Origin of the sequence: Corallococcus sp. AB030 (assembly GCF_003668965.1) — a bacterium.
In the GTDB taxonomy this organism is placed as follows: domain Bacteria; phylum Myxococcota; class Myxococcia; order Myxococcales; family Myxococcaceae; genus Corallococcus; species Corallococcus exiguus.
This window is the reverse complement of the sequence record NZ_RAWQ01000008.1, coordinates 1-90786: the sequence shown is the minus strand read 5'-3', so window position 1 is coordinate 90786 and position 90786 is coordinate 1. Positions and strand designations below refer to the sequence as shown.

Below are 90786 nucleotides of genomic sequence, written 5' to 3'. Positions count from 1 at the left end.
GCCCTCTCTGGCAAGCAACTCGACGCCATCGCGCATGAACTCAACGGGCGCCCGCGTCAAACACTTGCATGGCGAACGCCTGCCGAAGTATTCGCGTCAGCTGTTGCGACGACCGATTGAGAGCGCCGCCTTTCTGGTGGCCACCGCGGCCATGTGCCTCGCAGTCAGCCCGGCCTTCGCCTCGGATTGCGAAGACCTTCCCGCCAAGGGACAGGCAAGCCTCGAGAAGAAGTACATGAAGATAAAGGCCGAGAGCGAGCACGCCGCCACGGACTGCGTCGTCATCCGAAACAACAATGCCCTGGGCACGGGCCACGGAATCACGCTCGACTGCCGGATCCACTTCCGCCCCCGGAATGGGGGCTGCTACGTGGACTACACGCCCTACGGAGACACCAACAAGAGTCTCTCCAGACATCCCGGCTGTGATGCAGGCAAGTGGGCCTGGGCCAACGGCGTGGACATGCCCACCGGCGAGTCCACCTCGGACCCCCAGGGAAAAACGTACACGGGCAGCGTCCGCTTCAACATGATGAATGAGGAGTACGAGCTGAAGTACACGGTCCTGGTCGGTGACAAGAAGAGCGACAAGGCCCTGGAAGACACCTACGCGGCGACCCTGAAGAAGATCTGCATCCGCAAGTCTCGCTGACGCCCGCGCCACCCACGTCCCCCGGCCTCACGACTGGGGGCCCTCGATGACCACCCTCAACCCTCGCGGCATGTTGCTGGAGAACTCCAACGAGAAACCGACACATCGGCACAGCTCGCGAACAATGGAGACCCCCAGCCCGCTGCCTCGCGGGGCCCGGCGCCTCGACTGACGGGAGCGGAACCCCCGCTTCCCCAGGCACTCCAACTCCTCGGAGGGAAGCCCCGGGCCATCATCCAGCACGGTGAGCCGGAAGCGTCGCGGCCCGACGGCCTCCAGCACCGCCACGACGTGGCCGCCCTCCTCACCGTGCGTGATGGCATTGTGCAGCAGGTTGCCAATGGCCTGCTCCATCATCGTGGGATTGCAGCGCGCCCAGAGCTCCTCGTCGGGGCGTGAGCACTCCACGGTGAGCTGCCGCCTCCGTGCGAGCTGCCGGAACCTGCGAACGACCCGCTCCACGGTCTGCCCCAATTCCACCCGGGCATCCTCCGCCAGCGGATCCACCCCCTCCCCCATCTGACAGGCGAGGTGGAGGTTGTCCACCAGCGACGTCAGGTAGACGGTGTCCTCGAGCCCCTGCCGCAGCAGCTCCGGGTTGCCCTGAGCGGGCTCCGCCGAGGCCAGCTCCAGCGACAGTTGGAGCGAGGCGATGGGCGTCTTCAGGTCGTGCGCGACGTCCGCCAGGTGCCGCTCCAGCGCATGCTTCTGGGATTCGATGCGCGCGGCATCCCGCTGGACGCGAGCATGGGTGGCGTCGAGTGCCTGGGACACCTCTCCCAACTCGTCGCCCAGGCCATCCGTGGCGGACGGGTAGTCTGGAGCCCCGAGCGCCCGCGCGGCGCGGTGCAGGCGGCGCAGCCGCTTGAGGAGCGGCTGGACGACGGCGAAGGTGGACAGCGCCGCCGCGACTGTCGTGACCAGAAGGGCGAGCCCCAGAAGCCACCGCCCCACCGTCACGCGCTCATGCATGGGAGGCCAGCGAAACTCCAGCAGACTGCACGGCCCGGAGGGCGCGAGCCGTCTTACCGAAGCGCCTCCCCACCGTGGGTCAGGATGAAGGAACGGAAGGTAGATGAGGGTCGCCTCCTCCTCCCCCTCCAGCACCCGGGCGAGGAGCTTCGGTTCGGGGCGCCCTCCCGGGACACCTGCTCCGACCAGGGCCGCATCGAACCCCTCCACCTCGATGCCCTCGGGACCCTGAAAGCGCCAGCCCGGCGCCGCCTGACATTCCTCGCGATGGGTGGACAGGATGAGCGCGGTGGCGAAGCGCGTGCTCCGCAGCAACGCGGTATCCACTCCCATGAAGGTCGCCAGGTAGGAGGTTCCGAGCGTCCCCAGGAGGCCCAGGAGCGAGGAGGCCGCGAGGATGCGCGGTGCCAGACGGTTGTACAGCCTCACGAAGACTCCTCTGGCGGGGCGAACTGGTAGCCGATGCCCCAGGACGTCCGGATACGCGCTCCCGCCGGCCCGAGCTTCTTCCGGAGGCGCGCGACATGGGAGTCCACCGTCCGGTCATCGCGCTCCTCATTGGGCGGGAGGGCGTGCTGGGCAATCTGGGCCCGCGTCATGGCCCTGCCGGGGCGCTCCACGAGATACGCCAGCACGTCGAACTCATGGCGGGTCAGCGACACGGGGCCTGTGCTCTCGATGCTCACCTCGCGCGCATCGAGGTCCAGGCGTACATCGTCCCAACGCAGGACGCGGCGCGGTCGCTCCTCCAGGAGCAGCAGCCTGGCGCGGATGCGCGCGACCAGCTCCTCCATCCAAAAGGGCTTGGCGAGATAGTCCACCGCCCCCAGCCCAAACGAGCGCAGCCGGGGCCCTTTCACGCGTCCAACAGTTCGAAGCCGTCCTTCCCGGGGCGATTCAGGTCCAGAACCACCAAATCAGGCCGCTCGCGCTCGGACGCCTCGAGTGCGAGCTCCCCGTCGGTGGCGAGCATCACCTGGAACCCCGCCTGCTTCAGGCCACGGACGAGGCCCGCGGCGATGGGTGCGTCATCCTCGACAACCAGGATGCGAGCCGGGACTGTCATCGACGACCTCCGCGGTCGTGGGCGTGGACAGCGCCAGCGTGGCGCCAAACGAGATGGATGTCTCCCGGTGAGGATGTTTCGGCTTGAAGCATACCTCGTCCATGGAATTCATGGATTCCCGGGTGTGAGCTTCCACAGGCGGCCGTTCGAAGCGTCCGTGAGCAGGTAGAGCGCACCGTCAGGCCCCTGGACCACCTCGCGGATCCGCGCCTTGCGCTCCGTGAGCAGGCGCTCCTCGCCGACCACGAGGTCGTCCTTCAAGACGAGCCGCACCAGCGCCTGGCTGGACAGGCCGCCGATGAAGAAGTTCCCCTTCCACTCCGGAAAGAGCGCCCCTGAGTAGAGGGTGAGCCCCGAGGGCGAGATGACCGGATCCCAATAATAGACAGGCTGCTCCATGCCCGCGGCCTGCGTCGTCTTGTGGATGGGCTGGCCCGAGTATTCCTCGCCATAGCCAATCGTGGGCCAGCCGTAGTCCTTGCCGGCTTCCGGACGGTTGAGCTCATCGCCTCCTCGCGGTCCCATCTCCACGATCCAGAGCCGCTGCTGGGCGTCCAGGGCCGCGGAGAGGATGTTGCGGTGTCCGGAGGACCAGATCTCCGGCCGGGCGTCCTTCCTGCCCACGAAGGGATTGTCCTGGGGAATGGAGCCATCCGGGTTGATGCGGACCACCTTCCCGAAGTCGCTCTTGAGGTCCTGCGCCTGGACGCGGCCCGGGAGGATGGAGCGCTCGCCGAGCGTGACGAAGAGCTTGCCGTCCGGTGTGAAGACGAGCCGTCCGCCCGCGTGCAGCGTGGACTCGAGCGTGGGCTGCATGCGGAAGATGACCTGGAGTCCCTTGATGCGCGGCTTCGGGCCGTCCACCAGTTTCGCGCGCGCCACCGCGAGCCCGTTGCCGCCCTCGCGCGGCTCGTAATAGGTCCAGTAGATGAGCCCGCTCTTCGCGTAGTCGGGCCCCACCTCCACGTCGAGCAGCCCGCCCTGTCCCCGTCCGTCGACCTTGGGGAGGCCCGCCACCGGGGGCGACTTCTTGCCCGCGGCGGTGACGATGAAGAGCGAACCCGTGGGCTTCTCCGTGACGAGGAAGCGCCCATCCGGCAGGAACGCGATGGCCCACGGCTTGTTGAAGCCGGAGGCGATCTCCGTCACCACGATGGGCGTGCGCGTCTTCACCTCCGGGGCGCGTGTCTGCTGCGGGAACGCGGGCTTGAACTCCGGGACGTTCGGAGGCGCGGTCTCCACCGGCTGGGCTCCGGAGACGGCGCTCAGCAGGAGGGCGGAGAGGAACGAGGTCACGAGTCCATGGCGCATGGAGTGACTCTCCGCCGGGACGGGCGGGACGTCACCCGTCGCCCGGCCCGCATCGCCGCCTCCGTTGCCTGGGTGAACAGTCTCGGCGCCGCTCAGGGATTGAGCGACAGGTTCACGGTGGCGCCCGTTCCACCCCGGACGACGAGGACGTGGGTGCCCGCGGGCAGTGCGCTTCGCGTGAGCACCAGGGGGTCGGAGGAGAAGCCGATGCTGCGGCACGCCGACTCCGGACCTCCGCAGCCGGCGAGCAGCCCCATGGAGAACGTCTCGCCCGTGTACTGATTCTGACGCAGGAGCGTGGCCGACAGGTTGAGCACCCGGTCCGTGGTGAAGGTGAAGAAGGTGTCTGGCCGGCTGCCGGCGTCACACGTCAGTGTCATGTCCGAGCCGTGCGTGGCCGGGTTGAAGGTGACGGTCGCCGTGCCGCCCGCCGCGCCATTCGAGAAGGCCAGGGGAAGGGCGTCCGCACAGAGGTCGCCCGGCCCGAAGTCGTCGACCTCCAGGTCCAGTTGGAAGGTGCCCGCCGGGTGGGTGAGTCCCGATTTGACGAGGAGGTACGACGTGCCCGCGGGCAGGTCCGCGGAGACGCGGGAGTGGCCGTTCTGGGCGAGCATGCAGGCAAGCTGCGACGCGGTGTCGTCACAGGGGCCGCGCCGGACGGACAGCGCCGGCTGCGTCTCCGCCCGCGAGCCCGAGACGCGGGCATGGAGGCGCCGTGGACGGTCGGTGGTGACCGCGAAGACGGCATCGCTGCCATCGCTCCTTCCGCAGCCCTCGTGGTCAGGAAAGTCCCCGAACGCGCGGGTGAGCGTCGCGCGACCGTAACCGCCCTGGGAGAGCGTCAACGGCTCCGGATTCGCGCAGCTCTCGCCTGGCTCCGCATGGTCCAGCCGGGACAGGCGCGCCACCAACTCGAAGTCACCCACGTACGCGGTGCTGAAGCCGTCGACGACGACGTAGTACGTGCCCGCGGGCAGGTCGCGGTAGCTCGTCCAGGTGTCGGGCGAATTGTCGGGAGTCGCCGCGCACCGCAGGTCGGTTTCGGCGCCGCCACACGCCCGGCGCAGCGCCACGGTGGGCCGGAAACCCGGGGTGAGGGCCTTCGTGGAAAGGCGCAGGTTCATCGGCTCCGTGGTGGTGAAGGTATAGACGGTGTCCGGCGCGGCGCGCCTCTCGTACGGTTCCCCGCAGGAGGGCGTCAGGTCGTGGAAGAAGCGCCCCGTGTCGCCCTGGACGGTGACCTGGCCGGGTCCGCTCGTCGGCAGGCCCAGGGGGAGCGCGTTGGCGCAGACGTCACCCGCCGGTATCGAACCCAGGGACACCTTCAGCGAGTAGTCCGCGAGCCCTTCGTAGGTCCTGTCCACGAACAGGTAGTAGGTCCCCGCGGCGAGGTTCGCGTCGCGGATGGACGAGCGCGCCAGACCGCCCCCGGTGCAGGTGGCCGCCGGACCGTCACAGGTGCCGCGGCGCAGGGTGAGGGCGGGGGCCCTCAGGCTGGAGGCGGTGGTGGTCTCGGCGATGAAGCTCATCGGCCCGGAGGTGGTGAAGGTGTAGACGCGGTCCTCGCCGGAGAGGCCCGAATACGTGCAATCACTCTGGTGGTTGTTGAAGGCACCCGTGAAGGTTCCGGAGAGCACGGCGGTGCCTCCCTCCGGGGGAAGACCGAGCGGGATGGCGAGCGCGCAGGTGTCACCGGGGGTGGGCGGTGTCAGCAAGGCCTGAATCGTCACGGGCCTCTCCGACTGCGCGGAATAGAAGTCCACGGCGAGGATGTACGTGCCCGGCTGCAGGCTGCCCCGCCCGAATGGACCCGTGGTCCGTGTGACCGGCTGGCAGGAGAGCCCCTCGCCGCAGGTCCGGATGAGCGACAGCAGCGGCGCCCCCTTGGACTCGTCGTGCGACACGTCCACGTACAGGTCCAGCACGCGGTCGGTGGTGAACGTGAAGTACGCGTCCGCCCCGTCGACGGAGCAGTCGGAGAACGGCTCATCGAAGAAGTCACGCGCGTCGAACGCGAGGACCGCAGTGCCTCCCGCGCCGCCCTCGGAGAACACCAGCGGGCGCGGATTCGCGCAGGTCTCTCCCAGCTGATGCGGGGTCGCGGAGAACTCGAGCGAATAGGCGTCCGGGCCTCCGGAGGTGTGGTCGACCGAGAAGAAGTGGGTGCCGGCCTTGAGGCTCCCCGCGCGCAGGGTCGTCACCCCGTCCGCGCCTGGCTGCCCGCACACGCTCTGGGACACCCGGCACGTGGCGTCGACGAGCGACACCATGCCCCGGGCCGAGGCCTGCGCGGGCGTCATCTTCACCTTCACGTCCAGCTCGCGGTCGAGCGTGAGCGAATAGACATGCTCTGGGAAGGAGGCGCTGTTCGGAGTGCAGGCGCTGAGGTCATCCGACATTCCCACGGTCGTGCCCGTGAGCGTGGCGGTTCCGCCCGCGGGCCCGCCGGACAGCGTCACCGGGGTCGCGACCGCGCAGGTGTCGCCCTCCGGGGTCGGCGTCGCGGAGACGTCCAGGCGGTAGTCGGTCCCGGTCTCATTCGGGCCCTTCACCCAGAGGAAGTAGGTGCCCGCGGAGAGGGCCGTCTTCCGCAGGACGCGCGAGGCCTGGACCGTCGACTCGCAGTTCTGGGTCACGGGCGTGGCGCCCAGGCAATCCGCGACGAGGGCCAGGGTCGGAGCCTCGTTGTCCCCGCCCAGGGCGGTGGCCGTTACCAGCAGGTTCGAGCGCGGATCGGTGAGCGTGAGGCGGTACACGCGGTCGGGCAGGTGGAAGCGCCTGCAGTCATAGTCGTAGCCCTCCTGCGAGCTGCCCCGCGTGCTGGCCTGATGCGTGAGCGTGCCGCCCCCCGCGGGGAGGTCGAAGCCAATGGGGTTGGCGCACGACTCCCCCTCGGGTGGGGGCACCGCGCTCACGTCGAGCGTGTAGTCGATGCCGGTGGCGGACTCGACGACGAGGACGTACGTGCCCGCGGGGAGCAGCTCCTGGACGGTGGCGGACGTCGCTCCCCACTGGCAGCCCGTCGAAAAGGACGTCCCGCAGTAGCGGGCCTCCTGCACGCGCAGGGAGAGCGCGCCGCTCGTTCCCAGCCGCGTGGCGGTGGCGTTGACGAGCATGGGCTGGTCCAGGGTGAACGAATAGATGCGGTCGGGAGCGTTGAGGGAGTCGCTGCAGCGCTCGGGAACGTCGTTCGTCGCGCCGCGGAGGGTGTCGGTGAGGTGGGCGGTGCCGCCTGAAAGCGTGAGGGGGACGGCACGCCCGCACGTCTCGCCCTGGGGCCGTGCCCCGGTGAGCTGCGCCGACACCGTGAAGGGACTGCTCGTCCCTTCGAAGGCTGAATCGGCGAAGAGCAGGTATTCGCCCGGCGCGAGGTCGGCGACGGAGAGGGCAGGGCCGCAGCCCAGGTCCACTCCGTCACACGCGGAGCGCAGGGCGAGCATGCTTCCCCAGATGATGCCGTCGTCGAGGGTCGCGGTGAAGTCGCTCGTCTGGTCCACCCGGAAGCGGTGGACGGAGTCGGGACCGGGCGGCCAGGTCATGCAGTCCAGCGTGAAGTCGTCCGCGCGGCCCTGGGTCCGCACCTGGACGGTGGCCTGGCGGTGGGAATCAAACGGCAGCAGGGCGGCCTCCTCGCAGCGCTCCCCGCTGGGCGGCGGCCGGGTGCCGAGCGCGAGGTCGAACTCGCCGGCGGTGAGGGTCCGCGTGGACACGACGACGAAGTACGTCCCCGGGGCCAGCACGCCTTCGAAGCGGGAGCGCTCCAATCCGGAGGCATTGCAGTCCGGGCGCGCGCAGGTGTTGCCCACCCTGAGCACGGGCTCGAACCCCGGGGTGCGCGAGACGACGGAGAGGTCCACCTCCGCGGGGGCCGCGAGCGTGAAGGAGTACACCGCGTCGCGCGAGCCCGCGACGCAGCCGAGCCTGTTGGGCGCGTAGCGGCGCAGGTCGCCCTGGAACGTGGCGCTCCCCTCGGTCAGCGCGAGCGCGTAGGGCGTGGCGCAGGTATCCCCGATGGACTCCACGGGTGTCTCACATCCACCGGTGACGCAAGCGGCGGTGAGGCAGTCGCTGCACGCCGCCCCCGCCATGCCGCAGGCGGTCTGCTCCGTGCCCTCGCGGCACTGACCGGCGGCGTCGCAGCAGCCTGCGCAGTTTCCAGGGCCGCAGACCCCGCCCGAGTCGGGCTCGCCAGCATCGGGCCCGGAAGAGGAGGCCGAGGAGCAGGCGAGGAACGTGACAGCGAGCAGAAGGAGCAGATGGCGCATGAAAGGTGTTCCCGGGGGGAGGCTTCATGCCCATTGGATTGTCCCCCCGTCGTCGGCGTGGACTCTACCGGACGTGGGGGTGAACCGAAAGACAGACAACGCGAGGCGGGCGGGACGTCACCCGTCGCTGGACGCGCGTCGCTCCTCTTCCTTGCCTGGGTGAACGGTCGCGGCGCCGCCCACCGTGAAGTCAATCACCCGGTCCCACATCGCCTGGAACTGCGGCTCCTGGAAGTGGGAGCCCGACTTCAGCCAGCTGATGTGCTCCGGGGGCTGGTCGAAGTGGCCCATGACGTCCAGGTGGTCCGCGGTCGCGACGTGGAGGACCTGTCCCCAGACCTGGGAGCGGCTCGGGACGATGCCATCGCTCTTGGACTCGAACCTCCGGCCAAGGACATCCTGGAGGGCCTGGGTCTGGGCCGGCGTGCGCTCGGGAATCTGGAGCTCCCGGGACTGGGGCGCGCTCTTCGCATACAGGAAGGCGAAGAGTCCGTGGAGGAGCGCGTCGGGGGTGAGCAGCAGGGGCAAGGACCACCTGGGCGGTGGCGCGCCCGTGACGACGCAGCCGTAGCGCACGCCCTCCCGGTCCGCCGTGTTCGCGTTGAAGGCCCGCATGCTGATGGGCATGAGGTCCTGGATGAGCACCTGGTTCTCGCCCACCTGGCTGAAGAACTGGATGAGCTCCTCGCGCTCGCCCTCGGAGAGGTCCGCCGTCAGCCGGGCGATTTGATTGAAGAGGTTGGGCGGGAGCTTCGCCTCTTCGCTCCGCAGGACGAGCCAGTAGCACGCCTGCAGCGCGGCGGTCCGCAGGGGCATGGCCTTGCGGTGCAGCGTGAGGAAGGTGAAGAGCCACAGGTAGCGCAGCAGCGTCTTCCCCACGCCGCCCTGGTTGGAAAAGCTGGCCAGCGGGGTGCCTTGATGCGGGGTCGCGATGGTCACGACCGAGCGCACGCGCTTCACGAAGTCCGGAGCCTCCCGCGCCATGCGCGGTGAGACGACACTGCGTGCATCCAGCCCGCCCGTGGAGTGCCCGACGAGGTGGAGCTGCGCGTCGTCCTCGTTCGCGGTCCGTGCCATCTCCCGGAACACGTCGCGGGCCCGCGCCTCCAGCCCGGAGGTGGGGGCGGAGGCGATGGCATGCACCCGCGCATCGATGCCTCGCTCCTGGAACCGCTGCTCGAGCAAACGGGGGACGTTCTGGAAGTAGGCGATGCGCTCCGTTTCCTTGTCACCCATCTGCGTGAAGCCAAAGAAGCCGGGGACCAGATAGACGCGGTGGCGGTGGGTCATGGGGACAAGCCTAACGTGAGGACCGCCCCTGACGCCGGGGAGGGGTCAACGTGAAGTCCCGAACCCTTTGCCAGAAATGTCTGTCCTTCCTCCGGAGCGTCTCGGGTGGTGATGCGCCCGAGACACGCGGGGCTGCTTGGGATTACTGGGTGATGATGTCCGTGTACTCGCTGCCGCTGATGGAGTTGCGCCACTTGGAGGAGAAGCCCAGCGCGTGCTGCGGATCCACCACGTGCGGCGCGGCGATGCGCGCGACGTCCAGGCGGACAATCTCATTCTTGAACAGGTCCAGCACCATGCCGAACTGCATCGCGGTCAGGTAGACGCGCTTGAGCATCTTGTCCGCCTTCTCCTGGCGGACGATCTCGTTGTTCTCGCTCTTGAGCGACTGGTAGAAGCCGCTCCAGGTGGAGGCGTCCATCGGGTACTGCCCATCCCGCCGCATCAAGCAGCCTTCGTCCGAACGCGTGCCACAGTCGCGGTGCGAGGGAGCTGCCTCGGCGGCCACCGGCATCTCCGGGCGCGAGTGCATCCGGGGCTCCCGCCGCGTCTCCGTCGTCCGCGTCTCCGAGTAGCTCTCCGACTCCGTCGTTCCACCCGTCATCTGCACTTCCATCCGGGCACCGCCGCCGCGCACCTTCACGGTGGTCGTCTCCTCGCCATCGACGTTCGTCGTCGTCTTCATCTTGATGCGCGCGGAGGGCATGTCCTGATCATTGATGTCCACCTGCATGTTGAACTCCGCGTCCTGCGCGAAGCTGGCGGACGAAACGAACAGGGACGAAACGAGTGCGGCACGGACGATGCGATTCATGTGAAGTCCTGGTGGGAAACGGGTTCGGTGCGGTCGGTACGCTCAAGCGTTCCCGCCGCCGTGCCGTCTTCACGCACCGTCCGCGGATTTATTCATATGAAACACATGGTTCGGCCTGGTGAACCCGGACTCATGGTCTGAGAAAAGCAGAAGCCCGCCGAACCGGAGCAGGCCCGTGGGCGCTCCGGCTCGGTGGGCTCTGGGGGCTTTCTACTTCTAGAGAACCGTGCGTACCGGCCGGAAGCCGTAGCCGGCGTCATCCGAGCCCGCCGGGTACTGGTACCGATGCGCCGCACGGACGATGTGCTGGCGCTCCTTGGAGGACGTGGGGCAGCTCGTGCCAGAAGCCCTGACCCGCTCCATCGTGGAGATCGAAGGCCGGCTCCTGAAGCTGCTCGCGGCCCTGCCAGCCCCTTCTCCCGAAGGCGAAAGGTGGCTGGAGAGGGGTTGAAGCGAAGCCCCGGCGATCCACGCTGAACGCGGGATCGCCGAGGCTCGATGCTGCCTTACTGGACGGCGCGGAGCGCGGGCTGCTCGTCCGTCAGCGACGTCAGGAGGCGATCGCCCTCGGCCTCGTCGATGGGCACGAAGCAGCCGAGGTCGGCCCGGTAGGCGTGAACCTGTGCCGCCCCGATGTCGAACCACCAGCCGTGCAGCCGCAGCGTTCCCGCCGCGAGCCGGTCGCGCACGATGGGGTAGGTCTTCAAGTGCTCCAGCTGCGCCAGGACGTTCAGCTGGGAGAGGCGATCCGCGTCCGGCAGCCCCTCGCCCACCTGGGTGTTCTTCTCGCGCAGCGCCTTGAGCGAGGGAGAGCCGTGAGCGAGCCACTGCTCGAGGTTCGGTGCGCCGTCCACGGCGCCTCCGGCCAGGATGGCCTTCATCGCGCCGCAGCTCGAGTGTCCGCAGACCACGACGTCCTCGATGGGCAGGAAGCCCAGGGAGAATTCGATGGCCGCCGCCTCCCCGCGGTCCGCCGAGGGCTGGCCACCGGGCCTGGCCGGCGGAACGAGGTTGCCCACGTTGCGCACGGTGAAGAGGTCACCGGGATCCGTGGAGACCAGCAGATTGGGCACCACGCGGCTGTCCGAGCAGCTGATGAAGAGGCAGTCAGGGGATTGCCCCTTCGCGAGCCGCGCGAAGGTCGCCCGGTACGAGGGCAAGGTGTGGCGCTGGAAATCGAGCAGGCCTCTGATGAGCTTCTTCACTGCACACCTCCGGGGGAGAGAGTCGAAACGTGATGAACGGGGGAGGAATGGGATGGAGCGGCAGGCCCCGCCGTGGGGGCCGCACGCGCGCTGCGTCGGGTCCAGACATCCTCGAGCGGCTCCATGGTCACGGTGCCGCCCGTCTTGCGATACGTGTCCGCCCAGCTCTCGAGCGCCTCGAAGCCGGAGTGGTCGAGCGTGTTCACCGCCACGTCCACCTCCACCCTGGAGCCCGCGGGAACCTTCGCGAGCGCCGTCGACAGCTTCGGCACGCCGACGAACGTCAGCGCTCCGCTGATGCAGACCTGGTGAACGCCATTGGCGGCGTGGATCTCCACGCGCACCTGGCCGAGCTGCCACAGGAGCCGGAGGATGGCCGCGCCGAGTCCCAGACCGATGCCCGCGAGCAGGTTGATGCCCACGACGCCGGCCACGGTGATGAGGTACACGGGCAGCTCACCGCGGTGCCGCAGCTCCCGGATGTGGGCGAGGTTCACGAGCTTCAGGCCCACGTGCACGAGCAGGCCGGCGAGCACCGTCAGGGGCACGTACGCCGCCAGACTCCCCAGCAGCGTGATGAAGGCGAGCATCCACACCGCGTGGAGCACCGCGGACCAGCGCGTCTTCGCGCCGGCGTTGATGTTCGCCGCGCTGCGCACGATGACGCCGGTGATGGGCAGACCGCCGACCAGACCGGAGAGGGTGTTCGCCACGCCCTGCGCGAGCAGCTCGCGATCCAGGTTCGCCCGCGGGCCCGTGTGGAGCTTGTCGGTCGCCACCGCGCTCAGGAGCGACTCGGCGCTCGCCACGACGGCGAGGGACAGCACGGCCACGAAGAAGGCGCCCCACATGGAGCCTTCCGGAAGGGCCGGCAGCTTGATGGCCGACAGCGCATCCGCCGCCAGCTGCACCCGCGCCACGTCCGCGTTCATCACCGCCGCGACCACGGTCCCGCCCACGACCGCCACCAGCGGCCCCGGGACCTTCTTCAGCCGCCCGTTCGGCAGGAACCCCCAGGCGATGAGGACTCCCAGCGTCATCAGGCCCAGCAGCGTGGCCGCTCCATGAAGGTTCAGCACCTGCCCGGGCAGCTCCCGCAGGTTGTTCCAGGCATTGCTCTGCGGAGAGCCACCCAGCACGATGTGGACCTGCCCCAGCACGATGAGAATGCCGATGCCCGCGAGCATTCCGTGGATCACGGCCGGCGAGATGGCCAGCGCCGAACGCGCCACCTTCAGCCCGCCGAGCGCCACCTGCACGAGTCCCGCCGCGGCCACCGCCGCGCACGTCACGGCGAAGCCCAGCTGCTGGATGAAGCCAAAGACCATCACCGCGAGTCCCGCCGCGGGGCCGCTCACGAGAAGCGGCACGCCACCCATGAGGCCCACCACCAGGCCTCCCACGACGCCGGCAATGAGGCCCGCCATGATGGGCGCTCCAGAGGCGAGCGCGATGCCCATACAGAGGGGCAGGGCCACCAGGAACACCACCAGCGAAGCTGGCAAATCCGAAGCGAGGATCGCCTTCAACGACGGCTTCGCCTCTGCTGCCTTTACATCCGAAGTCATTGCTTGAGCTCCCCTGTCATCCGCCGGGCCTCAGCCCGGGCTCGACGTGACAGGGGGGGCTACGCAAGCGTTGTGCCAGCCCGTCCCGGGCACTTCCCGTCGGGGGCGTGGCGCTTCAAGAGCAGGCGATGAAAGAAACTTGAAGCCCGCGCCCCGGGCGATGAACGAATTTTAAAGTCCTTCACTCCGAGGGCGGGTTCTCCTCCAGACGGCGGAGGAATGTCGGATAGGAAAGACCCAGTGCGCGGGCCGCCTCCATGCGCCTGCCTCCGAGCTGCTCGAGCACGTGGCGCACATAGAGCCGCTCCACTTCATCGAGCGACCGCGGTGGGCCTGACACGGAGAATGCGTTGGGGTCGACCGCGGCCGGCGCGCCGCCTCCCTTGGCGAGCGACTGCAGCTCGAGCACGGGCCCGCCTTCGAGCACGAGCGCTCGCTCCAGCACGTTGCGCAGCTCCCGGACATTGCCGGGGAACGGATAGCTGAGCAGGCGCTCCTCGGCGGCGGGAGAGAAGGGGACCGGGCGCCGGCCGAGCTCCGAGGAGAGCTCCTGCACGAGCGTCCGTGCGAGCGGCAGCACGTCCTCGCGACGCTCGCGCAAGGGGGGCACGTCCACCCGGAACACGCTCAGCCGGAAGAGGAGGTCCTCGCGAAAGCGCCCGGCGGCGACCTCCGCTTCGAGGTTCTTGTTGGTGGCCGCCACGATGCGCGCGGTGCTCGTGAGCTCCGTCGTCCCACCCAGTCGCCGGAAGGCCCCCTTGTCGAGAAACGTGAGCAGCTTCGCCTGGAGCGCGAGCGGCAGCTCACCCACCTCGTCGAGAAAGAGGAGCCCATCGCTTGCGAGCTCCACGAGCCCGCGCCTCGCTGTCTTCGCATCCGTGAAGGCGCCGCGCTCGTGCCCGAAGAGCTCGCTCTCCATCATCGTGTCCGGAAGCGCGGCGCAGTTGATCTGCACGAAGGCGCCCTGCTTCTGGCGCAAGGCGTAGAGGTGGCGGGCGAGCACCGCCTTCCCGGTCCCGGTCTCCCCGAGCAGCAGGACGGGGCTTCGCGGAGTGGTGGCGATCCGCTCCAGCATCTGGAGGGTTCGCTGCATCGCTGGCGAGCGGGGCTCCGCCATCCGATGCCGTCCTTCGAGGACGCTCTCCGCCTGGCGCAGCCGTTCCTGGAGCTGGAGGTCGCTTGCCGCGCGGCGTGCGCGCAACACCAGGTCGTCAATCTCGACCGGCTTGCTCAGGTAGTCGCGAGCACCCGCGCGGATGGCTTCGACGGCGCTCTCGATATCTCCGTGCGCGGTCACCATCAGCACGACGGTCCCCGGAAGCTGGGCCCGCAGCTCGGGCAGGAAGACGAGCCCATCTCCGTCCGGCAGCCTCCGGTCCAGCAGCACGAGGTCCGGCGCCTCGGCGGCGAGCGCGGCGCGGGTCTCATGCAGCGAGCGCGCGACCCGGACGCGAAAACCCTCCTGGCTCAGCATGGACGCCGCGAGCGAGGAGAAGGTCCTGTCGTCATCGACGAGCAGCAGGGAGGTGCTCATGAGGCCATTTTCTCAAGCGGAAGGCGAACCGTGAAGCGGCTGCCCCCGGGCACGCGTGTATAGGAGACGCTTCCGCCATCATGCGCGCGGATGGCCGTGCGCACCATCGGAAGCCCGAGCCCGATTCCCCTCGAACGGCCCACCGCGAATGGCTCCCAGAGCCTGGGCTCGAAGGCCGGGGGCACTCCTCCCGCGTTGTCCTCCACGACGAGCACCACCTCTGTGTCTTCGCGAAGGAGCCGGACTTCGACGCGAGGCGTCGGCTGCTGGCCTGTGTCATGGGCCACGGCCCCGGCTTCGACGGCGTTGCGGATGAGATTGTCGACAGCGGAGACCAGCAGCGTCGGGTCCCCCTTCACGAAGAGCCCCTCCTGCAGTGTGGTCTCGATGGTGACATCCGCTGCTTCCGGCAGGAGCCTCACGGCTTGAAGCGCGTCCTGGACGAGCAGGTACATCTCACAGCTGCGCCGCTGCGTGGACTGGGGGGAGGCGAAGCTCAGCAAGGAGCGGGCGAGGTGGCCGAGCCGGTCCGCCTGGGAACGCAGCGCCTGGACAGGCAACGTCGTTTCCCCTCCTTTCGCGCGAATCATGCTGAGCGCGGCCTGCATGCTGTTGAGCGCGTTCTTCACCTCGTGGGCGATGAGCGAGGAGGCGGTGCCGAGCGCCGCCATCGTCTCCTGGCGCCGCAATTGTTCTTCGGCGGCCATCAGCGAACGGTAGGAGCGGCGCAGGAGCACCGTGAAGAGGAGGAGCACTCCGCCGAGCAGCGCGGTGTGAAAGCCGAGCTGGCCCAGGTAGCGGCGCTTGAGCAGCGCACGGTCCCGCGCCTCGTCCTCGAGCACGGCGAGCAGCATCTCGGTTCCGGGGACGAGCGCCGCCGCGCCGAGCAGCCGCGTGCCTCCGAGCGTGATGGCCCCGGGAGTCTCCACCAGCGGGCGAAGGTGTGCGGCGAGCTCCGGCTGGCGCAGGAGTGGCGGGGGCGTTGCCGGCAGGAGGAGCCGGCCGCGCTCGCCGAGCAGGGCGACCATGGACTCGTTCGTCCCGCGATGGACCGGGAGCAGCTCGCTCGCCGTCGCGAGCTCGCCCACGAGGAGGCCCACGACGCGGTCGTCGCGGACGATGGGGACCGCGACCGCGATGAGGCCTCCGCCTTCCTCGTCCAGCAGTCCGACCGACGCGGCCCGCTTCTCCACCATCCGCCGGAACCACGGGCGCGAGGTGAGCGGCGTGCGCCCGAGCGGCATGTTCAACGGGTCGCTCCAGATGCGCTGGCCGTTCGCTGACACCAGCGCGACTCCGGCCGAGAAGAGCGACGTGTGGCCGAAGGCGTTCTCGAGCAGCGCCACCTCGGGGCCTGCTGCTCCGTCCTCGGGTCTGAGCGACGGGTGCTCCGCCAGCCGTTGCAGCTCCGAGCGCAGCAGTCCGAGATGCGCGCCCAGTGCCTGGGCCTGGAGGCCCGCGCGGTCCGACAGGTGAACGAGGAGCTCGCCCTCCGCCGCCTTCACGTCCGCCTGGTAGGTCACGAAGGGACTGACGAAGGCGGCGCACCAGAGGAGCATCAGGCCGACCACGGCGGACCGGCCCGCTTTTCTCTGCGTGCGAAGAAGCTCGCCCGGTGGGGGTACGAGAGAGGTCAGGGAGGGATGGGCCGGGGGCGGCGACATGGGCCCATCATCAACACATTTCGACCGGCTCTGCGTGGCCGCGGTGAAGGCCTCTGCTCTAGACGCCCAGGGCGACGAGTAGCTCGTCCAGCTGCTCGAACGTCTCGACCATCCCACAGGTGCTCCCGGAGGCGATGGCACCGTCGAGAGCTTCCTTCGAGGGATGGAGGTCGTGCACGACGACCCGCGTCTTGCCGCCTTCCTCTTCGAAGGTCACCGTGGTGACGGCCCCCTCAGCACTTTCCTCATTCGTCCAGGCGAGGCGCGAGTGCGGCGTCACTTCGATGTACTTACCGAAGAACGCCATCGGCTGCTCCGAGGCAGGGTGGCCGAACACGAAACGGTACGTGCCCCCGACACGAACATCGGCCTCGCAGGAAATGAAGGAAATCCCAAACGACTTCGGTGCCCACCACCGCTTGAGCAGCTCGGGCTGGGTCCACGCCTCGAAAATGATGCGCGCCGGGCCGTTGACGGTTCGCGTGACGACGAACTCGCGCTCGGATTTCCGTTCCGTCGTGGTGACGTTCTTCACGGGTTCACTCTCTGTTCTTGCGTCCATGGACCTTCTCCTGTTGTTTCAGTGAAGCATGAGGCCCAGATCTAGTAGGAGTTGTAAGACTCCGAGCGCACCCAGAAGGTGGCGCTGTAGTTGACCGGCTCGGCCGCGAAATGGGTGACCGCGTACCAGGGCCAGCGTGCCGTGTTCGGGTTCGCGAGCGCGATGCCGCTGCTGGACACCGCGCCGAGCTGCACGAACGTGACCGGATCCTCCAGCGACGCGGACGCGCTGCACGTCGTGCCCACGCACGACACGTAGATGCCAATGCGCAGCTTCCACACGCCGTTCAGCGCCGCTTTGTCGAACGACACGCAGTGCAGGATGTCCGACCCGTAGATGTCATTCCAGGCGAACCGCTCGATGGCGAACTCCACCTTCGAGTCCGACGGGTCTGCGGGGCAGCTCGGGTGCGACGCGGTGTCGATGCGCCCCAGCGCGATGCCGATGCCACCGTTCGGTGCGTTGGTGCCGAACGCGCCGCTGGAGGTGAAGGGTTGGCCGTTCGCGAAGCCGCTGATGGCGATGTGCTCGCTGCTGGACTGCAGCAATTGCGTCGCCGCGACATCCACTTCGATGTACTGCGAATCACCCACCGCGCCCGCCGGCTTCATGGCCGCTGCACCCAGGCGCGACGCGCCACAGAGTCCCGGTGCGCAGGGTGGGGTGAGGGAGAAGCTCGTTTGCGCGGACGCGGACGCGCCCCAGGACATCACCGCCACGACGAGTCCCCGAATCAATGACATGCGCATGGACGTTTCTCCGGTGAGCTGGCCCCGGGATGGGGGGCATGACTCCGGGATAGCACGGGCTCCAGGCTCAATTCCTCCCTACGCATCGCCACCGTAGGTTTCCCGCGACAAGGCAATGCGAGTACGCTCTTTCGAAGCAGCGATTCCCCACCGTTGTCATGACTCCCTGAACGAGGAGCGTAAAGCCATGAGAACCCCATTGAAGAAATCCGCTCTGCTGTCCTTGTTGTCCGGGCTGCTGGTGGTGGCCTGTGGCGACGTCCGCGACTCGAGCCCCACGACTGGGGATTCGCCCGTGGGCACCTCCGAGGCCGCGGTGTGCTCCGACGGGAGCTGTACGTGTATCGCGCCGGATTGCGACGCCCTGAACTTCACGAACTGCGGGAATGGCGGCGGCACGACGGCGTGCTCCTGGTTCGACGGAAGCACTTGCAGGACCGCCACCTGCAGCTGTTCGAACAGGCGATGGGTCTGCCCTTGAGGTGACCGCGCCCCTCAGCCAGGACCCGCCAGGCGCGACAGCTCACGCCACTTCAGCATCGAGCGGCGGAGGTGTTCCTCCGGTGGGTCCTCGATGCCGAAGGTGTGGAGCATCACGGGGCCCTCGTAGCCGACCCGGCGCAAGGGGAGCAGGTATTCGGTCCCCACATCGAGGCTGCCCCGGTCCAGCGGTTGGATGACGTCGGACCAGGTGGAGGCGTTCGGGTCGAACTCGCGCGCGGCGCCGTGGATGCTCACGAGGGCGAGCTGGGGGGCGGCGGTGGTGATGATCTCCGCCAGCCGGTCGCGGTTGCCGGCCCTGAGCTCGTGGCAGAGGTGGAGCGAGGTCTTCAAGCGGGGACGGTCGACCGCGGCCATCAGCGCGAGTGACTCCTCGACGTTCTCGATGGCCTCGCCGTCGTGCGGGTACAGGACGACGTCCACGCCATGCGCGGTGGCCAGGTCCACCACGTCACGAACCGATGCGACCATGGCCGTCTTCGCGTCAGGAGGACCGTTCAGGATGAGCCACAGCGCGGTCCGCCTGGGCGCGAGCGCCGCCAGAATCCCGTTCAGCTCCTCGCGGTCCCAGGCCGTGTCGAAGGGCAGGCCGAAGAGGACGGCCGGAAGATGCACCCGCCCCGCCTCCACCGCGGGCTGGCGGGCATAGCTGTCAAAGGCCTCACGGCCCGGCCAGAACAGCGTCACCCCGGAGTATCCGAGCGAGTCGAGCAGCTCCACCTGCGCGGCGACCGGCCGCGACTCCAGCGTGAAGTTGAACGCACCGAGCGGAGCCTCGGGTGGCTCGGGGCGCCGTGGCTCGGCACAGCCTACGAAGGCCAGGAGCAGCAGGAAAGCAGTCGTCCGCATCGTCACGGGATTGAACTTCGAGGGAAGGGGGACAATCCAGGTCTGCATTTGCGCTTCAGCGCCAGTGATACAGGAAAGACGCTCCGGGAACGAAGGCGGGGGTGTCCTGGTGCTGCAATTGCGTTCCGGCGAGGATCCCCAGGTCCACGGACCACCGCGGCCCCATGAACCGCGCGCCCGCCGTCGCGAAGGCGAACGCGTCGGACATGGCGGGCACCGGTGAGATGGCGACTTCCCCCGCGAAGCCCCAGTGCTCGCTGACTCGCAGGAAGCCTCCCAACATGGGCAGCACCATCAAGCCCCCGTTGTCATCCCGGGCCCAGACGTAGATGGGTTGGACCGTGAAGGAGAGGTTCGCGTCGGCCGTCCCGTAGGTGAGGGTGCCGTAGGCGGCGGCGGCGTTGTGAAGCCCCTGCGAGCCAGGGAAGTCGCTGTCATAGGTGCCGCCCTGCATGCCGAACGCCAGATGCAGCTTCTCGGTCAGCGGCGTGGACACCTTGATGCCCCCCATGAGGCTGAAGGCCGTGTCGCCGTACACCAGCTGGAACGGGGTCGCCGTGGCCAGGTGCACGGACACGCGCTCGCTCAGGCCCACCTGCGCGACGGTGACGAAGAACGCCTCCTGTCCGACGAAGCCCTCTCCCGCATGCAGCGGCAGCGCTGTTGAACCGAGCAGCCCGCGCGTGCGGGTGGGGTTCTCGAACCAGCCTTCGGCGGACGCAGCGCCAGGGACGGCCAACGACAACAGGAGCAAGCAGATGAATCGTGGTGCCATGATTTCCCCCTTGGCTCAACGCCAGTGAAACAGGAACGAAGCCCCGGGGAGCACGGAGGGTTTGTCCGTGTCCTTCCATTGCTGCTCGGCGAGGAGCCCCAGGTCCAGGGACCACTGGCGCCCCATGTACCGCGCGCCCGCCGTCGCGAAGCCGAACGTGCCGCTGATGCCAGCGACCGGTGAGAGCGCGACCTCCCCGGCGAGACCCCATCGCTCTCCCAGCCGGACGAAGCCGCCCAGCATGGGCAGGACCATCAGGCTTCCGGAGTGGTAGGTCCCCCAGGCGAAGAAGGGCCGGACCGTGAGCGACACGTGTGCGTCCGCGGTCCCATAGGTGAGAATGCCGTAGACCGAGACGGCGTTGAGCGTGTCCAACAGATAGAGGCCGGTGTCGAAGCTGCCGCCCTGGACGCCGAACGCCAGATGCAGCCGCTCTGTCAGCGGGCTCGAAACCTTGATGCCTCCCAGGAGGCTGAAGGGGACGTCGTCGAAGGCACGGCCCATCGAATAGACGAAGCCGGCCGATGCCACGCTCACCGACACGCGTTCGCTCAAGCCCACCTCCGCGACGGTGAAGAGGAGCGCCTGCTGTCCGACGAAGCCCTCTCCCGCATGCAGCGGCAGCGCCGTTGAACCGAGCAGTCCGCGCGTGCGGGTGGGGTTCTCGAACCAACCCCGGGCCGATGCCGGAGCCAGCTCCTCGGCGCTGACGGAGGCGCCAGGGAGGGCCAACGACAAGATGAGCAGGCAGATGCGATGTGGCGTCATGGGTCCCCCGTCGTGGTGGCGGCCCCATACGCAACCACCATGCCAGGGAGGCCCTGCTCAGGAGTCGGGGAGCCGGTGCTCCATCGCGGTCAGCGGAGTGCTGACATGCGAGTCATGCCGCCACGGATTCCCAGCACGTGGCCGTGCTGACCCGGGCAGAGGCTCTTCCCAGCGCTTTGCGTCTCCGGCGAATCAAGGCACGTAGGCGATGCAATCAATCTCCACGCGCAGGCCCGCGTCCGGAAGCGCGGAGACCTGCACGGTGGTTCGCGCGGGCCGGTGACCGGCGAAGACGCGCTCGTAGACGGCGTTCATCCGGGCGAACTCCTGCATGTCCACCAGGAAGACGCCGCAGCGCAGGACGTGCTGGAGGCTGGAGCCGCCGGCCACGAGGATGCGCTCCAGGTTGCGCAGCACCTGCTCCGTCTGCGCTTCGATTCCGTCGGCCTGCACGCCGGTGGAAGGGTCCCTGGCCGCCTGGCCGGAGATGAAGAGAAGCCGGTCCAACTGCATGCCGGGAGAGTACGGGCCCGCGGGCTTGGGCAGTCCAGGCGCGAGGATGGGCTGATGCTTCGCTGACGTCATGGGTGTGTCTCCTGTGTCCGACAGGGGCGCCTGCCGGGTCTGCTGACGCAGCCCGTTCTCCCGGTGCGGATTCCCACACCGGGCGGCGATTCCCGGCAGGACAATGGCACGCCTAGAGTGCGCGTCCATGCGCGGGTGCTTTGTCTTTCTTGCAGTGCTGGGGCTGTTGTCCGGATGCAGCCACTACGGCCTTCCTCCTCCCAACGCGAACCATGGTCACCTGACCATGGCGATGGACGCCTACCTGCGGCACAAGGCCTCCTATCCGTATCTCCTGGATGCGGAGAACTTCGGGGTGCCCGTCCTCCGCAGGGCGGAGACCGATGCTCCCGCCCTGGAGTTGGACGCCGCACAGGCGGCCCTCGTCCACGAAGAGGTCGTCCGGACCTTGAAGGGCAAGCCCACGGAAGGCGAGGTCCTCCGGGCGCTGGGGGACCTGCGGGCCGCGTGTGACGCGGGCCATGAGCCGGCATGCACGTACCTGGAGAAGGAGTTCCAAGCGCCCAAGCGCGGCGAACACCCGTTGAGGTACCCGGATGTGAAGAAGCTCCCGGGGGGCGTCGAGTTCGCGGTCGTCATCGTCCAATGCCATATCTCCGCGGACGGGCGGATGCGGGGCTGCGATGTCATCGAGGACGGGGCGGGGGAGTTCTCACGGAGCTTCATCGAGCAACTGGGCGCGCACCCCTTCCAGCCCGCGACGCTCGCCGGCCACCGGTTCGCCTCGGAGTACCTGTTCGCCGTCACGTGCAGCAGGGGAGGGAACTACAAATACAAGCTGCCCCTGGAGCAGAAGATGGGATGGGCCCGGCTGAGGGTGTCACGCTTCCCGGAGAGCTCGGCGGCCTGGATCAACCTGGCCATGCAACTTGCCCTGCACGAACCCCAGGCGCCGGAGTATCCAGCGGTCATCGAACGGGCATACGCGCTGGCGCCCCGGGCTCGGTGGGTCGCCACGGAACATTCATGGCGGCAGGTCCAGGCGGGGCAGTACGCCGCTGCCCTTTCGGCCATCCGCCCCGCGCTGCATGACTCCGAGCAGCGGGAACACCCCAATCCCTACGTGCTGGAAACCGCCGCCGCCGCGCACTTCGGGCTCCATCGGTGTCCCGAGGCGCTGGCCGCGCAACGGCAGGCCGTGGACGAGCTGCCCATCGAGTGGCCCACCCCTGAGCGTGAGCGCTTCAAGCACAGGCTCCAGGAGTACGAAGCCACGTGCGGTGCGGCCCCGGCCGTCAGCGCAAGATGAAGCGTGACAGCCAGTCCGCCGCGTCGCGGGTCGCCTCCTGCCAGTCCGCTTCTCGCATCATGTGGCCGGACTCCGGGAACTCGCGGTGGCGCAGCCGCTCCGGGGCCTCGGCGTAGAGGGGCTTCAGCTGTGCGTGGAGCGCCTTCGCGGGACCGGGAGGCACCACGTCGTCCATCCCTCCGGTCTGGCTGAAAAGGGCCGTGGGGAAGAAGCGCTGCGGGTGGCGGTGCGGGCTGGCCGGCCTGGGCAGGCCCCACTCCGGTGAGCCGAGGAACGGCACTGCGGCGCGCAGCCGCGGCTCCCGCACGAGCGCCGCGTAGGTGATGTATCCGCCCAGGGAGACACCGCCGATTCCCAGGCGAGCCGGGTCCGCGCCGTGTTCCCCCACCAGCGCATCGAGCAGGGCGGGCACCTCGCTCGCGGTGGCCTCGACCACGTCGAGGAACTCCTCCAGCCAGCGGGGATTCCCATCGGCGAAGCGCGCGTCGAAGTCCGGGAAGCGGCGCTCGCCGTGTCCCACGGCGTCCACGCCCACCGCGAAGAGCCCCTGATCCGCGAAGAGCCGCAGCTCGCGCTCGTGGACCTCCGTGCCCCCGCCCAGCCCGTGGAAGAAGAGGACCACGCCCCGACGGAGCGCTTCCTGCCTCGACCCCTGGTGGACGCCCATCACGGGAGCCCGGGCCAGGACGAAACGCGACGTGTGGAGACTCATGGTCAGACTCCTTTGTGGCGAGGGCACTTGCCGCGAAGTGCTAGACCCCAGGATATGCTCCCCGAGAAGATCTACCTCATCGACCGCTCACCGCAGTTGGTGCGGGCCTGGACGGAAGCCTTTGATCCGTTCGACTTCGTCGCCGTGCGGGAGGAGGACTTCTTCGCCATTCCGACGGATGCCATGGTCAGTCCGGCCAACAGCTTCGGCATCATGGACGGCGGATTGGACCTGGCGATCCGCGACACCCTGGGCCTCCAGGTCCAGGAGGCCGTGCAGCGTGCCATCCTGGCGGAGCACCACGGCGAGCTTCCCGTCGGCGCCGCGGTGGTCGTCCCCTCCGGCGATACGCGCTGGCCGTTTCTCGTGGCCGCGCCGACCATGCGCATCCCGGAGAGCATCGCGCAGACGGTGCACGCCTATCTCGCGTTCCGCGCGGTCCTGCTCGCCGTGAAGCGCCACAACCAGGCCGCGGGCGCTCAGGCCATTCGCACCCTGGTCTGCCCGGGGCTCGGAACTGGCATTGGCGGGATGGATGTCCGGCGCTGCGCCGTCCAGATGCGGATGGCGTTGATGCACGTCCTGGATCCCGCGCGCATCCCCTCCTTCCGGGACATCCACCTCGTGCACCGCGCGATGCGCTCCGTCTAGGACGGAGCCTCTCTAAAATCCGCGTGACATCTCCGGATGATGCATTGCGCACGCGCGCGGCCGGGGGCACAAGGCGCGCGGCGGTCGCCCGTCGCACTCCCGCGCCAGGCCACCGTTCGCCGGAGGGGAAATGTCCCGCATGTGCCTCATCGCCGCGCTCATATGGCTCGCGGCCTGTAACACGCAGGTTTCCAACCCTGAGGAGCACGCGGCCCATGAACAGGTGGTTCAGGGCGAGCTCGAAGTCCGGGTCGTGGATGCGCCGTCGTTCAAGGCGTCACGTGAGGAGTTCTTCCTCTTCGTCGGGGACAAGCATCTGCCGCTGGTCTTCACCGGTGGAACACCGGAGGGGTTGCGCAGCGGTCAGCGGGTAACGCTGCGCGGGACCCAGGGGGAGCAGCGCTTCATGGCCCGGAGCGTGGACGTGGACCGCCACGCCGCGGCCGTGCAGGCCACTTCGGGCGAGTGTGGCGTCACCGGGGTGCAGCGCAGCCTCGTCATCCTCGCGGCCTTCCCGGGCATGCCCCAGCCGGCAGCCACCCCGCAGGGAATCCATGATGCGTTCTTCTCCACCACGCAGCGCTCGCTCGCGACCTACTGGAGTGAGGTGTCCGAGGGCCGCACCACGACCACGGGCAACGTGCGGGGCTGGTACACGCTGGACCGCGCCTATTCCTGCTCGGAGACGGACGCCATGCGTGACGCGGCCGTGCGCGCGGCGGACGCGGACGTGGACTTCCGGCAGTACGACCGCATCTTCATCGTCCACCCCAATCCCACGCAGGGTTGCGCCTACGCGGGGCAGGCCACCTTGTCTTGCGGACAGGTCGCGACGGCGGATGGCACCGTGACGGCCTCCATGGCCTGGCTCGTCGCGGACTGGATGACGAGCCACGACACCGCCGTGAAGCTGGTGACACATGAGGCAGGTCACAACCTCTCGCTGAACCACGCGAGTTCGCGCGACTTCGGCGCGCAGCCGCTGGGCATGCCGGGCACCCTGGGGACCATCGACGAGTACGGGGACCTCTTCTCGTCGATGGGCGATTGGAACCTGGGCCACTACGCGGCGCCGCACAAGGCACGCATCGGCTGGTTGGATTCATCCGCGGTGGCCCAGGTGGAGGGCACCGGCGGCACCTTCACGCTCGCACCGGTGGTGGCGTCCGGTGGACTCAAGGCGCTCAAGGTGCGCCGGCGCGCTGGTGCCAACGACTGGCTTTGGGTGGAGTACCGCCGGCCCGTGGGGTTCTTCGAGTCGACGTTGGCGTCCCAGGTGTTCGGCGGCGCGCTCATCCACCTGGAGGACGCGGACACGCGGGATGGCACCCACCTGCTCGACTTCACGCCGGGGACGTCCTCCTGGGGCGACCCAGCCCTGTTGCCGGGCACGACGTGGAATGACCCGTACAGCGACCTCTCCCTCACGGTGGATGCGGCGACGGCCGCGGGGCTGACGGTGAGCATCCAGTACCGCACGACGACCTGTGTGCAGGCCGTGCCCGAAGTGCGGGTGACGCCCCTGGAGCCGACCTTCTGGCCCGGAGCGCGGCCGGAGTTCGCGCTGGAGTTGATCAACCGGGATTCGGCCGGCTGCGGTCCGAGCACCTTCCAACTCTCCGCCATCGTCCCCCCGGGCTGGGGCTTTGACCCGCTGCCCGCGCAGCGCACGGTCGCCGCCTCCAGCACCGACACCCTGGGCCTCCAGACATATGTGCCCTACAGCACGCCGCCCGGGCTCTACACGGCGGGTGTCACCATCACGAGAGGCAGTCAGAGTGTGCAGGGCACTGCCACGGTGGAGGTCGTCGAGCGTTGCATCGCGACGCCGCCCACGCTGTCGCTCTCGCCCGCGACCGTGACGGCGGCCCCGGGCTCGGACGTCACGTGGACGGTGAGCGTCATCAACAACGACTCCGCCTCGTGCAATTGGGTCTGGTACGACTTCTGGAGCACCCTGCCGGATGGCTGGGACACGTCCTTGTCTGACTGGGGCGTCAACCTGCCTCCGGGCGGCGACTACACCTTCACGATGACCAAGACCGTGCCTCCAGGCGCGCGCGGCACGCACACCGTGGACCTGATCATCAATCAAGATGAGTTCGGCATCGCGGCCAGTGCCACGGCCACGGTGAACGTGGTCGGCAGCGCGCGGTGACGGAAGCGGCGGTCCGCGTGCACCTCCCGACGCGGACCGCCTGCCTCTCCCTGTTGCCACCCGGCGCGTGCCGGGTTCCTCCCTACGGGCCGAAGCGCTGCCGGTACTCAGAGGACGTGATGAGTCCGTTGACGACGCCCCTGTAATCCCCCGTATCGAGCAGGTACCGGTACCAGAAGAGGACGCCGTCGGGGTCGCGGGTGCGTTGGAGGAACTTCCAATAGACGTGGTTGAGGAATGCGTCGTCGTAGTTGGGCGATGACGGGTTGAGCTCGGGGTACATCGTCTGGCTCTCCGGCGACCGGAGCATGTCGAGCGCGATGGTGGCCCGGGTGGAGGCCACGCACGTCGGGTCGCCATTGCACGCGTTCAGCAGACCCAGATGGTAGTTCCACCCGGAGGTGTCTGGCTTGCGCTTGAGCACGTCGTAGTAGAGCTGCTGCACGAAGAAGCTCGACTGGGCAATGGGGTTGGCCGCTCCGTAGCTGACCGCGGCATTCACGGCGGCGGTCGCGTCGACGATGCCAATGCCGCACCCCATGCAAGCCGCCGGGAAGGGCCTGGACGTGGAGCGCAACAACGAGGTCACCGCGTCGACTCGCAAGAATGGGTTGGCCGACAACATCAGCGCCGCCACGCCCGCCACGTGCGGCGCGGCCATGGAGGTGCCGGAGCTGTAGTCATACGTGTCGCTCCCCGGGACGGTGGTGCCCGAGTTGTACGTCGAGAGGACATTCTCCCCGGGCGCCGCGAGCGCCACCGTCGGACCGTGATTCGAGAACCACGACCGGGCGCCCGATGCATCCAGCGAGGCCACGGCGACCACCCCCGGGCAATTGGCCGGCGCGGAGTTTGCGGCGTCAGTGCCGCTGTTGCCCGCGGCAACAACCACGACCGCCCCCCGGAGCCGAGCGCTGTCGATGGCATTGGCGTAGGTGTAGTTGCAGGCGCCGGGGCCCCCCAGCGACAGATTGATCACGCGCGCGGGAGTCGTGTTGTCAGGCACTCCAGCGACCGGCGCGCCCGCGGCCCACTGGATGCCGTCCGCGATGTCAGACGTGTAGCCGCCGCACATGCCAAGCACGCGCACCGGCAGGATTCTGGCGCCATGGGCCACGCCCGCGACGCCCAGGCCATTGTTCGTCAGAGCGCCGATGGTGCCGGCCACGTGGGTGCCGTGCCATGAGCTGGTCTGTCGATTGGGATCGCTGACGCACCAGTCGCCCGGATCCCGCGCATCGCCGTCGCGCCCATCGCCGTCATTGGGATTGACGGCACCACCCCAGAAGGGAAGCGTGACGAAGTCGTATCCCCCCAGGAGGTTGGCGGCCAGGTCGACATGCGGGCGATACCCGGTGTCCACCACCGCGACGACCACGCCGGCCCCTCGGGCGCGGTCCCACGCGGCGGGGGCGTTGATGCCCGGAAGGGAAGGGGAGAGATTGGGCTGGAAGGCGTAGAGCGGATCATTCGGCACCAGCGTGGGCCGCATGATGAGGTCCGGCTCGGCGTACTCCACCTCCGGGTTGGCGCCGGATATCCGCTGGGCCAACGCCAGGGCTTCCTCATACGCCATCTTCCGGTCCACGGCCCACACCTGCGCTCCCCGCCCGTCGGTGCGCAGTTGCCGGGCGCCCAGTCCGCGCTGCAGGGCCACGTCCATGACCTGGCGGCTTGCCAACCGCGCGGCGTCGGCGCTCTTCCGGGCCGCGGCATGGTCGCGGTAGCGGACGATGATGCGGTCCGTGGGATACGGATCCACCGCCCGGGTTTGCTGGCCCGAGGACCCGAACGCGAGCAGGGGCGTCAGCGTCAAAAAGGCAGCCAATCCCCTGGCGCGAGGATGAAGTGAAGAATGCACTGTCATGGCAAGGGTCCTTGAGAGGATGGGGGGCTGCCATCGAACCAGAAAGGGCCTCCAAGGCGGTATCGGAAACAGGAGGGTCAGTTCCTCGTGAACGTGAACTTGAATTCCCTCTCAAGAACATCCATTCGCGTGGCGAGCGAGTAGTTGTCCCGGGCCTCCAGGTCGTACTTTCCGGCGTAAAGCAGCCCGACCGCCTCATTCGTCTCGGCATCGACCCAGACGGACCCCGAGTCGCCATGGTCGGCGACGGCGCCGCCTGCGAAGGGCATGATGACGAACTGCACGCCCTTGTCATTGGTGACAGGGGACTGGATTGCCTGGATGATCAGCATTCTGTCGTCGAGATGATGAACCCGCCCGTAGGTGACTCCGGTCACCGCCCCTGACTTCTTCACGATCATGCCGAGGCGTGGGGCCACTGCTGGCCCAATGAGATACGGCGGATTCCCACGGGCGTAGAAGCTGAAGTTGACGTTGTCTTCCAAGGGGCAGATGGCGACATCCAGCGCCTTGTTGGCAAGCATCGGCGTCGCATAGGCGATGACACGCGCCAGGCGATTTCCACCCCCGCCGTACTTGGGGTGGAAGATGGGGAGCAACTTGTTGGTCGTGGCCTTGGTCCACCAGGCCGGCAGCGGCCTTTCGTACAAGGTTGCTCGCATGGGCATCCGCTGCTGGAGCTCCTTCTGTTGCTCGGCCTCATCCGAAAACGCGACGTGGTGGTTCGTCAGAAGGCAATTGACACCTCCAATCTGGACGAACGCACCCAGAGTTCCTTTGTCCGCGATGGTCGCACCACTGATGGACAGCCCGGGAGTCACCTGGATGTGAGTCTCTTCAGGCGGCGCAGGCTTCCTGTTGAGCGTCGTTGGCATTGCGTCCTTGGGGATGGAATGGGGTGCAGGAGGGGCGGCAGCAATCCATGTGCCAGCGCGGGCCGGCTCGTGGAGGATGGGCTCACACCGGGAGCGCTGCGTCCGAAGATAACGCAGCGCTGGCCGGGAAGGACGCGCTTCGCTGGGGCGTCAGCCGTACAGCTCACTGAGCGGTCCGGGCGCGATGCGCGTGCTGAACTCCAGCCCGAGTTGAAGTACGAGTAGGAGCTGTCGCTGGCGCGCTGGCCCTCGTCGTCGAACCCGGAGGTCTTCGCGGGGTCGCCCTTGAAGCCCAGGGCCAGGTGCTCGTAGCCCAGCCAGCGTCGCGGTGCGGTGGGTCGGGTTGGGCTCGGGCTCCTGCGGAGCGGGTCTTTCTGGCAGAGTGTGTGCTTTCGCTGGGGGCCCGCCATGCAGAGCAGTGTCATCACGGAAGTGTTCCTGCCGATTGCCCTGGGGGTGATCATGCTCGGCCTCGGGCTGAGCCTCACCCTCGCGGACTTCCGCCGCGTGGCGGTGTATCCGCGCGCGGCGCTGGTGGGCCTGGGCTGTCAGACGCTGCTCATGCCCGCGGTCTGTTACGCCATCGCGACCGGCTTCGGGCTGCCTCCCCAACTCGCCGTGGGGTTGATGCTGCTCTCCGCCACGCCGGGCGGCGCGACCGCGAACCTCTTCAGCCACCTGGCCAAGGGCGATGTCGCGCTGAACGTCAGCCTGACGGCGGTCAACAGCGTGCTGTCGTTGCTCACGCTGCCGCTCATCGTGAACTTCTCCCTGGCGCACTTCATGGGGGAGGAGCGCGCCATTCCGTTGCAGTTCGCCAAGATCGTCCAGGTGTTCGGCATCGTCCTGGTGCCCATTTCGATGGGAATGCTTGTGCGCGCGAAGCGGCCGGCGCTCGCGAATGGCCTGGACCGGCCCGTGCGCATCATCTCGGCGCTGTTCCTGGTGCTCGTGGTGCTCGCGGCGACGCTCAAGGAGCGGGATCAGCTGGGCACGTACTTCCAGAGCGTGGGGCTCGCGGCGCTTGCCTTCAACCTGGCCAGCATGGCGGTGGGTTTCGTGGTGCCCATCCTGCTGCGTGTCGAGCGCAAGCAGGCGGTGGCGATCGCGATGGAGGTGGGCATCCACAACGGCACGCTCGCCATCGCCATTGCCTCCAGCCCCCGGTTGCTCAACGACGGCGTGATGGCCATCCCCGCGGCCATCTACAGCGTCATCATGTTCTTCACCGCCGGAGTCTTCGGCGCCCTGGTCGCCCGGAGACAAGCCACGAGCGCGACCGCGGAGGAGCTGCAGCCGCGCAGGGCTCCGTGAACGTCTTTGCCCGTGCACGGCTGAAGCACTGACACGACAGGCCTGCTCCCCCAGGACACCTCACGGGGGAACAGGCCCGTTCACGACGACCGCTGGATTACACCTGGCGCGGGTCGCTCAGTACGTGCAGCGCAGGACCTGACGGTAGGTGCCGCACTGGCTGAAGTCCGTCGTGCCCGCGGGCTGCGAGTGGTAGCAGTTGGAGACGGCGGGCTCGCAGGGCAGGCTGGGCCAGACGTCGTAGGCGTCGCCGTCGGTGAGCGCGAACTCCGTCACGCGCGCCACCAGCCGGGCGGTCTTCTGCATCGTCGCGCCGTTGTCGCCGCCAGCGCTGAAGGCGAGCGGGACCGTGTGCGGGTCGATGGCCTCGTGCAGCTTCGTGTACGTCCAGTCGAGCTTGTAGTTGGGCCGGCCGTAGACGGACGGGATGCCGTCCGGCGCCGTGACGGAGAGCCAGTCGGTGTACCCGGCGACCGAGGCGTGGCCCCGGTAGATGAGGTTTTCGTTGCCCTGGACGACGTAGCGGGGGGTGACGGCCTCGTCGATCCAGATGCCCGAGTCGCCGCGGAAGTCGTAGAAGCGCGGGGCCACCACGATGCGCGCGGTATACGAGCGCGGCGTGCCCGTGTTGGTGGTGACCTTGACGAAGAGCGGCAGGCCCGAGAGCATCGTGTTGAGCTCGTGCCCCTCGTGGAGGACGATCTCGAACCGGCGCTCGCTGATGACGTTCGCGTCGCCGAAGGCGTCGTCCGGAACGAAGCTGAGGACGTCCGCGAGGTAGCGGTTCGCGGTGGCGCGGATGACGAGCGCGCGGACGCCGTCACGCTGCTCGAAGGTGCCGAGCGTCTCGAAGCTCAGCTCGTTGTTGCCCACCGTGGCGTAGAGGCGGGTCGCCGTCTCCGCGGCGGTGCTGACGCCCAGCTCCTCCTGGGACTCGGCTTCGATGGGGGTGTTGTCACAGGCCGCGAGCGCGGTGAGGCAGGTCAATGCAAGGGCACGTAGATGCATGGGGGATCTCCAGGTGAAGCATTATCTGTATCACACGCCCCTGACACCGCCCCTGACTGGGATTGTGCCAGCCTTGTCACAAGACACTCGTCACGGCTCTTCCTCCCGGTGGGGGAATGGGGTCCACTTGGCGCCCCTCCACGAACGGGTGCTTGCACCATGACGAAGAAGACGGCTGCTTCCGATATGAACCCGACGGGTCTCTCCCGCCGCACGCTCCTCGGGGCCGCGGCGGCAGTGACGGGGGCGCTGGCCGCCCGTGATGCGCGCGCCGCCACGCCGACCGCCGCCGCGCCCGGGGCCTTCGCGCTCGAGGAGGCGACCGTCGCGGAGCTGCGCGCGGGCCTGGAGTCCGGCAAGCACACCGCGCGCGGGCTGACGGAGGCCTACCTTGAGCGCATCCGTGCGCTCGACCGCACCGGGGACCTGCCGTTGTGTTCGGTCATCGAACTGAACCCCGACGCGCTCACGCTGGCCGACGCGCTGGACGCCGAGCGCAAGGCGAAGGGCGCGCGCGGGCCGCTGCACGGCATCCCCGTGCTCATCAAGGACAACATCGCCACGGCGGACAAGATGCAGACCACCGCGGGCTCGCTCGCGCTGGTGGGCGCTGTTCCCCCGCGTGACGCGTTCATCGTGGAGCGGCTGCGCGCCGCTGGCGCCGTCCTCCTGGGCAAGACGAACCTCAGCGAGTGGGCCAACTTCCGCTCCACGCACTCGATGAGCGGCTGGAGCGGACGTGGCGGCCTGTGCCGCAATCCCTATGCGCTCGACCGGACCCCTTCCGGTTCAAGCTCCGGTTCGGGCGCGGCCACCGCGGCCAGCTTCTGCGCCGTGTCGGTGGGCACGGAGACGGACGGCTCCATCGTCTCACCCGCGTCCGCGTGTGCGCTGGTGGGTTTGAAGCCCACGGTGGGGCTCGTCAGCCGCGCGGGCATCATCCCCATCTCCTCGACCCAGGACACCGCGGGTCCCATGACGCGCACCGTGGCGGACGCCGCGGCGCTGCTGAGCGTGCTCGCGGGCGAGGACCCACGCGACGCGGCCACCGCCGCGGGCAAGGGCCGCGCCCACCCGGACTACACGAAGTTCCTCGACCTCCAGGGGCTCAAGGGGGCGCGCATCGGTGTCCCGCGCGAGCGGTTCTTTGGCTACCACCCGGCCACGGACGCGGTCGTGGAGCGCGCGCTCGAAGTGATGAAGGCGCAAGGGGCCGTGCTGGTGGATCCGGTGGTGCTGCCCAACCTGGCGAAGCTCGACGAGCCTGAGTTGGAGGTGATGCTGTATGAGTTCAAGGCGGGCCTGGAGGCCTGGCTCGCACAGCTGGGGGAGGGCGCCCCCGTGCGGACGCTCGCGGACCTCATCGCCTTCAACGAGAAGAACCGCGAACGCGAGATGCCCTACTTCGGCCAGGAGCTGCTGCTCCAGGCGCAGAAGAAGGGCCCGCTCACGGACACCGCCTACAAGAAGGCGCTCGCGGCGTGCCGCCGGTATTCGCGCGCCGAGGGCCTGGACGCGGTGATGAACAAGCACAAGTTGGATGCGCTCGTGGCTCCGACGCAGGCACCGGCGGGGCCCATCGACCTGGTGCTGGGCGACCACTGGCTGGGCAGCAGCTCCACGCCCGCCGCCGTGTCCGGCTACCCGACCCTGACGGTGCCCGCGGGTGACGTGTACGGGCTGCCGGTGGGGGTGTCCTTCCTCGGCCGCGCCTGGAGTGAGTCCGTGTTGCTCAAGCTCGCCTATGCCTACGAGCAGGCCTCGCACGCGCGGCGCAAGCCTGGATTCGTCCGGAGCGTGGACCTGCGCGGCGCGTAGGGGAGGGCGGAGGCTTCGGCCGCTACATGAAGCCGAAGCCCTTCTTGACGAGCAGCTTTCTGGAGGAGCTTGCCTTCACGGTGGTGAGCTCGATGGTGTCTTCGCTCACGCCGGTGACGTCCTCCTTCAGCTCACCGACGAACTTACCGTACTCCCCCGTCTTGGGATTCAGGACCAGGATGGAGACGATCTCGTCGTAGCCGTAGATGTCGAACTTGCACGACATCCCTCCCATGCTTCCACATTTGAGCTTGATCTGGATCGCCGCGTTCGTGGCGAAGCTGTCCAGGATGCCCCGGGCCGCCAGACAACTGTAGATCTTGATGGTGATCGCCTTGTCGGTCAGCCCGTCCGAGAACACCCGTGAGGCAAGCTCGTGCGGCTGGAGGACTTCCTGGGTGCCACCTTCCATGGGGCCCCGGTCGACCATGTGGTTCGGCGTCACGTCGCCGTGGCCAATGATGTAGAGCGTGTCACCGCTCTTCAGGTCGCCGAGCGGCTTGTCCGGGCCGTGTCGCACCCGCACCAGGTCCTTGGTCCAGCCCCGCGTCTCCTCTGCCTTGATCCACCTGTCGATGAGGTCTTCGATGCAGTCGCTCTTGAAGGGATTGTAGAGAAACACTCTGGGCATGTGCGTCATTGCACCATGCGTCCCCCTTCGAAGTCGAGCCGCACCGTCAACCGTACGGGGCAATGCATTGCTCGCGCTACAGGAAGCCATCGTGTGCTCGCTGAATGCGATGCTGGCCGAACTGGGCGAGCACGGCCTCCAGAACCAGGCGCTGTGGGAAGGGGCCGTGCCGGGCAATGGCGGCGACCTTGATGTCGCCGGGATGACCCGGGACTGCGCGGCCGCATGGCAGGAGGTGATGCGCCTGCGTGAGGCCGGCTGTGAAAGCCAGGCGCTGGTTTCACCGTATGTCGGCGGTTGGATGGACCCCATCGGTTCGCCGGACTGGCTGGACAGGCTGCGGCAGGGAGTGGCACGTCGAGACGCGAAGTGGGTCGACCGACTCACCCGAAGTCTTCGCGACGACGAAGCGTCCGACTGACGCCGCGCCCACTGACCTGGGATGCGTCTGCCCTTACGTCTCAGCGCCAGTCCTCCTCGGCCCCTCCACTCCAGCTCTTACCCTCAACATGGCTTCTCTCCCGCCTATACGCGTCCCAACAGCTACCTCCAGTCCTGCATGACTCCGAAGCCCTGGGCGACGAACTCGGAGCACTCACCGTCACCGAGGACGGACTGGTCGTGCTCAAGGTCGGTAAGGGGACGTCCCGCATCAGCATCTACAGTCGCTACCGGAAGAACTACCTGGATTGGGTGGAGAAGACCCACGGCCGGGCAGCTCGAAAGGCGGCGGAGGTTCGCATTGGCAGCGGTAACCCCATGCACCACCTCATCCCGGACGCGGTTGCCCAGAGACATCCGCTGATCCGCAAGGCCCTGGAGCGGATCGAGGGCTACACCATCGACCGAGGCACGAACATCCTCGACATGCCCTGCAAGGATCCGAAGGGGAAGATCATGCACCTGGGCAGCCATCCCAAATACAACAGCTACGTCACCACGCTGCTGGATGATGCACTGGAATCACTGGATGACGCCCTGGGTAAGCGCAAGCCCGGCTCCAACCTGACGCCGCGCGAGATCGAAGACGCGCTCCTCGAAATCGAGATGAACCTTCGCGAGGCCATCGAGTCTGGCAACCTCCCCATGGATGTCCTCAAGGAGTTGAGCGAGGATGGAATCGTCGTGGGCAAGAAGCTGGCGCTGCTGGAGTTGCCCTCCCACGAGGAGTCGCTCACGGCATGATGTACGCATTGACGGCCGACATCTCGCACATCGAGGAGGAAGGTGTCTTCGACGCTACCCTCATTGAGTTCGACGGCTTCGAGTCCGTCACGTTCCACAAGCCGGGCATCGACTATCAACGGGAGCGAGGCGCTCCCGAGGTCATCGAGTTCGTCGGCAACTTGAAGAACGCGGCCCGGCTCGATCACCTGTTCACCGCGCCCCGGGGGCTGCTGCTGCTCTCTCGGCGCATGATGGGGGTACTCGAATCCGTGGGGCCGTTCCGCCACCGACTCATCCCCACGGTCATCTACGCGGAACGCATCAAGTCCCTGGTGCGCGACCGCTTCACCGGGCAACGGACCTGGCACGCGTTAGAAGACCCGACCCTGAAGAACGAGGACTTCGTCATCCTCCAACTGCTGGAGGAGACCGACTGCCTCGACCGCGAACGTACCCTGGTGAAAGGGGTGCCCTTCCACCAGTCCAGAGCGGGATTGCTAGGCAAGGAGAAGGCGCACCCCCTTGTCCTCGAACCTCCAGTGGGAGGTTTTCCTCCGGTGTTCTCCGTCCCCGAATTCTCCTTCTACTGCTTCACGGAGGAGGCCCGGCAGGCGTGTGAACGCGCGGAACGGAAGGGGCTCTGGTGGCGTCCCCAACGGTGACGAACCTGCCCTGAGCCGCTACTTCCGCGGGGGCTTCGGCGCTTCCGCGGGTGGCGCCTTGGGGAAGGCGAGGTAGCCCTTCTCGGTGTACCAGGCGAGCACCTCCACCTGCAGCCGGCCCGCCTTGACCATCGGGTCCTGCTCGGCGAGCTGCCGCGCCTCCTGCTTCGTGGCCGTGCGGTAGATGCATGCGCCGCGCATGCCCACGTCGTCCTGCTCGTCGAAGGGGCCCGCGAGCACCATCTTCCCGCTCTCCCCCATGCGATTGAGGTGCGCGAGGTGCTCGCCCTGCAGCTTCTGGAGGGCCTCGGGCTCCATCTTGGGCGCGTTGGGCGCGCGCTTGAGCAGGACGAGGTAGTGCTTGTCGAACTCGACCTTCTCCTCGGCCGGGGCCGCGGCCTTCGTTGCCGGCGCGCCTGGCGCGGCAGGAGTGGAGGAGAGGGCGAGCAACAGCAGCGTGGTGGTGAGCATGGTGTGGGGCACCCTAGGGGGCTGACCCGACATCGTGCCATTGTCCCGCGGTGAAACCGGGTGCTCCGCGAGCCGGAACCGTCGAGGCTCCGGCTCGCTGCCGCCGTTGAGCGCGGCGGGCTATCCGCCCCGCCCCTCGAGCGCCAGCCCGCTGCTGTGCGCGGCGGCATACGCGTGCGCGGGGTGGGCGACAGGCTCCTCCACGGGCGCGGGCTGCATGAGGCCCGCCCCCAGGAGCGCACCCTCGAGCGAGCCGTGCATCCGCCCTTCGAGCAGGTGCTTCGAGAGCGGCTCGAGCGCGGCCTCCAGGTGGGGCGGCACCTTCACCAGCGCCAGGTGCGCGCTGCGCACGGCGAGGAACTCCGCCAGGTACTGGAGCGTCGCCACACCGGCGGCGTCCACCAGCGACACCCTCGACAGGTCGATGACCACCAGCTTCGCCCAGGGCGGACCGTCCACGAGGTCGTAGAGCTTGAGGTGGTTGATGAACAGGATGGGCCCGTCCACACGCGCCACCATGAGGTCCAGCGCCTGGGGAGCGTTGAGCGCTTCCGGCGCCTGCATGTGCAGGCCGCGCTGCAGCTGCGACGCATCCGTCACCCGCTGCACCTCCAGCCGCAGGGCGCCATGGCGACGCACGTAGAGGAGGCTCGCCAGCGCGAGCCCGGCCCCGATGCCGACAAACACGTTGAACATAGCGATCCCCAGCGCGGTGACGAGCACCACGCTCAACGTCGACTTGGACTGATTCCACATGGCAACAAGGCCCTCCAGATTGAGCAGGCGCACCCCCACGACCAGCAGGATGGCGGTAAGTGCGGCAATGGGGATGCGCGCCACCAGCGGCGCGAGCAGCGCCATGGCCACGAAGAGCCACAGTGCATGCATGACGGAAGCGGCGCGGGTGCGCGCGCCCGCTTGAATGGAAGCGCTGGCGCGCACGATGGCGCCCATCACCGGGAAGCCGCCAATCAGTCCGGCGGTGATGTTGGCCAGGCCTTGCGCCATCAGGTCCTGGTCCAGGTCACTGTGGGTGCTCGCACCCGTGAGCGCATCGAGCGAGCTCGTCGCGAGCAGCGAGCCGAGCGACGCAAGCAGCGCGAGGCCGAAGGCCGCCGGCAGGAGGCTCGCGAGGTGCACGCCCTCGAAGGACGGCAGCGTCGGCATGGGCAGCGAGCGCGGCAAGGCGCCCACCGCGTCGTAGCCCGCCCCGAGCCAGACCATGAGCACGGTGCCAATCGTCAGCCCCACGAGCACCGCGGGGATGCGCTTGTGCACCTTGGGCAGGGCCACCATGGCCAGCGCCGTGAGGGCTCCGGCGGCAATCCCGAGCCAGCCCACGCGCTCGCCCCAGTTGTGCTGCAGCGCGAGCGCCACGGCGTCCGCGTGCGTGTCCTCCACCGCGAACAGCCGCGGCAGTTGCGTGTTGAGCAACAGCAGACCAATGCCCACCGTGAAGCCCATCACCACCGGACGTGGGATGAGCCGCGCGAACCGCCCGGCGCGCAGGAGCCCCAACGCCACCTGCATGGCGCCCGCGAGCACCGTGGCGATGGCGAGGCCCACGGCCCCGTGCGCCGCCACGATGGCCGCGGCCAGGGGCAGCAGCGCCGCCTCCGGGCCCGTGACCTGGAAGCGGCTGCCGCTGAACAGCCCGCCCACGACGCCCGCCACCACGCCGGAGACGAGTCCCACGCTCGCGGGCAGTCCCGCGGCGGTCGCGAGCGCGACATTGAGAGGAAGTGCCACGCACGCCACGCTCAGGCCGGCGGCTGCGTCGGCTGGCAGGCTGCTGGGCTGTACCATCTCGCGCCAGCTGTGGATGAGCTCGCCCGCACGCCGGGTCGAGAAGGATGGCTTGGAGAGAGCGGTCGTCGAACGCATGGACGACACGCCTTTCAGGTGCCGTGCCAAGGGCCGTCTCAGAGGGGAGCGTGCCCCGCTGTCGGTCCATCCCCTCAGCGCCCCTGTCGGCTCGGACCAACACTGTTGGGACCGACAGACGGCCGTGCGAAGTGACGGGCCGTGCGCGCGGACGCGGGTTAGATTGCGCGCCATGTTGGTGCTTCGACTGCGTGCCCGGCTCTTGTTGTCCTACGCGGTGGTTACCGCGCTGCTGGTGGCCGCCTTCTCCCAGATGGCCGTGGGCCTCATGCGCACCCACGAGGTGGTGGCGAGCGTGGGCCGCGAGGAGCTCGCCTCCTTCGAGCGAGAGCAGCGCGTGTACGTCGCGGCCTGGGCGCTCGAGCTGGCGGTGCGGCGCGGAGTGGTGGCCTGTGAGCAGCACGACAGCAGCGCGGCCTCCGTGCACCGCGCTGTCGCCAGTGCGCGCCACGTGCTGCAGACCGCGCTCGGCACCGGCACGGTGCATCTGGATGCGGGCATCCGCGCGAGCGCCCAGGACTATGTGCAGTACGCCCTGCAATTGGAGCAGGCCGGCACCTGTGAGTCGATGCTGTCGTTTCCCCTGCGTGAGCGGCGGCTGCACCTGGATGAGGTCCTCACCACGGTGTGGTCCGAGCGCACGCGGGACATGCGCCTGGCCATCCAGGCGAAGGAGGACCAGGCGCGCTCCATCGGGTCGGCGGCGCTGAGCTCAGGCGGGCTCTTCGGCCTCCTGGGCATCGTCGCCGCGGGAGTGCTCGCCTTGTCGCAGGCTCGCGCGGTGTCGAACTCGGTGGCGCTGCTCTCCACGCATGCGCGCCGCATTGGCCAGGGTGACTTCAGCCCGCTGCCTCCATTGCGCGGCCCCGAGGAACTGCGCGCGCTCTCGCTGGACCTGGATCGCATGCGGGGGCGCCTGGCGGAGTTGGATCAGCTCAAGAGCGCGTTCGTGGCCTCGGTGTCCCACGACCTGCGCACGCCGCTGGCCCGGGTGCGCGAGGCCCTCTCGCTCCTGGGCGATGGCAGCACGGGCCCCCTGACGCCGCAGCAGGCCCGCGTGGTGAAGCTCGCACAGGCCGCGTGCGAGCGTGAGATTCGCATGGTGACCTCCGTGTTGGACCTGTCTCGCGTGCAGTCCGGCCAGCCGCTGCAGCGCAATGCCGGGGCCTCGGTGGACCTGATTGTCCAGAACGTCCTCCGGGACCTCGCCTTCGAAGCGGATGAGCGCAAGGTCCAGCTGGTGTACGAGCCAGCCGCGAAGCCCGTGCGTGCGCCCATCGATGACCCCTTGGTCGAGCGTGCCCTGTCCAACCTGGTGAGCAACGCCATCGCTGTCTCCAGCGCGGGCAAGACGGTGCGCATCACGTGTGAGCTGGTGACCCGCAAGCGCCCTGGCGCCGCCAGCTCCGTGCCCGCGGTCCAGCTGTCCGTCGCGGACCAGGGCCCGGGCGTGCCCGCGCACGCGCGTGATTGGATCTTCCGGCCCTTCGCGAGCCTTGAAGTGGGCGGGCGCCGCAGCACGGGGCTGGGCCTGACCATCGCGCGCGAGATGATCACCGCGCACGGCGGTGAGCTGTCGCTCGCGGACACGTCCGGGCCCGGCGCCACCTTCACCTTCTGGATTCCCCTTGAAGACCCTGCGTCCCCTGGAGGCCGTCTTGACGCCTGAGTCCCCCGTCCAGCAGCCCCACGTGCTCCTGGTGGACGATGACCTCCAGCTCGCGGAGCTCATGTCCATGCGGATGACGTCACGCGGCTACCGCGTGACCGTGGAGGGCGAGGGCAAGAGCGCACTGCGCCGGCTCTCGCAGGAGCGCGTGGACGCGATGGTGCTCGACCTGCGCCTGGAGGACATGGATGGCATGGACGTGCTCCGGGCCGCGCGACAGCGGGCCCCCGAGCTGTCCGTCATCATGCTCACCGCGCACGGCTCCATCGAGACCGCGGTGCAGGCCATGCAGGAGGGCGCCTACGGCTTTCTCACCAAGCCGTTTCACGACCACGAACTCATGCAGAAGCTCACGCATGCGCTCGAGCGCTCGCTGCTGCGCCGGGAGGTGGCCGAGCTGCGGCGGCGCATGGGGGAAGAGGGCGAGCCCCTGCTCCTGGGCATCAGCGAGGCCATTTCGCGCGTGCGCGAGGTGATTGCCCGCATTGCCCCCACCGACGCCACCGTCCTGCTCACCGGCGAGAGTGGCACCGGCAAGGAGCTGGCGGCGCGGATGCTCCACGTGCTCTCGCGCCGCAACGCGGGGCGCTTCGTCGCCGTCAACTGCGGCGCCCTTCCGCCAGAGCTGCTGGAGAGCGAGCTGTTTGGGCACGTGAAGGGCGCGTTCTCCGGCGCCGTGCGCGAGCGCGAGGGCCTGTTTGGCGCGGCCAACGGCGGCACGCTGTTCCTGGATGAAATCGGCGAGGCGTCCCCGTCCGTGCAGGTGAAGCTCCTGCGCGTGCTGCAGGAGCAGCGGCTCACGCGCGTGGGCGCGGACGTGGAGGAGTCCGTGGACGTGCGGGTGGTCGCCGCCACCAACCGGGACCTCGCGGAGGAGGTGGCCGCGAAGCGCTTTCGTCAGGACCTCTACTTCCGGCTGCACGTGGTGCCCATCGAGCTGCCACCCCTGCGCGAGCGGCTCGAGGACATCCCCTTGCTCGCGCAGCTCTTCCTGGAGCGCACCGCGAACCGCTATGGCCTTCGTCCGCCACGCCTGGCGCCCGCGACGGTGGAGCTGATGCAGCGCTATGGCTGGCCTGGCAACGTCCGGGAGCTCATCCACGAGATGGAGGCCGCGGTGCTCCTGGCCGGCGCGGACGAGCTTCAACCGCGACATGTGCCGCGCCTGGGGCAGGCGCTGGAGCGGCCCCCCGCCGAGAGCGCGCAGTTGCCGGGTGTTCCCGTCGGGGCCGAGGCCTTGCCCTCGCTGCGCGAGGCACGCGATGCCTTCGAGCGCGCCTACCTGGCGGAGGCCATGCGCCGCAGCAGTGGCAGTGTCAGCGCCGCGGCTCGAATGGCCGGGCGCAACCGGAGCGACTTCTACGATTTGCTCAAGCGGCACGGCCTGTCCGCCGCTGACTTCAAGGGAACCTCCGAGGACGGGCCCACACGCTGAGCCCGCCCGTTGGGTGCGGGCGGAGGGGCCTGCGAAGGCCTCCGCGCGCGGGTGTTCGGCGAGGCGCACACGCTGACGAGGGGGGCGGCCGGAGAAAAGCTGAAGGATGCGGGACTGATCTCCGCTCTCCTCACCGTCTTCCTTCGCGGTGTTCGCCCGGCAGCGCTCGGTTCCTGACGCGCTTCACGAACCCGACGCATTCCCTGGCTATTGGGGCAATGGGCAGAGCTGCCTGCCATCCTTCATGCTCGGTGCCAGGTCTTTTTCAAAGCGATTGCCGCTGCAGGCCGTGCCTGCTGCTCGCCGCTACCCGACACATATGAACAAGACATCCCGTTCCCTTGTTCTGGCGCTCACTCTGGCATTGCTGGCGGGCTGCGCTGGCTCTTCCTCCGACACTGGCTCGGCCCGGTTCGCCGTCTCCGTACGCCAGGCCCTCGCCTCCGGTATCTCCCGCGTCACCGTCACCTCCAGCGCCCCGGACATCCCCTCGGTCACCGTGGACCTTGCCCCCACCCATGGGGTGTGGGGCGGCGTCATCGGCAACATTCCCGCCGGCCCCAACCGCACCTTCCTGGCTCGGGCCTTCGACGCCTCGGGCATCCTGCTCTTCGAGGGCTCCGCCTCCGGCATCACCATCTCCGCGAACCAGACGGCCCTCGTCGCCATCACCCTCCAGGAGGCCAACCCTCCACCGCCCTTCGACAACGAGGCCCCGCTCATTGACTCCCTGGTGGCCTCCTCCACCTCCGTGCCCGTCGGCGGCTCGCTCTCCCTGGTGGCCACCGCCCATGATCCCAACCCGGGCGACACGCTCTCCTATGCCTGGAGTGCCACGGCGGGCTCCTTCTCCTCGCCCTCCGCTGCCTCCACTTCGTGGACGGCGCCGCTGTCCACCGGCATTCAAACCCTCACCTTCACCGTGACGGACTCCCGGGGTCTGTCCTCCAGCATCGTCCTGGACATCTATGTCAGCCAGGAAGGACACGAGGGGGAGGCGCAACTGTCCATCTCCTTCAACAGCTCACCCCGGGTGGCGTCGCTCATTGCCACCCCCACGCAACTGGCTGTGGGGCAGCCGACCGCTGTCTCCGTCTGTGCTTCCGACCCGGATGGCGACAGCCTCTCGTACTCCTGGAGCGCCACCTGCGCCGGCTCCTGGAGCAATGCCTCCTCCCACTCCGCTCAGTTCACCCCCTCGCTCCTGCCCGTCGGCCCCTGCAACAACTGCCGCCTGACTGTCACTGTCTCGGATGGGCGCGGTGGGCTGACCACGGGCACCGTCGCCCTGTGCGTCCGCGACACTCCCCCCGCCAACCACTTCCCTCCCGTCATCATCCGCTCCTACCGCTCCTCGGACACGGCGACTCCAGGCCAGGTGCTCACCTACGAGGTGGTGGCCAGCGACCCGGAGGGCTCCGCGCTCACCTTCTCCTGGCAGGCCACTACCGGCGTGCCAGGCACCCCGGCAAGCGATGCCTCCCGCAGCCGCGTCACCTGGACTGCCCCCGCCTGTGTCAGTGCCGGCACGCCCCCGACCGTCACCGTCACCGTCACCAACGCCTTCAACCTGACGGACACCCGGAGCTTCGAAGTGACGGGGCTGCCCACCTGCACTCCCTCGGGTGTCTGGGTCCCTACCGGCTCCATGATCCAACCTCGCTCGGGCCACACGGCGACGCTGCTGCCCAACGGCACGGTCCTCGTCGCAGGGGGCACCAGCAATGGTGCGCCCCTCGCGACGGCGGAGGTGTATGACCCGGTCTCGGGCACCTGGGGCCCGACCGGATCCCTGGCCCAACCTCGCTCGGGCCACAGTGCGACGCTGCTGCCCAACGGCAAGGTGCTCGTCGTGGGGGGGCGTGACGCCAACGGCTTCGTCGCGACAGCCGAGCTGTACGACCCGGCCTCGGGCACCTGGAGCCCCGCCAGCTCCCCGCTCGCGTCAGGCCCCAGCTCGGCGACGCTGCTTCTCAACGGCAAGGTGCTCGTCGCGGGAGGAACGACGCCACAGTTGTACGACCCGGCCTCGGACACCTGGAGCTTCGCCAGCGCTCCGCTCCAATCCGCCTCTAGCGGGGAGACGCGGCTGCTCGATGGCAAGGTCCTCTTCGCGCGCAAAGGCGCGTCGCAACTGTACGATCCGGTCTCGGATACCTGGAGCGCTACCAACTCACCAGCCGTATTTCCCGGCGGCCCCCCTGTGACGCTCCTGCCCGACGGTAAGGTGCTCGCCGCTGGAGGATACGATCCCACGGTCGATCTGGTCTGGGGGGGAGCGGAGTTGTACGACCCGGCCTCGGGAACCTGGACCCTGACAGCCCCCATGGGGGGGCGCGTCTTCTATACTGCAACGCTGCTGACCAACGGCAAGGTGCTCGTCGCTGGGGGATCGGCCGAAATCTTCGAGCTGGAAGTCTTCGCACTCGCGACGGCGACGTTGTACGACCCGGTCTCGGGCACCTGGAGCCCCACCGGCTCCATGGCCCAACCTCGCTATAACCACACGGCGACGCTGCTGCCCAACGGCACGGTCCTCGTCACGGGAGGCTCGGTACCGACGGCGGAGTTGTACCTCCCCTGAGCGTCTTGTCTTTCTGGCTCGGCATCACCGGGGGCATGACCACGGACTGTCCGCCGCAACAGCCTGGGGCGGGCCCCTGCCTTGAGCGCGGGCATCCAGGACCACCTGCCCGTCCTTCATCACGAACCGGACCTGCCGCAGCGCCCGGATGTCTTTGAGCGGATCCCCCTCCACCGCGAGCAGGTCCGCGAGCTTGTTCGGCGCGAGCGAGCCAACCTGGTCCTGCATGCGCAGCAGCTCCGCCGCGTTCACGGTCGCGGCACGCAGGATGTCCACGGGTTTGAGACCCGCCTCGGTATAGGCGATGAACCACTTCACGCTGGCCTGGCCTCGCGTCAACCCTGGCATCACGATGTACATGTCCGAGCCGGCGGCGATCCGGACACCCGCGGCCACCGCGCGGCGGAGGCGTTCCTGGGCCTTGGCCATGTTTTTCTTGCAGCGCTCCTTCATCTGACGCCGGCGCTCGGCATTGCCTGTCTGGGTATCGAAGGAGTCGCACACGTCCATCGGGCCATCCGTCGGGACCAGGAAGATGCGATTGCGGACCATGGGCGCCAGCACGTCATCGGGGAGCGAGTACCCATGCTCGATGGAGTCGACGCCCGCCTGGACCGCGATGCGAATGCTGTCGTCGGTGGTGGTGTGCGCCGCCACCGGGCGCTTCCTGCGGTGGGCCTCCTCGACGATGACCTTCAGCTCCTCCAAGGAGAGGAGGTTGTGCCCGTTGTCGACGATGACCTTGATGCAGTCCGCGCCGTCCATGAGCGCTTGCCGCACGGCGCGCCGGGCCTCCTCCACCCCGGAGATGGTGACGTACTCCTGCTCGATGAGGGACTGCGCCGGAAGTTGGAGCGTGGGGAACTGACCGCCCTGGGGAGCGAGCGCGCGGGTGCAGGCGGAGATGCGCGGGCCCTGCACCCAGCCACGCTGGATGGCGTTGCGCAGCGCCACGTCGCCGTTGACCCCCGAGTTGCCGACGTCGCGCACCGTGGTGACGCCCGCCTCGAGCATCTCGCGGCCCAGCTTCGCGCCAAGGAGCGCGCGCTCGGCGGTGCCGCTCTGGGCGACGGGGGTGAGGAGGCCGTCGCCTCCGTTCTCCGGGTCGACGTCCAGCAGCAGGTGCGAGTGCGCGTCGATCAGCCCGGGCAAGAGGGTGACGTCGCCCAGGTCGATGACCCGTGCCCCCGAGGGGATGGAGAGGCCGGTGCCCACGGCCTGGATGGTCGAGCCTTCGATGAGCACGACCGCATCCGGAAGGGTCCGGTCACTCTTCCCGTCGAAGAGCCTGGCGGCGCGGAGGGCGATGCGCGTGGGCTCCGCGGAGGAGGGCGTCTGGCCCCATGACGGCGAAGAAACGCAGCACAGGAGGAGCGTACCAACGACAGTCGCCAACAGGCGTCGGGAACGGGAGGGCAAGGCGTGGCTCCTGGGTGCGCTGACGTATGCCTGTGACGATAGGCCCACATTGCCCTGGCGTTGGCATTGCAAATCCAGGAAGAAGCGAGTGAGCCTTGAACATACCCCGGGAGACACCATGCCCAAGATGAAGACCACCTCCTCGATCAATCAGGCCAGGCACTCGGTGCAGACCAATCCGATTGCCTCCAAAGCCCAGGTGCAGGCCGCGCAGGCGCAGGCGCAGGCCAAGCCGAAGAAGGAGCCGGCCCTCAAGCCGCCCCCGGACCACAAGGTCTTCACGGACGGCTTTGGCGGCGCGGTGTACGGCTCCAAGAACCCGGACAAGAAGCTGAAGCTGGACGACGGCAAGGCCCTGACGAACGAGCATCAGCGGCTGGCGGGCCTCGAGGCGAATGCGCGCACCGAGGGGGTGAAGGGGAGGAAGGAGGGCGGCGCGGGCCTGAGCAAGAACACCAACTTCTTCGCCACGTCCTTCGGCGCGGTCCACACGCAGGGGGCGTACACGAAGTCGGCGGGCTCCACCGTGCCACCGCCGGACGCGATGAAGCGCATGTACCACCCCAACGTGCACGACCTGACCAACGACGGCAAGCGCGTGTCCGTCAGCGGGATGAAGGACTCGTCGACGAAGACGCCCGGCTACGAGTTCAGCGGCTCCAAGGTCGCGGGCTCGGACGACTTCGGCCGCACCCCGAAGCGCAACGCGCTGCAGGCCGGAGCGCCCGCGGAGGCCCGGTATTCGAAGCCCACTCCGCCCAGCGCGGACTTCAACACGACCTTCGCGCACAGCGAGCAGTCCGACGCCGCGCGGCTGATGGCGCCGGGCGCGGCGAAGGACATCGCCGCGTCCTTCAAGGGCACGCTGCCGCCGGGCTCGAAGATCCACGCGGTGACGTACAGCGGCCACACCACGCGCTTCACCTGTGCCAACTGCGAGTACACGACGGGCCACCTGGCGAAGAACCCGGGCCTGTTCCGCAAGGACCTGAGCGCGGAGTTGCAGGCGCAGGGCTTCCAGGTGCCGAAGGACGGCGTGCGCCTGTTGCCCATCATCTCCGCCCACGAGAAGACGGCTGGCGTGCGGCAGAATCCTCAAACTCCGCGCCGTCCGCTGGATGCGGGGGAGGTCGACCTCAAGAACCTCGCGGGCCAGGGCAAGTTCATCGAGACGCCGCTCGCCAACGTGAAGTGAGCCGCGCGCTCCTTCCCTCCAGGACCCGCTTTCGATGATGACCTCTTCCGAGAATCAATCGCTCCGCCACCTCGCGGACTGCCAGACGCCGGAGTACGGCGCGGTGTCCGTGCATGGCGCCACCTGCACCGACGATGGCTGCCTGTGCGACACCGTGAACCTGAAGGTGACCGCGGGCGGCGAGCAGAAGGCCCTGACCCTCACCTCCGACGGCACCTTGTTGGACGACGAGCTGCGCCCCGCCGAGGACCGCTGGGGCGGCGTCGTGCGCGCGGCGTCGCAGGCGCCCGGCTTCCAGGAGGGCTTCGACACGCTGGTGACCCAGCGCCGCACGCAGGTGCTTGAATCGATGGGCCGGCTGGAGGGTGCCTTCGAGGTGCGGCTGCCGGAGTCGCTCCTGGGCGAGGGCGCGGACCTGGAGCGCGACATCCTGGGCCGCGTGGAGCTGGACGGGCAGCGCTACGCCTGGCGGATAGAGCTGTGCTCGGATCCCAAGTGTGAGTGCGAGAACCTCTTCCTGGTGGTGTGGCTGCCCGGGGAGCCCCAGCGCGCAGTGTTCGCCATCACCGCGGACGGCCGCTGGATGGTGGAGCAGGCGGGGAACGCGGCCCTGACCATGGACGCGGTGGAAGGCGTGCTGGTGGCCACGGAGGCGTTCCAGGCGCTGCTCGGCCAGATGCGCGTGGAGCGCATCCTCCAGAAGTACCACCGCTCCTTGCGCGGGCCCTCGGCCGTCTGACGCGGGGCCTTGCCCGTGAGGGGCAGGTTCATGATGCTGGCAGCCGTGCCCTGGAGCCCGTGCCCCGGCCCTGGCTGCCGAGCAACCTCGCGATGAGCGCCGTCCGGGACTGCACGCCGAAGCGGCGGTAGAGGGTCTTCGTGTACTGATTCACGGTGAAGCGGCTGATGCCGAGCCGGGCCGCGATCTGCTTGTCACCGAGCCCCTGCAGGAGCAGCTCCAGCGTCTGACGTTCGCGCGGCGCGAGCCGCACGCCCAGGGCATCCTCCGTGGGCTCCGGCAGGCCGAGCAAGGCCCCGCATTCGGCGTGGAACAGGTGCAGCAGCTCGCGGTCCGCTTCATCGAAGAGGCACTCGCTCCGGCCCCGGTAGAGGCCGATGCCTCGCACCACTCCCGGCACCTCGGACCACCAGAGCGAATACACCGAGTCGTCGAGCTGTGTCGGCCGCAGGTAGTGCTCGACGTAGGGCGCGCCGTACCAGGCCCGGTCACCGACGAGCTCCCGCCGCAGCGCGGTGACCACGGCGCCGGGCACCGGAGGCCGCTCCATCAGCGAGCGGATGCCCGGGTTGCAGGCGCTGCCCATACTCTGGAGCGCCTTGAGCGCGGGCCGCGCGGCGCCGTCCCAGCCCTCCAGGACGGCGGCCGTGAAGCCTCCGCGACCTCCCGGCTTGAAGTCGCACTCCAGCACGCAGGCCCCCGCCTCGGCGCCCAGGATGCGGCACATGCCGGAGAGCAGATGCCGCGGCCGCTCCCCCTGCCCCTCGGGCAGTTCGTGCGCCTCGTTGACCAGGCGAACCAGGACACGGACTTGCGAACTTCGAAGGCTGTCAGCGGCCATCGGACCTCCAGCGTCGCTCCCAGGGAGCATGCTCCCTAATTTTAGCGAATTGCTGGTTCGGCTGCTTGCAGTGAGAGTTTGCGCGAAGCACCCCACTCAAGGAGCGAAGCGCATGACGAGGCAATTCAAGCAGGCCGTTCTCACGATGGTGGTCCTCCTTCCGCTCGCGGCGATGGCCCGCTCCGTGCCCGCGAGCGCCGGCAGGCCCGTCACCTGGAGCGACGGCTCCTGTTTCTTCATGTCATACAGCACCATGTACAATGGCTGTTCGACCCGGAGGGGCTTCGAGATTCCCCTGACGTCCGACAGTTCCGGCAGCAAGACGGTGGTTGTCACCGCCCTTGGCGCCACGTCCTCGAACAACGTGGGCTGCATGGCGATTGGCATGAATCGCGAGGCCACCCTCTACTGGGGCGGCACCCGCAAGTGGCTCCCTGCCTTCGGCCCGGCGCAGTACATCACGCTGACCGACGCCTACACTCCTGCCTATGGATACCTGTACGCCAACTGCCTCGTTGACCCGGGTGGTCAGATCAACACCGTTGACCACAATGCCTAGCAGGAGCCGGATGCATCCATGACTCTCGGGGCGGGGTGCCCGCGTATTCGTGGGCACCCCGGTTCATGCGACATGACAAGGAATTGGGTGTGGGTCTGCGCAGTCCTCTTCGTGGGGCTGCTTTCCTACGGCGTGTCCCGGCTCGCCGGAGCGAGCGACGTGAAGGCACGGGAGTCCGGTGCGCGCGACACCACCGAGTTGCAGCGGTTGAAGGCGCAGGTCCGCGAGCTCGAGGCCTCGGTCGCCCACTCCGAGCGACTGGCGCGTGAGGCCCAGGTGGCGGCCCGGGCCCCGGGCCCGCGCGTGGACACGCCCATGGCTCCAGGGCAGCCCTCCGTGGCCATGAGTCCGCCCGACGCGGGCCTCTCCATGGAGGGCACGGCAGCAGTCCACCAGGAGCCGACGCCGGACGAGGCGGTCGCACGGATGGACGCGCGCTTCTTTGGAGAAGGAGTGGACCCGGCCTGGAGCCATGACGCCACACAGCGCGTGGAGCGGCTCGGCGCGGTGCTGCCTCGGGGCGCGCGCATCGTGTCCCTGGAGTGCCGCAGCTCCATGTGCCGGCTCCAGATGTCCCATCCGAGCCTGGACGCCTTCCAGAAATTCCTTCGCGAAGGACTGATTGATGACGCGGCCGCGTGGGATGGGCCGTTCATGGCCGCGCTGACGGGCACTCCGGGACGGCCAGGAGAAGTCGAGGCGGTGGCCTACCTTGCACGGGCGGGAGTGGACCTGGCGCCTTGACCGGGCCGCGGACGGTCTGTCCCTCCTCTGCCGCTCCGCGAGGAGCGTGTCAGCTGGAGAAGGTCTCGCTGGATGCGGAGACGCGCGAGCAGTGGGGCCGGGGCCTCGAGGGGCTCACGGCCTTCGGCGACCGGGCGCGCGGGCGGCTTCGGGGGGAGTTGCCCGCGCGCCCGCGTCGTCGATGTGCGAGGGATGCACCCCTCCTGTTTCCTGGCCCACGCCCAGGCGAGGAGGGCGGCCAGAAAAGCGAAAGGCCCGGAACCTTTCGGTTCCGGGCCTCTCTAGTGGCGAGGAGTACGGGACTTGAACCCGTGGCCTCCGGCGTGACAGGCCGGCGTTCTAACCAACTGAACTAACTCCCCACAAAAATCTATATGGGCGGAACAGGGATTGAACCTGTGACCATCGCCTTGTAAGGGCGCCGCTCTACCGCTGAGCTATCCGCCCTGCGCGGCCCCGCCGTGATTCAGTGAGGCGGCTTGTACCGTCCCCATCCGCCTCCGTCAAGCATCTGTTTTCGGGGCCCCTTCATCGCGCTCCGCCCCCTCGGAAGGGAGCGGATCCGACGAGCGCGGATCCGCCTGCTACCCGGCCCGCACCTTCCACCGCCGCACGCGGCGGCGGGAACGGGGAATCATCAACACGGCGCCCACCAGCAGGGCCACCGGCACGAACACCAACATCGTCTGCATCATCGCCTCCATGCCCGACACCATACGGAGGCCCTCTGACATCCTGACGGGGAGTTCGTGACTTTCAGGAAACGACACTCCAAGCCGCCGGGTTTCCAGCCGTCCTGGCGAGCAGGGGGCCGGACTGCGAGTGGAGGACTATTCGCCTCGGGGAGGCCCCCCCCGGCCGCCGTGGCCGGGACCGTGCGAGCGGCGCTCCGATTCCAGGAGCGTGCGGGCCTGGGTCTTCTGGGCATCCGCCAGGACCTGCTCAGCCTCCTGGTAGGCCGCCATGTCGTTCGTGCGGAGCTGCTCGAACAGGCCGCGCGCCTGCTCGTGATTGGCCTGGTCCTGGGCGGACGGCGTGCCCTGTTGTGTGCCGCGGTCCGGCGGCGCGGGCGGGCGCAGGGCCTCCAGGGACTGCTTCACGGGCGCGTTCTTCGCGTCGAGCGCCGTTTGAATCCGGGTCAGGCTCGCGGCCTGGGCGTCGGTGAGGGCCAGGTCCTGGCGGTGGTCGATGAGCACCTGGACGGGCGACTTGCGCTCGAACGGAGGCGGCCGGCGCGCGCCCTGGGACGCGTCCTGCGTGGTGGTGGTGGATCCGGCGAAGGTGGGAACGGCGAACAGCAGGCCCAGCATGAACAGATGGCGCTTCATGGTGATGGATGCCTCCAGATTGCGCGTGATGACGGCACCCGGAAGGCCATTGGCCTGATGGCACGGTTGACACCGTGAGGGACCGACTGGGAGGGGTTTGCCCCCACGGCGTCCCGTGCCGTTCAGGCCCGGGGCTTCCGGGCTGACACGGTGCAAGGTGCTCCCGCCATGTGCCGCGAAAATGTCCCGCGCGTTTCCGAATGTGTTTGCAGCCGCTATTCGGACGCGGTCTGGACTTCCTGCGCCTGGGCTGGCTTGTCCGCCGAGGCAGCGACCTTGCCGTCGAGCGCGAGGTAGATGTTGAACCACGCCAGGTACGTGCGCCACGCCGGGTCGCGCTGCTCGATGAGCGTCCGCCGCGCCTGCTCCATCCGCTGGGGCACGTCGAAAGGCATCCGAGTCTTGTCCTCGGATTGCAGCTGCGCCGCGAACCAGAGCACGTCCAGTTGGCCCGCATCGACCGGCGCGTGCGTGCGAGCCATCAGTGAGTCGGAGTGCTCCAGCGCCTTGCCCAGCCATTGCGCCGCCTGCGCCGGGTCGCGGCGGTCCACGGCGTTCTCCGCCAGCCGCAGCTCCGCCAACGTCACCGCGCGGATGTCCTCGTCGCGATCCAGTTCGTCGAACTGCTCCAGGAACAGCGCGCGCCGCTGCTCCAGCGCTCGGGCTGCGGCGTCCATGCGCCCGAGCCGCGTCTCCGCGTTGGCGCGCAGCCCCGCGGCGATGATGCGATACGCGCGCTGGACGAACTTCGGCGTGGCGTGCGCCTGCTTCAGCGTGGCCCGCACGGCGGGCGTCGCCAGGTCCCGGTCCACCTGGTCCAGGTCCTCCAGCGCCCGCTGGGGTTGGTCAGCGCCCAGCGCCGCGCCGCAGCGGGCCAGCCGCAGCACCAGCCGGTTGCGCAGGCCCTCCTCGTCGCGGGGGCCGGCTTCGACGCCGGGCAGCACGCGGTCGTAGAGCGTCAGGGCCCGTTCGAATTTGCCCGCGGCCAGGTTGTAGAGCGCCGCGCGGTCCATCACCAACGGGATGAACCGGGCCATCTTCGGCACGGACTCCACCGTGGCCAGGGCCTTGTCCGCAGCCTGCGCGGCCTCCGCCTCGCGGTTGACGTGCAGGAGCGCCCGGGCCCGGGCCAGTGCCACGGACAGCCCCGCTCCGCTGTCCGCGTAGGGCAGCTTGTCGCGCTCGTCCAGGTAGCCCAGGGCGATGTGGTAGTTGCCCACCTGCGTGTGCAGCAGCCCCAGCGCGCCAAGGATCATGGCCTTGTAGCGCGCGTTGTTGCGCACCAGGTCCAGGGCGACCAGGTAGTGCCGGTTGGCGCGCTCGGCGGCGGCGGGGTTGCGACCGCGCAGGAAGTCCTCGTGGTGGATGGCTCCCATGAGGGCCTGCACCTCGCGCTGGTTCTTGAGCTCCTGCCACGCCGCGCGCAGCTCCGCGAGGCCGGTCTTCACCGCCTGGGCTTGGGCGTCGTCATCCAGCTTGGACAGCCGGCGCGTCGTCACGTAGGCCTTCACGAAGTGCGAGAGCGATACGGCCTTGCTCGGCACCTCCGTGGTGACCTCCTTGATCACCACCTCGGGGGCGACGCCCGCGCGCAGGCGCAGGCTCATGGACTCGACGGCGCTCTCCAGCGAGCCCGTCCTGCGGGTCACGAGGTCGAAGTCCGCGCGCGCCTCGTCCATCCGGTCCCGCCCCATGCGGCGGTAGGCGCGGCCCATCAGCGCGCGGCGGAACAGCCGCTCCGCCCGGCGCCGCTCCTCGGTGCCGGCCGGTGCGTCGTCGACGTAGAGCGTCGCCAGGGCCTCCATCACGCCGTCGGCGCCCAGGCTCGCCGCGCGCTCGGCGGCGTCCTGCACCACCATGCGGCGGCGGAGCGGATCCGTCTGCTGTTTGTAGAACGCGACCAGGGCGTCCCGGACGGGGCGGGGAGGGCGCTCCTGGTTCAACGCATTGACGTGGCGGCCCAGCTCCAGGGCGAACGCATACGGCGTCCCCGGAGGCTCCGCCGCGAGCGCCTGGGCCATGGTGACGTCCGCTTCCGCGTAGGGGCGTCCCCGGTACAGCGCGCGGACGGCGCCGCGCGCGAAGTCCAGTTGGTCGTCCTGCTTGAAGATCTTGTTCTGGGAGAGCTTGCGGCCGGCGGCGACCAATGCGTTCCGGTCGTCCAGCTCGCGGTACAGCGCGTCCGCCTGTTCGTACCAGCCTTCCAGCACCGCGCGCGGCGTGGTGTCCGTCAGCTCGGCCGCCTCCAGCTCCTGGCGGGCGAGCGCGAAGTCGCCGGATGACTGCGCCAGCTCGCTGCGCACGACGTGACGGTAGACGGCGGAAGGCGGGCTGGGCGCGGCGGCGGGATCCAGGGCCGCCATGCGTTGGCGTTCGCCCTCCTGCAGCTCATCCACCATGCGGCCCCGGTCGCGCTCCTTCAGGGCCTTCCGGTGGGCGATGAGGATGCGCAACGGCTCCGACAGCCCGGCGGTGACGGGGTCGTCCACCTTCGACATCTGGCGGGCGTAGAAGTCCGCGGCGTCGAAATCGCCGTAGGCCAGGTGGAGCTGGCTCAGGCGCATCATCAACAACCGGCGGAGCTTGGGCCGGGTCTCGAGCAGCAGCCGTTGGCGGTAGAGGATGAGCTGATCCGCGCGCCGGCCCACCATGCCCAGCTCCTCGCTGAGGCGCTTCACGTCCCATTCACCGGGCACCTGGCCACCCAGCGGCAGCTGATACACGTCCAGCGACTGGCCCCGGGAACAGGTCGTGATGAGCGACGCGGCGGTGGGGGACGGGTACTCGCAGTTCCACGCCTCGCTGGTGAGCTGGTCCGGACTGGCGGCGGCGGCCTGGGCGGGCGCGTCGTCGCGCTCGGAGGCGAAGGGCACGCGGAACAGCACCCCGCTGTCGCTCGCGTCAATCACTCCGTCCCCGTTGGAGTCGGTGAAGAACTGCACCACGTACAGCGAGCGTCCGTCGCGCGCGAACACCGGCTGGCCCGTCTTCCCTGGGATGTCCAGCGTCAGCGGGACGGGGGCCGCGCCGGGGACATCCAACCGGATGGCCTCCAGGTGCGGCGCCGCTCGCGCGGCGAAGCCCGGTCCCACCTCCTGCACGGAGCGTTGGACCGGGACGTACACCAGCCAGCGTCCATCCGGGGAGATGGTGGGGCTGGTCAGGTTGCGGTCGAGCAGCGGCGTCACCTGCCATCCGGCCCCGAGCGCCACCTTCGACAGGCGCAGGTCTCCCTGGATGGTCGCGCGGCTCACCAGCGCGATGTGCGTGTCGTCGATCCACTCCGCCTGCAGCGCGCTGAGCTCCTCTTCCAGACAGCGGCGCTCCTTCGCCTCTGGCAGGTCCCTCACGCAGAGCTGGCCGCCGGCCTGGGTGCGGAACGAGATGTAGAGCAGCTGCTTGCCATTGGGGCTGATGCGCGGCCACGTCACGTCCGCGCCTTCGTCGAAGAGTCGGCGCTCGCGGCCCTTCTCCAGGTCCTGGACGAAGATCTCCGTGGCGATGTCCCGGTTGGACACGAACAGCAGCGAGTTCTCGTCGGGCCCCAGCTGCCCCAGGAACTGGTCGCCCATGCCCACGGTGAGCCGCTCGGGCAGGGCCATGCCTCCGTCGTTCTCGTCGTCCTGGGCCCAGGCGCCGCTCGCGAGGAGGACGGCCAGGGCCAGGAACCAGGGGCCTTGGCGCGTCAGCACTTCTTCTCTCCCCAGGTGCCGTCCTCGGCCTCCACCCAGCCGCCGCAGACGACGCCCTCCGCGTGCGCCAGACGCCAGTTCTGGCGCAGCGTCGCCTCCGGCACACCGGGGCGCACGGTCTTCATCCACTGCCAAAGCTGGCGCCGGGCGCGGTTCACCCGCTCCACCAGGGCGGCGTCATCCGCGGACACGCGCCCGGCCGTGCACTGCTTCCGGGTGAGCACCAGCAGCCCGTCCTTGCCCTCGCCCACGCAGTGGCGCCGCACGAGGTCGTCCACGCGGTCCGCCTGCGTCTTGCCCAGGTTCTCCACCAGCGGTGGGGGCTGGATGCCCAGGTCCTCCAGCTGGTTGGGCGTCAGCGGCACCGGCGTGGGGTTCATGCCCGCGCGCGCCAGCCGCTGCTCCACGTCCTTGTACGAGCCCGCGGCCTGCTCCTCGAGCGCCGTCGCCCGGTCCACCATGACGATCTCCGGCGCGCTGATGCATCCGGAAGCCGCGAGGGCGGCCACGAGCAGCAACCCACGATGTGTCATGGCAGAGCCTCTGGAGGGAACATGGTGGTGATGAGGCGGTCGACGATGGGGCCCAGGGGGATGCCCCGGATTTCATCGATGCTGACCAGCTTGGCCAGGCCGCCCATGGTGATGAGCAGGCTGCCGAAGCCCTGCTTGAAGCTCACGCGCACGTGCTCCGGGTACCCCAGGCCCAGCGCGTAGCGGACGCGATTGGTGGCGGGGTCCGTGTGGTGCGGATCCTCCACGTCCAACAGGTCCAACAGGTGGCGGTTGCCGATGCGCAGAATCTCCGCGCGCCCGTTGATGCTGCGGTCCCTGGCGGAGATGACCATGGCGGCGTTGCCGTCGAAGGGCTCGCCCCGGGAGGACTTCACGCCCGTGGCCCGCACGTGGGCCTCCAGCGTGGAGTGCTTGCCCTGCCAGTTCAGCATGCACTGGCCGGTGATGCGCCCTCCGCGGACGCCCATCTCCAGCTGGCTCATGGAGAACACGTTCTGGTTGATGGCCAGGTTGCCCGCCAGCGGCGCGATGGTCACCCACGGCGTGGTGATGCGGTCCGCGGACATGAAGCCGCTGCGCGTGAGCAGCGGGTGTTGATCCGCGAAGCGCAGCATCGAGTACGGATTGACGTCCAGGTCGTTCAGCAGGCGCACGCCGTCCTGGGAGACCTCCACGTTCTCCGTCAGCGGCACGTCGCCGTTGAGCGCCTCCACGACGATGCCGGACTCGGGCATCCGCACGTTCACGTCCTGGAGCTTGAGGCTGGACGTGGTGCGGAAGACCACCAGGTCCGGCGACGCCACGCGGAAGTCCACCGTGACCTTGCCGCTGCCTTCGACCTGGCCGGGCCGCGCGAGGTGGGCCAGGTCCTGCTCCAGCGAGCCCCGGAGCCCCATGCGCTGCTGATCATTGCTCAGGTCGAGCCGCCCCCGGACCTTCAGCAGCGTCTGCGTTCCGCCATTGGACAGCCGCAGGTCCGGGATGCGGATGACGCCGGTGGGCTTGCGCACGACGGAGAACGACGCCTCCACGTCCTGGACGGGGTAGGGCAGCGCCGGCTTCTGTTCCATCGAGCGGACCTTCACGAGCTGCTTCAGCTCGATGTCCCCCTTCTCCCATTGGTCGGTGAAGGTGGCGGTGCTGGCACTGGACAGGTCCGCGAAGGTGAACCGGCGGTCGTTCATGCTGACGGTGAGCTTCTCCACCGCCAGGGTCGTGCGGACATTTCGCTGGGCGCCGTCGGCGTGGGACTCGCCCTCCCAGCGCAGGGCGGGGACGTTGATGGTCTGGTCCGCCTGCTTCCAGCGCACGCCGCGCAGGTCCATGTGGGCCTTGCCCTCGAAGCTGGCGGCGCGCGGAGGCATGGGGGCCAGGCGGAAGCTTCCGTCGGAGCCCAGGTGCGTGATGAGGCCGGTCAGGGTTCCGTGCAGTTCGCCGGTCATCGCGAGCTTGGAGGGGTCCACTTCCGGGGGCACGCGCGCCTTCGCCAGGAGCGGCGACAGGGGACCCAGCGGCGGGAAGTCGCCCTTCACGTCCATGCGGAGCGCGCGAGCCTTCGGGTTGAACGCCAGTGCCGCGTCGGCGGCGACCTTCAGGCCCTCATGTCCGGTGAGCCCCAACTTGAGCGAGAGCTTGCGGCGGTCGACGTCGAACGTCAGCGTCTGGTGCTGGGTGCCCGCATCGGTCTCTCCAATGCGCAGCCCTTCGACCTTCAAGGCCAGGTCTCCCTTGTGCTTCCACTCGTCGCCCTGGGAGCGCAGCGCGAGCGTGGTGCTGGCGGCCGAGATGTCGTCCCAGCCCGCCTTCTTCAGGCTCAGCTCCGTCTGGTGGTCCACGCGCGGCGAGGGCGCGAAGAGGGCCGTCAGCCTGCCCTTGGAGGCCAGCGTCACGGCCAGGTGCTTCCAGGGGAAGCGCGCGGCGACGTCATCCGGGATGAAGGGCCGTGCCATGACGAGGTCCGGCAGCTGGGCGTCCAGCGAGTACGCCACGTCGTCGGTGCCCTTCGTGGCGTCCAGCGACGCGTGCAGCGAGCCCACGTCCAGCTCCAGCCGTGCGCGGGCCTTGCTCAGCCGTGGCTCCTCCATCGTGGGGAATGCGTCCGTCACGTGGAGCTGCACTCGCGCGGGACCCTTCAGTACCTCGCGGCCTTCGGTGGTGATTCGCAGCACCTCCACGGGTACGTCCGCCTTCACCGAGAAGGGGGGCTTCGCCGTGAGAGGCACCTGGAGGTTGAAGCCCAGGCGCTCCGCCATCGCTCGGTATCCGGGGGCACGGACATCCAGTGCTTCCACCTTGGCGGACAGGGCCGCATCCCCCGCGACCCTGAAGGGCGAGGAGAGGTCGGGCCGCAGCTGATGCCCCGTCAGCTCGCCAGAGGCCTTCGGAACGCGAAGCGGAGTGGCGCCTCCGACGTCGAGTCCCTGGAGCGCGAACGTGAGCCGCGCGGCCAGTCCCTGGGGGGCATCTGGAGTCGCCGTCAGTGAGATGCGTCCATCGCCAAGCTCCACCTTGAGTGCCTCCTGCACGAGGAGGAGCTTTGCCACGTCGACGTCCAGCCCGAGCCGGCCCTGGGCTCCCAGCTGGGGCATGTCGCTGAGCGTGACCTCGCGGGCCTCCAGGTGCACCTTGCCGCGCTCCAGGGAGAACGGGCGCAGGTCGTCGGGGATCCATCGCAGCAGCCGTCCGAGGTCCACGTCCGCCAGGGCCTGCGTCAGCACGGGCGGGACTTCCGATGCATCTGGAAGCACCAGCTGGGCCTGCACCTCGGCGCTGTCGGTCAGCTTCGTTCGCTCAAGCTCGACGGTGGTGTGTTGCTTGCTGGCGTCGAACCTGGCTGTCACCGCGCCGTGCAGCAGCGAGCGGAGCGTGAAGCGCGGATCGAAGGTCTGCTTCGCGACGTCCAGGTCCACCTTCACGTGCGCGGCGTCCGTGCTCGCTTCCACTGACAGGACCAGCTCCAGCAGGGCTTCGGCGGCGGGTGCTTCACGGTTCAGCGTCAGGGCCAGCGGCTTCCCGGCCTTGCCGAGGTCCACGAGGAGCTTCCAGCTCTTGTCCTGCTGCTTCGCTTCGATTCCGGCTTCGAGCCCGCGCAGCGACCAGCGGTCCACCACCGCGCTGTTCTGGACGCGGACATAGGTCAGCGACACGTTCGACAGCTCGATGCTCGAGACGGGGAACGGGGAGGCGAAGAGATCCGCGACCTGCTGGGAGGTTCCGGGGGACACTTCATCCACCGGTTCCGGCTCCGGCGGTCCGGTCAGGTTCGTGAGCGACGTGGTCCCTTTTTCATCCGCCACCAGGACGACAGTCGCGTCGCGCACCGCCACCCGCTCCACCCGGACCGGTCCCTTCAGCAGGGCTCCGAACGACCACGCCGCCTCCAGCGTGCCGACCCGCAGGAACTCGGGCGCGACGTCCTGGAATGGCGGCGGGGTCCGCACCACCAGTCCTTCCATGCGCAGGCCGGAGAGCACGTCGATCCGCGCGGTCTGGTAGTCCAGCCGCACGCCCGAGGCTTCTTCCACCTGCGAGACGACGTGCGGCTTCAGCCAGGGGTGGTCGAGGTTGTGAAGCGCGGTCACGACCGCGATGAGCAGGAGGACGATCGTCGCGAGGAGGATCAGGCCCGCGCCCGCGATGATTCGCGTCAACCGCCGACGAGGCCGTTCAGCACCGGGGGAGTCCATGATGTTCCGTCGAGGCGACCGGCCCGCCTCCTCCTACCATGCGACGGAAGCGGGCTTCAATCCGAGCATGCCTCGCGAGCCGGGCGGCGCCGTGCACCCGGAAAAACGCTTCAACCGAAGCTGGACGGAGTCATTCCCGCGGTGCCGCCCGCGAGGGGTTTGTAGGGGAAATAGAGGTTTCGCACGAAGCGGGTGAACAGGTGCTCCTCGTTCCAGCGCTGGCGGGCCATGCCGTACACGCCGGGTGCGCGCAGGTCGTGCGCGGAGACGCCGGTGACGAACTCGCGCTCGCTGTAGATGGCGAAGACCTCGTCCACCGCCGCGCGGCTTCGGTAGGTGCGGAGCATCGTGCGGTAGATGAGCTCGCTCTCCTTCTGGGTGAAGGCCAGCCCCTGGATGGCGTGCGCCATCTCGTGGAAGACCAGGTACTGCTCCGACTCCAGCCGGTCCTGCTTCAGCGCGATTCGTGCCCGGGGCCAGTCCGGATGATCCCAGAACAAGCCCGCGGTCTGGGGGGACACGGCACGGGGATAGCCGTACTTCGTCAGCGCGTGTCCGGGGGGAATCAGCTCCAGCGTCAGGGGCCTCGCGGCCTCCAGGCGGGCGATGAGCTGGAGGTTCCCGGCGAGCTGCCGGATGATCTCCTCCTGCACCCGCTTCACCTGCGTCGCCGGGGCGCCGTACGGCTTGAGCTCCAGCTTCGCGCTCACATAGGCGCGGGCGCGCGCGGGGCCTTCCGCGGGGGGACGGCCTCCGCGTGACTCGAAGACGTCGCCGCCCTCCAGCAGGGTGAAGGCGCTCAGCGGTTGCTTGAGCCCGACCTCCGCCGCCAGCGGGGTGACGTCCGGCGTGGATCCGTCCAGTGTCTCGTAGCGCTCCGGGGCCATGGGCTCAGGAGCAGGTCTTCGCCTGCTGCTTGCAGGAGTCGGTGCAGGCCGGCGTCTGCGTATCGAGGGTGAGCCGCTCCGCGTTGCCCTGCACGGAGTCCGGCGGCTGCCTGGATGCGGGCCGGCCGCGCGGCTGGCAGCTGTTGAGACACGCGTCGTACTGGTCGCGGCAGGCCGGCGACATGTGCGACGTGTCGAGCGTCGCGCAACTGGACAGCAGGGACAGGGCGGCCGCGAAAAGGGTGATGCCACGGACGAGGTTCATGCCAGGAGTCTAGACTGGGAGCCCCGGATGGGCACCCGGTGGAGGAGCAGGGCGTGAAAGGACCTGGAACAGCATGCCAATGGGAAGAACCTGGAACCGGAGCCTCGTCCCGCCCTCGCTGTTCGCGGCGCTCCTTGGGGTGGCGTTGGTCGCCTGCTCCCCAAGTCCCGAGCCTTCCGCGCCAGTGCTACCTTCCGATGCGGGTGTGACGGCGGCCGACGCGGGAGTGACTCCGGTGGCCATCGCCAAGCGCCGGCCCGACGTGTGGTGTGAGGGCCTTCCGCCAGAGCGGTGTGGTGAATTCCCCGAACTCTGCATCCGGCTGACGTACTGCGATGGTCAGCCGTTCTGCGCATCCCGCATGAACCGCCCAAAGGACCGCAAGTGTGGTTCGGTGAGCGTCTACGGCCTGGGCGAGCCGTGCTGCTCCGGACTGGTGAGCCGTTGCGGTGTGCTGACGCTGGACGACACCTGCGAACCGCAGCGCGACCCGATGGACATGCCTTCGTGTCTGGCGTGTGGCGATGGCGTGTGTGACGTGCACGAGCAGCGCTGCAATTGTCCCGAGGACTGCGCCGTCACCGCGAAGCGGCCCGGCATCCGCTATCGCGGCAGCAGCCCCGAAGGGCCCACCGGCCATCGCAACACCGAAGGCGTCACCCGCCCGGGGCAATGCCTGGATGCGCTGGAGAAGCCAGACGCCGTTCGACACTGCTTGAGGGAATGGGTGATGGCCCTCCTGGGACGCAGGTCCGCCAAGGAGCTTCGGCAGGCCGTGGACATCAAGCCGTTCACCCGCTTCGACCTCGACCTGTTGGAGTGCCTGGATGAACCGGAGGACCGGGATCCGCCTGGAACCCGCTCCCGTCGCGATGTCTGTCTCGAAGCGCTCCAGCGGCGGACGAAGGACACGCGGCTGCGAAAACTGATGAACCCCTAGCCATGTCCCCCGAGCACTCCATGTTCCCGCGCTCCGCCCGTCATTCGACCTGTCTCGCGTCGCTCCTCGTGCTCCTCCTGGCCGGGGAGACCGCGCAAGCGACGTCCTATCCGCCCTGGCAGCCGCCAGTGAGGCGCGCCATCGTGAATGACGATGAGGTGGCCTTGCGTGCGTTACTGGCCGAGGGTGCGTCCCGGAACGTCATGGACGATCCGAGTCATCCGGGGGCGTATTCCCCGCTCATGGTGGCGTGCGAGGAAGGGAAGGAGAAGGCCGCCAACGTCCTGCTGGATGCGGGCGCGGATCCGTTGCTCATTGTTCCCCGGCATCAACGGTACTGGCCTCCGCCGGGATGGAGCGCTGTGTGCTTCGCGCGATTCAAGGGCCTGAAGCGAATCGAGCAGCGCCTGTTGGACGCGGGCGCCTCCGCCCGGTCCGCGTGTCTGTTGGATGCGGACTTCCTCGCTGCCGCCGTTGCGCGCCAGCCCCCCCAGGTGGAGCGCCTTGCCCGGCAGGGTCGGGGTGGAATCTCCCCCTCCGTCATCCAATACGCCATGGGGCAGGCCTTCGCCCACCGGGACGTAGCGCTGATGCGTGCCGTGCTGGTCGCGGGTAGGCCCGTCTCGTCCCGCGACGGGGCCGCCCTTCTCGAACGTTGGCTCAGTGACTTCAACGCCGTGAGTCCCGCGATGGTGGACGTCCTGCTGGAGGGTGGGGTGCGTCCGCCGCTTCTTCCGCTGGCGAAGGCGGGCCTCACGGCGCAGGTGGCGCGAGTCCTCAAGATGAGCGCTTCACCCGACAGCCGCCCGGATGATCTGAACTCCTCGTTGCAACTGGCCGCGAGGAATGGGCACGTGGAGGTCGTGCGGCTCCTGCTGAAGGCGGGGGCGGACCCGAATGGGACGAAGTTCAGCAACCCCGTTCCGCTGCTGGATGCGGCGGATCGGCTTCGTGAAGACAAGGGCGACCCCACGATGATGAAGCTGTTGCTGGATGCCGGCGCGCGCGTGGACGTCAAACACTTCGGCGGCTCTCCCCTCACGGTGGCCGCGAACGGCTGTAGCGCGGAGGTCGTCTCCCTGCTGCTGCGCAAGATGTCCCGTGGCGCGATCGCGGAGGAGCCGGGCACCTATCTGTATGCCCAGGCCCTGCGCGCAGGGGACTTCTGCACGGAGGCCAGGTCCGTGAAGGTCCTTCAGGCCCTCCTCTCGGGCGGGGTCCGCATCCGGGAGCAACGGGACATGCACGGGGACTTCCTCGTGACGCGGGCCCGGGAATCCCGCGCCATCAGGGCTGAATTGGTGAAGGCGGGGCTTCATCTGTCCGAGACGCCGTGAGTGGGCTGGCGTCCTCGCGCCCGGCGTGTCCTGCCCAGCGCCCAGGCCGCCCATAGCAGGACTCCCGCCACGGAGACGCCAGGGGCCGCGCCGCAGCCGCCCGCGTTGCCTTGCCCGCCCGGCTCCCCTGGACCGCCTGGAACCTGCGGCTCCAAGGGCATGGAGACAGGCGCCCCGCCCATGCGCGGGGCGGATGGGTTGCCCAAGGTCAGCTCCCCGTAGCGCTGGATGAGCCGCAGCCGCGCGCCATCGAACGCGGCGCCGTCATCCGGTACCTGCCATGCGTTGGGAATGAGCTCTCGCGCCACCTGGTGCGCGAAGGCCGGGTCGCCCGCGTCGCTCACCGCCTTGAGCCATTCATAGTCCTGCATGCCCTGACGGATGAGCTTCAGGCGCAGGGAGGCCACCGGCACGTCCGTCCGTCCGCCGATGATCGCGGGCGTGCCCGGGTAGAACAGCGTCCCGTCCCCGTTGCCATCGAAGTGGTACTGGTCCGTCCACGCCGTGGGGAGCATGCCCGCGGTCTCGTAGTACAGCTCGCCCTTGCAGCCGAAGAGGAAGGACAGCCACTCCATCGCGCGGGCCTTCGTCGAGGGGCGGTCCACCATGTACGACGGCCAACCCGCCCCCGGCTGGTTCTGCGGCACGGAGACGCTGGGCGCGCAGCCGTGGATCGCGCAGCTTTGATACATCCACAACTCCGTTCCAGGCCGCGAGAGGAACTCCACGTACGTCGCGGTCTGGTTTCCCACGAAGCCTGGATCCGTGCCCTCCAGGTGGTTCACCATCGGCACCATGATGTCCACCAGGGGCACCAGGCCGGTGGGCTTCAGTTGGCTGGCGTTCGTCGTCAGCATGGTGCGAAGGCCCGGCGCGGCCTGCCGCACCAGCGTTCCGGCGGCTTGCACCTGCTCGTAGCTGATCCAGATGGGCGGCTCGTCGCCGATCAGCGCGAAGGCCCGGTCCAGCCAGCCGCGCTCGCGCATGTGCCCGGTGAAGGCCGACAGGCCGCCAGCGGTGAGGGGCCCTGTGTATTCCAGGCTCGTCATCCGCGCGCCGGACAGCCGCGTGGGCGCGGTGCCATCCAGGCTGGGCCCCCACGTCGCGTCGAAATCGCTCCATGCCTTGGGCCCGGACGCGCGCAGGTAGAGCCGGGGCTGCGTGATGCGGTGCTCCAGCGCCATCTGCTGGTAGCGCACGAGGAACGGTTGCAGCTCCTCGTGCGAGCAGTCCGCCCGGCCCAGATGCGCGAGGCACACCTGGGCCGGCGACAGCGAAAACGCCGAGGCCAGTGAGGAAGTGCTCGGCATCACCGCTTCCACCACCGTCAGCCTCGCGGTCACCTGCCGCTGGAAGCCGCCTTCCGCCTCCACCGTCACCGTGCCCGTGTAGTCGCCGGGGGGCGCGTCCCCGGGCACGTGCATGTCCACCCAGACGGCTCGCGCCTCGCGCGCGGGCACGTCGAAGGGGAAGGCATTGCGTTGCTCCCTGGCGATTTCGTCCGTGTCTGGCACCAGCCCGTCCGGCCAGCGCCCCACCGGCTGCCCGGGCTCGGAGCCCTGCTTCGTGGTGATGTACGCCTGCCGGTACAGCGTCACGTCCGGTCCCGTCAGCGTCGCGGGCCCCTCCAGCGCGGGCAGGCGGGCGCGCACGCCCCTCAGGCCCCGGTCACCGCCGTGCAACGCCACCTGGAAGGAGACGAACTCATTGCGCGCGGCGGTGAGTCGTACCTCGGTGCTGCTTCCTGGCGCGGTGTTGTCGGGACGGACCTTCACCATCATCCCTTCGCCCCACACCGCGGGCTCGGCCGCGAACACCGGCCAGGCCGCGGACAACGCCAGCCAGCCGAGTCCACACTGTCGAAGTGCCAGCATGGGGAATGGATGCGCACGGGCCGTGTGCGGCTCCAGCCTCCCGGCTGTCCCGTCACCCGGGCCCACCAGCGCTCCCAGGCTCGGATGCCGAAGGGCGGCGCCATGGGCAGACACGAGAGGCCATCGACGGCTTGCTTCCTCGTCTGGTCGAGTAAGGTGCGCGCTTCGCATGACGGCGCGAGGCCTGGGGAGACTTCCGGTGGATGGCAGGGAATGGCGGGTGCGGGTCCTGGGGCTGGCGCAGCTGTGCGGCCCTGACGGTCAACGCGTGAGGTTGGAGCGGCGCACCGCGGCGCTGCTGGCGTGGCTGGCATTGCAGGGCCCCTCGCCCAAGTTCGCGCTCGCGTCCCTCCTGTGGCCGGATTCGCCGCCCACGACCGTGCGAAGCAACCTGCGGCAGTTGCTGCGCCGACTGCGAGTCGCCACGGAGGATGCGCCCCTGGTGGAGGGCGACGCCGAACGGCTGGCATTGGTCTCGCCCTCGTCCGTGGACGCCGCGGGCCTCAAGGCCGCCACGGAGGCCCGTGCCCATGCGGAGGCCCTGGCGTGTGTGGACGCCGAAGGCAACACGTTGCTGGCGGGCTTCGACTTCGATGACTGTCCGGAGCTCGCGCGCTGGCTGGACGGCGCCCGCGCGGGCATCGAGGGATGGGTTCGCGAGGCGCGCGAGGCCCGCATCGCCCAGCTCACCGCCGCGGGCGATTGGACCGCCGCCCTGGGGCTCGCGCAGGCGTGGGCGCGGCAGGAGCCCGAATCCGAGCAGGCCGGCCGCCACCTCATCCGGCTGCACTACCTGCAGGGTGACCGGGGAGCAGCGCTCGCGACCTTCGAACACCTGCGCGACGTGCTGGACCGGGAGCTGGGCGTCACCCCCATGCCGGAGACGCTCGCGCTGGTGCGGGAGGTGGAGCAGGCCCCGCCGCGCTCACGCTCCGTTCCAGGTGCTCGGCCTTCGCTGCCTCTTTCAGTGCTGCGTCCTCCGGTGCTGGTGGGCCGGGACGCGGCGTGGCGGCAGCTGGAAGCCGGCTGGGAGGCGGGCCAGTTGCTGTTCATCTCCGGTGAGCCCGGTAGCGGCAAGACGCGGCTCGCGGAGGAGTTCGCGGCCACGCAGGGCCGCTGGGGACGCATCGAGGCGCGAGCGGGAGACCGGGACGTGCCGTTCGCCTCCCAGGCGCGCGCCTTCCGCACACAGCTGCGGCGCTGGCCGGACGTGAAGCTGCCGGACTGGGTGCGCACCGAGCTGTCGCGCATCCTCCCGGAGCTGGGAGATGCGCGGCTGCTGCCGCCCCTGGCCTCCGAGGCCGGCACGCTGCGCTTCTACGACGCCATCGTGGCTGCGCTCCAACTGCTTCACGAGCACGAGGACATCAGCGTCGCGGACGACGTGCAGTACTGGGACGCGGCCAGCGCCAGGGCCTTCACCTTCGCGCTCTCCCGGCTGGCCGACACGGCCCCTCCAGGCGCACGCAGCCTGCGCTTCATCGACTGCTATCGCCGGGGAGAATTGTCGCCCGAGACGCGGATGCACGTGGCAGGGCTCGTCGAGGCGGGATTGGCGCGCGTCGTGGAGGTGGACGCGCTGACGGACGAGGACGTGAAGCGCATGGTGGCGGGCATGGGACTGCCGGGCGCGGAGGCGCACCTGGATGCCCTGGCCCGCTACACGGGCGGCAATCCCCTGTACGTCGTGGAGACGCTGAAGCACCTGCTGGAGACGGACTCGTTGCACCGTGAATGGCCCCAACGGCTGCCGCCTCCAGGGCGCGTGGGCCCCCTCATCCAGCGGCGCCTGGAGGGGCTGTCCCCGCTGGCGCTCCAGTGCGCGCGGCTCGCGGCGCTGGCGGGGGCCTTCTTCCGGACCTCGCTCGTGGCCGGGGGACTCCAGGTGATGCATGCGGAGGCGCATGAGGCGCTCGCGGAGCTGGAGGCGGCCCAGGTGCTGATGGGCGAGCGCTTCAGCCACGACCTGGTGATGGAGGCGGTCCTGGCTGGAATGGGCCCCGGCGAGGAGCGCGTGCTGCACGCCCGGCTCGCCACGGTGTTCGAGGCGGACGGCGCCCCTTCCATCCTCCTGGCGCATCACTGGCTCGGAGCTGGACGGACGGAGCGGGCACTGCCTCACCTGCTGGCGTCCGCTCGCTCCGATGAACAGGTCCTGCCGCCCGAACTGGCGGCGGAGCATTACGCGCGGGCCGCGTCGCTCATGCTGTCGCTGGGACAGCACGAGGACGCCGTGCAGGCGCGGGCCGCCGAGGCGCGCTGCCGGCTCCAGGCTACCTCCGCGGGAGTCCTCACCCCTGGGCCAGCAGCAGGCCCAGGCGCTCGCGGTCGCCGCGGCTGAGCTTCAAAGCCGGCTCAGGCGCAGTAGTACGTCGGGGCCAGCTCCAGCACGCGCTGCTCCGCGAGGGGAGAGAGCGCGCGCAGGCGGGAGAGGAAGAGGGGGGCCTTCATTCCCATCCCGATGAAACCCCAGACATACGAACGCTCCTGGGACTCGGACAACTGCTGGCGTTCGGTGGGCGTGAACGTGCGCCCCACCGCCTTCTCCAGCGTCTGGAGGTCCAGCGCGAGCTGCGCGTTCAGGGTGCCGCGCAAGGCCTGGAGCAGCTCCGAGTATTCAGTCAGGGCCGCGTCCAGGGCTTCGGGCGCCTGGGCGAGGATCTTCTGGGCCTCCAGGAAGTCCAGCCGGGTGTGCTGCGCCTCTTCCAGCCAGTGGTGCTTGAGCAGGTTGCAGAACAGCGGATCCAGCGTCTCGTCTTTGTTTCCGCGAACCGTCTCCTGGTAGTGCTGCTGCGTCATCAGCTCCATGTGCAGGTTGAAGATCAGCACGCCCAGGTTCGACTTCGCCATGATGGCCCGGGCCACCTCCACCTGGTTGTCGAGCAGGGCAGGGGCGACCTTGAAGCCCTTCGCGAACGCGCCGGTGAAGCGCGCGAAGAGCTGCTGGTGCTTCAGCTCCTCCTCGGTGAAGCGCAGCAGCGCCCGCATGTGCGTCGCGTTCCCGTGAAGCTCCAGGCCGGCGCGCTGGGCGGCCAGGGCGACGGCGTACTCCTCCAGGAACAGGAACAGGTGCGCGTAGCTGTTGGAGCGGATGTGGTTCAACATCAGCCGCTCCTCCGCGCTCAGGAAGGGAATGTCTTCCGTGCCGGTCAGCGCATCCGAAAGGAACCGGTGGCTGAAGTCGAGCACGGTGTCCTTGGGCAACAGCTCATCCAGACGCCAGGACACCCGTTCGGAACTCTGGATACAGGACTGGTACTCCGGGGTTTGATTGAGCATTGATGAATCAAACGGGTTTTCCCAGCCTTGGGTCAATGGTTGGGACTTCATTCCTACTCACCGCGGTGGGTCATTCCTGCCTGGGATTGGGTTGAGAGGGAGGGGTGGGCTATGAAGTCGCCATGCCCAGAAACCTCGTTCTGCCTTTGTTCGCGCTGCTCGCGTTCGTCGGCTGTACCCACCAGGTGCGGCCGAGCCCCGCGCCCATGTCCAACGCGGGGACGCCGCTGGCGCTTCGCGCGCGCTACTTCATCTCCCCCGAGCAGAAGGCGCGCATCGACTCGGACAGCTACTTCGTCCTGGGCGCCGGGCACACCTGGAACATCACCATTGGCGAAGGGCTCACGCGCAGCTTCCCGCAGATGATGGGCACCGTCTTCCAGTCCGTCCAGGAGGCGTCCAGCCCTGATGACATGGGCGACGCGGACGTGCTCATCGTCCCGGAGATCCAGTACTTCGACGTCAACGGCGGTGGCTTCGTGTCGCAGTTGAAGCTGACGGTGCGCTCCCGGGGGACCCAGGACGCCATCCAGGTGAGTGACCTGATCGAGGGCGAGTCCCAGAAGAGCAAGGCGGCCTCGGCGTGGTTGGGTGGGGCGTCCGCGGGGCAGGAGGCCCTGCGGCAGTCCACCGAGCTCGCCTTCGAGGACGTGATGCCCAAGGTCGCCACCCGCCTGCGCGCAATCTTCGCCAAGACGCAGGCCAAGGCGTCTCCGGGCGTGCTCTGACCCAAGTCTCCAGCGTCAACACACGTGAACACTCGAGGGCCCGGAACCAACCGTTCCGGGCCCTTTGTTTTTCCCAGACACGCTAACGCGCTGCGTATTGAGACCCCGGAATCCGGGGCCTACAAGGTTCCTTGTTGTCAAAGTGCCAATAGGCGCGGAGGCCGTGTATGAGACTGCGATGGAGCCGTACGTGGGCGTGTCCGAGTTCGCTGGTCCTCTTCCTGGTCAGTGCCGCGGCTGCCGCGGCTCCCTTACCGCTGCTGGAGACCACGGCGGTGCGGTCGCCATTCGTGGCGGCCTGCAATGGGAAGCCGGACTCAACGCCGTTGCCGGTGGATCCGCGCACGCTGGTGGTGCCGGGCGTCAACAAGCCGGGGGCGGCGGTCCAGTTCAACGCGTACTGGGTGGATCTGCACAATCCCCCGGCGCCGTTCGTCTCCACGCTGCCGCCCAATCCCACGACGTGCGGTGAGTTCCGCGCGAGCGTGGCCCGGGGGCGCAACAACATCGAGACGCGCGCCTACTTCCAGCCGTTCACCACCTCGCTCGCCTACTACAACCTCTACCTGCTCTGGGGCTTCCTCATCCGCCCCTCGGACTTCGACGAGCAGGTCATCAAGCGTTACGGCATGGCGAAGGCGCCGTTCCGCAATCCCTATCCGCTGCCGTGGGAGAACCCCAACCTCACCAACGGCGGCAGCGGCCAGCTCCCCCTGGGGCTCGTGCAGGAGAAGGACTCGAACGGGCGCTATACGGGCGCCATCAGCTCCAGCTGCTCGGGGTGCCACGACTCGCGGCTGGGGACCGAACAGGAGGCCGGCTTCGTGTGGGGGCGCACGAACGACGCGCTGGACGCGGGGTTGATCCAATCCGACTTCTTCCGCTCGACGGGCGTGGGCACCGTGCTGCAGCTGGCGCCCGTGCCCTGGAGCGTGGGCCGCGGCACCAGTGACGCCATCGGCATCGTGGACCTGCTGCCCGCGCTCTTCGACATGGACTCGCTCGCGCTGGCGCCCAGCCTGCTCGAATACTTCCCCTCCCACGCGGGCGGCCAGTCCCGCGCGCCCAGCTGGTGGCACCGCGCCTTCAAGACGCGGCAGTTCTGGGATGGCGCCCTCACGTCGGACAACGTCCGCTCGGAGATGGCCTTCAGCATCGCGAACCTGGGGCGCACGCCCGCGCAGCGCCGGGCGATGACCGTCGAGTTCGAGGACAACGACAACTTCTTCATCTCGATGTCCCCCCCCACGTACCCGAAGACGGTCAACACCGCGCTCGCCGAGCAGGGCGCGGTGCTCTTCCACGAGCGGGACCTGTGGGCCAACGGCGCCAACGCCAACATCCCCAAGGCGCCGGGCAACGGCTCCTGCGCGTCCTGCCACGGCGTCTATTCGCCGCGCCATGCCGCGGACCCGGCGTACCTGCCCGACCCGCGCCTCAAGGGCGTGGCGGGCGTGATTACGCCCATTGAGACCATCCGCACGGACCCCGCGCGCAAGGACCTGATGGCGGACATCCGCAAGCGCAAGGCCTGGAACTCGTCCTTCCTGGCCTACAACGACGAGGCCCCCAACCACGGCCCCTTCTACGACGACATCATCACCAGCGCCCTGCGGCGCGTGCCGCGCAGCGCGTATGACAACGGCCTGGGCCCCGTCTATTCACCCCTGGGGCCCAACGAGTGGCTCAGCCCGTTCGGCTACATCGCGCCGCCGCTCTATGGCGCGTGGGCCTCCGCGCCGTTCTTCCACAACGGCAGCGTGCCCACCCTCTGGGACGTGCTGAAGCCGGCGGACCGGCCGTCGGTGTGGAAGCGCCTGCAGACCTCCGCCAACATCCTGGGGACCAACGCGGGCTACGACGCGAGCTACGCGTCCTATGACTTCGGGAAGCTGGGGTGGAAGGTGTCGTCGCTGCCCTGCGCCAACTCCCCGTCCAACGACCCGTTCATCCCGTGCAGCGAGGAGATGGCGACGGCTGACGTGCTCTTCGCGAACATCGCGAACCTGGTCGCCAACTACAACTCGCTCGCCTACCAGTCGCCGCCGCCCATCACCCAGAAGCAGATCCGCTCCCGGATGATCTTCAACACCCACTTCTACGGCATGGGCAACGAGGGGCATGACTTCACCCAGTCGCTCACCGACCCGGAGCGCTGGGCCCTCATCGAATACATGAAGACGCTGTAATCAGAGGGGAGGGGGCGCGGAAAGGGTCCGCGCCCCCTGGCCCGTCACAGGAAGCGGCGGAAGAGGTCCAGCTTCCCCGTGTAGGGCGGGTAGCGCAGCTTCATGTCCAGGATGAACGGCCGCTTCACCACGCTCTTCTTGTGGCTGAAGGCGTCGAAGCTGGACTGGCCGTGGTAGCCGCCCAGGCCGGACTCGCCCACGCCGCCGAAGGGCATCCCCTCCGCGGCGAAGTGGACGCACACGTCGTTGGTGACGGCGCCACCGCTGGATGTCTCCGCGAGCACGCGCTCGTTCACCGCGGCATCCCGCGCGAAGGTGTAGAGCGCGAGAGGTTTCGGGCGGGCGCGCACGAAGCGGATGGCGTCGTCGACGTTCGCGCAGTCGACCAGCGGGAGCAGGGGGCCGAAGATCTCCTCCTGCATCAGCGGGCTTGTCAGCGGCGCGTCGGTGATGACGGTGGGGGCGAAGAAGCGGCTGGCTGCGTCGCGCTCTCCACCGAAGGCAATGTTCCCATGGGACGCGAGCGCGCTGACGCGCTCGAAGTGGCGGGCGTTGACGATGCGGCCGTAGTCGGCGCTCGTGCTCGCGTCGTCGCCGTAGAAGCTCCGCACGGCCTTCTGGACCAGCGCCGTGAAGCGCTCCTGGAGGTCGGAAGGGATGAGCACGTAGTCCGGCGCGATGCAGGTCTGCCCGGCGTTGACGTACTTGCCCCAGGCGATGCGGCGCGCGGTGACCTCCAGGTCCGCGCTCCGGTCGACGATGCAGGGGCTCTTGCCGCCCAATTCCAGGACGGTGGGCGTCAGGTGCCGGGCCGCCGCTTCAGCGACGGTCCGGCCCACCTGCGGGCCTCCGGTGAAGAAGATGAGGTCCCACCGCTCGTCGAGCAGCGCGCGGCTCTCCTCCACGCCGCCCTCCACGACGGAGACGACCTCGGGCGGGAACGCCTCGCCCAGCATCTTCGCGAGCACGCGCGAGGTCGCGGGCGCGTGCTCACTGGGCTTCAACACGGCGGTGCAGCCCGCGGCGAGCGCCCCGATGAGCGGCGCCAGCGACAGCTGATAGGGATAGTTCCAGGGCGCGATGATGAGCGTCACACCCAGGGGCTCCGCGTACTGCCAGGCCCGCGCCGGCTGGATGACGAGCGGCGCGGAGCCCTTGCGGGGCTCCATCCAGGCCTTCACGTGCTTGAGGGCCGTCTTCAGCTCCCCGTAGATGCTGCCCACCTCCGTCAGGTAGGCCTCCTCCGGGCTCTTCGAGAGGTCTGCCTTGAGGGCGGCCAGGATGGCCTCCTCATGCCTGCGGGCCGTCGCTTCGAGCGCCCGCAGCTGCTCCTGCCGCCATTTCAGCGGGAGCGTGACGCGGGTTTCGAAACAGGCGCGCTGCCTTGAAACGAGTGCCTTCACGTCATGCTCCCGCTGATTCCTCATGGGGCGACCTCTTGTGTGGGTAAGGGGTTACTCGAGCAGCTCTCCACGTTCAGCCTTGGCGACCAGGGACGCGGGCGGCAGGAAGTGCTTCCCGTAGCGCTCCGCCAGCTGGCGCGCGCGGACGACGAAGCCGCGAGGCCCCGTGCCGGAGGGGCCTTCGTAGCCGTTGATGTACTGCACCACGCCGCCCGTCCACGGCGGGAAGCCGATGCCCAGGATGGAGCCCACGTTCGCGTCCGCGGCCGAGCGCAGCACGCCCTCGTCGAAGCAGCGCACCGTGTCGATGGCCTCCGCGAAGAGCATCCGCTCCTTCATGTCCTCGAAGGGGATGGTGTGCCCGGGCTTGGTGTAGTGCTGCGCCAGCCCCGGCCAGAGGTTCGTCCGCTTGCCGTCCGCGTAGTCGTAGAACCCGCCGCCCGTGGAGCGGCCCTTGCGCCCGTGCTGATCGATGAGCGCGTCCATCACCGCGTAGCTGCCGTGGTCCACCCACGGCTGGCCCGCGGCCACCACGGCCGCCTTCGTCTCCTGGCGGATCTTCCGGGGCAGCGTCAGCGTCAATTCGTCCACCAGCTGGAGCGGGGCGGCGGGGTAGCCCGCCTGGAGTCCCGCCTGCTCGATGGACGCGGGCGCGATGCCCTCGCCCACCATGGCGATGGCCTCGTTGAGGAACGTGCCGATGACGCGGCTGGTGAAGAAGCCCCGGCTGTCATTGACGACGATGGGCGTCTTGCCAATCTGCACCGCGATGTCGATGGCCTTCGCCAGCGTTGCGTCACTCGTCTGCTTGCCGGCGATGAGCTCCAGCAGCGGCATCTTGTCCACGGGGGAGAAGAAGTGCATGCCGACGAAGTCCGGCGGCCGCGTCACGCCCTCCGCGAGCAGGCTGATGGGCAGGGTGGAGGTGTTGGACCCCAGCACCGCGTCCGGCGCCACCACGCCTTGAATCTCCTGGAAGACCTTGTGCTTGAGCTTCACGTCCTCGAACACCGCTTCGATGACCAGGTCGCAGCCCGCGAGCGCGGCCGGGTCCTCCGCGGGGGTGATGCGCGCCAGCAGCGCGTCGCCCTTCTCCTTCGTGACGGAGCCCTTGGAGACGGCCTTCTCCACCAGCTTGACGGAGTAGCCCTTGCCCTTCTCCGCGGCGGCCAGGGTCACGTCCTTGAGCACCACGTCGATGCCGGCCTTGGCGCACACGTAGGCGATGCCCGCGCCCATCATGCCCGCGCCCAGCACGCCCACCTTCTTCGCGGTGTGCTGCGGGAAGCCCTTGGGACGGCCGCCGCCGGAGTTGATGTGCTGCATGTCGAAGAAGAACGCCTGCATCATGTTCTTCGCGACCTGACCGACGACGAGCTCCGTGAAGTAGCGCGACTCGATGGTGAACGCGGTGTCCACGTCCACCTGCGTGCTCTCCACCGCCACCGCCATGATGGCGCGCGGCGCGGGCATGTTCGTGCCCTTGAGCTGCTTGCGCAGGTTGGCGGGGAAGGCGGGCAGGTTCGCCGCGAACGCTGGGTGTGAAGGCGTGCCGCCGGGAATCTTGTAGCCCTTCTGGTCCCACGGCTGCTGCGCCTTCGGGTTCGCCTTTACCCACGCCTTCGCCGCGGGCAGGAGCGCGTCCACGGAAGGCACCACCTCATGCACCAGCCCCAGCTCCTTCGCCTCCTGGGGGCGGTGTTTCTGGCCCTGGAGCAGCACCTTCATCAGCGCGTCCGTGATGCCCAGCATGCGCACCGTGCGCACCACGCCGCCGCCGCCGGGCAGCAGGCCCAGCGTCACCTCCGGCAGACCCACCACCGCGCCCTTCACGTCCGCGAGGATGCGGTGGTGACACGCGAGGGCGATCTCCAGCCCGCCGCCCAGCGCCGCGCCGTTGATGGCCGCGACCACGGGCTTGCCCAGGGTCTCCAGCGCGCGCAGCTGCGCCTTGATCTCCTGGCCCAGGTCGAAGACCTGCTTCGCTTCGCTCTTCTTGACGTTGCGCAGGTCGTTGAGGTCGCCGCCCGCGAAGAAGGTCTTCTTCGCGGAGGTGATGACGACGCCGGTGATGCTGTCCTTCTCCTTCACCAGCCGGTCCACCGCCGCGCGCATGGACTTCACGTAGGCGGCGTTCATGGTGTTGGCGGACTGGGAGGGGTCGTCCATCGTCAAGACGACGATGCCGTCCGCGTCCTGTTCCCAGCGCAGGGTGTTCTGTTCGCTCATGGTGTTCGCTCGAAAGTCTTTGAAAGGGGAGGGAGAGGTCAGACGCGCTCGACGAGGGTGGCCACACCCATGCCGCCGCCGACGCACAGGGTGACGACCGCGCGACGCGCGTTGCGCCGCTCCAGTTCATCCACCACGGTTCCAAGAATCATGGCGCCGGTGGCGCCCAGCGGGTGACCCATGGCGATGGCGCCGCCGTTGACGTTGAGCTTCTCGTCCGGGATGTCCAGGTCCTTCTGGTACTTGAGGACCACGGAGGCGAAGGCCTCGTTGAGCTCGAAGAGGTCGATGTCCTTCACCGACAGGCCGGCGATGTCCAGCAGCTTGCGGGTGGCCGGCAGCGGGCCGGTGAGCATGATGGTCGGCTCCGCGCCGGACGTGGCCACGGCGGCGATGCGCGCGCGAGGCTTGAGGCCCAGCGTCTTGCCCACCTTCTCCGAGCCCACCAGCACCAGCGCCGCGCCGTCCACGATGCCGGAGGAGTTGCCCGGCGTGTGCACGTGATGGATGCGCTCCACCGCGTGGTACTTCTGGAGCGCCACCGCGTCGAAGCCGCCCATCTCACCCATGGTGGTGAAGGACGCGCTCAGCTGGCCCAGCGAGGCCACTGTGGAGTCCGGGCGCATGTGCTCATCGCGGTCCAGGATGACGAGCCCGTTCTGGTCCACCACGGGGACGACGGACTTCTGGAAGTAGCCGTTCTTCCACGCGTGGGCGGCGCGCTCCTGCGAGCGCACGGCGTAGCGGTCCACGTCCTCGCGGGTGAAGCCCTCCATGGTCGCGATGAGGTCCGCGGAGATGCCCTGCGGCACGAAGTAGGTGTCGTAGTTGGTGGCGGGGTCCATGGCCCACGCGCCGCCGTCCGAGCCCATGGCGACGCGGGACATGCTCTCCACGCCGCCCGCGATGACCAGGTGCTCCCAGCCGGAGCGCACCTGCTGCGCGGCCATGTTCACCGCCGTCAGGCCGGAGGCACAGAAGCGGTTGAGCTGCACGCCGCCGGTGGTGTCCGGCAGGCCCGCGGCCAGCACCAGCGTGCGCGCGATGTCCGCGCCCTGGTCGCCCACGGGGGACACGACGCCCAGCACCACGTCGTCGATGTACTTCGGGTCCAGGGTGGGGTTGCGCTGCTTGAGCGCGTCCACCAGGCCGACGAGCAGCGACACCGGCTTGGTGCCGTGCAGGGCGCCCTTCTTGCCCTTGCCACGAGGGGTACGGACGGCGTCGAAGATGAATGCTTCCTGGCTCACGGGGAGCCTCCTTGTGAGAAGGGAGGGGCTACAGGGACCGGGCGACGAGCTCCTTCATGACCTCGTTCGCGCCGGCGAAGATTCGCAGGACGCGGGTGTCCGCGAACAGATGGGCGATGGGGTATTCCTTCATATACCCGTACCCGCCGAACAGCTGGAGGCAGCGGTCCACTACCAGGCAGGCCTGGTCGGACACCCAGTACTTCGCCATGGCCGCCGTTGTCACATCGAGTCTGCCTTCCAGGTGGGACGCGACGCAGTCATCCACGAAGGTGCGGCAGACCCGCTGGAGGGTGGCGCACTCCGCCAGCTCGAAGCGCGTGTTCTGCAGGGCGAAGAGCGGCTTGCCGAAGACGTGGCGCTGCTTCGTGTACTCGACGGTGAGCTGGACCGCGCGCTCCAGGCTGGCCACCGCGATGATGGCCGTGGTCAGCCGCTCCTGGGGCAGCTGCTGCATGAGCTGGGCGAAGCCCCGGCCCTCCTCGCCTCCCAGCAGGTTGACGGCGGGGACCCGCAGGTCGTCGAAGAAGAGCTCGGTGGTGTCCTGACCCTTGCCCCCCAGCTTGTCGAGGATGCGTCCGCGCTGGAAGCCGGGCGTCGTGTCAGAAATCTCCGCGCACAACAGGGAGATGCCCGCGTGGCCCGGCTGCCCCGTGCGCACGACGATGATGATGAAGTCGCACACGTGGCCGTTGGAGATGAACGTCTTCGCGCCGCTCACCCGGTAGAAGTCGCCTTCACGCACCGCGCGGGTGGAGATGGCCTGGATGTCGGAGCCCGTCCCCGGCTCGGTCATGGCGATGGCGCCCACCCACTCGCCGCTGGCCAGGCGGGGCAGCCATTTCTCCTTCTGGGCCTCCGACGCGTAGGCCAGCAGGTAGTGCGCGACGATGGCGCAGTGGACGGGGAAGCCCATGGACGGGTCGCCGGCGCGGATCTGCTCCTCGATGAGGACCGCCTCGTGCGCGAACGTGCCGCCTACGCCGCCGTAGGCCTCCGGGATGGACATGCACAGGAGGCCCAGCTCTCCGGCGCGGCGGTAGAGCGCCTTGTCCGGGTAGCCCTGCTCCACGTGCTTGGGCAGGTTGGGGAGGACCTCCTTCGTGAAGTAGGTGGCCGCGAGCGTGCGCACCTGCTCGACGTCATCCGAGCTCCACCGGGGACGTGCCGTCGTCATGATGTCTGTCTCCTAGAGTCCGAAGGTCTTGCCGATGATGTCGCGCTGGATCTCGCTGGTGCCGCCGTAGACGGTGGAGATGACCGTGGCGCGCAGGTGCGACTCCATGTCGTATTCGGTGGCGTAGCCGTAGCCGCCCATCATCTGCATGCCCTCCAGGGCTACGCGCTTGGCGGTCTCCGTCGTCTTGAGCTTCGCCATGGAGGCCTCGCGGGGGAGCATCCGGTCCGGGTGCTCGTCGGCCATGGCCGCCACGCGGTAGACGAGCAGCTCGCAGCAATCCAGCTCCGTGGCCAGGTCCGCGATGCGGTGCTTGAGCGCTTGGAATGAGCCGACGGCGCGGCCGAACTGCTTGCGCTCCTTCACGTAGGCGACGGCGTCGTCGAACGCGCGCCGGCCCCGGCCCAGCATGGACGCGGCGAGCAGGAGCCGCTCGCTGTTGAGCCCCGCCATCAGCTGGGGCCACGCCTGGTCCACGAGGCCGACCACGGAGGACTCCGGCAGGAAGCAGTCCGTGAAGAAGACGTCGTTGACCTCCTTGCCGCCCATCGTGGGGATGCCGCGGATCTCCATGCCGGGCGTGCCCGCGGAGACGCAGAACATGGTGAGGCCTTCATGCCGCGAACCCACGGAGTTCGTGCGCGCCACGAGCAACACGTGGTCCGCGAAGTGCGCGTTGGAGCACCAGGTCTTCTGTCCGTTGACCACGAAGCCCCCGTGCGTCCGGACCGCGCGGCAGGTGATGGCGGCGGCGTCGGAGCCGGCCCCGGGTTCGGAGATGGAGATGGCCTCCACCCGGCCGCGTGCGATGCCTCCGAGGATTGTCTCCTTCTGCACCGGGGTCCCGAACTTCGCGTAGGGGCCTGCCGCCACCGCGGTGGTGATGTAGCCGCCTACCGGCGCGAGCCCGTACGCGGTCCGCTCCGCGAAGAGGCACATGTCGGACATGCCTCCGCCGGAGCCGCCGTACTCCGTGGGGATGCCCACGCCCAGCCAGCCCAACTCGGCCATTTGGGCGTAGAGGCCGGGGGCGTGGGCCTCCGTGCCGTTATGGGTCAGCGCGTCCCGCTGCGCGCGCGTGCCCGTCCTGGCGCGGCAGAACGCGTCGATGGCATCCGCGAACGAGGCTTGCTCCGGGGTTCTCACATGCATGGCGGTTCTCCGAAGGGGCGTCAGGCGTTCGCGTAGAGCGCGGCGATGCGTTCGGCGTACTGCGCGAGCAGCACGCGGCGCTTGAGCTTGAGGGTGACCGTCAGCTCTCCCGTCACCGGGGACCACGCTTCCGGGACGACGTGGAAGCGTTTGATCTGCTCGGAACGGGAGAGGCGGACGTTGGCCGCGGCGACGAGGGATTCCAGCTCGGCCTGGACGGTGGGGTCTCGCGCGAGCTCCTCCAGCGACACCGAGGACAGGCCCCGGGCCTTGGCCCAGAGCGGCGCGGCCTCCGGATCCAGGGAGACGAGCGCCGTCACGTAGGGGTGCCCGTCGCCAATCGCGATGGCCTGGGCCACCAGCGGGTGGGCGCGCAGCATGCCTTCGAGCTTGGAGGGGGCGATGTTCTTCCCGCTCGACGTGATGATCAGCTCCTTCTTGCGGTCGGTGATGCTGAGGAATCCATCCGCGTCGAGCGTGCCGATGTCGCCAGTGGCGAGCCAGCCGTCCGCGTCCGTCGCGCGGGCAATCTGGCCGTCCGCCGCGAGGTAGCCCATGAACACCACCGGACCGCGCACGAAGATTTCCCCGTCCAACGCCAGCTTGAGTTGGAGCCCGGGGATGGGCCGCCCCACGGAGCCGACTCGGAAGTCGGTGGGGGTGTTGATGGTGGCGCAGCCGGTGGTCTCGCTCATGCCCCAGACCTCCAGCACCTGGATGCCGAAGCCGCCCAGGTATTCGAGGATGTCCACGGGGATGGGCGCGGAGCCGCTGCTCGTCCAATGCAACGCATCCAGGCCCATGGACTTGCGCAGCGGTTCGAGCACGCGCGCTTCGGCGTCCGCGGCCTTCTGCTGGACCTCCGGCGGCACGGCCCTGCCAGCGCCGCGCAGCCGGAAGGACTCCATCGCGGCGGCGTGGGCTGCGAGCAGGGGCTCACGCTGGGCGGAGGGGAGCGCGTCCACCTTCAAGCGCAGGCTCGACGCGAGCTTCTCCCAGAGGCGCGGCACGCCGAAGAACGCGGGCGCTCGCGAGCGGGCCAACAGCGGCACCACGCCCGTGGGGTCCGTGCACAGGTGCATGTGCAGTGCTTTGTAGAGCGCTCGGTACAGCCCCAGTTCGCGCTCCGCCACATGCGCCAGCGGGAGATAGGCGATGGAGGGGACGCGCATCGGCACGGGGACGCACTGGTCCACCGCGACGGCTTCATAGAAGGCGTTGAGGTGGCTCAGCACCACGCCCTTGGGGTCGCCGGTGGTGCCGGAGGTGTACATCATCGCCAGCGGATCCTCCGGGCGGATGTCCTTCCAGGCGTCCTCGAAGGACTGGGGGTTGGCCTCGTGGAGGGCGCGGCCTTCGGCTTCGAGCTCCGCGAAGGAGATGAACCGCGAGTCCCCGCGTGGAAGGGCGGAGGCGTCCACGACGACGATGCGCTGGAGGGCGGGGAGCGATTCGAGCACCGGCCACCACCGGGCCAGCTCGTCCGCGCCCTCCAGCACCACCACCGTGGCCGCGCTGTGCCGGGCGACGTAGCCCACCTGTTCGGTGCTCAGGGTCTGGTACGCGGTACAGGAGATGGCGCCCAGGTGGGCCGCCGCATAGTCGATGATCCAATGCTCCGGCCGGCCGGACATCATGATCATCATCCGCTCGCCCCGCTTCAGCCCCAGCACGCAGAGCCCGCGGGTCATCGCGGCGGTGCGCTGACGCAGCTGGCTCCAGGTGAGGGTGCTGTTCCCGGAGGTGAGGGCGGGCGCGTCCGCGTATTCCGTGGCGTTGCGCTGAAGGAGGCGCGGCAGCGTGAGCTGGGCCGCGAGGGACAGGCACTGCGCTTCCAGGTTCGCGTCAAACGCACCCATGGACACACCTCCGCCAGGTCAAAGGACAATCAGGTTGTCTGTCGTGCTTCCTCTTCAGGGATCGACGTACAGGTCGAGCACCACATCCGGGCCGCCGCCGTAGCGGCTGAAATCAGTGACTCCACCCGCGCGCAGGACGTCCTCGTCGATGCAGGTCTGTCCGGTGCACTCGCGCGGCGGGCGCTGGAAGATGGCCACGGCCGCGTCCGCCATGATTTCCGGCGAGCGGGCCCGCTCCATCGAAGCGTCCCCGCCGAGCAGGTTCTTCACGGCGGCGGTGGCGATGAGCGTGCGAGGCCAGAGCGCGTTCGCGCCAATGCCGGCGTCCGCCAGCTCCGCCGCCCAGCCGAGCGTGAGCAGCGTCATGCCGTACTTGGCCATCGTGTACGCCGGGTGCAGGCCCATCCAGTGGGGCGCCAGGTTCACAGGTGGGGACAACGAAAGGATGTGAGCGTGGGACGAGCGCCGCAGGTGCGGCAGCGCCGTGCGCGTGAGCAGGAACGTCCCGCGCAGTTGTATCTGCTGCATCAGGTCGAAGCGCTTGAGCGGGAGCTCTTCGGTCTTCAGCGGGGCCAGGGCGCTCGCGTTGTTGAGGCAGAAGTCGATGCCGCCGAAGCGGGCCACCGTTTCGTCCACGGCGCGCTGCACGTCCGCTTCGTCCCGCACGTCGCCCACCACCGCGAGTGCTTTGCCGCCCGCGGCTTCAATCTCCGCGGCGGCCGTGTGGACCGTTCCCGGCAGACGCGGGTCCGGCGTGCCCGTCTTCGCCAGGAGCGCGACGTTGGCGCCCAGCCGTCCGGCCGCGACACCGATGGCCAGCCCGATGCCACGGCTTCCGCCGGACATGAGCAGCGTGCGTCCGGTGAGCGGGCCCGGACCGGCCATCGGCCGCGTCACTTCTGGGCCTTCGGCTTCGCCGGGGTGGCACGTCCGGGCGTGGCCGTCTGGGCGAGCTGGGGGAGCAGGTCGCGCACGATGAGCAGGAGTGATTCGCTCAGGAGCAGGTGCGTCTCCTCGCGGGTGAGCGTTCCGTCGCGGAGCCACTCGCGGATGGAGGCCTTCACCAGCCCGCTGTAGGAGCGGATCATCGCCCGCTGCCGCGAATCGTTGCCGACCTCGGCCTTGAGCCCCAGGAACTCGAGCGTTCGCGACGCGGCCACGTCGTCCGCCTCTGCGATGATGCGGTCCACGTCCGGATCCGCGCCGATGCTGCCGCTCCCGATGACGGCCAGGTACGTCTTGCCGTGGGTCGCCACGGTGTCCAGGTACCACTCGACGCTGCGCTCCACGCGCTCTCGCAGGGTTCCGGTCATGGGGACGCTCTTTTCGATGCCGGGCATGAGCAGCATTCGCTTCACGACCTTCAGGTAGAGATCCCGCTTCTGCCCGAAGTAGTGATTGAGGAGCCCCCGCGCGACGCCCGCCTCCTTGGCGATGTCAGTGGTGGAGACGTCCGCGTAGGGGCGCTCGCCGAACAGGCGCATGGCACACTCGAGGATCTGCTTCCGGCGCTCGTCCGGTTCCAGCCGCTTCCAGCGGGGGGCCAGGGCGCTCATCGCCGGGTCTCCTGCCAGGGGAGGAACACAGGCAGGTCTTGGGTCACCGTCCGGGAGAATCGCGCGGGTCGCTTCTGCATGAAGGCCATGACACCTTCTAGCGCGTCCGGGCTCTCTCCGAGGCTCGCGATGAGCTGACTGTCCAGGGCGAACGCGGGCTCCGGCGAGGGGAGGGCGCTCATCCGGTAGAGCGCCTGACGGATGACGGCCACGGACACCGGCGCGGTTGATTCCACCAGCTCCCGAGCGAGCGTCTGCGCCGCGGTGGCCAGGGCTTCGGGTTCATGGAGGGATTGAACCAGCCCCGCGTTGAGTGCCTCCTCCGCGGGGACGAGCCGCCCGCTCACCATCCAATCCATGGCGCGGCCCAGGCCCACCAGCCGGGGCAGGAACCAGCAGGAGCCCGCTTCCGGGTAGATGCCTCGCCGGCTGAAGACAAACCCGAAACGGCTGTTCCTGGCCGCGAGCCGGAAGTCCGCGGGGAGGATCATCGTGGAGCCCACGCCCACCGCCGCGCCCTGGATGGCGGCGATGACTGGCTTTCTCAACATGAACAGCTGGCGGGCCACGCGCGTCGCGGGTTCGACCCAGGCACCGCCGGGGATGTCTGTGTTCGTGACCTCCAGGGACTGACCGCTGAGGTCCGCTCCCACGCAGAAGTCCTTGCCGGCGCCAGAGAGGATGACCACCCGCACCGCTTCATCCGCGTCCGCCGCGGCGAGCGCGGAGGCCAGTTCATCCGCCATGAGCACGGTGAAGCCATTGCGCGCTTCGGGCCGGTGCAGTTCCACATTGGCGACCCGGTCCGCGTAGGAAACGCGGATGTGTTGGTAGCTCATGGTTGGAAATCCTGGCTCATGTGCTGGGTATAGTGGAGACTTGTTGGCGCGGCGTCAACAGCAAGAGTCATTGCCATCGCCCCGGAGTCTTCGACGTTTCGCGTCATCGATTGCCTGCCCTGGAGCCCGTTCATGAGTGTGGATGCGTTTGGCCTGGAGGGCCGCCGTGCGCTGGTGACGGGCGCCTCCGGAGGGTTGGGTTTGCACTTCGCGGAGGTGCTGGCCCGGGCGGGCGCGGAGGTGGTGTTGGCGGCGCGGCGCTCGGACCGGCTGACCGCGGAGGTGGAGCGGCTGCGGGAGCTGGGGCTGCGTGCCCATGCGGTGTCCATGGACGTGACGCTCGCGGCGTCCGTGCAGGAGGCCGTGGCCGAGGCGGAGGCGCTGGCGGGTGGGGTGCTGGACGTGCTGGTGAACAACGCGGGCGTGTCCGGCGACGGCTTCTTCCTCCAGGTGGAGGAGGCGCAGTGGGACGCCGTCATCGACACCAACCTCAAGGGTTCGTATCTCGTGTCGAAGGCCGTGGCGCGCCGTCTGGTGGAGCGCGAGGCGCCGGGCAGCATCATCCACATCGCGTCCATCCTGGGCCTGCGGGTGGGCGGCGGGGTGGCGCCCTGCTGTGCCTCCAAGGCCGGGGTGATCCACCTCACCAAGGCGATGGCGTTCGAACTGGCGCGGCATCGGATCCGCGTGAACGCGCTGGCCCCCGGCTACATCGAGACGGACTTCAACCGGACCTTCTTCGGGAAGGACGCGGGACAGAAGCTGCTCGCTCGCATTCCCTTCCGGCGGCTGGGGCACATGCGGGAGCTGGATGGGCCGCTGCTGCTGCTGGCGTCGGAGGCCGGCAGCTACATGAGTGGTTCTGTCATTGAGGTGGATGGTGGCCACCTCTGCTCCACCCTGTAGTCCTCCCTTCGGCCCGGTGACCCAATGGACTTCTCGCTGTCCCCTGAAATCGAAGCGTACCGGCTGCGTGTGCGTGAGTTCGTGGCCACGCACGTGTTGCCGCTGGAGAAGCAGCCGGATGCGTTCGACGCGCACGAGAACCTCCGCGAGGAGGTGGTGGCTCGGGTGCGGGAGCTGGCCCGCGCGCAGGGGCTCTGGGCCTTCCAGATGCCCAAGGCTCGCGGAGGGCAGGGGCTGGGCGTGGTGGGCATGGCGGCCTGTTACGAGGAGGCGGCGCGTTCGCCCTTCGGGCCCGTGATGTTCAACGCCGCGCCCCCGGATGACGGCAACATGATCGTCCTGGAGAAGGTGCTCGCGACGGAGGCGCTGAAGCAGCGCTGGTTGCAGCCCCTCATCGATGGCCGGGTGCGCTCCGCCTTCGCGATGACGGAGCCCGACGGCTGCGGCTCCGACCCGTCCCTCACCTATACGCGAGCGGAGAAGCAGGGCGACGAATGGGTGCTCACGGGCCGCAAGTGGTTCATCACCGGTGCCCAGGGCGCGCAGCACTTCATCGTCGTGGCGCGCACCTCCGACGACGAGCGCAAGGGGCTCACTGCGTTCCTCTTCGACGCCAGTCAGCCTGGATGGCGTATCGAGCGGCGCATTCCCATCATGGGGCCCGAGGAGCACGGTGGTCATTGCGAGCTCGTCTTCGAGGGGCTGCGCATTCCGGACGAACATCGCCTGCTGGGCGTGGGTGATGGCCTCAAGGTGACGCAGATCCGTCTGGGCACGGCGCGCCTCACGCACTGCATGCGCTGGCTGGGATTGGCGAAGCGGTGCCTGGAGGAGGCGGGCGGTTACGTCTCGCGGCGGATGAGCTTCGGGGAGACCCTGGCTCAGCATGAGGGCGTGCAGTGGATGTTGGGCGACGCGGCCAAGGACATCCACATCGGGCGGCTGCTCACCATGAGCGCCGCCTGGAAGCTGGACCAGGGGGACTTCGCGCGCACGGACATCTCCATCGCGAAGATCCACGTGGCGGATGCGCTGCACAAGGCCGCGGATACGGCCATCCAGTTGATGGGCGCGCGCGGCTACTCCAAGGACACGCTCGTTGAATGGATCTACCGGTACGCGCGTCAGGCGCGGTTGGTGGATGGGGCCAGTGAAATCCACAAGATGGTGCTGTCGCGTGCCTATCTGGCGGAGGGCGCGGACTTCTTCCGGTGGGGCGTGGGATGACGATGCGCGAGGAACACAGGCACGCGCTGGAGTCCTTCCTGGCCACGAAGGCGGCGGCCCGCGAGGTGCGGCTCGTCGATGCGCGCCTGCTCTCCGGGGGCGCCATCCAGGAGAACTGGCTGCTGACGGCTGTGGTGAGCGGAGGGCCGCATGAAGGCGTGCTGGAGTGCGTGCTGCGCTCCGATGCGGCCTCGGGCGTCTCCGTGTCGCACGACCGTGTCCGGGAGTTCGCCCTGCTGCGAGAGGCCTTCCGCGCGGGCGTGACGGTGCCGGAGCCGCTGTGGCTGGGAGATGGCTCCGTGCTCGGGCGCGCGTTCTTCGTGATGCGCAAGGCCCGGGGGACCGCCGCTGGCCATCGCATCGTGAAGGACCTGGGGCTGGGCGGAGATCGCGAGGCGCTGACCGAACGGCTGGGTGCGGAGCTGGCGCGGCTGCATGCCATCCGTCCTCCCGTGGAAGCCCTGTCCTTCCTCCCGGTGCCGGCGTTGTCGCCCGCGCTGCGGGGCGTGAATGAGTTCCAATCCTTCCTGGACGGCCACCACGCGGCGTTCCCCGCGCTGGAGTGGGGGATCCGCTGGCTGGAGCGGCATGCGCCAAAGACTCCGGAGCTGGTGCTGACGCATCGCGATTTCCGCACCGGCAATTACATGCTGGACGAAGCCGGCCTCACGGCCGTGCTGGATTGGGAGTTCGCGGCGTGGTCGGACCCACTGGAGGACCTCGGGTGGTTCTGCGCGCGGTGCTGGCGCTTCGGCCAGTTCGACCAGGAGGCGGGAGGCATTGGCTCCCGTGAGGCGCTGGCGCGCGGCTATGCGCGCGTGAGCGGCCGCACGCTGGATTGGGAGGCGGTGCGCTACTGGGAGGTCTTCGCCCATGCGCGGTGGGCGGTGATTGCCCTGCAGCAGGGCGAGCGTCACGTCTCCGGCCGCGAGCCCTCGCTGGAGCTGGCGCTGACGGCGCATGTCGTGCCGGAGCTGGAGCTGGAACTTCTTTCGATGACGGGAGGACGGAATGCGTGAACAGCCGGACGGGGCCGCGCTGCTGGCGATTGCTCGCGAGGTGCTGCTGCGGGAGCTGCTGCCCGGGCTGCCGGAGGACAAGGTCTACGCGGCGCGGATGATCGCCAACGCGATGGGCATCGCCGAGCGGCAACTCCGCGCGGGTGACGAGCCCCAGCAGGAGGAACGCGGGGCGCTGGTGGTCCTGCTCCAGCGCGAAGGGGGGCTCGCGGAGCTGAACCACGAGCTGGCGGCGCGGATCCGCCAGGGCGGGTTTGATGGAAACCGCGAGGCCTGGTCGCTGCTCTGGGACTCCACCCTTCAGCGCGTCCGCGAGAGCGCACCGAAGGCCCTGCCTGCCTCCGACCGGATGGAGTAGAGGTCGGGGCATGAAGAAGAAGGCCTCCAAGTCTCCCGCCCGCGACCTGCCGTTCGAAATCTTCACCTGGTCGCAGGTTCGCGACGAGGTGAAGGCCCCTGGCAATCGCGAGGATGACTCGGACCGCGTGCTCGTCCTCACCGGGAATGTCGTCATGCCCCACGACCTGGGGCTGGACTTCCACCAGGGAATCTTCGCGCTGGATGACGAGGACGAGCCTCCCTTCACCGGCCTCATCGTGCGCGGTGACCTCACCGTCGAAGGCTGCGTGCTCAACTGGGAGAACGACTTCGGGCCGTTCCTCCAGGTGCACGGCAACCTCGTCGCGAAGCGCATCGCCATCGGCGGTGCTCGGCTTCACGTCTCCGGCGACCTGACGACCGAAGACCTGGTGGCGGTCTACAACCACGGCAGCGTCTCCGTGGGCGGAAAACTCAAGGCCCGCACCCTTGCCTCGCATTACTCCTTCAAGGTGGCGGGCGCTGTCGACGCGCATCGCTACCTGGGCCAGGACTCGAAGGTGTTCGCGGTGGCCGGAGGGGTGGAGGACGTGAAGGACCCCTACGAAGGGAAGGGCGTCTTCGTCCCGTCGGTGGTGAGGGACGGCCGCGTCGATCTGGAGAAGGTGCGGGCCCGGCTGGCGGCGGGCAAGCCCGTCGCTCGCGACGCGTTCACCAGCATCCGGGAGGCGTTCCGTCAGCTCGTCGCGAAGAAGCTCGCGGATCCCGACAAGGTCAAGAGCCTGACGCTGGAGGACAAGGCGCTCACGTCCCTTCCGGAGGAGCTCTTCCTGTTCCGCAAGCTGGAGAAGCTCAACCTCCGCCGCAACAACCTCCGCGTGCTCCCGGAAGAACTGGGGCAGCTCACGGAGCTGCGCGAGCTGGACCTGCACGGCAATCGCCTGCTGGAACTGCCGGAGTCCATCGGCGAGCTCAAGAAGCTGCGGTCCCTGGACCTGTCGTACAACTGCCTCTGGCGGCTGCCGGAGTCACTGGCCGGATGCGTCGAGCTGCGGCGGGTGAACCTGATCAACAACCCCCATGCCTACGTCCGGCTGGCCTTCGGGAGCTGGCGGAAGGTCCAGCTCATGTTCGACTTCCCGGAGGTCCTCACGCGGCTGCCGAAGCTGGAGGTTCTCACCTTCGAAGGAACGCCGCTGCGCACGCTGCCGACGCGGCGCTTCGACAGCACGACCTTGAGCAAGGCCACGGTGCTCTGGTCGCTGGTGACGCACATGGATCCGGAGCTGCACGACCAGCTCCAGGTGGACGTGGAGCGCAGCCGGGAGAAGGCGGCGGCCCATATCGGCTACTGGTTCAAGCCGGAGAACGTGCGTCTGGAATCCTTCTACGACGCGAAGGCGGACCGCTACGACTTCGCGGAGGTCCTCGCGCTGCTGGCGCTGCTGCTGCGCATCAACATCCCCACGGCTGCGCCCTATGACGCGGCGCTGGAGAAGTTCCGGGTGCAGAGCCAGGAGATCGCCCGGCACCTGGACTGGGACGGCGACAAGCCCCGGCACGTCCACGCACTCTTCGGAGCGCTGCGCGACGCGCTGGGGACGCTGGGCGAGCCGTATCCCGGCGACGCGCTCATCGCGGGCCTGCGGGACGTCTTCGCGGCCCGCGCTGGCTGAAGCCCCCTGGTGACGCCAGACATCAGCTGGTGAATGGCGTCATCGCGACGGGCGGGGATCGCTCGGCCCAAGTGACTGATTTCACGGAGTCCAGGGGCTGGCATGCGTCCTGCTCTTGGGTCCCGGCATGTCCATCTCCTCCCTGAACCGCGCGTCCTCCTTCCAGCCTTCCTCGAGCATCTCCCAGCTCAAGCCGGCCGCCGCTCCGGCTCAGGGTGTGGTGGGGGCTTCGGTTCAGCAGCCCCGGAACGACCTGCGCCGGATGTTCATGGCCGACTCGTTCGAGCAGGGCCCGAGCAAGGTGGGCGGTGCCTCCGGGGACTTCCAGAAGCAGCTGTCGGAGATCGTGGCCCAGCTCACGCAGCTGGTGAAGCTCCTCCAGACGCAGTCGCCCGCGGGCCTGGGCCAGGGCGCCGAGGGTGCGGCGTCCGCGGTGGGCGGCGTGGGCGGTGCCGCTTCGGCGCAGCAGGCGCCTCCCGCGTCTTCGGCCTCCACCTTCGAGGCTCCCGTGTCGGCGGCTCCCCCAGCTCCTTCGGCGGCGTCGCCTTCGGCGGCGGCTCCGGCGGCTCCCTCGGCCCAGAGCGCGGCTCCGGCCTCCAGCGCGGCGGCTCCGGCGCACCCCACGTACAACAGTGACGCGGGCCCTGGCTTCGGTCCTCCGTCCGCCGGCTCCACGGAGCCCGCGCCCGCGAACGCGCCGTGGCTCGCGAAGAACAACGTCGGGTCGCCCTACAACAGCAACATGCAGCTCATCGACGAGAGCCAGAAGGGCCAGTTCAAGTACACGAACACCTTCACCAACAAGACGAACGAGCCGCAGACCATCACGCTCTGGAACAAGACGGGCGAGAACGGGAACCCGAACGACGGGCAGAACTTCGACAAGAGCACGCCCAAGACGTTCACGCTCCAGCCCGGCCAGTCGCAGGTGGTGGCGTTCGATAGCAACACCAGCGTGGCGTGGGCCGCGTCGAAGGATGGCACGGCGAAGCCCGGCGCGAACTCCGGTCAGACCTGGGGCGAGGCCACGTTCGCGAACTCCGGCACGGGTTGGAGCGGCTTCGACACCAGCCAGATTGCCCCCGCGGGCCACAACGGCAAGATGTCCATCTCCAACGAGGCGACCGGCAAGACCGTGACGGAAGCCAACGCCTGGCAGACGGAGAAGGACGACCCCGCGCTCCACGACGTGGGCGTCCCCGCCGGTCCGCTGAACCTGCGCACGGAGATTGGCTGAAGCCTGGCCGGCCCGCGCTGGCTACAGGCCGAGCGCCGCCTTGCACGTCTTCACATACAGGTCCCGGAAGAGGTTGTCCGGGTCCGTGCGCTGCTTCACGGCCTGGTAGGTCTCGCGGTTCCAGATGCTCCAGAAGGTCTGCTCGTCGTAGTAGTTGTACGAGATGAGCGTCTTGGTTCCGTTCACGCGCTGGAGCTCGTCCTCCAGCTCCTTGTAGACGTTGCGGCCCGGCGGCTGCGGCATGCCGTACACGGCCAGGTCCAGGAACAGTGGGTCGTTCATTCCGGCCCACCACTGGGGTGTCAGCCATTCGTAGTCGCGAGTCCTTCGGAAGGGCACGCACCAGACGGGGTAGTGCCGCATCTCGCGGTGGTACCAGTCCATGAAGTCCGCCGCGCGCGAGAAGGGGATGAACACGTCCACGATGACCGGCGGGTCCTTCTTCGGTAGCAGCTGGGTGAAGCGGTTGGCGGTCCTCAGCACGCTGTCGGAGTGGATGAGCTTTCCGAACAGCGCCCTCGCGAGCAGGTTCTGCGGCCGCGCGTGCGTGACGCCCCGGTTGTATCGGAAAAGGTAGTCATACGTCGTGAGGTAGTCCTCGCTCCGGCGCGGGATGGTCTCGCAGTACGCGGTGAGCCATTCGTAGCGGCTCACGTACGGCGCCCGGTCCACGAAGTGGCCCACGCACAGCACGTGCTTCGTGGGCGAGAAGATCTGCCCGTCCAGGTAGTCCGCGCCCGGCTCCTGGAAGTGGTGCCAGATGCCCTGCTGGAAGGACTCCAGCGTGGAGTGCGTCTCGTTCGTCACCCGGACGTAGGGCGCTGCTCGCGTGAGCTTGAAGCGCACCTTGGACAGGATGCCCAGCGTCCCGAACGAGCCGTGCATCATCTGGAAGAGGAGTGGCTCTTCCTTCGGAGAGCAGCGCAGCACGTCCCCCTTCGCGGTGATGACCTCGTACTCCAGACACGTGTCGTGGAAGCCGCCCTGGCGGAAGGACATGGACTCGATGGAGCACCCCGCGATGGCGCCCCCGAGCGTGATGGTCTTGTGCTCGGGGACGATGTACGGGACGAGCCCGTGCGGCAGCGTCGCGCGCACCACCGCGTCGAAGGTGGCGGCGGGCTCGGCGGTGCAGGTCATCCCCACGGGGTCGATGTCGAGGATGGCGTCCAGGTCCCCCAGGTCCACCTTCTCGTCGCGACGCCGCGAGTCGAACCGCTTGGGCACGCTGTGGGGCGGGGACTTCTTCTTGAAGGACGCGGGCCCCGTTCCCTTTCGCTGCCGCAGCTGCCGGGCGATGGCCTCCACCTTCGCTTCGTGAAGCGACACCGTCCGGGGACCGCCTGACACCGACTCCGTGAGCATCCATTTCCTCCGTTGGCGGAAGGGTGGGGATGCCGCGGCGCGTGGTGAGCCCTTGCCTGTCGGAGCGGGGCCAACCCGGACGCCCGCCCACCGACCGGGCGTCCGAGCAGATGATACCGCTCAGGTGGCTTCGAGCCGACGGCGCAGCTCCGTGGTGCTCACCTCTCCCGTGCCGTCCCGGCCCATCAGGGACTGACCATCCGCGGAGTAGAGCGCCGGGCGCCGGTACAGCGTGCGCAGGGCGTGCAGGTGCGGGTAGACGATGGAGGCCTTGGGGCTCAGCTCCCGCAGGTGCTTGCGCAGGAGCGGGGCGTACCTGGGGCTCTGCGCCGGGAAGATGTGGTGCTCCTGGTGGTAGCTGAAGTTGAAGTGCATCCAGTTCATCAGCGGGTGGGTCTCCACGCTGGCGGTGTTCACGAAGGGGTTGTCCGTCTCCTCCGCCGCGGGCTGCATCCAGTGGTTGGTGGCGATGTAGATCATCAGCGAGACGTTCCCGATGAGCAGCGGGAGCACCAGCGCGTAGAACGCCGCGCGGGGCCCCAGGGCCCACCCGAGCGCCACCCAACCCGTGGTGACGAGCACCGTGAGCACGCGCTCCCGGGCCCGGTGCAGGTGCACGTGCTGGAACGCGGGCAGCCGGCAGTGGTGCCAGAGGAAGGCCTGGCCCTGCGCGGTGAAGAAGACGCTGAAGCTGATGAAGCTCAGCCAGTGTCCGGACCCGGGGGACATGGCGTGGAACAGCTTCGCGAACCCCTGGGTGTGCCAGTCCGTCCTGCGCGGGAGGATGTCCGGGTCGCGCACGAGGACGTTGGCGGCGCTGTGGTGGGCCTGGACGTGCCAGGCCCTCCAGTTGCCCGGTGTCACCAGGAAGGGCGCGAAGCCCACCCAGCCCAGCAGGCTCTCCCACTTGCGGCTGTGGAACACCGAGTGGTGCAGGGCTTCATGCGCGGCGAGCCCCACGGCGGTGACGAGCTGTCCCAGCGCGAAGGCGATGAGCAGACACGCCCAGTGGGGCAGCGTCCAGGTTCCGAGCACCCAGATGAGCGCCGCCTCCACGGGCACCAGGCAGAGCGCGACGATGCCGCGCAGGGGTTGTCGTTCGAAGGCCTCCGGGGGCAGCACGCGGCGCAACTCCGAGCGGAGCCGTTTGGCGTCATCCGGGGGCAGGGGACTGGACGAAGAGAAGTCGTTCATGGCGGTTGCCTGAGCGGGAATGAGGTTCAAGCCATGGGGCGGGCGATGCCGCCTTCAATGAGCATCCGAAGTCGGCCGGCTTCGTCATGGGCCGCCACGGTGCCGCACTGGAGCAGGTCGCCCTCCACGCGAGGAGCGAGCGACTTCAGCGTGAGCCGGCGAGGAGCCCTGGCGTCGTGCGCGACCAGGTCCCGGTCGAACGTGGCCCGCTGGACGCCCACGGGAGCGAACACGTCATTCGACACGCCCTCTACGTGCATCGCGCTCAGGCGCAGGGCCGCGTCCAGCACGAGCGCCGGCACGCCGTGGCCCGCCTGCCGCGTGGACTCCGGAAGCCCGAGCCGTGCGAAGCGGGCGTCTTCCTCCAGGCGGATCTCCTCCAGGCAGTCGAACATCCTGCGCAGCTCGATGGGGGAGCCCGTGGCGCAGTGCGGGTCGTGCACGGCCATGCCCTGGCCCGAGGCGTGGGCGGCCTCCAGTCGGTGTGGGGACCGGGGCGGTTCCGCCGTCAGCGTGAACCGGGCCTCGGCGTAGACAAGGTCACGCTCCAGCACCACGCCGGAGGCATGGACGATGTCGCCCGTGAGTTTCACCTGCACGCTGTGCTGGCCCGGGGCATCGGTGAGTGGAGTGCACTCGGCGCGCAGGGCCTGCTTGCCTCCGGGCTTCACGCGGATGAAGCGGGAGAACCGCACGTCCTCGATGGTGACGGTGCGCAGCTCGGGGCGCGTGTCGTCCAGGGCCGCCTGGAACATCAGGTCCAGGGCCCAGGCGCCGGGCAGGGTGGGTGTGCCTCGGACGAGGTGGTCCTCCAGGCACGGGACGCTCGCCGCGTCGACCGTGAGGTCCCTTCGTGTGGGGCGCGGAGGTTCTGGGG

75 protein-coding genes and 2 tRNA genes are annotated in these 90786 nt (G+C 68.8%); 28 read left to right on the top strand and 49 right to left on the bottom strand.

The features are described from left to right. Nucleotides 1–235 precede the first annotated feature (235 nt). Nucleotides 236–652, top strand: coding sequence for a hypothetical protein (locus tag D7Y15_RS04005; protein ID WP_233604818.1), 417 nt, complete (start codon nucleotides 236–238; stop codon nucleotides 650–652). Nucleotides 653–679: 27 nt separating this feature from the next. Here D7Y15_RS04005 and D7Y15_RS04000 read toward each other — a convergent pair whose 3' ends face one another. The 7 genes from D7Y15_RS04000 to D7Y15_RS03975 form a co-directional block, all read right to left on the bottom strand. Continuing rightward, nucleotides 680–2053 (bottom strand): cell wall metabolism sensor histidine kinase WalK, encoded by a 1374-nt coding sequence (locus tag D7Y15_RS04000; protein WP_121751747.1) that lies wholly within the window; start codon nucleotides 2051–2053, stop codon nucleotides 680–682. After that, nucleotides 2050–2484: a response regulator transcription factor gene (locus D7Y15_RS03995; RefSeq protein WP_233604817.1), complete on the bottom strand. Its 435-nt coding sequence runs from the start codon at nucleotides 2482–2484 to the stop codon at nucleotides 2050–2052. Before D7Y15_RS03995 ends, D7Y15_RS04000 begins: the two co-directional genes overlap by 4 nt. Then, the gene (locus D7Y15_RS45550; RefSeq protein WP_233596705.1) at nucleotides 2481–2690 is read right to left on the bottom strand and encodes a response regulator transcription factor; all 210 of its coding nucleotides are present in this window, start codon (nucleotides 2688–2690) and stop codon (nucleotides 2481–2483) included. The genes D7Y15_RS03995 and D7Y15_RS45550 overlap by 4 nt, the downstream gene beginning before the upstream one ends. 108 nt (nucleotides 2691–2798) lie before the next feature. Next, the gene (locus D7Y15_RS03990) at nucleotides 2799–4001 is read right to left on the bottom strand and encodes a PQQ-dependent sugar dehydrogenase (RefSeq protein ID WP_121751746.1); all 1203 of its coding nucleotides are present in this window, start codon (nucleotides 3999–4001) and stop codon (nucleotides 2799–2801) included. 92 nt (nucleotides 4002–4093) lie between these two features. Beyond that, nucleotides 4094–8266: a hypothetical protein gene (locus D7Y15_RS03985; protein WP_148712684.1), complete on the bottom strand. Its 4173-nt coding sequence runs from the start codon at nucleotides 8264–8266 to the stop codon at nucleotides 4094–4096. 117 nt (nucleotides 8267–8383) lie between these two features. Beyond that, entirely contained in the window at nucleotides 8384–9556 is a 1173-nt protein-coding gene (locus D7Y15_RS03980; RefSeq protein ID WP_120575189.1) for a triacylglycerol lipase, read from the bottom strand. Nucleotides 9557–9698: 142 nt separating this feature from the next. Then, nucleotides 9699–10370 (bottom strand): DUF4476 domain-containing protein, encoded by a 672-nt coding sequence (locus D7Y15_RS03975; RefSeq protein WP_121751744.1) that lies wholly within the window; start codon nucleotides 10368–10370, stop codon nucleotides 9699–9701. Nucleotides 10371–10671: 301 nt separating this feature from the next. On the opposite strand from D7Y15_RS03975, the gene D7Y15_RS45545 reads away from it, so the two are divergent. Beyond that, entirely contained in the window at nucleotides 10672–10821 is a 150-nt protein-coding gene (locus tag D7Y15_RS45545; RefSeq protein WP_120575191.1) for a DUF3969 family protein, read from the top strand. 55 nt (nucleotides 10822–10876) lie between these two features. Here the strand turns inward: D7Y15_RS45545 and D7Y15_RS03965 are convergent, their stop codons facing one another. From D7Y15_RS03965 to D7Y15_RS03915, 10 genes are all read right to left on the bottom strand, one after another. Further along, nucleotides 10877–11575, bottom strand: coding sequence for a carbonic anhydrase (locus D7Y15_RS03965; protein ID WP_121751743.1), 699 nt, complete (start codon nucleotides 11573–11575; stop codon nucleotides 10877–10879). Next, nucleotides 11572–13143 (bottom strand): SulP family inorganic anion transporter, encoded by a 1572-nt coding sequence (locus D7Y15_RS03960; RefSeq protein WP_120575193.1) that lies wholly within the window; start codon nucleotides 13141–13143, stop codon nucleotides 11572–11574. The genes D7Y15_RS03965 and D7Y15_RS03960 overlap by 4 nt, the downstream gene beginning before the upstream one ends. A 181-nt stretch (nucleotides 13144–13324) precedes the next feature. Further along, a complete protein-coding gene (locus tag D7Y15_RS03955; protein ID WP_120575194.1) occupies nucleotides 13325–14677 on the bottom strand; it encodes a sigma-54 dependent transcriptional regulator in 1353 nt (450 codons plus the stop codon). Beyond that, nucleotides 14674–16236 (bottom strand): sensor histidine kinase, encoded by a 1563-nt coding sequence (locus tag D7Y15_RS03950; protein WP_306770465.1) that lies wholly within the window; start codon nucleotides 16234–16236, stop codon nucleotides 14674–14676. Before D7Y15_RS03950 ends, D7Y15_RS03955 begins: the two co-directional genes overlap by 4 nt. A gap of 163 nt (nucleotides 16237–16399) precedes the next feature. Beyond that, nucleotides 16400–16876 (bottom strand): SRPBCC family protein, encoded by a 477-nt coding sequence (locus D7Y15_RS03945; protein WP_121751742.1) that lies wholly within the window; start codon nucleotides 16874–16876, stop codon nucleotides 16400–16402. Between the two features lie 68 nt (nucleotides 16877–16944). Beyond that, the gene (locus D7Y15_RS03940) at nucleotides 16945–17652 is read right to left on the bottom strand and encodes a hypothetical protein (RefSeq protein ID WP_121751741.1); all 708 of its coding nucleotides are present in this window, start codon (nucleotides 17650–17652) and stop codon (nucleotides 16945–16947) included. Nucleotides 17653–18147: 495 nt separating this feature from the next. Further along, complete coding sequence (locus D7Y15_RS03930) at nucleotides 18148–19002, bottom strand: sugar phosphate isomerase/epimerase (RefSeq protein ID WP_158629002.1); 855 nt, start codon at nucleotides 19000–19002, stop codon at nucleotides 18148–18150. A 55-nt stretch (nucleotides 19003–19057) separates the two neighbouring features. Beyond that, nucleotides 19058–19777 carry a hypothetical protein gene (locus D7Y15_RS03925; protein ID WP_120575200.1) on the bottom strand — a complete coding sequence of 240 codons (720 nt, stop codon included), beginning with the start codon at nucleotides 19775–19777 and terminating at the stop codon, nucleotides 19058–19060. 15 nt (nucleotides 19778–19792) lie between these two features. Continuing rightward, on the bottom strand, nucleotides 19793–20545 hold the full coding sequence (locus D7Y15_RS03920; RefSeq protein ID WP_120575201.1) for a hypothetical protein: 753 nt from the start codon (nucleotides 20543–20545) through the stop codon (nucleotides 19793–19795). A gap of 192 nt (nucleotides 20546–20737) precedes the next feature. Continuing rightward, a complete protein-coding gene (locus tag D7Y15_RS03915; RefSeq protein WP_120575202.1) occupies nucleotides 20738–21130 on the bottom strand; it encodes a RidA family protein in 393 nt (130 codons plus the stop codon). Nucleotides 21131–21257: 127 nt separating this feature from the next. Between D7Y15_RS03915 and D7Y15_RS03910 the strand changes: the two genes are divergently transcribed. After that, on the top strand, nucleotides 21258–22379 hold the full coding sequence (locus D7Y15_RS03910; protein WP_126933037.1) for a hypothetical protein: 1122 nt from the start codon (nucleotides 21258–21260) through the stop codon (nucleotides 22377–22379). On the opposite strand, the gene D7Y15_RS03905 is transcribed toward D7Y15_RS03910, so the two are convergent. After that, nucleotides 22366–23091: a S9 family peptidase gene (locus D7Y15_RS03905; protein ID WP_121751737.1), complete on the bottom strand. Its 726-nt coding sequence runs from the start codon at nucleotides 23089–23091 to the stop codon at nucleotides 22366–22368. The genes D7Y15_RS03910 and D7Y15_RS03905 overlap by 14 nt on opposite strands. Before the next feature lie 54 nt (nucleotides 23092–23145). Between D7Y15_RS03905 and D7Y15_RS03900 the strand changes: the two genes are divergently transcribed. Beyond that, complete coding sequence (locus D7Y15_RS03900) at nucleotides 23146–23742, top strand: macro domain-containing protein (RefSeq protein WP_121751736.1); 597 nt, start codon at nucleotides 23146–23148, stop codon at nucleotides 23740–23742. 130 nt (nucleotides 23743–23872) lie between these two features. Beyond that, nucleotides 23873–25900 carry a zinc-dependent metalloprotease family protein gene (locus D7Y15_RS03895; RefSeq protein WP_120575206.1) on the top strand — a complete coding sequence of 676 codons (2028 nt, stop codon included), beginning with the start codon at nucleotides 23873–23875 and terminating at the stop codon, nucleotides 25898–25900. A gap of 82 nt (nucleotides 25901–25982) precedes the next feature. Here the strand turns inward: D7Y15_RS03895 and D7Y15_RS03890 are convergent, their stop codons facing one another. After that, complete coding sequence (locus tag D7Y15_RS03890; protein WP_199745876.1) at nucleotides 25983–27716, bottom strand: S8 family serine peptidase; 1734 nt, start codon at nucleotides 27714–27716, stop codon at nucleotides 25983–25985. Between the two features lie 128 nt (nucleotides 27717–27844). Next, a complete protein-coding gene (locus D7Y15_RS03885) occupies nucleotides 27845–28642 on the bottom strand; it encodes a hypothetical protein (protein ID WP_126933034.1) in 798 nt (265 codons plus the stop codon). A gap of 408 nt (nucleotides 28643–29050) precedes the next feature. Between D7Y15_RS03885 and D7Y15_RS03880 the strand changes: the two genes are divergently transcribed. Further along, nucleotides 29051–29956: a bile acid:sodium symporter family protein gene (locus D7Y15_RS03880; RefSeq protein ID WP_121751735.1), complete on the top strand. Its 906-nt coding sequence runs from the start codon at nucleotides 29051–29053 to the stop codon at nucleotides 29954–29956. 117 nt (nucleotides 29957–30073) lie between these two features. On the opposite strand, the gene D7Y15_RS03875 is transcribed toward D7Y15_RS03880, so the two are convergent. Next, nucleotides 30074–30964 carry a hypothetical protein gene (locus D7Y15_RS03875; RefSeq protein WP_148712683.1) on the bottom strand — a complete coding sequence of 297 codons (891 nt, stop codon included), beginning with the start codon at nucleotides 30962–30964 and terminating at the stop codon, nucleotides 30074–30076. A 159-nt stretch (nucleotides 30965–31123) separates the two neighbouring features. On the opposite strand from D7Y15_RS03875, the gene D7Y15_RS03870 reads away from it, so the two are divergent. Next, nucleotides 31124–32782 (top strand): amidase, encoded by a 1659-nt coding sequence (locus tag D7Y15_RS03870; RefSeq protein WP_121751733.1) that lies wholly within the window; start codon nucleotides 31124–31126, stop codon nucleotides 32780–32782. A gap of 22 nt (nucleotides 32783–32804) precedes the next feature. Here the strand turns inward: D7Y15_RS03870 and D7Y15_RS03865 are convergent, their stop codons facing one another. Further along, on the bottom strand, nucleotides 32805–33413 hold the full coding sequence (locus tag D7Y15_RS03865) for a hypothetical protein (protein WP_126933030.1): 609 nt from the start codon (nucleotides 33411–33413) through the stop codon (nucleotides 32805–32807). 91 nt (nucleotides 33414–33504) lie between these two features. On the opposite strand from D7Y15_RS03865, the gene D7Y15_RS03860 reads away from it, so the two are divergent. From D7Y15_RS03860 to D7Y15_RS45160, 3 genes are all read left to right on the top strand, one after another. Then, nucleotides 33505–33834 (top strand): hypothetical protein, encoded by a 330-nt coding sequence (locus tag D7Y15_RS03860; protein WP_126933029.1) that lies wholly within the window; start codon nucleotides 33505–33507, stop codon nucleotides 33832–33834. Nucleotides 33835–34034: 200 nt separating this feature from the next. After that, nucleotides 34035–34598, top strand: coding sequence for an AHH domain-containing protein (locus D7Y15_RS03855; protein WP_120575214.1), 564 nt, complete (start codon nucleotides 34035–34037; stop codon nucleotides 34596–34598). After that, nucleotides 34595–35242 (top strand): hypothetical protein, encoded by a 648-nt coding sequence (locus D7Y15_RS45160; protein WP_169819534.1) that lies wholly within the window; start codon nucleotides 34595–34597, stop codon nucleotides 35240–35242. Before D7Y15_RS03855 ends, D7Y15_RS45160 begins: the two co-directional genes overlap by 4 nt. Before the next feature lie 18 nt (nucleotides 35243–35260). On the opposite strand, the gene D7Y15_RS03845 is transcribed toward D7Y15_RS45160, so the two are convergent. After that, nucleotides 35261–35713 (bottom strand): YciI family protein, encoded by a 453-nt coding sequence (locus tag D7Y15_RS03845; protein ID WP_120575215.1) that lies wholly within the window; start codon nucleotides 35711–35713, stop codon nucleotides 35261–35263. Nucleotides 35714–35833: 120 nt separating this feature from the next. After that, the gene (locus D7Y15_RS03840; protein WP_158629000.1) at nucleotides 35834–37597 is read right to left on the bottom strand and encodes a SulP family inorganic anion transporter; all 1764 of its coding nucleotides are present in this window, start codon (nucleotides 37595–37597) and stop codon (nucleotides 35834–35836) included. 172 nt (nucleotides 37598–37769) lie between these two features. Here D7Y15_RS03840 and D7Y15_RS44035 point away from each other — a divergent pair, with 172 nt between their 5' ends. The 3 genes from D7Y15_RS44035 to D7Y15_RS03820 all read left to right on the top strand — a co-directional run bounded on the left by D7Y15_RS44035 (nucleotide 37770) and on the right by D7Y15_RS03820 (nucleotide 43285). After that, nucleotides 37770–39266 carry a HAMP domain-containing sensor histidine kinase gene (locus tag D7Y15_RS44035; RefSeq protein ID WP_158628999.1) on the top strand — a complete coding sequence of 499 codons (1497 nt, stop codon included), beginning with the start codon at nucleotides 37770–37772 and terminating at the stop codon, nucleotides 39264–39266. Next, a complete protein-coding gene (locus tag D7Y15_RS03825; RefSeq protein WP_120575232.1) occupies nucleotides 39256–40701 on the top strand; it encodes a sigma-54 dependent transcriptional regulator in 1446 nt (481 codons plus the stop codon). The genes D7Y15_RS44035 and D7Y15_RS03825 overlap by 11 nt, the downstream gene beginning before the upstream one ends. Nucleotides 40702–41020: 319 nt before the next feature. Then, nucleotides 41021–43285 carry a kelch repeat-containing protein gene (locus D7Y15_RS03820; RefSeq protein ID WP_121751731.1) on the top strand — a complete coding sequence of 755 codons (2265 nt, stop codon included), beginning with the start codon at nucleotides 41021–41023 and terminating at the stop codon, nucleotides 43283–43285. A gap of 24 nt (nucleotides 43286–43309) precedes the next feature. Here D7Y15_RS03820 and D7Y15_RS03815 read toward each other — a convergent pair whose 3' ends face one another. Next, entirely contained in the window at nucleotides 43310–44704 is a 1395-nt protein-coding gene (locus D7Y15_RS03815; protein WP_121751730.1) for an amidohydrolase family protein, read from the bottom strand. Nucleotides 44705–44822: 118 nt separating this feature from the next. Between D7Y15_RS03815 and D7Y15_RS03810 the strand changes: the two genes are divergently transcribed. Then, nucleotides 44823–45899, top strand: coding sequence for a hypothetical protein (locus D7Y15_RS03810; protein ID WP_120575219.1), 1077 nt, complete (start codon nucleotides 44823–44825; stop codon nucleotides 45897–45899). Between the two features lie 34 nt (nucleotides 45900–45933). Next, the gene (locus D7Y15_RS03805; protein WP_121751729.1) at nucleotides 45934–46638 is read left to right on the top strand and encodes a hypothetical protein; all 705 of its coding nucleotides are present in this window, start codon (nucleotides 45934–45936) and stop codon (nucleotides 46636–46638) included. A 28-nt stretch (nucleotides 46639–46666) separates the two neighbouring features. On the opposite strand, the gene D7Y15_RS03800 is transcribed toward D7Y15_RS03805, so the two are convergent. After that, entirely contained in the window at nucleotides 46667–47479 is an 813-nt protein-coding gene (locus tag D7Y15_RS03800; protein WP_121751728.1) for a LuxR family transcriptional regulator, read from the bottom strand. 112 nt (nucleotides 47480–47591) lie between these two features. Here D7Y15_RS03800 and D7Y15_RS03795 point away from each other — a divergent pair, with 112 nt between their 5' ends. Together D7Y15_RS03795 and D7Y15_RS03790 are read left to right on the top strand one after the other, a co-directional pair. Continuing rightward, nucleotides 47592–48038, top strand: coding sequence for a hypothetical protein (locus D7Y15_RS03795; RefSeq protein ID WP_120575222.1), 447 nt, complete (start codon nucleotides 47592–47594; stop codon nucleotides 48036–48038). A gap of 72 nt (nucleotides 48039–48110) precedes the next feature. Further along, the gene (locus D7Y15_RS03790; protein ID WP_148712680.1) at nucleotides 48111–48782 is read left to right on the top strand and encodes a hypothetical protein; all 672 of its coding nucleotides are present in this window, start codon (nucleotides 48111–48113) and stop codon (nucleotides 48780–48782) included. A 285-nt stretch (nucleotides 48783–49067) separates the two neighbouring features. Here the strand turns inward: D7Y15_RS03790 and D7Y15_RS03785 are convergent. The 9 genes from D7Y15_RS03785 to D7Y15_RS03750 form a co-directional block, all read right to left on the bottom strand. Further along, nucleotides 49068–49144 (bottom strand) — tRNA-Asp (locus D7Y15_RS03785). Nucleotides 49145–49157: 13 nt separating this feature from the next. Further along, nucleotides 49158–49229, bottom strand: a tRNA-Val gene (locus D7Y15_RS03780). A gap of 137 nt (nucleotides 49230–49366) precedes the next feature. Further along, nucleotides 49367–49498 carry a hypothetical protein gene (locus tag D7Y15_RS46345; RefSeq protein ID WP_255430328.1) on the bottom strand — a complete coding sequence of 44 codons (132 nt, stop codon included), beginning with the start codon at nucleotides 49496–49498 and terminating at the stop codon, nucleotides 49367–49369. A 114-nt stretch (nucleotides 49499–49612) separates the two neighbouring features. Next, entirely contained in the window at nucleotides 49613–50110 is a 498-nt protein-coding gene (locus D7Y15_RS44605) for a hypothetical protein (RefSeq protein WP_158628998.1), read from the bottom strand. A gap of 215 nt (nucleotides 50111–50325) precedes the next feature. After that, nucleotides 50326–53802 carry a PD40 domain-containing protein gene (locus D7Y15_RS03770; RefSeq protein ID WP_121751726.1) on the bottom strand — a complete coding sequence of 1159 codons (3477 nt, stop codon included), beginning with the start codon at nucleotides 53800–53802 and terminating at the stop codon, nucleotides 50326–50328. Next, on the bottom strand, nucleotides 53796–54335 hold the full coding sequence (locus D7Y15_RS03765) for a DUF1318 domain-containing protein (protein WP_120575226.1): 540 nt from the start codon (nucleotides 54333–54335) through the stop codon (nucleotides 53796–53798). The genes D7Y15_RS03770 and D7Y15_RS03765 overlap by 7 nt, the downstream gene beginning before the upstream one ends. Continuing rightward, nucleotides 54332–58003: a hypothetical protein gene (locus D7Y15_RS03760; RefSeq protein ID WP_121751725.1), complete on the bottom strand. Its 3672-nt coding sequence runs from the start codon at nucleotides 58001–58003 to the stop codon at nucleotides 54332–54334. Before D7Y15_RS03760 ends, D7Y15_RS03765 begins: the two co-directional genes overlap by 4 nt. A gap of 110 nt (nucleotides 58004–58113) precedes the next feature. Then, on the bottom strand, nucleotides 58114–58890 hold the full coding sequence (locus D7Y15_RS03755; protein WP_120575228.1) for a hypothetical protein: 777 nt from the start codon (nucleotides 58888–58890) through the stop codon (nucleotides 58114–58116). Nucleotides 58891–58894: 4 nt separating this feature from the next. Then, entirely contained in the window at nucleotides 58895–59155 is a 261-nt protein-coding gene (locus D7Y15_RS03750) for a hypothetical protein (protein ID WP_120575229.1), read from the bottom strand. Nucleotides 59156–59516: 361 nt separating this feature from the next. Between D7Y15_RS03750 and D7Y15_RS03745 the strand changes: the two genes are divergently transcribed. Together D7Y15_RS03745 and D7Y15_RS03740 are read left to right on the top strand one after the other, a co-directional pair. Continuing rightward, a complete protein-coding gene (locus D7Y15_RS03745) occupies nucleotides 59517–60095 on the top strand; it encodes a hypothetical protein (RefSeq protein WP_148712679.1) in 579 nt (192 codons plus the stop codon). A gap of 2 nt (nucleotides 60096–60097) precedes the next feature. Continuing rightward, nucleotides 60098–61432, top strand: a complete 1335-nt coding sequence (locus tag D7Y15_RS03740; RefSeq protein WP_121751724.1) for an ankyrin repeat domain-containing protein — start codon at nucleotides 60098–60100, stop codon at nucleotides 61430–61432. Here D7Y15_RS03740 and D7Y15_RS03735 read toward each other — a convergent pair. After that, on the bottom strand, nucleotides 61411–63306 hold the full coding sequence (locus D7Y15_RS03735) for a DUF4091 domain-containing protein (RefSeq protein WP_121751723.1): 1896 nt from the start codon (nucleotides 63304–63306) through the stop codon (nucleotides 61411–61413). The two genes, D7Y15_RS03740 and D7Y15_RS03735, sit on opposite strands and share 22 nt — an antisense overlap. 169 nt (nucleotides 63307–63475) lie before the next feature. Here D7Y15_RS03735 and D7Y15_RS03730 point away from each other — a divergent pair, with 169 nt between their 5' ends. Next, nucleotides 63476–65647, top strand: coding sequence for a BTAD domain-containing putative transcriptional regulator (locus tag D7Y15_RS03730; protein WP_199745875.1), 2172 nt, complete (start codon nucleotides 63476–63478; stop codon nucleotides 65645–65647). Between the two features lie 14 nt (nucleotides 65648–65661). Here D7Y15_RS03730 and D7Y15_RS03725 read toward each other — a convergent pair whose 3' ends face one another. Continuing rightward, complete coding sequence (locus D7Y15_RS03725) at nucleotides 65662–66585, bottom strand: hypothetical protein (protein WP_120578060.1); 924 nt, start codon at nucleotides 66583–66585, stop codon at nucleotides 65662–65664. A 122-nt stretch (nucleotides 66586–66707) separates the two neighbouring features. Here D7Y15_RS03725 and D7Y15_RS03720 point away from each other — a divergent pair, with 122 nt between their 5' ends. Both D7Y15_RS03720 and D7Y15_RS03715 read left to right on the top strand, forming a co-directional pair. Then, nucleotides 66708–67313, top strand: coding sequence for a hypothetical protein (locus tag D7Y15_RS03720; protein ID WP_148712678.1), 606 nt, complete (start codon nucleotides 66708–66710; stop codon nucleotides 67311–67313). A 275-nt stretch (nucleotides 67314–67588) separates the two neighbouring features. Beyond that, nucleotides 67589–69502, top strand: a complete 1914-nt coding sequence (locus tag D7Y15_RS03715) for a hypothetical protein (protein WP_304988676.1) — start codon at nucleotides 67589–67591, stop codon at nucleotides 69500–69502. Between the two features lie 44 nt (nucleotides 69503–69546). Here D7Y15_RS03715 and D7Y15_RS03710 read toward each other — a convergent pair whose 3' ends face one another. The 9 genes from D7Y15_RS03710 to D7Y15_RS03670 are packed head-to-tail and all read right to left on the bottom strand — an operon-like array spanning nucleotide 69547 to nucleotide 80967. Continuing rightward, nucleotides 69547–70929, bottom strand: a complete 1383-nt coding sequence (locus D7Y15_RS03710) for an aldehyde dehydrogenase family protein (protein ID WP_121751719.1) — start codon at nucleotides 70927–70929, stop codon at nucleotides 69547–69549. A 27-nt stretch (nucleotides 70930–70956) separates the two neighbouring features. Beyond that, nucleotides 70957–73134 (bottom strand): 3-hydroxyacyl-CoA dehydrogenase NAD-binding domain-containing protein, encoded by a 2178-nt coding sequence (locus D7Y15_RS03705; protein ID WP_121751718.1) that lies wholly within the window; start codon nucleotides 73132–73134, stop codon nucleotides 70957–70959. 38 nt (nucleotides 73135–73172) lie between these two features. Beyond that, nucleotides 73173–74384: an acetyl-CoA C-acetyltransferase gene (locus tag D7Y15_RS03700; protein ID WP_121751717.1), complete on the bottom strand. Its 1212-nt coding sequence runs from the start codon at nucleotides 74382–74384 to the stop codon at nucleotides 73173–73175. A 28-nt stretch (nucleotides 74385–74412) separates the two neighbouring features. Next, complete coding sequence (locus D7Y15_RS03695) at nucleotides 74413–75561, bottom strand: acyl-CoA dehydrogenase family protein (protein ID WP_121751716.1); 1149 nt, start codon at nucleotides 75559–75561, stop codon at nucleotides 74413–74415. 12 nt (nucleotides 75562–75573) lie between these two features. Next, entirely contained in the window at nucleotides 75574–76713 is a 1140-nt protein-coding gene (locus D7Y15_RS03690) for an acyl-CoA dehydrogenase family protein (protein ID WP_120578053.1), read from the bottom strand. A 20-nt stretch (nucleotides 76714–76733) separates the two neighbouring features. Next, nucleotides 76734–78572 (bottom strand): long-chain fatty acid--CoA ligase, encoded by a 1839-nt coding sequence (locus D7Y15_RS03685; RefSeq protein ID WP_120578052.1) that lies wholly within the window; start codon nucleotides 78570–78572, stop codon nucleotides 76734–76736. A 54-nt stretch (nucleotides 78573–78626) separates the two neighbouring features. Then, nucleotides 78627–79457, bottom strand: coding sequence for an NAD(P)-dependent oxidoreductase (locus D7Y15_RS03680; protein ID WP_121751715.1), 831 nt, complete (start codon nucleotides 79455–79457; stop codon nucleotides 78627–78629). Between the two features lie 8 nt (nucleotides 79458–79465). Continuing rightward, a complete protein-coding gene (locus D7Y15_RS03675) occupies nucleotides 79466–80128 on the bottom strand; it encodes a TetR/AcrR family transcriptional regulator (protein ID WP_120595143.1) in 663 nt (220 codons plus the stop codon). Further along, nucleotides 80125–80967, bottom strand: coding sequence for an enoyl-CoA hydratase-related protein (locus D7Y15_RS03670; protein WP_121751714.1), 843 nt, complete (start codon nucleotides 80965–80967; stop codon nucleotides 80125–80127). The genes D7Y15_RS03675 and D7Y15_RS03670 overlap by 4 nt, the downstream gene beginning before the upstream one ends. A 132-nt stretch (nucleotides 80968–81099) precedes the next feature. Between D7Y15_RS03670 and D7Y15_RS03665 the strand changes: the two genes are divergently transcribed. The 6 genes from D7Y15_RS03665 (at nucleotide 81100) to D7Y15_RS03640 (ending at nucleotide 87350) form a co-directional block, all read left to right on the top strand. Beyond that, nucleotides 81100–81873, top strand: a complete 774-nt coding sequence (locus D7Y15_RS03665) for an SDR family NAD(P)-dependent oxidoreductase (RefSeq protein ID WP_121751713.1) — start codon at nucleotides 81100–81102, stop codon at nucleotides 81871–81873. A 24-nt stretch (nucleotides 81874–81897) separates the two neighbouring features. After that, nucleotides 81898–83100 (top strand): acyl-CoA dehydrogenase family protein, encoded by a 1203-nt coding sequence (locus tag D7Y15_RS03660; protein ID WP_121751712.1) that lies wholly within the window; start codon nucleotides 81898–81900, stop codon nucleotides 83098–83100. Then, a complete protein-coding gene (locus D7Y15_RS03655) occupies nucleotides 83097–84119 on the top strand; it encodes a phosphotransferase family protein (RefSeq protein WP_233604816.1) in 1023 nt (340 codons plus the stop codon). The genes D7Y15_RS03660 and D7Y15_RS03655 overlap by 4 nt, the downstream gene beginning before the upstream one ends. After that, nucleotides 84112–84477, top strand: coding sequence for a DUF6285 domain-containing protein (locus D7Y15_RS03650; RefSeq protein ID WP_121751710.1), 366 nt, complete (start codon nucleotides 84112–84114; stop codon nucleotides 84475–84477). Before D7Y15_RS03655 ends, D7Y15_RS03650 begins: the two co-directional genes overlap by 8 nt. A 10-nt stretch (nucleotides 84478–84487) precedes the next feature. Next, nucleotides 84488–86113, top strand: a complete 1626-nt coding sequence (locus tag D7Y15_RS03645) for a leucine-rich repeat domain-containing protein (RefSeq protein ID WP_121751709.1) — start codon at nucleotides 84488–84490, stop codon at nucleotides 86111–86113. A 127-nt stretch (nucleotides 86114–86240) separates the two neighbouring features. Continuing rightward, a complete protein-coding gene (locus D7Y15_RS03640) occupies nucleotides 86241–87350 on the top strand; it encodes a hypothetical protein (protein ID WP_121751708.1) in 1110 nt (369 codons plus the stop codon). Nucleotides 87351–87371: 21 nt separating this feature from the next. Here D7Y15_RS03640 and D7Y15_RS03635 read toward each other — a convergent pair whose 3' ends face one another. From D7Y15_RS03635 to D7Y15_RS03625, 3 genes are all read right to left on the bottom strand, one after another. Beyond that, a complete protein-coding gene (locus D7Y15_RS03635; RefSeq protein ID WP_121751707.1) occupies nucleotides 87372–88715 on the bottom strand; it encodes an FAD-binding oxidoreductase in 1344 nt (447 codons plus the stop codon). Between the two features lie 120 nt (nucleotides 88716–88835). Next, nucleotides 88836–89909, bottom strand: coding sequence for a fatty acid desaturase (locus D7Y15_RS03630; protein WP_121751706.1), 1074 nt, complete (start codon nucleotides 89907–89909; stop codon nucleotides 88836–88838). Nucleotides 89910–89935: 26 nt separating this feature from the next. Then, nucleotides 89936–90786, bottom strand: an 851-nt coding sequence (locus tag D7Y15_RS03625; RefSeq protein WP_199733813.1) for a polyketide synthase dehydratase domain-containing protein, incomplete at its 5' end; no start/stop codon positions are given.

Excerpts from the sequence above, each read along its gene's own strand:
- D7Y15_RS04005 (WP_233604818.1), top strand. The coding sequence starts at position 236 with ATGAAGATAAAGGCCGAGAGCGAGCACGCCGCCACGGACTGCGTCGTC.
- D7Y15_RS45550 (WP_233596705.1), bottom strand. The coding sequence starts at position 2,690 with ATGACAGTCCCGGCTCGCATCCTGGTTGTCGAGGATGACGCACCCATC.
- D7Y15_RS03990 (WP_121751746.1), bottom strand. The coding sequence starts at position 4,001 with ATGCGCCATGGACTCGTGACCTCGTTCCTCTCCGCCCTCCTGCTGAGC.
- D7Y15_RS03985 (WP_148712684.1), bottom strand. The coding sequence starts at position 8,266 with ATGCGCCATCTGCTCCTTCTGCTCGCTGTCACGTTCCTCGCCTGCTCC.
- D7Y15_RS03980 (WP_120575189.1), bottom strand. The coding sequence starts at position 9,556 with ATGACCCACCGCCACCGCGTCTATCTGGTCCCCGGCTTCTTTGGCTTC.
- D7Y15_RS03975 (WP_121751744.1), bottom strand. The coding sequence starts at position 10,370 with ATGAATCGCATCGTCCGTGCCGCACTCGTTTCGTCCCTGTTCGTTTCG.
- D7Y15_RS45545 (WP_120575191.1), top strand. The coding sequence starts at position 10,672 with ATGTGCTGGCGCTCCTTGGAGGACGTGGGGCAGCTCGTGCCAGAAGCC.
- D7Y15_RS03960 (WP_120575193.1), bottom strand. The coding sequence starts at position 13,143 with ATGACTTCGGATGTAAAGGCAGCAGAGGCGAAGCCGTCGTTGAAGGCG.
- D7Y15_RS03955 (WP_120575194.1), bottom strand. The coding sequence starts at position 14,677 with ATGAGCACCTCCCTGCTGCTCGTCGATGACGACAGGACCTTCTCCTCG.
- D7Y15_RS03950 (WP_306770465.1), bottom strand. The coding sequence starts at position 16,236 with ATGCTCCTCTGGTGCGCCGCCTTCGTCAGTCCCTTCGTGACCTACCAG.
- D7Y15_RS03940 (WP_121751741.1), bottom strand. The coding sequence starts at position 17,652 with ATGCGCATGTCATTGATTCGGGGACTCGTCGTGGCGGTGATGTCCTGG.
- D7Y15_RS03930 (WP_158629002.1), bottom strand. The coding sequence starts at position 19,002 with ATGCGGACGACTGCTTTCCTGCTGCTCCTGGCCTTCGTAGGCTGTGCC.
- D7Y15_RS03925 (WP_120575200.1), bottom strand. The coding sequence starts at position 19,777 with ATGGCACCACGATTCATCTGCTTGCTCCTGTTGTCGTTGGCCGTCCCT.
- D7Y15_RS03920 (WP_120575201.1), bottom strand. The coding sequence starts at position 20,545 with ATGACGCCACATCGCATCTGCCTGCTCATCTTGTCGTTGGCCCTCCCT.
- D7Y15_RS03915 (WP_120575202.1), bottom strand. The coding sequence starts at position 21,130 with ATGACGTCAGCGAAGCATCAGCCCATCCTCGCGCCTGGACTGCCCAAG.
- D7Y15_RS03910 (WP_126933037.1), top strand. The coding sequence starts at position 21,258 with ATGCGCGGGTGCTTTGTCTTTCTTGCAGTGCTGGGGCTGTTGTCCGGA.
- D7Y15_RS03905 (WP_121751737.1), bottom strand. The coding sequence starts at position 23,091 with ATGAGTCTCCACACGTCGCGTTTCGTCCTGGCCCGGGCTCCCGTGATG.
- D7Y15_RS03900 (WP_121751736.1), top strand. The coding sequence starts at position 23,146 with ATGCTCCCCGAGAAGATCTACCTCATCGACCGCTCACCGCAGTTGGTG.
- D7Y15_RS03895 (WP_120575206.1), top strand. The coding sequence starts at position 23,873 with ATGTCCCGCATGTGCCTCATCGCCGCGCTCATATGGCTCGCGGCCTGT.
- D7Y15_RS03885 (WP_126933034.1), bottom strand. The coding sequence starts at position 28,642 with ATGCCAACGACGCTCAACAGGAAGCCTGCGCCGCCTGAAGAGACTCAC.
- D7Y15_RS03880 (WP_121751735.1), top strand. The coding sequence starts at position 29,051 with ATGCAGAGCAGTGTCATCACGGAAGTGTTCCTGCCGATTGCCCTGGGG.
- D7Y15_RS03875 (WP_148712683.1), bottom strand. The coding sequence starts at position 30,964 with ATGCATCTACGTGCCCTTGCATTGACCTGCCTCACCGCGCTCGCGGCC.
- D7Y15_RS03870 (WP_121751733.1), top strand. The coding sequence starts at position 31,124 with ATGACGAAGAAGACGGCTGCTTCCGATATGAACCCGACGGGTCTCTCC.
- D7Y15_RS03865 (WP_126933030.1), bottom strand. The coding sequence starts at position 33,413 with ATGCCCAGAGTGTTTCTCTACAATCCCTTCAAGAGCGACTGCATCGAA.
- D7Y15_RS45160 (WP_169819534.1), top strand. The coding sequence starts at position 34,595 with ATGATGTACGCATTGACGGCCGACATCTCGCACATCGAGGAGGAAGGT.
- D7Y15_RS03845 (WP_120575215.1), bottom strand. The coding sequence starts at position 35,713 with ATGCTCACCACCACGCTGCTGTTGCTCGCCCTCTCCTCCACTCCTGCC.
- D7Y15_RS03840 (WP_158629000.1), bottom strand. The coding sequence starts at position 37,597 with ATGCGTTCGACGACCGCTCTCTCCAAGCCATCCTTCTCGACCCGGCGT.
- D7Y15_RS44035 (WP_158628999.1), top strand. The coding sequence starts at position 37,770 with ATGTTGGTGCTTCGACTGCGTGCCCGGCTCTTGTTGTCCTACGCGGTG.
- D7Y15_RS03820 (WP_121751731.1), top strand. The coding sequence starts at position 41,021 with ATGAACAAGACATCCCGTTCCCTTGTTCTGGCGCTCACTCTGGCATTG.
- D7Y15_RS03810 (WP_120575219.1), top strand. The coding sequence starts at position 44,823 with ATGCCCAAGATGAAGACCACCTCCTCGATCAATCAGGCCAGGCACTCG.
- D7Y15_RS03805 (WP_121751729.1), top strand. The coding sequence starts at position 45,934 with ATGATGACCTCTTCCGAGAATCAATCGCTCCGCCACCTCGCGGACTGC.
- D7Y15_RS03800 (WP_121751728.1), bottom strand. The coding sequence starts at position 47,479 with ATGGCCGCTGACAGCCTTCGAAGTTCGCAAGTCCGTGTCCTGGTTCGC.
- D7Y15_RS03795 (WP_120575222.1), top strand. The coding sequence starts at position 47,592 with ATGACGAGGCAATTCAAGCAGGCCGTTCTCACGATGGTGGTCCTCCTT.
- D7Y15_RS03790 (WP_148712680.1), top strand. The coding sequence starts at position 48,111 with ATGACAAGGAATTGGGTGTGGGTCTGCGCAGTCCTCTTCGTGGGGCTG.
- D7Y15_RS46345 (WP_255430328.1), bottom strand. The coding sequence starts at position 49,498 with ATGGTGTCGGGCATGGAGGCGATGATGCAGACGATGTTGGTGTTCGTG.
- D7Y15_RS44605 (WP_158628998.1), bottom strand. The coding sequence starts at position 50,110 with ATGAAGCGCCATCTGTTCATGCTGGGCCTGCTGTTCGCCGTTCCCACC.
- D7Y15_RS03765 (WP_120575226.1), bottom strand. The coding sequence starts at position 54,335 with ATGACACATCGTGGGTTGCTGCTCGTGGCCGCCCTCGCGGCTTCCGGA.
- D7Y15_RS03760 (WP_121751725.1), bottom strand. The coding sequence starts at position 58,003 with ATGGACTCCCCCGGTGCTGAACGGCCTCGTCGGCGGTTGACGCGAATC.
- D7Y15_RS03755 (WP_120575228.1), bottom strand. The coding sequence starts at position 58,890 with ATGGCCCCGGAGCGCTACGAGACACTGGACGGATCCACGCCGGACGTC.
- D7Y15_RS03750 (WP_120575229.1), bottom strand. The coding sequence starts at position 59,155 with ATGAACCTCGTCCGTGGCATCACCCTTTTCGCGGCCGCCCTGTCCCTG.
- D7Y15_RS03745 (WP_148712679.1), top strand. The coding sequence starts at position 59,517 with ATGAACCGCCCAAAGGACCGCAAGTGTGGTTCGGTGAGCGTCTACGGC.
- D7Y15_RS03740 (WP_121751724.1), top strand. The coding sequence starts at position 60,098 with ATGTCCCCCGAGCACTCCATGTTCCCGCGCTCCGCCCGTCATTCGACC.
- D7Y15_RS03735 (WP_121751723.1), bottom strand. The coding sequence starts at position 63,306 with ATGCTGGCACTTCGACAGTGTGGACTCGGCTGGCTGGCGTTGTCCGCG.
- D7Y15_RS03730 (WP_199745875.1), top strand. The coding sequence starts at position 63,476 with ATGACGGCGCGAGGCCTGGGGAGACTTCCGGTGGATGGCAGGGAATGG.
- D7Y15_RS03725 (WP_120578060.1), bottom strand. The coding sequence starts at position 66,585 with ATGCTCAATCAAACCCCGGAGTACCAGTCCTGTATCCAGAGTTCCGAA.
- D7Y15_RS03720 (WP_148712678.1), top strand. The coding sequence starts at position 66,708 with ATGCCCAGAAACCTCGTTCTGCCTTTGTTCGCGCTGCTCGCGTTCGTC.
- D7Y15_RS03710 (WP_121751719.1), bottom strand. The coding sequence starts at position 70,929 with ATGAGGAATCAGCGGGAGCATGACGTGAAGGCACTCGTTTCAAGGCAG.
- D7Y15_RS03705 (WP_121751718.1), bottom strand. The coding sequence starts at position 73,134 with ATGAGCGAACAGAACACCCTGCGCTGGGAACAGGACGCGGACGGCATC.
- D7Y15_RS03695 (WP_121751716.1), bottom strand. The coding sequence starts at position 75,561 with ATGACGACGGCACGTCCCCGGTGGAGCTCGGATGACGTCGAGCAGGTG.
- D7Y15_RS03690 (WP_120578053.1), bottom strand. The coding sequence starts at position 76,713 with ATGCATGTGAGAACCCCGGAGCAAGCCTCGTTCGCGGATGCCATCGAC.
- D7Y15_RS03685 (WP_120578052.1), bottom strand. The coding sequence starts at position 78,572 with ATGGGTGCGTTTGACGCGAACCTGGAAGCGCAGTGCCTGTCCCTCGCG.
- D7Y15_RS03680 (WP_121751715.1), bottom strand. The coding sequence starts at position 79,457 with ATGGCCGGTCCGGGCCCGCTCACCGGACGCACGCTGCTCATGTCCGGC.
- D7Y15_RS03675 (WP_120595143.1), bottom strand. The coding sequence starts at position 80,128 with ATGAGCGCCCTGGCCCCCCGCTGGAAGCGGCTGGAACCGGACGAGCGC.
- D7Y15_RS03670 (WP_121751714.1), bottom strand. The coding sequence starts at position 80,967 with ATGAGCTACCAACACATCCGCGTTTCCTACGCGGACCGGGTCGCCAAT.
- D7Y15_RS03665 (WP_121751713.1), top strand. The coding sequence starts at position 81,100 with ATGAGTGTGGATGCGTTTGGCCTGGAGGGCCGCCGTGCGCTGGTGACG.
- D7Y15_RS03660 (WP_121751712.1), top strand. The coding sequence starts at position 81,898 with ATGGACTTCTCGCTGTCCCCTGAAATCGAAGCGTACCGGCTGCGTGTG.
- D7Y15_RS03655 (WP_233604816.1), top strand. The coding sequence starts at position 83,097 with ATGACGATGCGCGAGGAACACAGGCACGCGCTGGAGTCCTTCCTGGCC.
- D7Y15_RS03650 (WP_121751710.1), top strand. The coding sequence starts at position 84,112 with ATGCGTGAACAGCCGGACGGGGCCGCGCTGCTGGCGATTGCTCGCGAG.
- D7Y15_RS03645 (WP_121751709.1), top strand. The coding sequence starts at position 84,488 with ATGAAGAAGAAGGCCTCCAAGTCTCCCGCCCGCGACCTGCCGTTCGAA.
- D7Y15_RS03640 (WP_121751708.1), top strand. The coding sequence starts at position 86,241 with ATGTCCATCTCCTCCCTGAACCGCGCGTCCTCCTTCCAGCCTTCCTCG.
- D7Y15_RS03635 (WP_121751707.1), bottom strand. The coding sequence starts at position 88,715 with ATGCTCACGGAGTCGGTGTCAGGCGGTCCCCGGACGGTGTCGCTTCAC.
- D7Y15_RS03630 (WP_121751706.1), bottom strand. The coding sequence starts at position 89,909 with ATGAACGACTTCTCTTCGTCCAGTCCCCTGCCCCCGGATGACGCCAAA.